This is a genomic window from Meishania litoralis (genome assembly GCF_042611095.1).
GTDB lineage: Bacteria > Bacteroidota > Bacteroidia > Flavobacteriales > Flavobacteriaceae > Meishania > Meishania litoralis.
The window spans coordinates 57,672-173,014 of the sequence record NZ_JBHFPV010000004.1; the positions used below are offsets into that span (position 1 = coordinate 57,672).

104 protein-coding genes, 1 tRNA gene and 2 riboswitches (2 of these 107 cut by a window edge) are annotated in these 115,343 nt (G+C 42.4%); of the genes, 67 read left to right on the forward strand and 38 right to left on the reverse strand.

Translation table 11 applies throughout. The features are described from left to right. Positions 1–206, forward strand: the end of a protein-coding gene (gene pafA, locus ACEZ3G_RS13865; RefSeq protein WP_432426112.1) for an alkaline phosphatase PafA. It extends 1,465 nt beyond the left edge of the window; the window shows 206 of its 1,671 coding nt (coding positions 1,466–1,671); the start codon falls outside the window, past its left edge; it ends in the stop codon at positions 204–206. Between the two features lie 11 nt (positions 207–217). Then, positions 218–1,003, forward strand: coding sequence for a glutamate racemase (gene murI, locus ACEZ3G_RS13870; protein WP_432426113.1), 786 nt, complete (start codon positions 218–220; stop codon positions 1,001–1,003). Between the two features lie 260 nt (positions 1,004–1,263). On the opposite strand, the gene ACEZ3G_RS13875 is transcribed toward murI, so the two are convergent. From ACEZ3G_RS13875 to ACEZ3G_RS13885, 3 genes are read right to left on the reverse strand one after another with little or no spacing between them, the layout of a single operon-like run. Further along, positions 1,264–2,016, reverse strand: a complete 753-nt coding sequence (locus ACEZ3G_RS13875; protein WP_432426114.1) for a phytanoyl-CoA dioxygenase family protein — start codon at positions 2,014–2,016, stop codon at positions 1,264–1,266. Between the two features lie 35 nt (positions 2,017–2,051). Beyond that, positions 2,052–2,531 (reverse strand): dihydrofolate reductase, encoded by a 480-nt coding sequence (locus ACEZ3G_RS13880; protein ID WP_432426361.1) that lies wholly within the window; start codon positions 2,529–2,531, stop codon positions 2,052–2,054. An 11-nt stretch (positions 2,532–2,542) separates the two neighbouring features. Then, entirely contained in the window at positions 2,543–2,932 is a 390-nt protein-coding gene (locus ACEZ3G_RS13885) for a 2TM domain-containing protein (protein ID WP_432426362.1), read from the reverse strand. Between the two features lie 51 nt (positions 2,933–2,983). Between ACEZ3G_RS13885 and ACEZ3G_RS13890 the strand changes: the two genes are divergently transcribed. Next, positions 2,984–4,087, forward strand: coding sequence for an aminotransferase class V-fold PLP-dependent enzyme (locus ACEZ3G_RS13890; protein ID WP_432426115.1), 1,104 nt, complete (start codon positions 2,984–2,986; stop codon positions 4,085–4,087). 160 nt (positions 4,088–4,247) lie between these two features. Continuing rightward, positions 4,248–4,547 (forward strand): isoamylase early set domain-containing protein, encoded by a 300-nt coding sequence (locus ACEZ3G_RS13895; protein ID WP_432426116.1) that lies wholly within the window; start codon positions 4,248–4,250, stop codon positions 4,545–4,547. 59 nt (positions 4,548–4,606) lie between these two features. Here ACEZ3G_RS13895 and ACEZ3G_RS13900 read toward each other — a convergent pair whose 3' ends face one another. From ACEZ3G_RS13900 to ACEZ3G_RS13950, 11 genes are all read right to left on the reverse strand, one after another. Further along, positions 4,607–5,431: a thymidylate synthase gene (locus tag ACEZ3G_RS13900; RefSeq protein ID WP_432426117.1), complete on the reverse strand. Its 825-nt coding sequence runs from the start codon at positions 5,429–5,431 to the stop codon at positions 4,607–4,609. Between the two features lie 43 nt (positions 5,432–5,474). Further along, on the reverse strand, positions 5,475–5,834 hold the full coding sequence (locus ACEZ3G_RS13905; protein WP_432426118.1) for a four helix bundle protein: 360 nt from the start codon (positions 5,832–5,834) through the stop codon (positions 5,475–5,477). A gap of 111 nt (positions 5,835–5,945) precedes the next feature. Next, complete coding sequence (locus ACEZ3G_RS13910; protein ID WP_432426119.1) at positions 5,946–6,530, reverse strand: hypothetical protein; 585 nt, start codon at positions 6,528–6,530, stop codon at positions 5,946–5,948. Between the two features lie 85 nt (positions 6,531–6,615). Continuing rightward, positions 6,616–7,200 carry a DinB family protein gene (locus tag ACEZ3G_RS13915; RefSeq protein ID WP_432426120.1) on the reverse strand — a complete coding sequence of 195 codons (585 nt, stop codon included), beginning with the start codon at positions 7,198–7,200 and terminating at the stop codon, positions 6,616–6,618. A gap of 56 nt (positions 7,201–7,256) precedes the next feature. Then, positions 7,257–7,793 (reverse strand): Crp/Fnr family transcriptional regulator, encoded by a 537-nt coding sequence (locus tag ACEZ3G_RS13920; protein ID WP_432426121.1) that lies wholly within the window; start codon positions 7,791–7,793, stop codon positions 7,257–7,259. A gap of 203 nt (positions 7,794–7,996) precedes the next feature. Then, the gene (locus tag ACEZ3G_RS13925) at positions 7,997–8,749 is read right to left on the reverse strand and encodes a DJ-1/PfpI family protein (RefSeq protein ID WP_432426122.1); all 753 of its coding nucleotides are present in this window, start codon (positions 8,747–8,749) and stop codon (positions 7,997–7,999) included. 4 nt (positions 8,750–8,753) lie between these two features. Continuing rightward, entirely contained in the window at positions 8,754–11,762 is a 3,009-nt protein-coding gene (locus tag ACEZ3G_RS13930) for a P-loop NTPase fold protein (protein WP_432426123.1), read from the reverse strand. 174 nt (positions 11,763–11,936) lie between these two features. After that, positions 11,937–13,382, reverse strand: a complete 1,446-nt coding sequence (locus tag ACEZ3G_RS13935) for a NupC/NupG family nucleoside CNT transporter (protein ID WP_432426124.1) — start codon at positions 13,380–13,382, stop codon at positions 11,937–11,939. Positions 13,383–13,397: 15 nt separating this feature from the next. Beyond that, a complete protein-coding gene (locus ACEZ3G_RS13940) occupies positions 13,398–14,027 on the reverse strand; it encodes a bifunctional nuclease family protein (protein ID WP_432426125.1) in 630 nt (209 codons plus the stop codon). Positions 14,028–14,140: 113 nt separating this feature from the next. Then, positions 14,141–15,109 (reverse strand): electron transfer flavoprotein subunit alpha/FixB family protein, encoded by a 969-nt coding sequence (locus ACEZ3G_RS13945; protein ID WP_432426126.1) that lies wholly within the window; start codon positions 15,107–15,109, stop codon positions 14,141–14,143. A 30-nt stretch (positions 15,110–15,139) separates the two neighbouring features. Further along, positions 15,140–15,880 carry an electron transfer flavoprotein subunit beta/FixA family protein gene (locus ACEZ3G_RS13950; protein ID WP_432426127.1) on the reverse strand — a complete coding sequence of 247 codons (741 nt, stop codon included), beginning with the start codon at positions 15,878–15,880 and terminating at the stop codon, positions 15,140–15,142. A gap of 176 nt (positions 15,881–16,056) precedes the next feature. Between ACEZ3G_RS13950 and ACEZ3G_RS13955 the strand changes: the two genes are divergently transcribed. The 4 genes from ACEZ3G_RS13955 to ACEZ3G_RS13970 all read left to right on the forward strand — a co-directional run bounded on the left by ACEZ3G_RS13955 (position 16,057) and on the right by ACEZ3G_RS13970 (position 22,806). Next, a complete protein-coding gene (locus tag ACEZ3G_RS13955) occupies positions 16,057–17,034 on the forward strand; it encodes a pyruvate dehydrogenase complex E1 component subunit beta (protein WP_432426128.1) in 978 nt (325 codons plus the stop codon). Between the two features lie 125 nt (positions 17,035–17,159). Continuing rightward, positions 17,160–19,655, forward strand: coding sequence for a DUF5686 family protein (locus ACEZ3G_RS13960; RefSeq protein WP_432426129.1), 2,496 nt, complete (start codon positions 17,160–17,162; stop codon positions 19,653–19,655). Positions 19,656–19,766: 111 nt separating this feature from the next. Further along, entirely contained in the window at positions 19,767–20,294 is a 528-nt protein-coding gene (locus tag ACEZ3G_RS13965; RefSeq protein ID WP_432426130.1) for an inorganic diphosphatase, read from the forward strand. 115 nt (positions 20,295–20,409) lie between these two features. Then, positions 20,410–22,806, forward strand: coding sequence for a sodium-translocating pyrophosphatase (locus ACEZ3G_RS13970; protein ID WP_432426131.1), 2,397 nt, complete (start codon positions 20,410–20,412; stop codon positions 22,804–22,806). Positions 22,807–22,874: 68 nt separating this feature from the next. Here ACEZ3G_RS13970 and ACEZ3G_RS13975 read toward each other — a convergent pair whose 3' ends face one another. Then, complete coding sequence (locus ACEZ3G_RS13975) at positions 22,875–23,576, reverse strand: energy transducer TonB (protein ID WP_432426132.1); 702 nt, start codon at positions 23,574–23,576, stop codon at positions 22,875–22,877. Positions 23,577–23,769: 193 nt separating this feature from the next. Between ACEZ3G_RS13975 and ACEZ3G_RS13980 the strand changes: the two genes are divergently transcribed. Further along, positions 23,770–24,774 carry an App1 family protein gene (locus tag ACEZ3G_RS13980; protein WP_432426133.1) on the forward strand — a complete coding sequence of 335 codons (1,005 nt, stop codon included), beginning with the start codon at positions 23,770–23,772 and terminating at the stop codon, positions 24,772–24,774. A 20-nt stretch (positions 24,775–24,794) separates the two neighbouring features. Here the strand turns inward: ACEZ3G_RS13980 and ACEZ3G_RS13985 are convergent, their stop codons facing one another. Next, positions 24,795–25,409, reverse strand: coding sequence for a deoxynucleoside kinase (locus ACEZ3G_RS13985; protein WP_432426134.1), 615 nt, complete (start codon positions 25,407–25,409; stop codon positions 24,795–24,797). 410 nt (positions 25,410–25,819) lie between these two features. Here ACEZ3G_RS13985 and metK point away from each other — a divergent pair, with 410 nt between their 5' ends. From metK to ACEZ3G_RS14005, 4 genes are all read left to right on the forward strand, one after another. Then, on the forward strand, positions 25,820–27,076 hold the full coding sequence (gene metK, locus ACEZ3G_RS13990) for a methionine adenosyltransferase (protein ID WP_432426135.1): 1,257 nt from the start codon (positions 25,820–25,822) through the stop codon (positions 27,074–27,076). A gap of 75 nt (positions 27,077–27,151) precedes the next feature. Further along, positions 27,152–27,288, forward strand: a riboswitch (SAM riboswitch). A 122-nt stretch (positions 27,289–27,410) separates the two neighbouring features. Further along, positions 27,411–28,703, forward strand: coding sequence for an O-acetylhomoserine aminocarboxypropyltransferase/cysteine synthase family protein (locus tag ACEZ3G_RS13995; protein WP_432426136.1), 1,293 nt, complete (start codon positions 27,411–27,413; stop codon positions 28,701–28,703). A gap of 83 nt (positions 28,704–28,786) precedes the next feature. Next, positions 28,787–32,170: a bifunctional aspartate kinase/homoserine dehydrogenase I gene (thrA, locus tag ACEZ3G_RS14000; protein ID WP_432426137.1), complete on the forward strand. Its 3,384-nt coding sequence runs from the start codon at positions 28,787–28,789 to the stop codon at positions 32,168–32,170. Between the two features lie 129 nt (positions 32,171–32,299). Then, positions 32,300–33,508 (forward strand): trans-sulfuration enzyme family protein, encoded by a 1,209-nt coding sequence (locus ACEZ3G_RS14005; RefSeq protein WP_432426138.1) that lies wholly within the window; start codon positions 32,300–32,302, stop codon positions 33,506–33,508. A 54-nt stretch (positions 33,509–33,562) separates the two neighbouring features. On the opposite strand, the gene ACEZ3G_RS14010 is transcribed toward ACEZ3G_RS14005, so the two are convergent. Both ACEZ3G_RS14010 and ACEZ3G_RS14015 read right to left on the reverse strand, forming a co-directional pair. Continuing rightward, a complete protein-coding gene (locus ACEZ3G_RS14010) occupies positions 33,563–35,767 on the reverse strand; it encodes a xanthine dehydrogenase family protein molybdopterin-binding subunit (RefSeq protein WP_432426139.1) in 2,205 nt (734 codons plus the stop codon). An 11-nt stretch (positions 35,768–35,778) separates the two neighbouring features. After that, on the reverse strand, positions 35,779–36,243 hold the full coding sequence (locus tag ACEZ3G_RS14015) for a (2Fe-2S)-binding protein (RefSeq protein ID WP_432426140.1): 465 nt from the start codon (positions 36,241–36,243) through the stop codon (positions 35,779–35,781). A gap of 176 nt (positions 36,244–36,419) precedes the next feature. Here ACEZ3G_RS14015 and ACEZ3G_RS14020 point away from each other — a divergent pair, with 176 nt between their 5' ends. The 19 genes from ACEZ3G_RS14020 to ACEZ3G_RS14110 all read left to right on the forward strand — a co-directional run bounded on the left by ACEZ3G_RS14020 (position 36,420) and on the right by ACEZ3G_RS14110 (position 59,398). Beyond that, entirely contained in the window at positions 36,420–36,830 is a 411-nt protein-coding gene (locus ACEZ3G_RS14020; RefSeq protein WP_432426363.1) for an RrF2 family transcriptional regulator, read from the forward strand. A gap of 241 nt (positions 36,831–37,071) precedes the next feature. Then, a complete protein-coding gene (locus ACEZ3G_RS14025; RefSeq protein WP_432426141.1) occupies positions 37,072–37,335 on the forward strand; it encodes a DUF2061 domain-containing protein in 264 nt (87 codons plus the stop codon). Positions 37,336–37,346: 11 nt separating this feature from the next. Beyond that, the gene (locus ACEZ3G_RS14030; RefSeq protein ID WP_432426142.1) at positions 37,347–37,970 is read left to right on the forward strand and encodes a phosphoadenosine phosphosulfate reductase domain-containing protein; all 624 of its coding nucleotides are present in this window, start codon (positions 37,347–37,349) and stop codon (positions 37,968–37,970) included. Between the two features lie 80 nt (positions 37,971–38,050). After that, the gene (gene cysD / locus ACEZ3G_RS14035) at positions 38,051–38,953 is read left to right on the forward strand and encodes a sulfate adenylyltransferase subunit CysD (RefSeq protein ID WP_432426143.1); all 903 of its coding nucleotides are present in this window, start codon (positions 38,051–38,053) and stop codon (positions 38,951–38,953) included. A gap of 105 nt (positions 38,954–39,058) precedes the next feature. Further along, on the forward strand, positions 39,059–40,306 hold the full coding sequence (locus ACEZ3G_RS14040) for a sulfate adenylyltransferase subunit 1 (protein ID WP_432426144.1): 1,248 nt from the start codon (positions 39,059–39,061) through the stop codon (positions 40,304–40,306). Positions 40,307–40,414: 108 nt separating this feature from the next. After that, a complete protein-coding gene (locus tag ACEZ3G_RS14045) occupies positions 40,415–42,547 on the forward strand; it encodes a HEPN domain-containing protein (RefSeq protein ID WP_432426145.1) in 2,133 nt (710 codons plus the stop codon). Next, a complete protein-coding gene (gene cobA, locus ACEZ3G_RS14050) occupies positions 42,540–43,313 on the forward strand; it encodes a uroporphyrinogen-III C-methyltransferase (protein WP_432426146.1) in 774 nt (257 codons plus the stop codon). The genes ACEZ3G_RS14045 and cobA overlap by 8 nt, the downstream gene beginning before the upstream one ends. A 56-nt stretch (positions 43,314–43,369) precedes the next feature. Continuing rightward, positions 43,370–43,948, forward strand: coding sequence for a precorrin-2 dehydrogenase/sirohydrochlorin ferrochelatase family protein (locus ACEZ3G_RS14055; RefSeq protein WP_432426147.1), 579 nt, complete (start codon positions 43,370–43,372; stop codon positions 43,946–43,948). 13 nt (positions 43,949–43,961) lie between these two features. After that, positions 43,962–45,023, forward strand: a complete 1,062-nt coding sequence (locus ACEZ3G_RS14060; RefSeq protein WP_432426148.1) for an NAD(P)/FAD-dependent oxidoreductase — start codon at positions 43,962–43,964, stop codon at positions 45,021–45,023. Positions 45,024–45,174: 151 nt separating this feature from the next. Beyond that, a riboswitch (SAM riboswitch) is annotated at positions 45,175–45,284 on the forward strand. A 107-nt stretch (positions 45,285–45,391) separates the two neighbouring features. Then, on the forward strand, positions 45,392–46,396 hold the full coding sequence (locus ACEZ3G_RS14065; protein ID WP_432426149.1) for a homocysteine S-methyltransferase family protein: 1,005 nt from the start codon (positions 45,392–45,394) through the stop codon (positions 46,394–46,396). Positions 46,397–46,648: 252 nt separating this feature from the next. After that, positions 46,649–49,759 carry a vitamin B12 dependent-methionine synthase activation domain-containing protein gene (locus tag ACEZ3G_RS14070; protein ID WP_432426150.1) on the forward strand — a complete coding sequence of 1,037 codons (3,111 nt, stop codon included), beginning with the start codon at positions 46,649–46,651 and terminating at the stop codon, positions 49,757–49,759. 11 nt (positions 49,760–49,770) lie between these two features. Beyond that, positions 49,771–50,724, forward strand: coding sequence for a methylenetetrahydrofolate reductase [NAD(P)H] (gene metF / locus ACEZ3G_RS14075; RefSeq protein ID WP_432426151.1), 954 nt, complete (start codon positions 49,771–49,773; stop codon positions 50,722–50,724). Between the two features lie 50 nt (positions 50,725–50,774). Continuing rightward, positions 50,775–51,875 carry an acyloxyacyl hydrolase gene (locus ACEZ3G_RS14080; RefSeq protein WP_432426152.1) on the forward strand — a complete coding sequence of 367 codons (1,101 nt, stop codon included), beginning with the start codon at positions 50,775–50,777 and terminating at the stop codon, positions 51,873–51,875. Positions 51,876–51,913: 38 nt separating this feature from the next. Beyond that, on the forward strand, positions 51,914–52,705 hold the full coding sequence (locus ACEZ3G_RS14085; RefSeq protein WP_432426153.1) for a head GIN domain-containing protein: 792 nt from the start codon (positions 51,914–51,916) through the stop codon (positions 52,703–52,705). Between the two features lie 53 nt (positions 52,706–52,758). Continuing rightward, the gene (locus tag ACEZ3G_RS14090; protein ID WP_432426154.1) at positions 52,759–53,856 is read left to right on the forward strand and encodes a serine hydrolase domain-containing protein; all 1,098 of its coding nucleotides are present in this window, start codon (positions 52,759–52,761) and stop codon (positions 53,854–53,856) included. Positions 53,857–53,944: 88 nt separating this feature from the next. Continuing rightward, entirely contained in the window at positions 53,945–54,511 is a 567-nt protein-coding gene (locus ACEZ3G_RS14095; protein WP_432426155.1) for a 3-keto-disaccharide hydrolase, read from the forward strand. A gap of 23 nt (positions 54,512–54,534) precedes the next feature. Continuing rightward, positions 54,535–55,503 (forward strand): helix-turn-helix domain-containing protein, encoded by a 969-nt coding sequence (locus ACEZ3G_RS14100; protein WP_432426156.1) that lies wholly within the window; start codon positions 54,535–54,537, stop codon positions 55,501–55,503. 84 nt (positions 55,504–55,587) lie between these two features. Continuing rightward, positions 55,588–58,818, forward strand: coding sequence for a glycosyltransferase family 117 protein (locus tag ACEZ3G_RS14105; RefSeq protein ID WP_432426157.1), 3,231 nt, complete (start codon positions 55,588–55,590; stop codon positions 58,816–58,818). Positions 58,819–58,906: 88 nt separating this feature from the next. Next, positions 58,907–59,398, forward strand: coding sequence for a hypothetical protein (locus tag ACEZ3G_RS14110; RefSeq protein ID WP_432426158.1), 492 nt, complete (start codon positions 58,907–58,909; stop codon positions 59,396–59,398). A gap of 1 nt (position 59,399) precedes the next feature. On the opposite strand, the gene gldA is transcribed toward ACEZ3G_RS14110, so the two are convergent. After that, positions 59,400–60,296 (reverse strand): gliding motility-associated ABC transporter ATP-binding subunit GldA, encoded by an 897-nt coding sequence (gldA, locus tag ACEZ3G_RS14115; RefSeq protein WP_432426159.1) that lies wholly within the window; start codon positions 60,294–60,296, stop codon positions 59,400–59,402. 336 nt (positions 60,297–60,632) lie between these two features. Between gldA and ACEZ3G_RS14120 the strand changes: the two genes are divergently transcribed. The 14 genes from ACEZ3G_RS14120 (at position 60,633) to ACEZ3G_RS14185 (ending at position 73,711) form a co-directional block, all read left to right on the forward strand. Beyond that, positions 60,633–61,460, forward strand: coding sequence for a prephenate dehydratase (locus ACEZ3G_RS14120; RefSeq protein WP_432426160.1), 828 nt, complete (start codon positions 60,633–60,635; stop codon positions 61,458–61,460). After that, entirely contained in the window at positions 61,457–62,602 is a 1,146-nt protein-coding gene (locus ACEZ3G_RS14125; protein ID WP_432426161.1) for a pyridoxal phosphate-dependent aminotransferase, read from the forward strand. Before ACEZ3G_RS14120 ends, ACEZ3G_RS14125 begins: the two co-directional genes overlap by 4 nt. Positions 62,603–62,699: 97 nt before the next feature. Next, positions 62,700–63,560: a prephenate dehydrogenase gene (locus ACEZ3G_RS14130; RefSeq protein WP_432426162.1), complete on the forward strand. Its 861-nt coding sequence runs from the start codon at positions 62,700–62,702 to the stop codon at positions 63,558–63,560. A 1-nt stretch (position 63,561) separates the two neighbouring features. Then, a complete protein-coding gene (locus ACEZ3G_RS14135) occupies positions 63,562–64,650 on the forward strand; it encodes a chorismate mutase (protein WP_432426163.1) in 1,089 nt (362 codons plus the stop codon). Positions 64,651–64,677: 27 nt separating this feature from the next. Then, positions 64,678–65,628 (forward strand): ribosome small subunit-dependent GTPase A, encoded by a 951-nt coding sequence (rsgA, locus tag ACEZ3G_RS14140; protein ID WP_432426164.1) that lies wholly within the window; start codon positions 64,678–64,680, stop codon positions 65,626–65,628. Further along, positions 65,629–66,081, forward strand: a complete 453-nt coding sequence (dtd, locus tag ACEZ3G_RS14145; RefSeq protein ID WP_432426165.1) for a D-aminoacyl-tRNA deacylase — start codon at positions 65,629–65,631, stop codon at positions 66,079–66,081. It begins immediately after the preceding gene. Further along, positions 66,081–66,407, forward strand: a complete 327-nt coding sequence (locus ACEZ3G_RS14150) for a nucleotide pyrophosphohydrolase (RefSeq protein ID WP_432426166.1) — start codon at positions 66,081–66,083, stop codon at positions 66,405–66,407. The genes dtd and ACEZ3G_RS14150 overlap by 1 nt, the downstream gene beginning before the upstream one ends. 41 nt (positions 66,408–66,448) lie before the next feature. Beyond that, on the forward strand, positions 66,449–67,681 hold the full coding sequence (locus tag ACEZ3G_RS14155) for a 3-phosphoshikimate 1-carboxyvinyltransferase (protein ID WP_432426167.1): 1,233 nt from the start codon (positions 66,449–66,451) through the stop codon (positions 67,679–67,681). A gap of 85 nt (positions 67,682–67,766) precedes the next feature. Next, positions 67,767–68,816, forward strand: coding sequence for a tRNA preQ1(34) S-adenosylmethionine ribosyltransferase-isomerase QueA (queA, locus tag ACEZ3G_RS14160; protein WP_432426168.1), 1,050 nt, complete (start codon positions 67,767–67,769; stop codon positions 68,814–68,816). Positions 68,817–68,917: 101 nt separating this feature from the next. After that, on the forward strand, positions 68,918–69,961 hold the full coding sequence (gene rlmN / locus ACEZ3G_RS14165; RefSeq protein ID WP_432426169.1) for a 23S rRNA (adenine(2503)-C(2))-methyltransferase RlmN: 1,044 nt from the start codon (positions 68,918–68,920) through the stop codon (positions 69,959–69,961). Between the two features lie 220 nt (positions 69,962–70,181). After that, on the forward strand, positions 70,182–71,159 hold the full coding sequence (locus ACEZ3G_RS14170; RefSeq protein WP_432426170.1) for a polyprenyl synthetase family protein: 978 nt from the start codon (positions 70,182–70,184) through the stop codon (positions 71,157–71,159). Positions 71,160–71,265: 106 nt separating this feature from the next. Continuing rightward, positions 71,266–71,829, forward strand: a complete 564-nt coding sequence (locus ACEZ3G_RS14175; RefSeq protein ID WP_432426171.1) for an RNA polymerase sigma factor — start codon at positions 71,266–71,268, stop codon at positions 71,827–71,829. Beyond that, positions 71,816–72,562 carry a hypothetical protein gene (locus tag ACEZ3G_RS14180; RefSeq protein WP_432426172.1) on the forward strand — a complete coding sequence of 249 codons (747 nt, stop codon included), beginning with the start codon at positions 71,816–71,818 and terminating at the stop codon, positions 72,560–72,562. The genes ACEZ3G_RS14175 and ACEZ3G_RS14180 overlap by 14 nt, the downstream gene beginning before the upstream one ends. Before the next feature lie 81 nt (positions 72,563–72,643). After that, complete coding sequence (locus ACEZ3G_RS14185; protein WP_432426173.1) at positions 72,644–73,711, forward strand: hypothetical protein; 1,068 nt, start codon at positions 72,644–72,646, stop codon at positions 73,709–73,711. A gap of 77 nt (positions 73,712–73,788) precedes the next feature. Here ACEZ3G_RS14185 and ACEZ3G_RS14190 read toward each other — a convergent pair whose 3' ends face one another. After that, positions 73,789–74,031, reverse strand: coding sequence for a zinc-ribbon domain-containing protein (locus ACEZ3G_RS14190; RefSeq protein ID WP_432426174.1), 243 nt, complete (start codon positions 74,029–74,031; stop codon positions 73,789–73,791). A 91-nt stretch (positions 74,032–74,122) separates the two neighbouring features. Here ACEZ3G_RS14190 and dnaG point away from each other — a divergent pair, with 91 nt between their 5' ends. Next, positions 74,123–76,102: a DNA primase gene (gene dnaG, locus ACEZ3G_RS14195; RefSeq protein ID WP_432426175.1), complete on the forward strand. Its 1,980-nt coding sequence runs from the start codon at positions 74,123–74,125 to the stop codon at positions 76,100–76,102. 73 nt (positions 76,103–76,175) lie between these two features. On the opposite strand, the gene ACEZ3G_RS14200 is transcribed toward dnaG, so the two are convergent. Both ACEZ3G_RS14200 and nadE read right to left on the reverse strand, forming a co-directional pair. Further along, positions 76,176–76,805: a response regulator gene (locus ACEZ3G_RS14200; protein WP_432426176.1), complete on the reverse strand. Its 630-nt coding sequence runs from the start codon at positions 76,803–76,805 to the stop codon at positions 76,176–76,178. A gap of 162 nt (positions 76,806–76,967) precedes the next feature. Beyond that, positions 76,968–77,765, reverse strand: coding sequence for an NAD(+) synthase (gene nadE / locus ACEZ3G_RS14205; protein WP_432426177.1), 798 nt, complete (start codon positions 77,763–77,765; stop codon positions 76,968–76,970). A gap of 125 nt (positions 77,766–77,890) precedes the next feature. Here nadE and gldB point away from each other — a divergent pair, with 125 nt between their 5' ends. Next, the gene (gldB, locus tag ACEZ3G_RS14210) at positions 77,891–78,817 is read left to right on the forward strand and encodes a gliding motility lipoprotein GldB (protein ID WP_449288537.1); all 927 of its coding nucleotides are present in this window, start codon (positions 77,891–77,893) and stop codon (positions 78,815–78,817) included. Next, a complete protein-coding gene (gldC, locus tag ACEZ3G_RS14215) occupies positions 78,817–79,152 on the forward strand; it encodes a gliding motility protein GldC (RefSeq protein WP_432426179.1) in 336 nt (111 codons plus the stop codon). Before gldB ends, gldC begins: the two co-directional genes overlap by 1 nt. Positions 79,153–79,176: 24 nt before the next feature. On the opposite strand, the gene ACEZ3G_RS14220 is transcribed toward gldC, so the two are convergent. From ACEZ3G_RS14220 to bla, 3 genes are all read right to left on the reverse strand, one after another. After that, positions 79,177–79,962 (reverse strand): universal stress protein, encoded by a 786-nt coding sequence (locus ACEZ3G_RS14220; RefSeq protein WP_432426180.1) that lies wholly within the window; start codon positions 79,960–79,962, stop codon positions 79,177–79,179. Positions 79,963–80,115: 153 nt separating this feature from the next. Next, positions 80,116–81,732 carry a metallophosphoesterase family protein gene (locus ACEZ3G_RS14225; RefSeq protein WP_432426181.1) on the reverse strand — a complete coding sequence of 539 codons (1,617 nt, stop codon included), beginning with the start codon at positions 81,730–81,732 and terminating at the stop codon, positions 80,116–80,118. A gap of 1 nt (position 81,733) precedes the next feature. Continuing rightward, on the reverse strand, positions 81,734–82,477 hold the full coding sequence (bla, locus tag ACEZ3G_RS14230) for a subclass B1 metallo-beta-lactamase (RefSeq protein WP_432426182.1): 744 nt from the start codon (positions 82,475–82,477) through the stop codon (positions 81,734–81,736). Positions 82,478–82,537: 60 nt separating this feature from the next. Between bla and ACEZ3G_RS14235 the strand changes: the two genes are divergently transcribed. Then, on the forward strand, positions 82,538–82,906 hold the full coding sequence (locus ACEZ3G_RS14235) for a GTPase (protein ID WP_432426183.1): 369 nt from the start codon (positions 82,538–82,540) through the stop codon (positions 82,904–82,906). On the opposite strand, the gene yihA is transcribed toward ACEZ3G_RS14235, so the two are convergent. Beyond that, a complete protein-coding gene (gene yihA / locus ACEZ3G_RS14240) occupies positions 82,903–83,520 on the reverse strand; it encodes a ribosome biogenesis GTP-binding protein YihA/YsxC (RefSeq protein ID WP_432426184.1) in 618 nt (205 codons plus the stop codon). The genes ACEZ3G_RS14235 and yihA overlap by 4 nt on opposite strands. A gap of 12 nt (positions 83,521–83,532) precedes the next feature. Next, on the reverse strand, positions 83,533–84,297 hold the full coding sequence (locus tag ACEZ3G_RS14245) for an alpha/beta fold hydrolase (protein ID WP_432426185.1): 765 nt from the start codon (positions 84,295–84,297) through the stop codon (positions 83,533–83,535). A gap of 267 nt (positions 84,298–84,564) precedes the next feature. On the opposite strand from ACEZ3G_RS14245, the gene mraZ reads away from it, so the two are divergent. From mraZ to ACEZ3G_RS14325, 16 genes are all read left to right on the forward strand, one after another. Then, entirely contained in the window at positions 84,565–85,038 is a 474-nt protein-coding gene (gene mraZ, locus ACEZ3G_RS14250) for a division/cell wall cluster transcriptional repressor MraZ (RefSeq protein ID WP_432426186.1), read from the forward strand. Then, positions 85,019–85,921, forward strand: coding sequence for a 16S rRNA (cytosine(1402)-N(4))-methyltransferase RsmH (rsmH, locus tag ACEZ3G_RS14255; RefSeq protein ID WP_432426364.1), 903 nt, complete (start codon positions 85,019–85,021; stop codon positions 85,919–85,921). The genes mraZ and rsmH overlap by 20 nt, the downstream gene beginning before the upstream one ends. A 17-nt stretch (positions 85,922–85,938) precedes the next feature. Next, positions 85,939–86,259, forward strand: coding sequence for an FtsL-like putative cell division protein (locus ACEZ3G_RS14260; protein ID WP_432426187.1), 321 nt, complete (start codon positions 85,939–85,941; stop codon positions 86,257–86,259). Next, entirely contained in the window at positions 86,260–88,266 is a 2,007-nt protein-coding gene (locus tag ACEZ3G_RS14265; RefSeq protein ID WP_432426188.1) for a penicillin-binding protein, read from the forward strand. It begins immediately after the preceding gene. Beyond that, positions 88,263–89,726 carry a UDP-N-acetylmuramoyl-L-alanyl-D-glutamate--2,6-diaminopimelate ligase gene (locus ACEZ3G_RS14270; protein WP_432426189.1) on the forward strand — a complete coding sequence of 488 codons (1,464 nt, stop codon included), beginning with the start codon at positions 88,263–88,265 and terminating at the stop codon, positions 89,724–89,726. The genes ACEZ3G_RS14265 and ACEZ3G_RS14270 overlap by 4 nt, the downstream gene beginning before the upstream one ends. Positions 89,727–89,741: 15 nt before the next feature. Next, complete coding sequence (gene mraY / locus ACEZ3G_RS14275; protein ID WP_432426190.1) at positions 89,742–90,965, forward strand: phospho-N-acetylmuramoyl-pentapeptide-transferase; 1,224 nt, start codon at positions 89,742–89,744, stop codon at positions 90,963–90,965. A 1-nt stretch (position 90,966) separates the two neighbouring features. Then, positions 90,967–92,301 carry a UDP-N-acetylmuramoyl-L-alanine--D-glutamate ligase gene (murD, locus tag ACEZ3G_RS14280; protein WP_432426191.1) on the forward strand — a complete coding sequence of 445 codons (1,335 nt, stop codon included), beginning with the start codon at positions 90,967–90,969 and terminating at the stop codon, positions 92,299–92,301. 2 nt (positions 92,302–92,303) lie between these two features. Further along, the gene (locus ACEZ3G_RS14285) at positions 92,304–93,503 is read left to right on the forward strand and encodes an FtsW/RodA/SpoVE family cell cycle protein (RefSeq protein WP_432426192.1); all 1,200 of its coding nucleotides are present in this window, start codon (positions 92,304–92,306) and stop codon (positions 93,501–93,503) included. After that, on the forward strand, positions 93,490–94,632 hold the full coding sequence (gene murG, locus ACEZ3G_RS14290; RefSeq protein ID WP_432426193.1) for an undecaprenyldiphospho-muramoylpentapeptide beta-N-acetylglucosaminyltransferase: 1,143 nt from the start codon (positions 93,490–93,492) through the stop codon (positions 94,630–94,632). Before ACEZ3G_RS14285 ends, murG begins: the two co-directional genes overlap by 14 nt. A gap of 8 nt (positions 94,633–94,640) precedes the next feature. Then, a complete protein-coding gene (murC, locus tag ACEZ3G_RS14295) occupies positions 94,641–95,993 on the forward strand; it encodes a UDP-N-acetylmuramate--L-alanine ligase (protein ID WP_432426194.1) in 1,353 nt (450 codons plus the stop codon). Continuing rightward, entirely contained in the window at positions 95,983–96,702 is a 720-nt protein-coding gene (locus ACEZ3G_RS14300; RefSeq protein ID WP_432426195.1) for a cell division protein FtsQ/DivIB, read from the forward strand. Before murC ends, ACEZ3G_RS14300 begins: the two co-directional genes overlap by 11 nt. A gap of 9 nt (positions 96,703–96,711) precedes the next feature. Next, positions 96,712–98,040: a cell division protein FtsA gene (gene ftsA / locus ACEZ3G_RS14305; RefSeq protein WP_432426196.1), complete on the forward strand. Its 1,329-nt coding sequence runs from the start codon at positions 96,712–96,714 to the stop codon at positions 98,038–98,040. Between the two features lie 44 nt (positions 98,041–98,084). Continuing rightward, positions 98,085–100,001, forward strand: coding sequence for a cell division protein FtsZ (gene ftsZ / locus ACEZ3G_RS14310; protein ID WP_432426197.1), 1,917 nt, complete (start codon positions 98,085–98,087; stop codon positions 99,999–100,001). Between the two features lie 98 nt (positions 100,002–100,099). Beyond that, entirely contained in the window at positions 100,100–100,546 is a 447-nt protein-coding gene (locus ACEZ3G_RS14315; protein WP_432426198.1) for a GatB/YqeY domain-containing protein, read from the forward strand. A gap of 24 nt (positions 100,547–100,570) precedes the next feature. Beyond that, entirely contained in the window at positions 100,571–100,888 is a 318-nt protein-coding gene (locus ACEZ3G_RS14320) for a GIY-YIG nuclease family protein (RefSeq protein ID WP_432426199.1), read from the forward strand. Further along, positions 100,866–100,939: transfer RNA gene (locus ACEZ3G_RS14325), tRNA-Arg, on the forward strand. Before ACEZ3G_RS14320 ends, ACEZ3G_RS14325 begins: the two co-directional genes overlap by 23 nt. A 37-nt stretch (positions 100,940–100,976) precedes the next feature. Here the strand turns inward: ACEZ3G_RS14325 and ACEZ3G_RS14330 are convergent. After that, the gene (locus ACEZ3G_RS14330; RefSeq protein WP_432426200.1) at positions 100,977–101,372 is read right to left on the reverse strand and encodes a hypothetical protein; all 396 of its coding nucleotides are present in this window, start codon (positions 101,370–101,372) and stop codon (positions 100,977–100,979) included. Positions 101,373–101,684: 312 nt separating this feature from the next. Between ACEZ3G_RS14330 and ACEZ3G_RS14335 the strand changes: the two genes are divergently transcribed. Next, a complete protein-coding gene (locus ACEZ3G_RS14335) occupies positions 101,685–102,023 on the forward strand; it encodes a hypothetical protein (RefSeq protein WP_432426201.1) in 339 nt (112 codons plus the stop codon). Positions 102,024–102,177: 154 nt separating this feature from the next. Here the strand turns inward: ACEZ3G_RS14335 and ACEZ3G_RS14340 are convergent, their stop codons facing one another. The 10 genes from ACEZ3G_RS14340 to ACEZ3G_RS14385 all read right to left on the reverse strand — a co-directional run. Further along, on the reverse strand, positions 102,178–103,989 hold the full coding sequence (locus ACEZ3G_RS14340) for a C1 family peptidase (protein WP_432426202.1): 1,812 nt from the start codon (positions 103,987–103,989) through the stop codon (positions 102,178–102,180). A gap of 247 nt (positions 103,990–104,236) precedes the next feature. After that, complete coding sequence (locus tag ACEZ3G_RS14345; RefSeq protein ID WP_432426203.1) at positions 104,237–107,125, reverse strand: hemopexin repeat-containing protein; 2,889 nt, start codon at positions 107,123–107,125, stop codon at positions 104,237–104,239. Between the two features lie 11 nt (positions 107,126–107,136). Next, positions 107,137–107,628 (reverse strand): hypothetical protein, encoded by a 492-nt coding sequence (locus ACEZ3G_RS14350; RefSeq protein WP_432426204.1) that lies wholly within the window; start codon positions 107,626–107,628, stop codon positions 107,137–107,139. Between the two features lie 136 nt (positions 107,629–107,764). Beyond that, on the reverse strand, positions 107,765–108,610 hold the full coding sequence (locus tag ACEZ3G_RS14355) for an AraC family transcriptional regulator (protein WP_432426205.1): 846 nt from the start codon (positions 108,608–108,610) through the stop codon (positions 107,765–107,767). A gap of 220 nt (positions 108,611–108,830) precedes the next feature. Continuing rightward, the gene (locus ACEZ3G_RS14360; protein WP_432426206.1) at positions 108,831–109,802 is read right to left on the reverse strand and encodes a YpdA family putative bacillithiol disulfide reductase; all 972 of its coding nucleotides are present in this window, start codon (positions 109,800–109,802) and stop codon (positions 108,831–108,833) included. Further along, the gene (gene rpe / locus ACEZ3G_RS14365) at positions 109,802–110,461 is read right to left on the reverse strand and encodes a ribulose-phosphate 3-epimerase (RefSeq protein WP_432426207.1); all 660 of its coding nucleotides are present in this window, start codon (positions 110,459–110,461) and stop codon (positions 109,802–109,804) included. The genes ACEZ3G_RS14360 and rpe overlap by 1 nt, the downstream gene beginning before the upstream one ends. Before the next feature lie 91 nt (positions 110,462–110,552). Then, complete coding sequence (locus ACEZ3G_RS14370; RefSeq protein ID WP_432426208.1) at positions 110,553–111,365, reverse strand: methyltransferase domain-containing protein; 813 nt, start codon at positions 111,363–111,365, stop codon at positions 110,553–110,555. A gap of 17 nt (positions 111,366–111,382) precedes the next feature. Beyond that, positions 111,383–112,321, reverse strand: coding sequence for a tetratricopeptide repeat protein (locus tag ACEZ3G_RS14375; RefSeq protein WP_432426209.1), 939 nt, complete (start codon positions 112,319–112,321; stop codon positions 111,383–111,385). A 128-nt stretch (positions 112,322–112,449) separates the two neighbouring features. Then, positions 112,450–113,544, reverse strand: coding sequence for a DmpA family aminopeptidase (locus ACEZ3G_RS14380; RefSeq protein ID WP_432426210.1), 1,095 nt, complete (start codon positions 113,542–113,544; stop codon positions 112,450–112,452). 95 nt (positions 113,545–113,639) lie between these two features. Next, positions 113,640–115,343 carry the 3' portion of a c-type cytochrome gene (locus ACEZ3G_RS14385; RefSeq protein ID WP_432426211.1) on the reverse strand. It continues 951 nt past the right edge of the window, so 1,704 of the gene's 2,655 nt are visible here — the last part of the coding sequence; its start codon lies off the right edge, out of view; its stop codon occupies positions 113,640–113,642.

Consider the following 115,343-nt stretch of genomic DNA (forward strand, 5'->3'; position numbering starts at 1 on the left):
CTTATTCAAAAACAGGGTCTACCCATGGTTCGCCGCAGATTTACGATACCCATTCGCCTTTACTTTTTTATGGTAAGGGAATAAAAAAGGGTAGCACGGTCGAACGTACCGAAATACCCGACATCGCCCCGACGATTGCATCCTTGTTGGGCATTGCCTTTCCAAATGGCACGACCGGGAAGCCCATTGCCAAAGTCCTCGAATAATTGTGTCGAAAATGAACGACCATTGCATTGGTATTTTTGATTCGGGCGTTGGGGGGACTTCAATCTGGAAGGAAATAAACGCCTTACTGCCCAATGAGAACACGATTTATTTGGCCGACAGTAAGAATGCCCCTTACGGTGAAAAGACCTCCGAAGCCATTGTTGCGTTGAGCGTCAAGAATACCGAGCTACTATTGAGCAAGGGTTGTAAAATTGTGGTCGTGGCCTGTAATACCGCTACCACCAATGCCATTGATTATCTTAGAAAGAACTATGATGTTCCCTTCATCGGTATCGAACCGGCCATCAAGCCTGCTGCACTTTGGTCACGATCTAAAACGGTTGGCGTTTTGGCGACAAAGGGCACATTATCGAGTAGTCTTTTTCATAGTACCTCTGAAAACCATGCCCAGGGTATCAAGGTTATCGAGCAAGTCGGTACGGGACTTGTACCGCTCATCGAACAGGGTAAGGCAAATACAAGGGAGACGAAGCAATTACTGAAAACCTATTTAAGACCAATGCTGGATGCCGGTATCGATTATTTGGTCTTGGGTTGTACGCACTATCCTTATTTGGTTCCGGTGCTGCGAAAGCTGCTCCCAGAGAATGTCAAAATAATAGATTCGGGCGAGGCGGTGGCGCGACAGACCAAATCGGTTTTAGACAAAATGGGATTGTTGAATACTACAAAAATTGTAGGCAGTAAAAGGTTTTACACCAATACGGATGCTTCCATCTTGAAATCCTTCCTTGAAACGGTATCCGACACTGAAGTCCGTTATTTGGATTTCTAAATTAGGCCAGTATTGGTTTTTTCCTTCTAAAAAGGAAAAACTAACGTAGCGTGAGTTCTATATAACTTCTAAATACTGGTATTGATTCTTTGCCGTTTATGTAGACATGTCAGGTCGAGCGCAGTCGAGACCTCATTTAAGATCTTGGATTTTATCTACCTGTCGACTGCCCTCGAGGCGACATCCACTTTTTTTATAAACCTTTGATCATAAAAATGCCAAGTATCAAATCGACCTCATGTAAACTTATTGAAACGAAATTATAGGACATCCAAGATTTCTAGGGCCCTTCTGGTCAAGCGGGCTTTGGTCATATCGGTGATGTACTTTTTTTGATCCAATTGTTGGGGTTGGTCCGTCGTACAGAAATAACTGTGTATACTTCTCCTGAACTTGTCAGTTTTATTCGTGGTTCCGCCATGCCACACATGTGAATTGAAAATAAAGACCGAACCGGCCGGCGCTTGGATCAAAATTTCATCAGGATGTGGTTTTTCCGGATCGTCCATTGCCTCGGCAGGAAGAACAGTTGACTTATGCGTTCCGGGTACAATACGTGTGGCACCGTTATTTTCGGTAAAATCGTCTAATAGCCAAATGGTATTGCAGACTTTATATCCACTGTTTGCGACGGCATTTTTATAGTCGACATGTAATTTTTGAAGTCCTTGACCTGGTCTTGCGGCGCGATAATTCAATGAAGACAATTTGAAATCGCCACCTAAAACCGCATTTATTCCGGCCAAAACACGAGGATGCGTATAAAATATGTCGAAAATCTCACCTTTATTCACCAAATCGGCCAAGCGATCCGCCCCCGTTTCCTTAGGATGCCGCATGTACTTCGAATCGAAAAGTTCGGATCCGGCATTGTCACCTTCGTTCGAAATCAAATCTGCGATACGGTGGTTCACGGCCTGTACCTCTTCGGCAGATAGCAATTGGCCCAGGGCCAGATAGCCGTCCCTTTCTAGTGCTTGTTTTTCCTCGGGCGATATCACTGTGGTATTCAATTAATCGGTTTATTTAGTTCAATTTGAGAACAACGTTACCTTACATAGGTCAGATATGTAAAATCATATCGGTGCTTTTCGTCTTTCGGGTGGTATTCTTTGTCTACCAATTGCCAATTGGTCCAGTCGATTTCAGGGAAAAAAGTATCGGCATCCTTAAAAGTAGTATGCACCCGTGTTAGTTCTATTTTATTGGAGAATGGGGCCGCCTGTTTATAAATTTCACCTCCACCAATGATAAATGAGGTTTTTTCGTCCTCGACTTTTTTCAAGGCCTCTTGCAACGAATGCACCACTTGGCAATCGGGGTGGGAAACCCTGTATTCTTTATCCCGGGTAATTATGATGTGTATTCGGTCGGGCAAAGGCTTAGGGAAACTTTCAAAGGTCTTGCGCCCCATGATAATTTTATGCCCCGAAGTTATTTTTTTAAAGCGTTTGAAATCATCGGGTAGATGCCAAAGTAGATCGTTGCCCTTGCCAATAGCATTGTCTTCGGCGGCGGCGGCTATCATGCAAATAGTACTCACAGCTCTTTTTTTTTATTGATCCGGGATAGTGGGAATTCCGTTTCGATTTCTTTTTGGATTTCGGCAATGCGCTTTTTTTGTTTAAGGACCAGTTTCTCTCTTTGTGACCTTTCCCAATCCTTTCCCATGAATTTTTGGGTCACGAATACGTTGAAAACGTGAATTACGAACAAAAAAGCCCAAAAGGTAATCGCCCAGATAAACCAATCATAGGCTTCTCCGTATTTCAAGATTTTGTTGATCAAGACCAAAAAGACGCTGCCGATCAAAAAAATGACGAAATGAACATACAACCGTTTTTTTTGTTTGATGCGCGCATGGGCAGTTTCCAACAGATCGTGTTGTTGCAAGTCTACTTCCGGTTCATTTTTGTTTTTAGAGAACATGTGAATGGCTATATTCGTCATAAAGATACATCAACCTAATAAAAGTTTGCTATGCAGGGCATTAGAAGGGAGTTTCCGCTGCTTGAAAACGGTATTTATGCAAATACGGCTTCATCGGGCCTGATGCACAAAGCCTTGATAGAATGGCGCAGACGGCATGACCTTGAGTTTTTGAACGGAGGTAGCCAAATGAAGACCGAGGCAATGCGCACCCAAATTCCCGAAGTGCGAAAAACGGTCGCGCGATTTTTTAATTGCAAGAACGAAAATGTGGCATTGATCCAGAATTTCTCACTGGGACTAAACCTTCTCTTGGAAGGACTAGACCGAAATAACAAGGTCTTATTGCTCGAAAACGATTATCCTTCGGTGAACTGGCCCTTTGAGAACAGGCACTTTTCGATAGCCTATGCAAAAATCGATGCGCAGTTGGAAGAACATATCTGGGAGAAACTAAAAGATGGAAATTTTTCGGTTCTCGCCATAAGCCTTGTTCAATGGTTGACAGGAATCAAGATTGATCTGGAATTCTTGAAGAAAGTGAAGTCCGAATTTCCGGAAATCATAATAATTGCCGACGGAACCCAATTCTGTGGTGCCGAAAGTTTCGATTTTGAAAATTCGGCCATCGATATACTCGGTGCGAGCGGTTATAAATGGTTGTTGGCAGGTTACGGTAATGGGTTCATGTTGTTCAAAGACCATGTAAAGGATTCTTTTTCGGTCAAATCCATTGGTTTTAACGCCGCGAATATCAATAAAGATATGCGCGATTCGATTCGTTTTGCCAAACATTTCGAGCCGGGCCATTTAGATACCCTGAATTTCGGAAGCTTGAAACGCGGTATGGATTTTCTTGTCGCTATCGGTATGGACAAGATTACGGCCCATAATAGAAAACTTTTCGAAAAGGCAAAAAACAGCTTTGCCGACCTCGGACTTTTGAACGCCGATATATTGCAAAGAAAAGAACATAGTACCATCTTCAATATCAAAGGAGACGATTCGCTTTATAGGCTTTTGACCAACAAAAAAGTAATGTGCGCACAACGTGGCGATGGTATTCGCCTCAGCTTTCATTGCTATAACACTGAAAATGATATTGATGAGATCTTGGAAATCTTAAAAACAACGATGTGGAATTTACCTACTTAGAAATTAAAGTACTTTTTTTTAAGGGACTGTTTCAATAGTTGCCAAAATATTATGAAAATGATAAAAATGGCATTAATCATTGTAAATGAGCATTTTAATGTAGTAGTTTTGCCCCGAATTTTGAAATGACAGAATCAATTTAATTAAAAATATTTTTATCATGGCTATTAAAAAACAGTATTTAAAAAGTAAACCAGTTTGTAAGGTGACTTTTACCGTACCTGCTGAAGAAGCTAAAAAAGTTGCCGTTGTAGGCGATTTCAACAATTGGAAGGCCAACAAGGCAAGCGCTTTGACAAAACAAAAAAATGGAAACTTCAAGGGTACCTTGGAACTTCCTAAAGAAGGTACTTTCGAATTCAAGTACATCATCGATGGCAACTACGTAAACGATGATCAAGCAGACCGTTACCAGTGGAACGATTTCGCCGGTTCTGAAAACGCCGTTCTGGAACTTTAATCGAAAAGTGTAATCAATAAAAAACCCGAAAGTCTGACTTTCGGGTTTTTTATTTTGAGTTATACGGCTACGGCCCCTTTAATATGTGGGTGCGGGTCGTAATCCAATAGGGTAAAATCCTCGAATTTGAAATCGAAGATATCCGTGACTTCAGTATTGATCATCATTTTCGGTAGCGGTCTGGGCTCTCTGCTCAATTGAAGTTCGACCTGCTCCATGTGGTTGTTGTAGATATGGGCATCACCAAAGGTATGTATGAATTCTCCGGGTTCGTACCCGCATACCTGTGCCATCATCATGGTGAACAGGGCATACGAAGCGATGTTGAACGGAACGCCTAAAAATATATCGGCGCTGCGTTGATAGAGCTGGCATGAAAGTCTGCCATCGGCCACATAAAACTGAAAAAAGGCATGACAGGGCGGCAGGGCCGCTTTTCCGTTCGCTACATTTTCAGAAAATGATTTCGAGGTATCGGGCAATACGCTCGGGTTCCATGCCGAGATCAACATACGCCTACTGTTCGGATTGTTCTTCAAAGCATGTACGATTTCCTGTATTTGGTCGATTTCGTCATTGTTCCAATTGCGCCATTGATGGCCATAAACGGGTCCCAAGTCGCCGTTTTCATCGGCCCATTCGTTCCAAATACGGACTCCGTTTTCTTGCAGGTACTTGATATTGGTATCGCCTTTTAGAAACCATAACAGTTCATGAACAATGGATTTTAGGTGCAATTTTTTGGTCGTGACCATAGGGAAGCCCTCGCTCAGGTCGAATCGCATTTGATAGCCAAAAACACTCATTGTGCCCGTGCCGGTGCGATCGCCTTTTTGGTTGCCGTTTTCGAGTACGTGTTTTAGTAAATCGTGGTATTGTTTCATTATGGGGCTAAAGGTAAAGGGTTATGGGTAAAAGGTCAAAGGTCTAATGCTTTGAGTTATTATATTTTATCAACGAGGCGATGCGCTTTTGCAAAATTTGAAGTTCATCTATAACTGGAGAAATTTCTTCGTATTTGATAAATTCCAAATCAGCGCAGAGAATTAAATGCGATTCTAATTCGTAAGCCGAACCAAGACTAATCTGTAAAAATCTAACAAAATCTTTTTGCGAATATTTTGATGAACCTTCTGCGATATTCGCAGGTATTGATATAACACATCGGTTTATCTGTGATATCAACCCGTATTTTTCTTCTTGAGGTAATTGTTTTGTGATAAGGTAGATTTCTTTAACTAGTCTTCTGGCGTCTTTCCAAACTTCAAGTTCCCTAAAGTTTCTCATATTCAAACTTTAATCTTTTACCTGTAACCCTTGACCTCCCTACCCCAAAATCATACCGGCAATGGTAACTGAAAGCAAAGTGGCCAAAGATATGGCCGTTGTTGTATCTTTTTAATTTCTGTTTCTATATAGTTCGATGGCCTGCAGGTATTTCATTCCGACGGATTTCGTTTGAGGATATAGAAATCCACTTAATTCGGGGTGGTTTTCATCGACCCAGCTTACAAGTCCATCCCTGTTTTTGAGAAATTTTTCAACATCGAAAACCTCGTATTCAATTCTTTCAACCTTGACTATTTTATTATTGTCAAATCGTACGATTTCATTCCAAACCATTGGTTCTTCATGAAGGAACAAGATTCTTTTGTCCATTTTTGAAATCTTTGCTTTGACAATTTCACCGTCTTGTTCAATTTGAAGGATGTTGTATGTTGGATTGAATACAGAATCCCATTCCAGCCATACGGTATATCCCTTTTGAGAAAAACGCTCTTCATAATTGTCAGCATTTTCCCGAATCACAATACTATCTCCTAGCAAAGTTCGCATTTTGGAATCATCGGATTGATCAAGAGCCTTGTAATATTGTTGTGCGATTTCAAGTTTGCTCGTTTCTTTGTTTTTTTCCTTTTCGGAATTTTTACAGGAAACAAGACCAATGGTCAATAGTAATGATAGTATTATGATTTTGTTCATTCGGGTTTAGTCAATTGGTTACGTAGTGCTTTAAGGCCTCCATATATATTTAATGTACTCCTTTTTTTGTCTGAAAGCAGCATTGTTACTTTGTATCCTCATTAATTGATGGTTCATCATTAATTTGTGCCATATGTAATGCTCTTTCGGCTTGTAGAATATGCCTTAAATTATGGTATAAAACTACTCTAAAGGTATCTCCTAACCTCAATTTTATCCATTTTGATATAGAAACCGATGTTTTTACTTTCGATAAGTTTATTTTTTTGGATTTTTCGAGAAGTTCCAGAATCTGCTCTTGTTGATTAATGAATTTGTCCAGAACCTTTTGGTCCGTTAAAGAGCAATTTAAGGGATTCATAGATTTAAAAGTTTTCATTTTGTTCAACTTCTCTTTCGGAAGCATACTCTTGGCAAAGTAGTTTCCTAAAAGTCCGCTTTTGAAAGTTTCGGATTCGCCATAGCTCGAATTTTTGATTCTAGCTTCAATTTCTGGAATATAAAAGTCTCCGTACCTGTTCAAATGATCAATACATTCCAGTACATTCCAACTTTCAGCGTTTTGTTTTTGAATGAGGTTTTCGATTGGTAGCGCCTTAAAGGTCCTAACTTTATTCATGTTTTGGTTAGTTAGGTCGATCATTTCATCGATTAATTCCTGTGTTTTCATAAAATTTATTTGACAGCAAATGTCCAAATTTAAGAGGTACGAAACATTGACCGAAATCAAGACTTTTTCAATCTGGACAGTGTCTCGGGAGACATCCTCAAATAGGAAGCAATGTATTTGTTGGGAATTTCTTGAAATAACTGCGGACTTCTTTTCAGCACTCTGTTATATCTTTCCTTGGGCGAAGTGATCAAAATATCTTTTTCCCTTTCAAGCTGTTGTAAAATAAGTTGTTGCAAAATTGAATGCCAAAGATTTTTCAGTTCGCTATTTTGATCGATAAAATTTAGATATTTCTGTTTTGAGATAACTTTTAACTCGGTCTTTTTGATAGCCTGTATATAGAACTCGGATGCCTTTTCGGTAATAAAACTATCTAAGGCGGATAAAAAATCGTATTTATACCCAAATCGTATTATATGTTCTTCGCAGCCTTCAATAATTGAAATTTTTAGAGCTCCGGAAACAATATAAAAAAGATTTGTTTCAACCGTTCCCGCAACCTTTAAATATTCGTTTCTCTTCAATGAGACCTTTTTGTCCCAAAGGTTTTGACTTTCAATTCGCTTATATAACGCATCGAGGGTGTTCATTAATACTTGAAGGTAATTGTGGCAAACATTGCAGCCTAAATAATGTTTGAACAGATATTCTGTTGAAATCCGTTCTCGGGGAAATATAACAAAATCTGTCAACTATATTTTGAGATTCTGCCCAAATGCCGTGTTCAGTGTCCCAAAAGATAAGCTATTAAGTAGGCCACATCGTAAATGGATTTTGCCCCTGGCATGTGATATTATTTATTCCAGTTCTGTAATCGGTCAAGATAGAGGTAGCTTTCAACAAATTCCCTGTGTTCTCGACCGGTCATTTTTTCCAGCAAATTCAAAGCTGAAATGTAACTGGCCAAGTTTCCGTTCGACGAACTGAACTTGCCATCTTCCACAAAGGTCACCAAACTGTCGTTCTGTACTTTTAAGTTCGGATAGTCTTTTTGCAACTGCTCGCCGCCACCGATCCAGGTCACGATTTTATGACCGTCGGCAATGCCTGATTTCCCTATCAATTGTGCGCCTGCGCAATTGCTTACGGTATATTGGGTCTCTTTGTTCTTTTTCGTGATAAAGGCTATAATCTTTTCGTTATTGACCTGTGCGCTCATATCATAGGCACTTGGTATGAACAGGGCCGTTAATTCAGGACAGTTCTCAAAAGTGTAGTCGGGAACAAAATGCATTCCTTCTTCGGTCGTTATCGGGTTTTCAGTCTCCGCTATGGACACAACATTGAACAGTTGTTTTCCGTCAACCGTAAGTTTGGCAAAAACGTCGGAAGTTGCAATGACTTCGCCCTGTAAAACCCCGTCATACATCAAAAGCCCTATGGTTGGTAGTTCCGGCTTGAAAGCTTTTAGATATTTGTCGCGTGTATGTGTTTCTTTTTCAGTTTTGGTAATCTCTGGGCTTTCGGTATTTGTCCGTGATTTGTCTGTATTGCAACCCACTGTAATGATTGCACAAATCGCAGTTATAATTCCAATCTTTTTCATTTTTTCACATTTTGTCGGCAGCTGTTTTTTTTATCTTTCTTGATGGTTTTCGAGGGTGAAGTACATAGCTGAAGCGGTTTTTAACTTTGGTAATGTTCTTAATGTCCTTAGTTTCTTTTATCCAGCCCTTGGTGATTCTTGTGAGCCTGGATTTATCCACTGACCCCATATCACCTTTGAGTTTCTCTAATCGTTCAAGGTTTTTGCTAATCAAATCTATATTGTTGTAAATATCGGGGAGATAGGATTCAATAACGCTCACTAAAAATTCCATCTTCCGAACAGGTGAGTTTAAGAATGAAGTTATTTTTGAGACGTATCTTTTCGTTTCCTCAATGTCCATAGATAGAATATCACTAATAAGTTGTTCTCTCAATTGATTCAATCTCTCGTCATTCAACCTGTCAATCCTTTCAATAATATGGAATGACATGGAGATATTGCCAGATGTTAAATAAGAATAGTAATTCTCCAAAAGAAAGAAATCAAACTTCGATAGGAAAGGAAGAGTCAATTTGAATTGTTTAATTAACCCTAGGAACTTATCCTTTGTTTTTCTGATAAGTAAATACTCGATATCATCTTTTGACAGAGATTTTAGAAACTGTTTGAATGTATTTTCATTAACAAAGTATCGAGAGGAGCTAAACCAAGAAGAAAGGTTGTTTTGATGCCCCTCATCTTTCAAAAGTCTTAAACCCTGAAGGAAATAGTCCTTGCCTTCTTGTTGAAAGGATTGTCCGCTGTAGTAATTTATTCTTAAGAATAACTGATTGTAGAAGTCTTTACTGTAATTGTCTGAGGATAATATCTTAGATAACAAGTAGACCACATGTTTGTCGTGAGGTGAAAATCTTCGTTGTCCATTTAATTGTTGGATTTTAGGAGATAACAACTGAGTGAGCTTTTTGCTGGACTTCAAATCCATCTTGTCTGAATCCGTTATGAATACAGGGACAAGGTTTGAAATGTCAACCTCATCCTCGTTAAAATTGGACTCATTGAAAACTTTCTCGATGTATTCCATCGGAATAATTTCATTGAGATTTTTAATCGATGATTTCCTAAGGTAAGGAATTGGGAAAATCTCACCCACACTTTCCAAGTCAAATTCCCCCTTTATTCTTAGAACATAATTCAAGTCTGATTTTGATAACAATGGCAATAAAGTATCGAAAATTTTTTGTGCTTTCTGATTGTGTTTTTCTGATAAGATATGAGGAAGTATTTCTATGTGACTTGTCCGTAGTTTTGGTGATTGTAAAAGATCTAGTTTTGAATGTAATAGTTCACTATTTCCTACTAAATAGCTTGATGGAACATCATTTCGGTACTCCCAAATTATCTTGAAAATTTCCTCAAGTAGGGTGTCATTACGTTTGTCCTCTTCCAGGATATGAACCACTAGGTAATCAATACTATCTTCAAGGTAGACCTTTTCCTCTTTAGACTTGAAGTTCTTTAGGATAATTTGAACTATCCTGGGAGTTTCCTTAGTCACTTCAATTGCCTCTTGATTGATTAGTTTATCCCGAAGTCGGTAAATGTCGAATCGTACCTCCTTCTTCAAAAAGACAAAGTTCATGGGTTCCTGAACCTTCTTTAGATTCAACCTCTCACCAAAGGAGTTGACAAATAACCTGAATCGTTCTACCGATTCAACCGTCATTGAGCCATTACTACTAGATCGGTCCAAAACCTTCTTAAGTTCTTCATATAAGGGGTGTGCTTTATCTTGATACGAACGGAAAAAGTCGGGATACTGGACAAATAAACCTTCTGCTTCTGTGAATACCTGTTTGGTTACAATAAAGAAGGTGAATACCCGTAAATCCTTGAGTAAAAACTCCTCCTTCGAATCAATATTTTTTGACAACCTATAATAAGTGATATAATCATTGATAAACCTTTTGATTTGACGTGGAGTTTGTCCTCTATACCCTCTATATAGAATAGACTTGACTATGTCAAAGTCTTTCTTTTCTATTGGAACAATACTTTCCTTCAACAAGTCTTCAATGAAATCATCTCTATCAAATTCTTCTAGTACTGGAATTCTCATATAGGTTTGGAAAACCTTGTCCATGAAATCCAGTTTTAGTCCTTTTTTACCGCGGTATAAATGATTCATTATTTCTTTGTCGTCACAGGGAATAATGTAAACACAGTTTTTATGTTCCATGAAAGTTCTCAATCCTGTGAGTGTCTGATATGAAACCTTTGATTCACATCTATCGATATTATCGAATACTATCACCATCTTACTTGGAGAACCATTCTTATCCATTTCTCGAACACATTGATTTACAATGTCTTTAAAGATGTTTTCAAATTGATCCTGTGAAAATGTAGGAGGGTTGGATACAACTCTTACACTTGTCTCTTTTTGGAATCCCTTTCCAATTTCTTTAAAGACATCTTCGAATATTTTAAGTCCACCCATAAAAATGAAGATGGTATAGAAGGATTTCAGAATTTCTCTTAACCAGGTAATATCTTCTGTCCAAGAGATGTTCTTGAGTACGACAATAACGATGAAAATCAACAACAGATACCAGTACTTGAGTAGAAAGTCACCTACTTTCCGGTACCACTTTTTCTGTTTCTTATCATAGTCCTCTTCTATGGTAATATTCCTATCGAGAATGTCTGTAAGAGATTGTCCGTCATATTTATATCCATCTGAGAATGACGTACTGACTCTTAAATTTGAAGAGTTCCTTATTTCTTTCTCAATATCAAACAGAATTGAACGATACAAGGATGTGTTCACATACTTCCAGACGTCTATATAGACGTAGCACACATCTTCATTCTTCTTTAGGAAATTCTTAAAGAGATGTCTTAGTATTAAGCTTTTTCCAGAACCCCACTTCCCAAAAAGTCCGATTGTAAAAGAACCATCTGATAAGTCTAGTTTTTCATCTGTTATAATGTCATTGAGAGTTTTCGATATATTGGTGTGGATTCCAAATCTGTCTTCACTCAATTCATTATCTAACAGGTACGACATAATTATTCCATCTTAGTTGCTGCTCATAGGTGTCTGATTAATGATAGTATATCCATAGATAACCAACTCGGTCCATACTACCAATTTTTTTAAATCAGATAAAATGTGGCACTTTGTCACTAACGTTTATAAGCCTATCCCTTACTTTTTACAGTAATCAACCCGCAGATTCGATTACCCCAAAATCATACCCGCAATCGTGGCCGAAAGCAAAGAGGCCAAAGATCCGCCCAAAACCGCCCTCATTCCGAATTCCGAAAGGGTCTTGCGTTGGCCGGGTGCCAAAGAGCCGATGCCACCGATCTGTATGCCGATGGAGGCAAAATTGGCAAAGCCGCAGAGCATGTAGGTCGCCATAATGACCGATTTGTTGAATTTAAAATGGGGGCTGGTCAAAACATCCTTCAGTTCGGCCAACTGAATATAGCCGACAAATTCACTGGCCGCCAATTTGATGCCCAACAACTGCCCCATCAACATAATATCCTCATTGGCGACCCCGATCAGCCACATCAATGGGGCGAAGATGGTGCCCAAAATAGCTTCGAGCGAAAAACTTTGGTACGATGAATTGGCCCCGATCCAGGCATTTAGCGAAGTCCAATCGCCTACCCATTCGAGAATGCCGTTGACCATGGCGATAAAGGCGACAAAGACCAAAAGCATGGCGCCGACGTTTACCGCTAACTTTAACCCTTCGGTAGTACCGTTCGAAATGGCATCCAAAACATTGGCCCCTATTTTGTCGGTAGCTACATGAACATCGGTATTGACCGCTTCAGTCTGCGGGTATAACATTTTGGAAATAACTATCGCCCCGGGTGCCGCCATGACCGAAGCGGCCAAAAGATGTTTGGCAAAAATTAGTCTCAGCGCCTCGTCATCCCCTCCCAAAAATCCGATATACGCTGCTAGTACGGCCCCAGCGACGGTGGCCATGCCGCCTATCATTACAAGGAGGATCTCAGACTTGTTCATTTTTTCCAGATAGGCCTTGATGAGCAACGGGGCTTCTGTTTGGCCCAAAAAAATGTTGCCGGCGACCGAAAGACTTTCCGCGCCCGATATTCCCAAACCCTTTGATAATAGCCAAGCAAGTGCTTTGACCACCTTTTGGATGACTCCCAAATAAAACAGTAAAGAGGTCAATGCGGAAAAGAAAACGATGGTCGGCAAGACCTGAAAGGCAAAAATGTAACCGAAAGTGTCCATGTCCACCACGAGGCCTTCGAACAGAAATTGGCTTCCGGCACGTGTAAAGTTCAAAATGCTGACGAAAACGCCGCCCAATTTTTCAAAAACCCATTGAACCGCCGGTACTTTCAATACCCCAATGGCGATCAACAATTGAAGCGATAGGCCGATACCGACGGTCTTCCAATTGATGGCCTTTCGATTCGAACTAAAAAGGTAGGCAATGAGTATGAGAACGAACATACCCAAGATACCCCTCCACAGACTGCTGATGGAAAAGCCCTCGTTGGGAATGATTTCGGCCACATTGGTATTGGAAATTACGTCGATGGAACTCTGTATGGTATCGGCGGAAATGCTGTCTTGGGAAAAAGCGAGAAAAGGAATAAAAAGTACAAGCGAAAAAATCCATAAACGGGTTTTCATAGGCTTGTCGGTTGGTTAGTTGCGCTTTGAGATTTCGTCCCGCAGTTTGGCCGCTTTTTCATAATCTTCGTTGGCCACAGCCTTGTCGAGTTCTTTATGCAGTTCTTCCAAGGTCAGTTCTTTATAGGCTCCCGCGACTCCTGAATCGATTTCTACGGTCTCTCCTTCTTGAAGTATTTCATCGACCATGATGCTGTCATCTTTTTCATCATTGTCCTTTTCCTTGGAGGAAAACTTGAGAAAGATTCCGGCTTTGTCCAAAATAGTCTTATAAGTGAAAATGGGAGCGTTGAAACGCAAGGCCAAGGCAATGGCATCACTGGTACGGGCATCGATGATCTCTTCGATCTTATCTCTTTCACAAATGATGCTGGAGTAAAAAACGCCATCCACCAGCTTGTGAATGATTACCTGTTTGATAACAATATCGAAACGATCCGCGAAGTTTTTGAAAAGATCGTGGGTCAAAGGCCTTGGGGGTTTGATCTCTTTTTCAAGTGCAATGGCGATCGATTGCGCCTCAAAGGCACCGATGACGATCGGTAGCTTGCGGTCACCTTCTACCTCATTTAAAATAAGGGCATAGGCGCCATTTTGTGTCTGGCTATACGATATACCCTTTATCTTTAATCTAACTAAGCTCATATACTTACTAAAAATACAAAAAGCTGTTTAAATAGTTGGGCGCACCAGATATTTAAACAGCCCTTTCGTTCCAATGCATTGGCAATTGGAACCGACGCGCAAATTAACAAAAATTAAGAGTTCTGAGCTTTAAATTCCTTTAATTTTTCGGTGAGTTGCGGAACAACCTCGAAGGCATCGCCGACGATGCCATAATCGGCCGCCTTAAAGAAAGGCGCCTCGGGATCGGTATTGATGACCACTTTGACCTTTGAGGCACTTACCCCGGCCAAATGTTGAATGGCCCCTGAAATACCGATTGCGATATACAGATTACTGGCCACCGGTTTTCCGGTCTGTCCGACGTGCTCGCCATGAGGCCTCCAACCCATATCGGAAACGGGTTTGGAACATGCGGTCGCGGCACCCAATACCTCGGCTAGTTCTTCTACCATTCCCCAGTTTTCAGGTCCTTTCAAACCTCTTCCTCCTGAGACGACAATATCGGCATCGGCAATCGTTACCGTACCTACCGCCTTATCGATTTCAACGGATCTTACGTTAAAATTACCGTCTTCCAACGATGGGGCAAAGGTTTCTACCGCAGCTGTGGCATCGTTTTCATGGGTTCCGAACGCATTGTTCGAAACGCCTATTATCTTTACATCGGTGTTGATCCGTGTATGTGCAAAACCCTTGTTGCTAAATGCCGTTCTCTTTACGGTCAATGGATTTGTACCTTCTGGTGCGGCGACGACATTGGGGGCATAGCCCGCTTCAAGTTTGGCGGCCAAGATCGGGGCCAAAAATTTGCTATCGGTGCTTGAACTCACGATAATGACCTGTGAACCTTCTTTTGTCGCGGCCTGGGCAATTGCATGGGCATAGGCCTTGGCATTGAAGGTCTTGAGCTTATCATCTGAAACACTTAGAACTTTTGATACTCCATAGGCGCCCAAGCTCTCATTGTCTTCAGCGTTTACGGAAATAGCCGTTACCGTTGTGCCCATTTGATTGGCGACCTCATGGGCATATGAAGCGACCTCAAAGGCATTCTTCTTGAATTTTCCGTTTTCTGATTCGGTATATACTAATACTGACATAAAGTTTTTAATTTTTGGGTTTTTAGATCGTTAAATCACTTTCGCCTCGGTGTGCAAAAGGTTTACGAGATCATCAACATTATCTACCAATTTGACCGCACCTTTAGGCGCCGGTTTCTCGAATTTGGCATCGGTGGTCGCGTTGATCGCTTCGACAGGTTCGACCACGTTCAGCTTTTTCTGGCGCGCCATCATAATACCTCTCATATTGGGAATTCGAAGGTCGCTTTCTTGGACCAATCCTTTTTGGCCCCCTACAACAAGAGGAAGGGTAGTGGTTATTTTTTCCTTTCCGCCGTCGATTTCGCGTATAGCGGTAGCGTTGTTTCCCTCAATTTCGAGATTGATGCAGGTATTGACAAAATTCATATCGAGTAAAGTGGCCAATATTCCGGGCACCATGCCACCGTTATAGTCGATGGATTCCCTTCCGCCAATGACAAGATCATAGCCGCCATCCTTTACCACTTGCGCCAATTGCTGGGCGACAAAAAAACCGTCGGTAGGTACGGCATTGACCCGAATGGCCTCATCGGCACCTATGGCCAGTGCTTTTCGCATGGTAGGTTCGACCGAAGCTTCGCCGACCGTGGCAACATGCACCGTGGCCCCTTGTTTTTCCTTGAACCACATGGCGCGGGTCAAGCCGAACTCATCGTTAGGGTTGATTACGAACTGTACGCCGTTCGTATCGAATTTCGTATCGCCTTCGGCAAAATTTATTTTGGAAGTAGTGTCGGGAACATTACTTATACATACTAAAATCTTCATAAAAAGGGCTTTAAAATGACTGCGCTAAGATAACCATTAATTTTCGAAAATATTATGCATGCATAATAAATTTTGAAACTTTTTTTAGTCCGTACCGATGATCTATTGATGGATATTTTCATATTTTTGCTTGCATTCAAAAAAGCGAACGCACAACACGATAAGCAAATCGATACATGAAGACACTACAATTTAGAGAGGCCATAGCGGAGGCAATGTCTGAAGAAATGCGCAGGGACGAATCTGTTTACTTGATGGGTGAGGAAGTGGCCGAATACAATGGCGCTTATAAGGCCTCGAAGGGAATGTTGGACGAATTCGGTGACAAGCGCGTTATCGATACCCCTATCTCTGAGTTGGGTTTTGCGGGTGTAGGTGTCGGATCCACCATGACCGGCAATCGGCCGATAATCGAATTTATGACCTTCAACTTTGCCTTGGTGGGTATCGACCAGATTATCAACAACGCTGCCAAGATCAGACAGATGTCGGGCGGGCAGTTTCCTTGTCCGATCGTGTTTCGTGGGCCGACCGCTTCTGCAGGTCAGTTGGCGGCGACCCATTCGCAGGCTTTTGAAAGCTGGTATGCCAACTGTCCGGGTTTGAAAGTAGTAGTTCCTTCTAATCCCGCTGATGCCAAAGGTTTGTTGAAATCGGCCATTCGTGACGATGATCCGGTAATTTTTATGGAGTCGGAGCAGATGTACGGTGATAAGGGCGAAGTGCCCGAAGGAGAATTTACGATTCCCCTTGGAGTGGCAGATATTCGCAGACAGGGATCCGACGTGACCATTGTATCTTTTGGAAAGATCATCAAGGAAGCCGATAAGGCTGCCGATGAACTCGAAAAGGAAGGAATCAGTTGCGAGATCATTGATTTGCGAACGATAAAACCGATGGATTATGAGGCGATTTTGACCTCGGTCAAAAAAACCAACCGTCTTGTAGTCTTGGAAGAGGCCTGGCCGTTCGGAAACGTCGCCACCGAGATTACCTATCATGTGCAGGCACATGCCTTCGACTATTTGGATGCCCCTATTCAAAAAATAAACACCGCCGATACTCCTGCGCCATATTCCCCTGTACTTTTGGAGGAATGGTTGCCGAATCACGAAGACGTCATCAAGGCTGTTAAGAAAGTGTTATATAAATAAGGTTTAAGAAATTGTACGACTACTTTTGCTCCGCAGCCAAAAAACTGCGGAGTTTTTTTTATTGAACTCAAGACGGGTTCATTGGTACGCTATTTGATAAATCAGTTTCGAGAACTAAACTTTTAATGAAAAAATTTCTCTTTTCCATACTCTTGTTGTCGGCATATTTCGCCGACGCCCAAACAAAAGTTGGCGGTATGGTGACCGATGAGACTGGTGAACCGGTGGCCTTTGCCAACATTCTTTTCAAAAATTCGACCGAAGGTACCATTACCAATGATGACGGACGGTTCTATATGGAATCGGATATGACCCATGATACGCTGGTCGTTTCCTTCATCGGCTTCGCCGAACTTGAGATCTTGTTGACTTCAAAGGTCAATTACGATATGAAAATCGTTTTAAAAGAAGCTACCGAGCAACTAAAAGAAGTTGTACTGATCGCGGGTAAACAACCGAAAAAGAACAATCCTGCGGTTGATATCCTTAGAAAGATATGGGAGAAAAAAAGGCGGAACGGCCTACGTATGTTCGAGCAATACAAATATGATAAGTACGAAAAAGTGGAGTTCGACCTGAATACGATAGACAGTTCGGTGATGAAAAGTAAGATTTTCAAGGGACTTGAATTCGTTTTTCAAGATCTTGATACCTCAAGGATAACAGGAAAAACCTATCTGCCCATCTTTTTGAACGAAAAATTCTCTAAAGTCTACGGTGATAACCTATTGAATGAAGAAAAGGAAGATATTCTGGGAAGTAAAAATTCCGGATTTGAAAACAATCAGGCCCTCACCGCTTTTATTCAAGATATGTATGCCGAATACGATGTGTACAATAATTATATAGAATTCTACGATAAAAGCTTCACCAGCCCGCTTTCAAGAACAGGTGTCGACGTGTATAATTACGCGCTTCGCGATAGCGCCTTTATCGACAACAAATGGTGTTATAATATCGTCTATTATCCCCGGCGCAAGAACGAATTGACGTTCAAAGGCGATTTTTGGGTAAACGATAGTACGTACGCCATCAAGAATATCAATCTGCAAGTCACCAAAAGTGCCAATCTGAACTGGGTAAAGGAATTTTATATCGAGCAAGATTTCGAAGTTGTCAACGATTCGGTCTTTCTTTTAAGGCGCGATTATATGCTGACCGATTTCAGCTTCCGAAAGAAAGAAGAATCAAGGGGTATCTATGGCAAGCGAACCACGGTTTACGATAATCATATGTTCGATATTCCCAAACCGAAATCGTTTTACAGGGCAGAGAGTAATCCGTTCGACCCTTTGGTAATGAACCGCGACAGTACTTTTTGGGAAAATAGCCGATTGGAAACCTTGAACAAAGACGAAAAGGGGGTTTATCAGCTTTTAGACACCCTGAAGACCGTGCCTAAGTTCAAATCGTATTATAACCTGATCAGTATTCTCGGTTCGGGCTATGTCGAAGTCGACAAGTGGAACATCGATATCGGGGACGTTTACAGTGTTTTTGGATACAACGATGCCGAGGGCGTAAGATTGCGCGCCGGAGCGCGCACCTATTTCGGACAGAACGATCCATGGCGCCTTGAAGGATACATGGCCTATGGTTTTAAAGATAATAGGGTAAAGCACGGTATTTCGGGCAAATGGCTGGTAGACCAAAAGACAAGGTTGATCTTTTCTGGCGGACATCGTCGCGATGTCGAACAACTGGGTTTGAGCCTTACCTCTACAAATGACGTGCTGGGGAGGAGTGTTGCGTCCTCATCGGTTCTTACAGTAGGGTCCAACAACCGATTGACCAATATCGACCTAAGTACCTTTAGTATGGAGATGGAGCCGGTGACCAATTTTAGAATACGGTTCGGTAGTTCGTTCAGAACGCTGAGTTCGGCACTGCCCGATGCATTCAGTTTGGATTATATCGATGCCGATTCCCCTACGGGTATTTCCTCTGAGATAAAACAGTTCGATATCAGTACCCTGCTGATCTATACGCCAGGTAAAAGAGTGATCGGCTATGGCGTTGAACGTTATGATATCAATGATGACTACAGCACGCTGCTATTGAATTACACAAGAGGTCTCGATGGCTTTCTGCAAAGTGATTTTAATTACAGCAAAATTCAGTTTTCCTATAGCCAGCCATGGCAATTGGGCGGTTTCGGAAGGTTATTGAGTACCGTGGAAGTCGGTAAGACATTTGGAGAGGTTCCTCTAGGACTTTTAAACGTAATCCCCGGAAACCAGACGTTGTTTTCGCTATATAATGCCTTTCCCAATCTCGATTTCTACGAATTTGTAACAGATACCTATACTTCGGTACACTTGGAACACAATTTTAACGGTAGATTGTTTTCTAGGATACCATTTCTACGCAAACTTAATTTGAGGGAGATTGTCGGGTTACGCGGCGTTTGGGGAGAACTATCGAATGAAAATATAGCCCTAAGCTCCCCGACGAACATACCGTTGCAGGCACCTTCAGACAAGATTTACTATGAGTATTCGGTAGGGGTAGGAAACATTTTTAAGATCTTTCGAATCGATTTTAATTTTAGGGGCAATTATTTGGATGCCCCAAATGCACGCCCTTTTGCCGTTACCGGAAGCTTCGGCTTTAGTTTTTAAGCAATTCTCTTCACAGAAGTATCATTAACCGCTTTAGAGGTATTTTAACGATTTCAATAGCGCAAAGGTCGTTGATCGAAGTACCTTTGTAATCCCAAAAAACAGATAAATATGAGCGCAGACGAAATTACCTCTTTTGACGTATTGATAGAGATTCCAAAGGGCAGTAGAAACAAATATGAATATGACTTTGAGCTAAAAAAGATCCGATACGACCGAATGATTTTTTCGTCGATGATGTATCCGGCGGATTATGGTTTTATTCCAGAAACTTTGGCTCTGGACGGCGACCCACTTGATGTTTTGGTACTTGTGACCGAACCGACCTTCCCCGGTTGTGTTATGGAAGTCAAACCGATCGGCGTTTTTCACATGGCCGATGAAAAAGGTCCCGATGAAAAGGTAATCTGTGTGCCTGTGTCGGATCCCATAGCCAATTCTGTGACCGATTTGAGCGACCTCAATCCGCATTTGATAAAAGAAATAGAACATTTTTTCAAGGTTTATAAAGATTTGGAAAAGAAGAAAGTCGATGTAGGAGGGTGGGGCGATGTTCTCGAAGCGAAAGAAATAGTTGCAAAATGCATAAGAAGGTTCGGCCGAAGCGATGTACCGAGCGAAGAGGTCAGTATTAAATAAAAGGCTACGACAGAAGTCAATAGAAAGCAATATCCCTCAAAAAGATATTGCTTTTTTATTCTGATAGGTTTTCCTATTTTTGCACGCATTTTAAAATTATAAACAACTGATCAATATGGATTTACTAGTGAACTTCTTACCGGCCTTTGGTGTTTTGGCCTTGATTTATGTCTTCGTTAGGAGCGGATGGGTTTCAAAGCAAGATGTCGGGGATGAAAAGATGGCCCGGATCGCCAAAAACATTGCCGATGGTGCCATGTCTTTCTTAAAGGCCGAATATAAGATTCTCTCGATTTTCGTCGTGGCCGTAGCTGCACTTCTATTCGTCAAAGGAAGTAACGAGGTAGGCTCGAACGGTATGGTAGCGGTATCGTTCATTGTAGGTGCCATTTGTTCTGCTTTGGCAGGGTTTATCGGTATGAAGGTCGCTACCAAAGCGAATGTCAGAACTACCAATGCGGCAAGAACATCGTTGGGCAAGGCCCTAGAGGTTGCTTTCGCAGGCGGCGCCGTTATGGGCCTTGGTGTAGTTGGTCTCGGTGTTTTGGGTCTGAGCGGTCTGTTCAAGTTCTACAGTGGAATGGGCTGGGGCATCGGTGAGGTGCTGAACGTACTTTCCGGTTTTTCATTAGGAGCTTCCTCTATTGCACTTTTTGCGCGTGTTGGTGGTGGTATTTATACCAAAGCTGCCGATGTCGGTGCCGATTTGGTCGGTAAGGTAGAAGCAGGTATTCCAGAAGATCATCCGTTGAACCCCGCAACCATTGCCGATAACGTAGGAGATAATGTTGGTGATGTTGCCGGTATGGGCGCCGATTTATTTGAATCATATGTCGGGTCGATTATCGGTACGATGGTATTGGGTGCGGCCTTTACGCAGATTCCGGCATTTGAAGCAGCTTTTGATGGTTTAGGAGCAGTTTATCTACCACTGGTTTTGGCCGCGGTCGGAATCGTTATGTCCATTATAGGGACCTTCTTTGTAAGAGTTAAGGATGGCGGAAATCCCCAAACGGCATTGAACATAGGTGAGTTCGGTTCTGCCGGTCTTATGTTGGTCGCTTCCTATTTTATCATTGATATGATGCTTCCCGCAAGCTGGACTTTTGGAGGCAACGAATATACTTCATTGGGTGTTTTCTGGGCGGTACTTGCAGGTTTGGTCGCTGGTCTTGCTGTGGGTAAGATCACCGAATATTATACCGGTACGGGAACAAAGCCCGTAAATAGTATCGTGCGCCAGTCTGAAACTGGTGCTGCAACGAACATTATCGCAGGATTGGGTGTGGGCATGATGTCCACCATGTTCCCGATATTGTTCATTGCCGCTGCTATTTTGGTGTCGCACCATTTTGCGGGATTATATGGAATCGCCATTGCTGCGGTAGGAATGCTTGCCAACACAGGAATTCAATTGGCCGTTGACGCCTATGGCCCGATTTCGGATAACGCGGGTGGTATAGCCGAAATGGCCGAATTGCCGAGTGAAGTACGCGAACGAACCGATAAATTGGATGCCGTTGGAAATACTACTGCTGCCATCGGAAAAGGTTTTGCTATCGCTTCTGCGGCTTTGACGGCTTTGGCCTTGTTCGCCGCCTTTATGCAAACGGCCAACGTGGTCGCGATCGACGTTTCAAAGCCAACGGTAATGGCCGGTTTGTTGGTCGGTGGAATGCTACCGTTTGTATTCTCGGCCTTGTCGATGAATGCAGTAGGTCGCGCTGCCATGGCCATGATCGAAGAGGTGCGCCGCCAATTTAGGGACATTCCACAATTGAAAGCGGCCTTAGAGGTAATGAGGGCCGTTGATTCCGATATGTCAAAAGCGACTCCAGAGCAAAGGGCGATTTTCGATGCCGCTGATGGTGTTGCCGAATACGATAAGTGTGTTGCCATTTCTACGACCGCTTCGATCAAGGAAATGGTATTGCCCGGACTTTTGGCCATCGCCGTGCCCGTTGCGGTAGGCTTCATTGGAGGAGCTGAAATGTTGGGCGGACTATTGGCCGGTGTTACCACGGCAGGGGTTCTGATGGCTATTTTTCAGTCAAATGCAGGAGGTGCGTGGGACAATGCAAAAAAAATGATCGAGGAACAAGGTAGAAAAGGTACCGATGCCCATAAGGCTGCCGTTGTCGGTGATACTGTTGGTGACCCGTTCAAGGATACTTCAGGGCCATCATTGAACATTCTTTTGAAATTGATGTCCGTTGTGGCTTTGGTCATTGCGCCAAGTATTGCCTTGAACGTTACGGGCATGGCCGGTAATGACAGTAACATCGAAAAAACCATAAAGGTGACCATGGATGCTAATGATAGTGATTTGGCCGAAGCTACCGTACAATATACAACGATGTTGAACGGTGAAGAGGTAACCGAGGAAAAGACCTTTAAAGGAACAAAGGCAGAAGTGGAAGCCCAGTTAAAGGAATTTGAAGATACTACCATTGATTCAAAAGGGAAAGAAACTGAAATTACTATCGAAAAAGTTGATATAAAGAAGCAGTAACTTCCAAAGTAAATAAAAAAAGGGATGTAGGTTACTACATCCCTTTTTTTGTATTTATTACAATAGGTCTATTGTAATTTAAACGTAATAGGAATACTAAAAGGTACTTTGACAGGGGTGCCACTTTGTTTTCCCGGTGTCATTTTAGGAAGTTTGCCTATGATTCTTGTTGCTTCTTCCCCTAGATTTTTATCAGGACTTCTGAGAATTCGTATTTCTCCGATACTTCCATTCTTCTGAATGACAAAATTCATATAGACCTTTCCTTGAATATTCATTTCTTGGGCAATTTCCGGATAGCGAAAAGTATTTCTGATATGTTTTAACATCATCGTTTGAAAACAGGCCCGTTTGTCGGTTTCGTTTTCACATCCTGGAAATACCGGAACGCTTTCTATTACAGAGAAGGGTATGGCAATATCTTCTTCAGGTTCTTCGACCACCACACTGTCGATCGCGATGGGCGTATCCGGAAAAGGTTCGGTAACGGCAATAGGCGTTTCATCGATTTCGGGGTCGTCGGGCACAACATCTATTATTGTTGGCGCCACAGGTGGCGGGGGCGGAGGAGGGGTCTTTAACTGAAAAACAGGCACTTCTTCCGTTAAATCATCATCAACATCCATTGAGATGTATTGGGGGTAATTTGTTTCATACGTCTTCCATTCCAATGCTATAAAAGTCAATAACATGACCAAGGCCAGTCCGGTCAAAAAATAGACGCTCCTATTTCGGTTCAGATCTTTTTTAGGGTTCTTTTTTGGTTTCATAATTCTGTGGTTTTATGTTCGGCGAAATGAACTCGTCATAAAGCGAACAGGTTGAACATTACCATAAATCTAGAAGATGTACCCGCATCATAAAATAAGGATTGAGTGTAAGGGTCATCTGAACGAGTGAACAAGCCATTTTTTCATTTCGCAAACTACTTTGTGAATTCGGCCTTTTCCTATATTTGGGCCAATGGGAGTATTCGGCAAAAAAGACAAGTTACAGATCATCGCTTTTCAGACCTATGGTACCGATGCCCATCTGTATTTAAGGGGAAGGGCTTTGGAGGATGAAGAAATCGATTTGGCCGATAAAGGATTCTTCAAGTTGATCCGTAACACATACCAACGCTTTGATGCCGATGAAATAAAACATACACCTTTAAATATCAAATTGGTCGACGGAAGGGCCGTTTCGGGCGAGACCAATGATGACGGATATTATTTGATAGACCTGCCGAGCAAAGATTTAAGTCAACTAATCAACGATGAAGGTTGGTTGCAATACGCGATTTCATACTCCGATTATTCGTTAAAAAGGGAAATTTTACATGAAAATCGTTTTCCCGGAGAAATGATGATTCCTCATGAAGATGCTGAATTCGGGATCATCAGTGATATCGACGATACGATTCTGTGGACGGGAGTGGCTTCTTTTTTAAAATGGCGCGCCATTCTCCGTACTTTTTTTTCTAATGTGGGCCAACGGATCCCACTCAAAGGAGCTGCCAAACTTTACCACCGATTACACCACGGAAAATCTGGTAAGGCCGTAAACCCGATTTTTTATGTAAGCAACAGTCCTTGGAACCTTTATCGGTACCTCGAATTCTTCCTGATCAAGAATAGCTTTCCCAAAGGGCCGATTCTTTTGAGAAGCTTGCGGGCCGCATTGACGAAAAACCACGATAATGACAGGCCACATAAGCAACACGAAATCCGTAATATTCTCAAAACGTACCCCGGTCTGAGTTTTATATTGATCGGGGATAGCGGAGAGTATGATGCTGATATTTATAAGGAAATAGCAGAAGAATATCCGAACCAGATATTGGCAATTTATTTAAGGGATGTCGGCCACAGAAAAAGAATGGTCCGGGTCAAGGATTTGTTCGCTGAATTTGATAGTACCCCGGTCTTGTTTGTGGAAAACAGCGATCAATTGGAGCTACACGCCAAGCAAATAGGATTGTTATAGCTTAATTTGTTCGCCCTTAATTAAAAGAGTCCATTGATCTCTGCATCGATCTTATTGATAATTGTTCCGAGATCTTCAGGGTTATCTACAAAATCAAGGTCATCGACGTCGATGACCAGCAAATTACCTTTTTCGTAGCCATGCACCCATGCCTCATAACGTTCGTTCAGTCGGCTGAGATAATCGATTGAGATCGAGTTTTCATAATCCCTTCCTCTTTTATGTATCTGCTTGACAAGGTTGGGTATCGAACTTCTGAGATAGATCAGAAGATCGGGTGGTTGCACCAAACTCTCCATCAGTTCAAAAAGGCTTGAATAATTGGTGAAATCTCGGTTGGTCATCAAACCCATTGCATGTAGGTTTGGTGCAAAAATAAAGGCGTCTTCATAAATAGTACGGTCTTGTATGATATTCTTGCCACTTTCACGAATCTTTAATATTTGTCGGTAGCGATGATTGAGGAAATAAATCTGGAGATTAAAGCTCCATCGCTCCATTTGGTTATAAAAATCATCGAGATACGGGTTGTCGACAACATCTTCGAAGTTGGCTTCCCATTTGTAATGATTGGCCAATAATTTGGTCAAAGTGGTTTTTCCGGCTCCAATGTTTCCTGCAACGGCAATATGCATTTTTGCACTATTTTATGGTTGGTGTCTTGCTTTTGATGATGACGCACAATATACGAAGTATATCGAGTTTTGGAAAAAATAGTAGGTGAAATACGCTTTTGTTGTACAGAGTCAAGAAAATGAAATTTAGGAAGGTCTACAACGCCCTATTCTTTTGTCCTGAAGGGATTTTTTGCCGAAAATTTAACCCCTCATATCAAAACTTAAGTGAAATAGTATTGTCACCATAACAATTTTCATATTTTTGCGTTCTCAAACGAGAGGATGGATTTGACTGATTGCAACCTCGAAATGTCGAAGATGAGTTCGGCGGAAAAAATGCTAAAGCAGTTGATATAATTCGGTTATATCATTCTACTTGGTAACTCGGTCAGGTCCCCATAGATATAAATTATAATTATTTAAATCGTATGTCATATTTATTCACTTCGGAATCGGTCAGTGAAGGCCATCCCGACAAAGTGGCCGATCAGATCAGTGATGCCCTATTAGACAACTTTTTAGCTTTTGACCCTGAGAGTAAAGTAGCTTGTGAGACCCTTGTGACTACCGGTCAGGTCGTATTGGCAGGAGAAGTAAAAAGCAATACTTATTTAGACGTTCAGAACATTGCCCGAGGTGTTATCAATAAAATCGGTTATACCGAAGGGGAATATCAGTTCAGTGGCGATTCTTGTGGGGTTATTTCGTTGATCCATGAACAGTCACAAGACATCAACCAAGGTGTCGATCGGGGCAAAAAAGAAGAACAAGGTGCCGGTGACCAAGGCATGATGTTCGGTTATGCCACAAAAGAGACCTCGAATTATATGCCCTTGGCTTTGGATATTTCACATAAGATCCTCCAGGTTTTGGCCGACTTGCGACGTGCGAAAAAAGAAATTAAATACTTACGCCCTGATGCAAAGTCGCAGGTAACCATTGAATATTCAGACGATAATGTGCCCCAACGTATCGATGCCATCGTTATATCTACGCAACATGATGCTTTTGATAAGAACGATGACAAGATGTTGGCCAAGATCAAGAAAGACTTGATCGAGATTTTGATTCCGAAGGTCAAGAAAAAATTACCCAAAAAGGTCCAGAACCTTTTCGACGATCAGATTACCTATCACATCAATCCTACAGGGAAGTTTGTAATCGGAGGCCCTCATGGTGATACCGGTTTGACGGGAAGAAAAATCATTGTTGATACCTATGGTGGAAAAGGAGCCCACGGCGGAGGAGCTTTCAGCGGAAAAGATCCGAGTAAAGTTGACAGAAGTGCGGCATATGCTTCACGCCATATTGCCAAGAACTTGGTTGCCGCTGGTGTTGCTGATGAAATATTGGTACAAGTAAGCTATGCGATCGGAGTGGTCGAACCGACTTCGATATTTGTGGATACCTACGGCAGGTCGAATGTTGATTTGACCGATGGTGAAATTGCAAAAAAGGTTGAGAGCTTATTCGATATGCGCCCTTTTGCCATTGAAAAGCGTCTAAAACTTAGAAATCCCATTTATCTTGAATCGGCCGCATATGGTCACATGGGCAAAGACCCCAAAGTGGTCAAGAAAGTCTATGAATCACCATATAATGGACGTGTTGAAAAAGAGGTCGAGCTTTTTACCTGGGAGAAATTAGACATGGTAGACAAGGTCAAAAAAGCATTCAAACTATAAATTTTTCAAAAAAAGTAGGGAATTTAAATATTCCGACTATATATTTGCCCCAACAAAGTTCAAACACGTATTGAATAGTTATCAAGAAAGGTGGAGGGAATAGACCCTTTGAAGCCTTAGCAACCCTTTGTAATATCCGATGGCTATCGGTTCAAAGAAGGTGCTAAATTCTACTGTGTGCTGAATTCTATTCGGTATCCGGCAGATAACGTAAATAAATTACATCCGTAATTTTTCACTTTCTTATAACTTTTTGATTTAGCCGATTCGCATTGTCCGCGTTTTGGGTTTGGCTTTTTAATTATTTGTTTAACGATTAAAAATCCTTAAAATCATGAGTAATCAAAAATTTTCAACGAACGCCCTTCATGCTGGGCATGACACAACTGCCAATGGTGGTACTAGGGCGGTGCCTATTTATCAGAGTACGGCCTATGTCTTCAACAATGCCGACCATGCGGCGAATTTATTCAACCTGTCGGAACCCGGTTTCATCTACACGAGACTGAACAACCCTACCAATGATATTCTTGAACAACGCTTGGCTACTTTAGAGGGGGGTATTGCCGCAGTTGCGACGGCTTCCGGTACCGCGGCCATATCAACGGCGCTTTTGGTTCTTTTGCGTGCCGGTGATCATATAGTTGCCTCGAACAGCCTTTACGGGGGTACTTATAATTTATTGTCGAATACTTTACCAAGACTGGGAATTACCACAACTTTTGTCGACCCCGAAGATCCCACCAATTTTGGAAAAGCAATTGAGGAAAATACGCGTGCAATTTTTGTGGAATCCTTGGGGAATCCGAAGTTGGATGTTCTCGATTTAAAAGCTATTTCCTCTGAAGCCAAGGCGGCCAAAATTCCTTTTATTGTAGACAATACGGTAGCGACGCCCGCTTTGTTGAATCCGATTGAATATGGCGCCAATATCGTTATCCATTCCCTGACCAAATACATCAATGGCAATGGCACTGCACTAGGTGGTGCTATTATCGATGCGGGAACTTTTGATTATGGCAATGGGAAATTTCCCGAGTTTACCGAGCCTTCCCCCGGTTATCACGGTTTGGTCTATCACGAAGCCTTGGGGCCTGCCGCTTTTATCGCCAAAGTTCGTATCGAGGGCCTTCGTGATTTCGGTGGGGCACCCAGCCCTTTCAATTCTTTCCAAATCATCCAAGGATTGGAAACTTTGGAAATACGCATGAAAAAACACAGTGAAAACGCCCTGGCACTTGCCGAGTGGCTTGAAGACAGAAATGAGGTGGCCTGGGTGAACTATCCCGGTTTGAAAACAAGTAAATACAAGGCACAAGCCGACGCCTATCTTCCAAAAGGCCAAAGCGGAATCGTCACGTTTGGGGTAAAAGGCGGATTCGATTCCGCGAAAAAAATAGCCGACAACACAAAATTATTCTCCTTGTTGGCGAATATCGGCGACTCAAAATCATTGATTATCCACCCGGCAAGTACGACCCACCAACAATTGGATGATGCGGCACAAGAATCGACCGGGGTAACGAAAGATTTGATCCGTCTTTCTGTCGGTCTTGAAGATTTGGAAGATTTAAAGGCAGATTTGAAAAGTGCGTTCGCCACTATCGACAAATCGGTTTTTGCTTAAAAGAATTAAGTCATAACGGGTACAGTGTCGGTGTTTTTATTTCGGCACTGGGCCCGCACTGACTCCGCTTTATACAATGATCCATGCATCGATTAGTAATTGAAAATTTTAGCACCTCAAGCGGTGCTTCTCAAGATATAGAACTTTCTTATCAGGTTTTTGGCAAGGAACTTCATTCGGCACCGATCGTGCTCGTCAACCATGCCCTAACAGGAAACTCAAATGTAACCGGTGACGGTGGTTGGTGGTCGGCGTTGATCGGCGAAGGTAAATGTATCGACACCCAAAAGTATACTATACTTTCGTTCAATATTCCGGGTAATGGTTATGATGGCTTTGTAATTGACAACTATAAGGATTTCGTTGCGGGCGATATTGCGAAGATTTTTTTGTTGGGCTTGAAGCAATTAAAAGTCAACAAATTGTTCGCGATTATTGGCGGTTCGTTGGGAGGGGGCATAGCCTGGGAAATGGCTGCATTGAATACGAAGATTACCGAACACTTGATTCCGGTGGCTTCCGATTGGAAATCGACCGATTGGCTCATCGCCAATTGCCAGATCCAGGAACAATTCTTGGTGAACTCAAAGCAACCCGTTCACGACGCCCGTATGCATGCCATGTTGTGCTACCGTACCCCAGAGTCCTTCAAAGAGCGTTTTAAACGAAGTACCAATGAAGAGCTTCAGGTCTTTAATGTCGAGAGTTGGTTGATGCACCATGGAAAAAAATTACAGGAACGTTTTCAGCTTTCTGCCTATAAATTGATGAACCAGTTGTTGAAAACGATCGATATTACACGTGATGGCGATCAGAGGTTCATCGATCTTCAAAACAGCGATACGAACATACATATTATCGGGGTTGATTCAGACCTCTTCTTCACGGCCAAGGAAAATAAGGAAACCTTTCGACAATTGGCCCAGGCCAACAGTAATGTTACCTATGGTGAAGTACAGTCGTTACATGGCCATGATGCTTTTTTGATCGAGTTCGAACAAATGCAAAAATTGTTGGACGGTATTTTCAATCAGAACGGAAGATCAAAAAAGTACAAGGTACTTAAGTTCGGGGGCAAATCATTGAGCAATGGCGAAGGCCTTGGCAGTGTACTGGAAATCGTCAAGACGAAAGTCGATAATGGCGAACAGATAGCACTGGTGCTATCCGCGCGCGAAAAAGCTACCGATCAATTGGAACTCATGCTTGACAAGGCCGCGAACGGTCAAGATTTCTCAAAAGATTTCAAGGATTTTGAAGCATACCAAAGCCATTTGTATAAAAATGTAAATCTTTCAGAGGAGTTTGGCAATTTATACAAGCTTTTGGAGGGTGTCTCTTTTCTTGGGGATTATAGTAAGAAAATCAAAGATCAAGTATTGGCGTACGGTGAACTGATCTCTGTAAAACTGATTACCAAATTGTTGATCGGCAAGGGTGTCAGGGCCATATGCGTCGATGCGAGAAAACTCATCAAGACTGATGACAATTTTGGCGATGCGAGAGTATTGGAAGCCGTTACAAAAGAGAATGTATTGCTTGAATTCGCCAGATTTGATGATGAAACGGTTCCCGTAATTACGGGCTTTATCGCTTCGACCGAAAATGATGAGACCACAACCTTGGGAAGAAACGGCAGTAACTATTCCGCGGCCCTGATCGCCAATTTCTTAGATGCAGAAGAGCTTCAGAACTATACCCATGTTGACGGTATTTTTACGGCCAATCCTGATTATGTGGGTGATGCCAAACGTATTTCCGAACTTTCGTACGCCGAGGCCAATGAACTGGCAAGTTTCGGAGCCAATATTCTTCATGCGAAGACCATTATTCCGCTAATTGAAAAGAATATTCCGCTTCGAATCCTTAATACTTTTAAAAGAGAAAATGAAGGTACATTGATCAGTGCCAAGACCAACAAAGAAGGTATTAAATCGCTATCGGTGATCGAAAAGGTCTCGTTGATCAATCTCGAAGGCAGGGGGCTGTTGGGCAAGGTCGGTGTCGATGCCCGCATTTTTAGGGCTTTGGGAGAGAACAATATCAGTGTTAGCATAATTTCGCAGGGATCTTCTGAAAGAGGTATCGGGCTGGTAGTCGATGCCGATAGGGCACAGCAGGCCAAAAAGGCATTACAGCATGAGTTTAGCAGTGATTTTTATGCCAAGGATATTAATACGATAACGGTCGTTGATCAGGTTTCGGTCATTTCCATAATCGGCCAAGACCTAAGTTCTTTTCACAAACCTTATAATGCATTGATCAAAAATCAAATAGTGCCCTTGCTGTTCAACAATACGGTAACCGGAAAGAACGTGAGTTTGGTTGTTAAAAAATCGGACCTGAAGAAGGCTTTGAACGTAATGCACGGACAGATTTTCGGAATCAGCAAAAAAGTGAACGTAGCCATTTTCGGCCATGGCAATGTCGGCGGAACACTTATCGATCAGATCTTAAAATCGTCAAAGACCATTGAGAAGAGAAAAGCGATCGATTTGAACGTTTTCGCCGTGGCCAATTCACGAAGATTGCTTTTGGGCAAAGATGGCGTTCCTAAGAATTGGAAATCTGTTATCGAACGAAAAGGTTGCGAATACAAGGTCGGCGATGTGTTCGAATTTGCAAAAAAGCACCATCTCGAAAATCTGATTATGGTCGATAATACGGCCAATGAGAATTTTGTTTCCAATTATTTCGATTTTGTCGAGAATGGTTTTGATCTAGTGTCCTCCAACAAGATTGCGAACACCTTGGGGTTTGATTACTACCAATTGTTGAGGGAAGAACTTGCCAAGAACCAAAAGCAGTATTTATACGAAACGAATGTGGGTGCGGGCCTGCCGTTGATCGATACCATTAAATTGTTACACTTGTCTGGTGAAAATATAACACGTATCAAGGGTGTTTTTTCCGGAAGCCTGAGTTATATCTTCAATACGTTTTCAGAAGTCGATATTCCCTTTTCCTCGATTCTCAAAAATGCGGTAAAAAAGGGATTTACAGAACCGGACCCCAGAGAAGATCTCTCGGGTAACGACGTTGGCCGCAAATTATTGATCCTAGCCCGTGAGCTCGATTTGAGAAACGAGTTTTCCGATATCAAGATCCAAAATTTGATACCAAGTTCCTTGCAAGAAGGTGATGTTGACTTTTTTATGGAAAATCTTGACGTGCTCGACGACCAATATAATGAAATCAAAAAAAACCAAAGACCCGGTCATGTACTTCGATATGTCGGTGACCTTCATGGCAATCTACAAAGGGAAAAAGGTATTTTGGATGTGAAACTGATTTCAGTGCCCAAAGAGAGTGCCTTGGGGCAAGTCAAAGGTTCCGATTCGATCATAGAAATTTACACAGAATCATATGGGGAGCATCCTTTGGTCATTCAGGGTGCTGGGGCAGGGGCCGCTGTGACCGCTCGGGGCGTTTTTGGAGATATTTTACGAATCGCGGAGCGGTTATAGGAAGTATGAAATAAGAAGTACGAGGTAAGAAGTGCAAAGCAATATTTAAACACTTTGTTTTAGGCAAATAGCCCAAAGCAAAAGGCCAACGGCCAAAAGCCAACATGCAAACAACAAACGGCCAAAACAATGAAAGCCAAGAAAACTAACGAAACCCAAGAGCTAAACACCCACGGCAAGTTTGAAACCAATGCCATTCGAACGCAATTGGAACGCTCACAATTTTTAGAGCACTCTAGTCCGATGTATTTGACATCCAGTTTTGTTTTTGAGGATGCCGAAGATATGCGGGCCTCCTTTGCCGAGGAAAAAGATCGGAATGTCTATTCGCGGTATTCCAATCCGAATTCTTCGGAATTCATCGAAAAAGTCTGTCAAATGGAAGGTGCCGAAGATGGTTTTGCCTTTGCCTCTGGTATGGCAGCGGTGTTTTCAACATTGGCGGCCTTATTGAACAGTGGTGACCATATTCTTTCGGCTCGAAGTATTTTCGGTTCGACACATGCTTTGCTTACCAATTTCTTTCCAAAATGGAATATATCGCATACCTATTTTAAAATTGATGAGTTGGATGAATTGGAAGCATCGATCACACCTCAGACCAAAGTTATATATGCCGAAACGCCGACGAACCCTGGAGTGGATATTTTGGATCTCGAAGTTTTAGGAAAAATCGCTAAAAAGCATGATCTTATTTTGGTCATCGATAATTGTTTCGCTTCTCCCTATTTACAGCAGCCGATAAAATTCGGGGCCGATTTGGTCATTCATTCCGGCACGAAACTAATGGATGGACAGGGCAGAGTTTTGGCTGGAATCACTGTTGGCAATGCAGATTTAATAGATAAAATCTACCGTTTTTCAAGAATTACCGGTCCTTCACTTTCGCCTTTCAATGCATGGGTGCTGTCGAAGAGCTTGGAAACTTTGGCCGTTCGGGTGGACAGGCATTGCGAGAACGCGCTGAAACTTGCCGAGTTTTTGGAAAACCATGAAAAGATAAATTGGGTACGGTACCCTTTTTTGAAATCGCATCCTAAATACGAAATTGCCAAAAAGCAAATGAAGGCCGGGGGCTGTGTAGTGGCGTTTGAGGTCAAAGGAGGATTGAAGGCGGGCCAAAATTTTTTCGATTCCATAAAACTGTTATCGCTTTCGGCGAACTTGGGCGATTCACGTAGCATTGTAACGCATCCTGCTTCTACTACCCACAGTAAATTATCTAAAGAAGAAAGAGCCGAAACGGGTATCACCGATGGCATGGTCCGCGTCTCCGTTGGTCTGGAGCATATTGATGATATCGTTGCCGATATTGCTCAAGCTTTGGCCTTGGCATAAAAAAAGCTGCGTACTTATTAAATACGCAGCTGAATAGGGTAAACCTTCTTAATTCTATCCTACCACCTGTTTGTCGGTTGCATAAGGTTGGCTATAGTGTCGTCGACCTGTTGCTTTGTAAAGGGCATTGGCCAAAGCTCCCGATATCGGTGGCAATGAGGGTTCGCCCAAACCTGTTGGGTCGATTCCATTGTCAACATAGAAAGTTTCTATTTCCTTGGGTGCCTGCTGTTGTCGGATCAATTGATATTTGTCGAAATTTTCCTGTTCGGGTTTACCATCTTTAAAAGTCATTTGGCTATAGGTGGCATGCCCTATACCATCGATGATACCCCCTTCAATTTGATTTCTACCGCTTAACGGATTGATTACGATACCGCAATCAACGGCGCACCAAACTTTTTTAACGGTAGGGGTATTGGCTTCCATTTCCATGTCTAGTACCTGCGCCACATACGAATTGTGACAGAAGTAGGCAGATACGCCACGCAGTGAATTACTGTTCGACCCACTGTTCCAGCCCGATTTTTCTTTTACCAATTTTAATACCCCTGCATAGCGCGCTGGGTCATAGTCGTTTTTCTCGGGATCTCCTACCGGATCGGCAATTGCTCTTTCAAATAATTCCAAACGGAAATCAATGGGGTCTTTTTCAGCCAATTCGGCCACTTCATCCAAAAAGGACTGTTCCGCACCGGCAATAAAATTGGAGCGAGGTGCTCTCCATGCGCCCGTAGTAACGTTTGAATCCAATCGATGCTTCTCCGCCAAATAATTGTCTACGGCCCCGGCCGGAAAACGATTTTCGAAAACTAGGTCGTCATTGGCCCCGGCCCCTCTGACATGCCAGGCGATCAACTTACCGTTTTCGTCCAACCCCGCCTTATAGCGCACTTTGTAGGCCGGACGGTACGTACCTTGGGTCATGTCGTCCTCACGGGTATAGACCAATTTTATGGGTGCTTGCATTTTTTGGGAAATCACGGCCGCCTCGACCCCGAAATGTCCATAAAGGCGCCGACCAAAACCACCTCCCATTCGGGTCATCATAATGTCGATTTTCTCGAGGGGCATATCTAGTCGCGATGCCAATGTCTTTTCAAGAAATTCAGGAGTTTGAATGGGACCCTTGAGCTCGGCCTTGTCCGAAGTGACATTGGCGAAAAAGTTCATGGGTTCCATCGTATTATGGGCCAAGAAAGGCGCACTATAGGTGCGTTCTATCACCTTAGCAGCGTTTTTGAAGGCTTTTTTAACATCACCGTCTTCGCGGGCCGGTGCCTGCGGTGTAGTATTTAATAATTTGGTCAAAGCCTCTTCGTGGTAGGCACTACTTTCAAGCTTTGATGTTTCTTCCCATTCAACGGTCAGCGCTTTTTTGGCTTGCATACATTGCCAGGTAGTTTCTCCCACAATGGCGACCAATTGCGGAATACCGCCACCATCGGACCATTGTTTTTCAACCTCTTCGGGGTAAACCTCGATAGGAAAGACATCTTTGATGCCCGGCATTGATTTGACCGGTTCGGCATCCATAGATTTATAGGTCATGCCAAATGCAGGTGGATGGACGATCATGGCAATGAGCATACCTTCTTCCTGCACATCTAAACCGAACAAAGGTTTGCCGGTTATGATTTTTGGCCCATCGACATTCTTTCTGTCCGTACCTATTATTTTAAAATCGTTTATATCTTTTAATGCCACCTCTTCAGGTATAGGGATGTTGGCCGCCGCGGAGGCCATTTCGCCATATCCCGCCGATTTATCCGAAGCCTTGTGAGAAAGAACCCCGGCATTGGTGGTAATTTCTTCTGCGGGCACTTGCCAAGCTTCTGCCGCCGCCGCTATTAACATATGTCGGGCCGTGGCCCCTGCCATTCGCAGCGATTCCCAGCCTTGACGAATGGATTGGCTGCCACCTGCCAATTGTCTGGTGAAAATATCGGTATTCAGGGGTGCCTGTTCAACAATGACATCTTCCCAGGCCGTATCCAACTCCTCGGCAACGATCATGGGCATGGCCGTTTTGATGTTTTGGCCGATTTCAGGGTTTGGAGACATAATGGTCACTAAGCCATTGTCCGCGATTTTCAAGAATCCATTGATGTCGAACCACTCTTTTGGCAAGCTCTTGATTTGCTCGGGTGAAGGCTTGCATGAGGCCAACCAACTGAAACTGAGCATCATTCCCCCGCCTGCAAGTGCAGAACTTTTTAAGAAAGATCGTCTGTTATATTTTGTTTTTATAAGTGTCATTTTTTTGCGTTTTATGCGTTTTCAGTGGTTGCCGCCTTTTTAATGGCTTTCTTGATTCTAGTATAGGTGCCACAACGGCATATGTTGCCGTTCATGGCCGTTTCGATTTCTGCGTCGGTCGGATTAGGATTCTTTTTCAGGAAGGCACTGGCATTCATGATCTGGCCGGACTGACAATATCCACATTGATATACATCTTCCTCTATCCATGCTTTCTGAACGGGGTGGTCCCCATTTTCTGATAGTCCTTCGATTGTCGTGATTTCTTGTTCACCTACGGCCGAAACGGGCAGTTGGCATGAACGTACTGCGTTGTCGTCAAGATGAATGGTGCAGGCACCGCATTGCGCGATACCACAACCGTACTTTGTGCCCACCAATTTAAGGTGGTCCCGCAAAACCCAGAGCACGGGAGTTGTTGGGTCGACTTCAAGCTGCTGCGTTTTTCCGTTGACTTTAAGTGTAAAATTTGCCATGATGATTATCTAATTGAATGTATGTGTTGAAGTTACGAAAATATAGTGTTAGACAAGTGCAGTTTAACAGTTTAACGGCGAATTTGTAAAAAATTTAATAAAGACGGTGCCGATTCTTGAATGGTGAGCGCGAATCTATGAAAGAACCCTTGGCCAAATTTTCCTATCTTAGCCCAATGCTCTCCAAAAAAACAAAATATGGTCTGAAAGCCTTGGCACATTTGGCCTCCCAAAAGGATAACAGGCCTGTTCAGATTGCTGAAATAGCAAAGCATGAGAACATTTCGCAGAAGTTCTTGGAAAGTATTTTGCTGTCCTTGCGAAAAACCGGATTCCTAGGCTCAAAAAAAGGCAAGGGTGGGGGGTACTACCTAATCAAAGACCCCAAGGAGATATTAATGACCGATGTTATGCGAATTCTCGAAGGCCCGATAGCTATGGTGCCCTGCGTCAGCCTGAACTTCTACGAGAAGTGTGACGACTGCCCAGATGAAAATACCTGTTCGGTCAATAAATTGATGCTCAAGGTACGTGATGCCAACCTGGCCGTCTATCGTAACAACACTCTGGCCGACCTGGTCATTTAGTTTGCTGTGATTTCGCCGGGGCATGGAGGCTTTGTGTATAATGTGATTTTATTGCCCATTTGACCAGCAATATATAGTTCAAGTAAAAATTCCTGATATTTTATGGCCATTCTTTATTAATCTACTAAATCTATAGGATTATTATAAAGTTTTCTAAAATGATTCTTTTCTTGCAATAATTTTAATCTATCTTTGTTTACTCTATTAAATAGATGGGGTAATTAGATTAAAAGCATTATCAATGATCGTTGACCAACTCGTTCTAAGTAAAAAAGAATCTAAAACAAAGTATGAAGCCGACAAAAACTCTGAGAAACCCATTCGAAGTGTTGCCAAAGCGGTAAGTTGGCGGGTCATAGGTACTTTGGATACCCTGTTGATCTCATACTTGCTTACAGGTAAGGTTTCCATTGCGGCGTCAATTGCATCCATAGACTTTGTTACCAAAATGTTCCTCTACTTTTTTCACGAAAGAATTTGGAATAAGATCAATTGGGGAAAATAAAATATTAGTTCATGGCCTATACAAAAGAACAGATTGAAAAACTGAACATTCAGTTTAAAGGAATCCCGCCAGGGGAAATCATTTCGTGGGCGATCAAAAATGCCCAAAAGGCGGTGGTCACCACCAATTTTAGACCCTATGAGGTGGCAATACTAGATGCCGTGGCAGACGTGAAAAAAGACATTCCCGTAATATGGTGCGATACCGGGTACAATACGCCGAACACCTATAAACATGCCGAAGAATTGATCCAAAGGTTAGGTTTGGCCATAGATCTGTACGTTCCAAAACAGACATCGGCATACCGTGATGCGGTCATGGGTATTCCGAATATTGATGACCCTAGGCATGCCGAATTTACCGAACAGGTAAAACTTGAACCTTTCAGAAGGGCAATGGATTTCCATAGGCCCGATGTTTGGTTTACGAACCTTAGAAAGGGGCAAACGGCACACCGTGATTCGTTGGATATTTTGAGTCTGAGCAAAGATGGCGTATTGAAAGTGTGTCCGTTTTATCATTGGTCCGACACACAATTGGACGTTTATTTAAAGGAGCGAAACCTGCCCAACGAACATAAATATTTTGACCCGACCAAGGTTCTGGAAAATCGGGAATGTGGATTGCACACTTGAAATACTTGGTACGAAATTGAAAGTACGAAATGTGAATTAATAGAAAAATAGATCTAAAGATTTTGAACTTGAACTTTTTTATGAATAACAGCACATCGCATATCAACGCATTGGAGAACGAGGCCATTTATATTTTTAGGGAAGTGGCGGCACAATTCGAAAAACCGGTTTTGCTCTTTTCGGGAGGAAAAGACTCCATTACGCTCGTTCGGTTGGCGCAAAAAGCCTTTTGGCCGGCAAAGATCCCTTTTCCATTGATGCATATCGATACGGGGCATAATTTTCCCGAAACCATTGAATTCCGTGATCGACTTGTCGAAGAACTAGGTCTCGAACTTATTGTAAGAAATGTTCAGGACTCGATAGATCAAGGTAAGGTAAAGGAAGAGTCGGGTCGATATTCGAGCAGAAATTCCCTCCAGACCACGACACTTTTAGACGCCATCGAAGAGTTCAAATTCGATGCCTGTATCGGGGGTGCTAGAAGGGACGAGGAAAAAGCACGCGCCAAAGAACGCATCTTTTCGGTTCGTGATGATTTTGGCCAATGGGACGAAAGAAACCAGCGACCTGAATTGTTCGATATGTTGAATGGGCAGATCGAATTGGGCCAGAACGTACGTGTGTTCCCGATTTCGAATTGGACGGAGCTCGATGTTTGGTCCTATATCAAAAAGGAGGAAATTGAAATTCCGTCGATTTATTTTGCGCACAAACGCAAGGTATTCCTAAGGGACGGATTGATCTGGTCACATTCGGAATACGTATTCCAAGAAGAAGACGAAGAGGTACTTGAAAGAATGGTGCGGTTCAGAACAGTGGGCGATATGAGCTGTACGGCCGCAGTATTTTCCGAAGCGACCGATATAGAATCGGTAGTACAGGAAATCAGGGATTCCACAATATCGGAACGGGGTGCCCGAATCGATGACAAACGCTCGGAAGCGGCAATGGAAAAGAGAAAACAACAGGGGTATTTCTAAAATTTTATAAAGAAAATTTTGCCTTTGGCTTTCGGCTATTGGCCGATAGAAAAACAAACAATAAATAGCCGAAGGCAAAAAGCCAGAGGCCAACAGTTTTTAAAAATGCAAGTACTAAAGATAGCGACAGCGGGCAGTGTAGACGACGGTAAAAGTACCTTGATCGGCAGATTGCTCTATGATACAAAATCATTGACCACCGACAAATTGGAGGCCATAGAAAAGACCAGTAAGAAGAACGGATATGATTATCTTGATTTTTCATTGGCCACTGACGGACTTGTGGCCGAACGTGAACAAGGCATAACCATTGATGTGGCCCATATTTATTTCTCGACCGAAACGAAAAGTTACATCATCGCCGATACTCCGGGGCATGTGGAATATACCCGAAACATGGTTACTGGAGCCTCGACTTCGCAAGCGGCGATAATCTTGATCGACGCACGAAAAGGTGTTATCGAACAGACCAACCGTCATTTTTTCATCAACAACCTTTTGCGTATAAAAGAGGTCGTAGTAGCCATCAACAAAATGGATCTGGTCGATTTTTCCGAAGAAAGATATAATCAAATAAAGTCCGATTTCGAAAAGTTGATGGCGAAACGCGATTATCAAGATCAGAAAATTACGTTCATTCCGGTCAGTGCCCTAAAAGGGGATAATGTCGTGAATAAATCGGAAAACACGCCTTGGTACAAGGGCGAAACCCTATTGGAGCATTTGGAAAGCTTGGATCTCGCAGCTGTATCGAATATAGGAACGCCAAGATTTCCGGTGCAATACGTCATACGTCCGAAGACCGAAGAACACCATGATTTCCGCGGATTTGCAGGAAAAGTGTACGGCGGCGAATTGAACGTAGGCGATGAGGTTGTGGCCCTTCCGTCACAGACCAGATCAAAAATCAAGGAAATCTACTTTTATGACCAGAAGTATCAAACTGCTTCGCGAAGGTCTTCCGTAATAATAACCTTGGAAGATGAAATCAACCTGAGCAGGGGCGATATGTTGGTTAAGGCCGGTGATCTGCCCACTATAGAGAAACAGTTTACGGCCACCGTTTCTTGGATGGATTCCGACAAATTAACGGCCGGTAAAAAGTATATCGTACAACATGGGATCAATAAAGTTTTGGCAAAGGTCGATAATATACATCACAGGATAAATCCTGATTATTCGGGTATCGAAACCGATGTACAGGGCCTTGGTATGAACGATATCGCTGAGGTTACCTTCAAACTGAACAAGCCGATTTTTTATGATAAGTTCAAGAATCATCGCACCAATGGTTCGTTCATTTTGATTGATATGCAAACGAATAATACCGTTGGGGCAGGTTTTATAGGTTAAATAAGGTCGGTTAACAAGATTTTAGGATTGATTTATCTAATAAATCTAATAAATCTATTAAATCTATAGGCAATAAAGAATATAGTAATTGATTGTTGAGATTAAGAAATGCAAAGCTTTAGAACAGAAATAGAGAACCCGGTAGTCGAAAAAGATATTCTCGAACTGGAACGTAAGATTCACGAATTCCACAACGGGAAACTTGATGGGGAAAAATTCCGGAGCCTTCGTTTGGCCCGTGGTGTCTATGGTCAGCGTCAGCAAGGTGCACAGATGATACGGATCAAACTGCCGTATGGCAAAGTGACTTCCAATCAATTGCACCGTATTTGTGATGTTTCCGATGAATATTCCACGGGGCGTCTGCATATCACTACCCGACAGGACATTCAAATCCATTATGTCGATCTCGACCGAACACCCGAACTTTGGGCCCAACTTGAAAAAGATAAGGTAACGCTTCGCGAGGCCTGTGGAAATACGGTGCGCAATGTAACGGCAAGCGAAACCGCTGGTATCGATATTGACGAACCTTTCGACGTTTCACCATATGCCGATGCTTTGTTCAAATACTTTCTTCGCAATCCGATCGGCCAGGAAATGGGTAGAAAGTTCAAGGTTTCTTTTTCTTCGAGCGATGCCGATACCGGACTTTCATATATGCACGACCTCGGTTTTATCGCCAAAATCAAAGATGGTGTTCGGGGGTTTAAGGTAATGCTCGGTGGTGGGCTGGGCTCGCAACCCCGACATGCCGATGCACTTTTTGAATTTCTACCTTCGGAAAAGATAATTCCGTTAATGGATGGTGTCATCCGTGTTTTTGATCGGTATGGCGAACGAAAAAGTAGGGCCAAGGCACGCATGAAATTCTTGTTGAAGGATATCGGTCTTGACGGATTCAAAAAGTTGCTGGAAGAAGAACAAAAAGCGGTGCCGCACACGAATTTTGAGATCGATGCAGAAAGCTATCCGAAGGTAAAAGTGGCCGAAAACGAAATTCCAAAGGTTGAGATAAAGGATGCCGATGCCTTTGAAAAATGGAAATCCACGAATATCGTTCCTCAAAAACAGAAAGGTTTTGTGGCAATCGGCATCAAAGTTTTGTTGGGTGATTTCTATACCGATAAGGCGAGATCGTTGGCCGACTTGGTAAAAAATTATGCGGCGGGTGAAATCCGTTTGTCGTTGCGGCAGAACATTTTGATTCCGCATGTAAAAGAAGAATTGGTTCCTTTCTTTTATCAAGAACTTGAAAAATTAGGTTTTGTAGAGGCCGGGTATAATAAGGCACTCGATATAACCGCTTGTCCCGGTACCGATACCTGTAACCTGGGCATTGCGAGCAGTACCGGAATTGCCGAGGAGTTGGAACGGGTCATTAAAAACGAATACCCGCAATATATTTCCAATCCTGATGTGGCCATTAAGATAAGTGGCTGTATGAACGCTTGCGGACAGCACAATATGGCAAACATCGGCTTTCAAGGAATGAGCATTCGTACAAAGGATAAATTGGTTGCCCCGGCCTTACAGGTTTTGTTGGGAGGTGGAAATGATGGAAACGGTAATGGCCGTTTTGCCGATAAGGTTGTAAAAGTACCAAGTAAAAGAGGCCCAGAGGCGCTACGATTGATCTTGGATGATTTCGATGCCAACGGAAACGGCAAATCGTACGCCGATTATTACCAGGAAAAGGGGCAAATGTATTTCTATGATTTTCTGACCCCGTTATCCGATATTGAAAATTTGACTCCCGAAGACTTCATCGATTGGGGCAATACCGAGAAATATAAAAAGGAAATCGGTATTGGCGAATGTGCCGGGGTCGTTATCGATTTGATCGCTACGTTGCTGTTGGAAAGCCAAGAAAAAATCGACAACGCAAAGGAGGCCTTCGAAACAGGAAGATGGGCCGCGAGCATCTATCACTCCTATTCGTCAATGGTAAATTCGGCCAAAGCTTTGTTGACCGCCGAAAAGACGAAAGTCAATACCCATGCCAGCATTATCAAGGATTTTGACCGCTTTTTTGTCGAAACCGGGAAAATCGTATTGAATGCCAGTCAGTTTTCCCCCTTTGGGGGAACGGAAAGGGGGCTAGATGGATTTGAGGAAATGGCACTGCAATTGAACAAAAATGAACCGAGCGAAGCATTTGCCAAAAGCTATTTGAAAGATGCAAGTAGCTTTTTGCAAAAAGTAGAAAACTTTAGAAAACTGGAATTGGCCCATGTATAAAGAACCAAAATTGACCGTGGTAGGGGCCGGTCCTGGTGACGTGGAGCTTATCACCCTCAAAGCCATTAAAGCCCTGAAAGATGCCGATGTGGTCTTGTACGATGCGTTGGTCGATACCGAATTGTTGGAATATGCATCTCGGGCCGAACATATTTTCGTGGGTAAGCGCAAGGGGTGTTATTCATACCAACAAGAGCAGATCAACGAACTGATTGTAAGCCGGGCGAGAACCCATGGCCATGTAGTGCGTTTAAAAGGTGGGGATCCATTTGTGTTCGGCCGAGGTGCCGAAGAAATGGAACATGCCGCCGCCCACGGATTAGAAGTTGAAATGGTTCCGGGTATATCTTCTTGTCTTTCAGTGGCTGCTTCCCAAAACATTCCCGTGACCAAAAGAGGTTCTTCGGAAAGTTTTTGGGTCATCACGGGCACCACCAAAGAACACAGGTTGTCCAATGATGTTCGATTGGCGGCCAAATCGAGTGCGACCGTGGTCATTTTAATGGGCATGTCAAAGCTTCCGCAGATCGTGGAGCTTTTCAAGAAAGAAGGAAAATCGCGGACACCGATCGCCATTATCCAAAACGGAACGAGGGTAGATGAGAAAATCGGAATCGGAACGATTGATTCTATCGAAAAAGAAGTAGAACGGCAAGATTTGGCCAATCCTGCAATCATCATTATCGGTGAAGTGGTAAAACACCGCAATATAGTGAAGGAATTAGTTTTCCGGTCGAGCGCAGTCGAGACCTCGATAAGGGCTTAGTTATGCGGTCTTAATGTAAGATACCTTTTCCCAGTGATGACCTTAAAATAGTATTGATGGAAAGAAACAACCTATACCCGATTTTTCTCAAAACATCGAATCTTCAAATTTTGATTGTGGGCGGGGGAAACGTTGCCGAGGAGAAATTGACGTTTTTGACCAAATCGAGTCCCGATGCAAAAGTGACCTTAGTAGCACCCATGTTCCGAAAAGCGACCAAAGACTTGGCGCGTAAATTTGATGTCGAACTGATTACCGATTCGTACCATGCCAAATACCTAATGGGAAAACACATGGTCATTGCGGCCACGAATGTACCCGAAGTGAATATACAGGTGTACAATGATTGCAGGTCATTTGACAAATTGGTCAATGTAGCCGATAATCCGCCCTATTGCGATTTTTATATGGGTGGTATAGTGACGAAAGGGAATGTCAAGATTGCGATTTCGACCAATGGTAAATCGCCGACGACGGCAAAACGGTTGCGCCAATTTTTCGAGGAGGTGATTCCCGAAGATATCAATAAAATGGTACACAATTTAAACGAATACAGAAAGACGTTAAAGGGCGATTTCGAACAAAAAGTGGATAAAATGAACGCGATTACCCAAAAACTGGTCGAAAAGATTTAAATAGACGTAAAGCATGATAAAAACAGATATACTAATAATAGGGGCAGGTCCAACGGGACTGTTCACGGTTTTCGAAGCCGGATTATTAAAACTAAAATGCCACTTGATAGATGCCCTGCCGCAACCGGGCGGACAGTGTTCCGAAATCTACCCTAAGAAACCGATTTATGACATACCGGCCTTTCCCGAGATTTTGGCGGGCGATTTGGTCGATAACCTTATGGAACAGATCAAACCTTTTGAGCCTGGATTCACACTAGGTGAACGAGCCGAAACCCTTGATAAGCAAGAAGACGGATCGTTTGTGGTGACTACTAACAAAGGTACCCGACATCAAGCTTCCGTAGTCGTAATTGCAGGAGGTTTGGGTTCTTTTGAACCACGAAAGCCACCCATAGAAAATATTCAGGATTTTGAAGATAAAGGTGTGGCCTATATGGTCAAAGATCCTGAAGTCTATCGCGATAAAAAAGTGGTCATTGCGGGTGGGGGAGATTCCGCCTTGGACTGGTCGATTTTCTTGGCCGATGTTGCTTCTGAAGTTTCCCTCGTGCATCGAAGGAATGAATTTAGGGGTGCATTGGATTCCGTTGAAAAAGCATCGGAATTGGCAAAATTGGGCAAGATAAAACTCTTTACCGAGGCGGAGGTAAAAAAGCTATATGGTGATGAAAAACTTGAAGCCGTGGTCGTTAAGCACAATGATTCCGTTAAAGGAGAAACCTATTTAGAGGTGGATAGTTTTATACCCTTGTTCGGCCTTTCCCCTAAATTGGGCCCGATTGGTGATTGGGGGTTTGAAATCGAAAAAAATGCCATCAAGGTGAACAATGCCAAAGACTATCAGACCAATATTCCGGGGGTTTTTGCCATTGGTGATGTCAATACCTATGAAGGCAAACTGAAACTGATATTGTCAGGGTTCCACGAAGCGGCCGTGATGTGCCAGTATGCTTACCAGATTATCAATCCTGGAAAGCGTTACGTTATGAAATACACCACTGTTGGAGGAGTAGAAGGTTTTGATGGCAGCAAAAAGGAAGCCAAAAAAGAAGTGGTACAAAGCATTGTTTGAAAAATTTGCCGTGATACCGAATTAGCTTCGACCTCCAAATTTTGAATTTGGAGGTTTTTTTTGGATTCCGTAATTCTAAAAACCAGGCGGTTTTCTTGCTTTTAAGAAACACGTATCGTTACTTTGTACCCAGTTCATATAAAAATTGAAATCGTTATCAAGAAAGGTGGAGGGACTAGACCCTATGAAACCTTAGCAACCCTTTAACTTTAAAGAAGGTGCTACATTCTATCCCGTAATAATATTCGGGACAGATAACCCAAAAATGAGGTCTTTCATTTTATCTTTCCTGATCATACTATACGATTTTACAAAACGTTTGCGATATGACAACCCTTGCAAGCCTATGGGGGTTATGAATCTGTTTTATGAGTGCTATCAAACAAATATTAAGCAAAAGGATTTTAGTGCTGGACGGTGCCATGGGTACTATGCTCCAACGTTACAAATTTAAAGAGGAGGATTTTCGGGGCGAACGGTTTAAAGATTGGGAGTATCCGCTACAGGGAAACAACGACTTGCTTTCATTGACGCAACCGGAAGCCATTGCAGAGGTGCACCGAAAGTATTTTGCGGCAGGTGCCGATATTGTGGAAACAAATACTTTTTCGGGGACGACCATTGCGATGGCCGACTACCATATGGAAGATTTGGTGTATGAGTTGAACTATGAATCGGCCAAGATCGCCAAAAAAGTGGCCGATGAGTTCACGGCCAAAGAACCCCATAAACCGAGGTTCGTTGCGGGTAGTATGGGGCCTACGAACAAGACGGCAAGCATGTCACCCGATGTTAACGACCCGGGGTTCAGGGCTATTTCGTTCGACGAATTACGAATTGCATATAAACAACAGGCAGAAGCTTTGTTGGATGGTGGTGCCGATATATTGCTGGTCGAAACTATTTTTGACACCCTCAATGCCAAAGCGGCACTTTTTGCAATCGAGGAAGTCAAAGAAGAACGGAATATCGACGTGCCGATCATGGTCAGTGGTACGATTACCGATGCATCGGGTAGAACGCTTTCCGGTCAGACAGCAGAGGCATTTCTAATTTCGATATCCCATATTCCGATACTTTCGGTCGGGTTTAATTGTGCCCTTGGTGCAAGTCAATTGGTGCCACACTTGGAAGTGATATCCAAAAGGTCGGAACATTTTATTTCGGCCCACCCCAATGCGGGTTTGCCAAATGCCTTTGGCGAATATGACGAATCTCCCGAACAAATGGCAGAACAGATAAAGGAGTATGTAGAAAAAGGATTGGTCAATATCGTTGGAGGATGTTGTGGTACGACCCCTGAACATATTACGGCCATTGCCGAGCTTGTCGCTGGTTACAAGCCACGGCAGGTAATGGTTAGAAGTTATTAGTTTAAAGGTGAATCGAAATTTTGTTGCTTTACTGGAGAAAAGTCAATTTACACACCAAATTTTAGGCAATGGTGTTACTCAAATAGATGAAGTTGACCATGCTCAAAAAGGATACTATATTTTTGGGATGCACCGCCATTTCAAAAAGACTGGAGAGAATTGGAAAAATTGTGTTTGATAGTTGATTCTTATTTGTCAACTAGAAAGACATACAATAGGTAAAATATTCATTTTCATAATTAAACGAGAATATTGTCTACTATAAACCACAAACCATTAACTAGTGACCATAAACGCCCTTTGCGTTTGTCCGGTCTTGAACCACTAACCGTTACCCCGGAAAGCAATTTCGTCAATGTGGGGGAGCGCACCAATGTTGCAGGTTCGAAAAAATTTTTAAGACTGATAAAAGAGGGCAACTTTGAGGAAGCGTTGGATGTAGCCCGAGATCAAGTCGAAGGCGGTGCACAGATTATCGATATCAATATGGACGATGGCCTTATCGATGGCAAGCAAGCGATGGTCAGGTTTTTGAACCTGGTCATGGCAGAGCCTGATATAGCGCGGGTTCCAATTATGATCGATAGTTCAAAATGGGAAATCATCGAAGCCGGACTTCAAGTGGTACAAGGCAAATGTGTGGTGAATTCCATCAGTCTTAAAGAAGGTGAGGAAGAATTTATCCACCATGCAAAATTGATAAAGAGATATGGCGCCGCGGTCATCGTAATGGCCTTTGATGAGGTCGGGCAGGCCGATAACTATGATCGGCGTATAGAAATTGCGAGACGTTCGTATGATATTTTGGTCAACAAGGTCGGTTTCCCGCCAGAAGATATCATTTTCGACCTCAATATTTTTCCGGTCGCTACGGGAATGGACGAGCACAAATTGAACGCCCTTGATTTTATCAATGCCACCAAATGGGTGCGAGAAAACTTGCCCCATGTGAGCGTAAGTGGCGGTGTCAGCAATGTGTCATTTTCATTCAGGGGCAACAACCCGGTGCGGGAAGCCATGCACTCCGTTTTTTTGTACCATGCGATCAAGGCAGGTATGAACATGGGTATTGTGAACCCTACTATGTTGGAGGTTTACGACGATATTCCCGAGGATCTGTTGGTACATGTTGAAGACGTTATGTTGAACAGACGGGATGATGCTACCGAAAGATTGCTCGATTTCGCCGAGTCGGTAATCGGAAAGACGAAAGAGAGTAAGGTTGACTTGTCTTGGCGAAAAGAACCTCTGCAAGAAAGGATAACTCGTGCCCTGGTCAAGGGTATCGATCAATACATTGAAGAAGATGTTGAGGAAGCCAGACGATCGGCAAAGAAACCCATTGAGGTCATAGAAGGTCATTTGATGACCGGAATGAACGTTGTCGGCGACCTTTTCGGAAGCGGTAAGATGTTCTTGCCACAGGTGGTCAAATCTGCACGGGTAATGAAAAAAGCGGTGGCCTATCTTTTGCCTTATATTGAAGAAGAAAAGTTGCTCAATCCTCAACTCGAAGATTCAGAGGGGGCTGGAAAGATCTTAATGGCAACGGTAAAAGGCGATGTACACGATATCGGAAAGAACATAGTCAGCGTAGTATTGGCCTGTAACAATTACGAGATAGTCGATTTGGGGGTCATGGTGCCTCCTGAAAAAATAATTGCTGAAGCCATAGAGCATAAAGTCGATATCATCGGCCTGAGCGGTTTGATCACACCGTCGCTCGACGAAATGGTACACCTCGCCAAGGAGATGGAACGACAGAACTTCAAGGTACCGTTGTTGATCGGTGGGGCGACAACTAGTAAGGCGCATACCGCCGTAAAGATAGATCCGCAGTACAGTCAGGCCGTGGTGCACGTAAATGATGCCTCAAGGGCCGTAACCGTGGTTGGGGATTTGTTGCAAAAAGAGACTTCCGAGGGGTATAAAAAATCCATCAAGAAAGATTATGATGTCTTTCGCCAGAAGTTCATGAACCGCTCGCAACACAAAGAATATAAATCTATCGAAGCCGCCCGGCAAAACAAATTCAAGATCGACTGGAAAACTTCTGAAATAATTGAACCCAAAGCATTGGGAATCCAGGTGATCGAAGACCTTGAGTTGGAAAAACTTATCGATTATATCGATTGGACACCCTTTTTTAGAAGTTGGGAACTGCACGGAAAATATCCCGATATATTGACCGATGAAATAGTCGGTGCACAGGCAACGGAATTGTTTTCCGATGCCCAAAAAATGCTGAAAAAGGTAATCGAAGAAAAACAGTTGATGGCCAAAGGTGTTTTCGGATTGTTTCCGGCCAATACCGTAAATGACGATGATATCGAAATAGCCCCCCGACCCCCAAAGGGGGAGCACTATTGGATGACGGCAAATCCTGGTCTGTACGGGTTGTTGAAAGAACATGCCAAAAAGATGCGAAATCGGCCCACTTCGGCCGAAACAATGTTATGGAATGCACTTTCCGGAAAGAATTTGGACGGTCATAAATTCCGTAGGCAACATATAATCGGCGAATTTATTGCCGATTTTATCTGTTTGGAGAAAAACCTGATCGTTGAGGTGGATGGGTCGTACCATCAACTTCCCGATAACAAAAAGAGCGATAAAGAACGTACGATTTGGCTTGAAAAAGAAGGGTTTAGGGTAATTCGTTTTACGAACGATGAGGTTTTGGGCCATCTCGAAAATGTCTTGGACAGAATACACGCACAATTGACAGCTCCCCCTTCGGGGGCGGGGGGGGCAATATTTAGAACCCTGCGCCAACAACTCCAGCGAAAAGAGGGTGTGCCCGATTACGCATTGGCCGATTTTATCGCTCCTAAAGAAACCGGCAGACAAGATTATATCGGGTGCTTTTGTGTCACGGCAGGTTTTGGCACCGATGAACTTGCCGAGCAATACCGAAAAAATCTGGACGATTACAATTCCATTTTGATAAAGGCGTTGGCCGATAGGTTGGCAGAGGCTTTTGCAGAGTATCTGCATAAGGAAGTCCGTACCCAACATTGGGGTTACGCAGCGAACGAAGATTTGACGAATGAAGATTTGATCAACGAATCGTACAAAGGAATCCGCCCGGCACCGGGTTATCCTGCCTGTCCGGATCATTTGGAGAAATTGACCATTTGGGAAATACTCGATGTCGAAAAAAGAATTGGCGTAAAATTGACCGAAAGCCTGGCCATGTGGCCGGCGGCTTCCGTTTCAGGGTATTATTTTGCCAATCCCGAAGCGCGGTATTTTGGATTAGGTAAAATAAAGGAAGATCAAGTAAAGGATTATGCAGAGCGAAAAGGGATGGATTTTGAAGAGGCGAAAAAATGGCTAACACCGAATATCGCTGACGATTAAAGAATTTAAAAATGAAAGTAACCGATCATATCAAAGATGCAAAAGGAAAAACCTTGTTTTCCTTCGAAATCATTCCCCCTGTAAAAGGAAGGAACATAAAAGAACTCTATGACAATATCGACCCGTTGATGGAGTTTAACCCTCCTTTTATCGATGTGACCACCTCACGTGAAGAATATATCTATATTGACCGTGATGGCCTGCTCGATAAAAAATTGACCCGTATGCGTCCGGGTACCGTCGGCATTTGCGCCTCGATCAAACATAAGTATGATGTAGATACGGTGCCGCACGTGCTATGTGGTGGTTTTACCAAAGAAGAGACCGAATATCTCTTGGTCGATTGTCATTATTTGGGTATCGATAACGTGATGGCCCTTCGTGGTGATGCCATGCGCGAAGAAAAATATTTTGAACCGACCAAGGGCGGGCATCATTATGCACTCGGACTCGTTCGGCAGATTCAAGATTTGAACTGCGGAAAATACCTGCATGATGTTATCGAGACCGATGATTGTGCCCATTTCTGTATCGGAGTGGCTGGCTATCCTGAAAAACATATGGAAGCACCATCTTTGAAATCGGATCTGCAACGGCTAAAGGAAAAGGTGGATGCCGGCGCTGATTATGTAGTGACCCAGATGTTTTTTGACAATAAAAAGTATTTTGAATTCGTGGAAGCCGCCAGGGAAGTGGGTATCGACGTCCCCATTATTCCGGGAATAAAGCCCATTGCCGTCAAACGCCATTTGAATTTGCTCCCACAAGTGTTCAAAATAGACTTGCCACAAGACCTTGTCGATGCGGTTGATTCCTGCAAAGACAATAAGGCCGTGCGACAAGTTGGTATCGAGTGGTGTATCGAACAATCAAAAGAATTGAAAGCTGCAGGGGTGCCGGTACTACATTATTATTCCATGGGTAAGTCTGACAATATACATGCGATCGCGAAATCGGTCTTTTAATTTTTGAGTATTACTTCGTATTTCGTACTCGAATCTTACCTTTACATCCCATGAGGCCAGTGTTGATCTGTATTGCTCTATTGTGCGGCGTTCTTTGTTTTTCGCAAAAAGATAAGGTTAATAAAAAGTATGTTTTGGATGCCGACCATTTCTATGGTTCTATTCTATTGCACAATCCCGATATCTCCCACTTGATCAACGAACATCCGGGAGGCCTTATATTGGGCCTGAACCGCAAAACTTATGGAAATGAAGAATGGGAAGAACTTTACAATTATCCCGATGTAGGTTATTCTTTCGTTTACCAAGATATGAACAACGAAAACTTGGGGAAAAACTTTGGTCTCTTTGCGCATTATAATTTTTACTTTTTTAAAAGATACCTGCAACTAAGGATAGGACAAGGGATTACTTATAATACGAACCCGTATGATAAGAACACGAACTTTCGAAACAATGCTTACGGATCAGACCTAATGAGTTCAACGTATTTGATGTTGAATTTTCACCGTGAGAATATTTTTAAGGGATTCGGGTTTAAAGCTGGGATTTCGGTCATCCACTATTCGAACGCCAATATAAAGGCACCGAACACTAGCACAAATACTTTTGCCCTCAATGCGGGGCTCACCTATGATTTGGATGGAGGACAAGAAAAAGAATACCTGACCATCGCGGATCGAGAAAAGATTACCGAACCGATTAAATACAATATTGCCTTTCGAACGGGGGTCAATGAAAGTGATGTAATCGGTCTTGGGCAGCATCCGTTCTATATTTTTTCGGGCTATGTTGACAAGCGTCTTGGCCGCAAAAGTGCCATTCATTTGGGAACCGATATATTTTTCTCGAATTTTTTGAAGGGGTTGATCCAGTATCAAGCCATCTCTTTTCCTGAAAAAGGAGTTGGGCAAAATGATGATTACAAGCGTGTCGGCCTATTTTTGGGTCATGAGCTCTTTGTCAATAAAATGAGCGTAATCGTCCAATTGGGGTACTATGTGTACTACCCCTTTGATTTTGAGGGCAGGGTTTACAATCGTATCGGGATGAAGCGTTATTTCGGAAAAAAAATGTTTGGTTCCATTACCCTGAAATCACATGCCGCGGCAGCCGAGGCCGTTGAATTCGGAGTTGGGGTACGCCTGTGAAGTACAAAGTACGAAGTTAGAAGTGTTAAATTCAAAATATGGTTAAGTTGGAATTTTATAGCCTTTACAACAGAGTAATTGCCTCTTGGATGGTATTACTGATTTTCCTTTTGTTCGTTGGCTGTAACACCGACTCTGCTCCCGATTGTTTTCAAACTTCCGGTGACCTTGTCCGTAAAGAAATATCCGTACCCGATTTCTCTAAAATCACAGTATTCGAGAAAGTAGGTTTGGTGTTAAAACAAGGGGATGAACAAAAGGTGGAGATCGAAACGGGCGAGAACCTTTTTGAAGATGTTTCCGCTTTGGTGCAAGACGGGCGTTTAATATTGCGCAACGAAAATGCATGTAATCTTTTTCGGGAATATGGCATTACGAAGGTCTATGTCACCGCACCTAATATTACCGAGATTCGAAGTAGTACGGGTTTGGCGATCGAGAGCGATGGGGTATTGTCGTACCCGGATCTTGAATTGTTATCGGAAAGTTTTTTGGAACCCGATGCCGAGACCACCGATGGTGAGTTTGATTTGCAACTAGATTCCCAAAACGTAAGTGTTGTCGTAAATGGCATTGCCTATTTTAAGTTGAAAGGGGCAGTCGATAATTTAAGCCTGATCATTGCCGCTGGCGATTCAAGGATCGAGGCACAAAATGTTACGGCACAGAATGTGACCCTTGACCATCGGGGAAGCAATGACATGTCCATAGACCCACAGGTATCTATTCGCGGCGTCATCCGAGGCAATGGTGATGTAATCAGTTCGAATAGACCTAGCACGGTTGAAGTGGAGGAATTGTTCAAGGGCAAGCTAATTTTTAAGGATTAAACCCAAGGCAAATTCTTGGTTATTAATCTACCAGTGACCAATAACGAAATACTTTGAATCCGATAACCAAATATTTAAAAAATCTTTTCGCTTCGAAAAGGGTCATTGGCGATGATATAAATTTGACGGGGCTGGCAAGGGCAGACGCCATACTAGCTGATCTGATTGAACGAAAGAAAGTTCCCGGAATTTCAATCACCGTTTTAGAAGGCGGAAAGACCCTTATGCAAAAAGGGTATGGCTTCTCTGATATTGAAAACAAAATTCCGGTCCACCCTAAGAAGAGCGTTTTTCGAATAGCCAGTATTTCAAAAAATATTGCGGCCACTGCGTTGGCCATTATGGTGGAAGAGGGCAAAATAGATTTGGATGCTTCCTTTTATGACTACGTGCCTTACTATCCAAAAAAGAAATGGGATTTTACCATCCGCCAATTGGCAGGCCATACTGCGGGAATCCGAGGGTATCGTGGTACTGAATACGGACTTAATAAACCTTTTTCCATCAAAGAAAGTATCGAAATATTCAAAGATGACGAACTGCTTTTCGAACCCGGTTCTGATTATTTCTACAACAGCTACGATTGGGTACTGATTTCATTGGCGATGCAGGAAGCAGGCAAAGTTCCATTTGAAAAATATGTAGAAGAAAAGGTTTTGGATCCACTTGCGATGAAAAACACTTTTACGCCCTATCAGGCCGAGCACAGTCGAGATCTGACATCTAATGAGTTTCTTACAAAGTTCTACACCAAAAATAGGTTAGGTGATTATAGGGAAGCCATCGTCGTAAACAATTTTTACAAATTGGCTGGTGGCGGCTACCTTTCTACATCCGAAGATATTGCCAAATTTGGCCGGTCGTACCTAGATGGCATTTTGTTGAATGAAGTGGTCAGAACCGAGTTTTTGACCTCGCAAATGGTGAAGGGCAAACCGACCTATTATGGTCTCGGCTGGCAGGTCAGCGAAGACCAAAAGGGACGCAAATTTTATGGACATATAGGTAATGGGGTGGGAGGCTACGCCAATCTATTTGTATATCCAGAAGAACAAATGGTATTCGCCATATTGACAAATTCTACGAATCCCGATATTCAAGATGAGTTGGATAAGGTTGTTGATGTTTTGATTTCTACGCGCAAAGTATGATTTTAGCTCTGGTACCGAAATAGATCGGATGTAATATTTCAGATATCACTATATTTATTTTGTCAACCGACCCAAATAATCCGAACACATGAAATTTCTTGAAAATACCATCTTGATAATTTTAATGAGCACGCTCACGTTCTCTTGCAAGCAAAGCAAACCTTTATTTGAACCTAATAGCGGCTCTTGGTTACAAAAAGGGGACGCAAAATGGGAGTTTGCCAATGATGAGATATATGCAAGCCTTCTAGAGGGTTCAGGTTTTATAATGACCAAAGATGTTTATAAGGATTTTGAACTGGAACTTGAATTTTATCCCAGTGAAACAATAAACTCCGGTGTTTTTGTCCGGTGTAAGGATTATGAGCTGAGCTATACCGACTGCTATGAGATTAATATTTGGGATGAACATCCTGATCAACCCAATAGAACAGGGGCGATTGTTTCAAGGGCCAATCCTGCGAAATATGTAAGGACAATCAATAAATGGAATACGTATAGGATAGTATGCGAGAAAGATCACATACAGGCCTGGATCAATGATATTTTGGTGGCCGACCTTCGTAATGATGAGTTAAAGGAAGGGTATATCGGCCTTCAGGCCGACCAAATAGGATCCGTTAAGTTCAGGAATGTACGTATTAAGGTTTTATAATCGGTTCATCAAAGTGCAAGAATATGTTCAAAGTGTATTTATTGGCAATTCTTTTATCGTGTACCTCGGCTTTATACGCCCAACCGGCCATTTCAGGTCATCTCGACCTTGAAGATATACAACAAAAGAAACTTAGAATCTATCTCGCCAAACTTGATTTGGAACATCTTCAAGATATAAAGTTTGCAAAGCAAATTGCTTGGGCACCTATAAAGGATGACGGTACTTTTTCTTTTGACCGAAAACATATTTCCGAGAAAGATGCGATATATCGATTGTATATCGGCAAAATTGAAAAGGCGATTCAAGATACCATCATCAATGGAACCACATTCATTCTTTCCGATTCCGATACGCTGGTCTTTCAAAAGAGCGATGCACCTTTTGAAAACTATTCCACCACCAATCAGGCCGACAAAGAATGGAAGAAGTTACAGGCTTTCGAGGCGGAATTATTACAATCTAAAATCGAGAGCAATGACGAAGGTGCCCAACTTAAAGGTTACGCCAAGGATTCATTACGTATTTTGATGGTCAAGTTGATCGGTATAAAACAATTGGAAGAAAAGCAATTGCTGGATCAAGACATTGCCAAAAACCCTGATTTCTACCTAGCCCTTTTAGATGAATTGAAACATAGCGAAATGCCACTCGAAAACTATCGATTTCTTGAAAAGAAACTGGCATTTTTGACCCAAGAGGTTGTCGAGCAAAAATATGCTTGGAGCAGGGTAATCAACTTTATACTAGGTTTTTTGGTACTGGGGTTGGGGGTGTTACTTGTTTTTAAAAGAAAAAGAGAAGCGAATTTACCCGATTTGAGCCGTCAAGAACGAAATGTGCAAAACCTCATGCTACAGGGCAAGACCAATAAAGAGATTGCGAAAGAACTTTTTATCAGCGTCAGCACTGTAAAGACCCACATCACAAATATTTATGGCAAGCTAAAGGTTTCCAATAGACAAGAGTTGCTGCAAAAATCACAAAATTAGTACGGGTACTAGTACCTAAATCAGACCTCCTTTATTTTACGGTTCAAGCTTTCCGAAGGTACTTTGGGGAAAGTATTTTTTTGAATGGCGGAAAGTGGTTTTAAACGTTGGAACCTGATTTTAGGGTGGTCTGTTTTTGCTTTGGCCCTCTTGGTCTATGGCATTACCGTTGAACCTACCGTAAGTTTTTGGGATGCTGGCGAATATATTGCCACTTCGGCCAAATTGCAGATTGCGCATCCGCCCGGTGCGCCCTTGTTGCAAATGATCGGGGCGTTCTTTGCATCGTTCGCGACCGACAGATCCCAGATTGCCCTAGCGGTGAATTATGTTTCGGTGGTTTCGAGTGCTTTTACCATTCTCTTTTTATTCTGGACGATTACCAACTTAGCACGAAAATTGATTTCCCGAAAAGACAAGATTTCCGGGGTGCAGAATATGGCGATTCTCGGCAGTGGTTTTATCGGTGCGTTGGCCTTTACTTTCTCAGATAGCTTTTGGTTCAATGCGACCGAGACCGAAGTGTATTCCATGGCGAGCCTTATCATGGCTCTACTGCTTTGGCTCGGTCTTAAGTGGGTGCATAATCTCGGATCGCCCCGAAGTGACAAGTGGTTAATCTTGATCGCATTTGTAATCGGGCTTACCTTCGGTATTCAGTTCATGGGCTTTTTGGCGATTCCATCCATCGGATTGCTTATTTATTTTAAACGATTTGAGATTATTACACCAAAGAACTTCATAATCGCGAATGTAGCGGCTGTGGCCCTGTTGCTGTTGGTCTTTAAATTTTCGTTGACCTATGTATTGAAAATGTTCGGGTGGAGCGAGGTGTTTTTTGTAAATACCATCGGATTGCCCTTCAATTCGGGTAGTTTGATTATGGGCATTCTTTTGGCGACCGTATTTTTCTTGGCCTTGCGCCATACCCAAAAAAGAAACCTGCGAACTGCGAACACCATTATATTGGTACTGCTGTTCTTGGTTTTGGGATTTTCCTCGTGGCTGATGCTTCCCATTCGTGCAAACGCTAAAACGGTGATCAATGAGAACGACCCCGACAATGCCCGTACCCTATTGGCCTATTACAACCGTGAAATATATCCAGCACCGGCAAGTCCGTTTTACGGGGCCTATTATTCCGATAAATTTGCCGATGACCACCCCGATAAAGATGACCATCCCAAATATGAAAAGGATCATATCACCGGAAAATATATTGTCGTCAATTCTTATAAGGGCGCTTTACGAGGGGATAGTCCCCAACATACGGGTTGGCTCCCCCGAATGTGGAGTTCGCAAAATGCCGAAAATTATATGCGTTATTATGGGCCGCTCGAATTTACCGTTAAAAGGGAGTTTCAAGGCAATTCGGACTTGCAGCGGGCAGCCGAGACCATACGAACGCAATATGCCGATGGAGAAATCGATACGGAAGGCTACATAAAGTTTTTGACAGATGCCTCTGATTATATCGAGGTTCGGCCACCAACGGTTTGGCAGAATATCGAATACCTCTTTCACTTTCAACTGGGCTACATGTATTTGAGGTATTTTATGTGGAATTTTGTAGGGCGACAAAACGATGAACAGGGCCGTTTCGATGGCAATGGCGAATGGTTGAGCGGTATTGGTTTTATTGACGGTCTTCGGTTGGGAAATCAAGAAAACCTTCCTTCGGAAGAACTTGATAATAAGGCGCGAAACACTTATTTCTTTCTGCCTTTGTTATTGGGACTGGTCGGCTTGGTCTTTCAATTCCAAAAAGATTGGAAACAATTTTGGGTGCTGATGGTGTTCTTCCTGTTTACGGGCTTGGCCATTCAATTTTATACGAACCCACCCATATTCCAACCACGTGAACGCGACTATTCCTTGGTCGGATCTTTCTATGTTTTTGCCATTTGGATCGGGTTAGGGGTTTACGGCCTTTTTGAGGAGTTCAAAAAATTTGTAAAACCCAAAATGATGCTTCCTATCGTTTTGGTCGTGTGTTTTGTTGCCGTACCCGCATTGATGGCCCAACAAAATTGGGACGACCATGACCGCTCGGATAGATACACGGCACTTGCGATGGCGAAATCTTACCTCGATTCCACAAAAAAAGAGGCGGGGTCGATACTTTTTACGATCGGCGATATCGATACCTTTCCGTTATGGTACGCCCAGGAAATCGAAGGCTATAGAACCGACACACGGGTAATCGTTACTACCTATTTCAACACCGATTGGTACATCGACCAGATGAAACGAAGGGCCTATGAAAGTGAACCCATTCCGTCTCAGTTGACACATGATCTGTACCGATATGGTTCGCGCGATGTCATTTACTACGCCCCGATGACCGATACCCGATGGCCGATACAGGATTTTATGAAATGGGTCGCTAGTGACAGTCCGCAGACCAAGGTCAAAAGTTTGATGGAAAAGCAGGGAAGGGATATTTCAAACTTTTCGGATGGGTATCTAGACGCGGTTTTTTATCCCACGAACAAAATCCGGGTACCTGTAAACAAAGATAAAGTGTTGGCCACGGGCCTGGTAAAACCTGAAGACGCTGACCTAATCGTTGATCATATCGATATAGACCTGCCCGAGACCGGCATCGGAAAGGGAAGTCTGCTGATGTTGGATATTATTGCCAACAACGATTGGGAGCGCCCTATTTATTTCTCCGGGGGAAGTTTTGACGAACAGGAATACATCTGGATGAGCGATTATCTACAATTGGATGGCCTGGTCTATAAATTGGTGCCGATCAAGACGAAGAATACCAGTATTTTTGAAAAAGGAAGGATAGATTCCGATTTGATGTACGATATCGTCATGAAATGGGATTGGGGCAATTCGGGAAGCCCTGATATCTACCACGATCCGCAGACCAGAAAACAGGGCGGAGTCTCGAACCGTATCGCATTGGCGCGCCTTTTGGAAAAATTATTGGAAGAAAACAAAATCGAAAAGGCCAGAAAAATTATCGAATTGGCGATGGTAAACATTCCCCTTGAACATTTCGGATACTACACCTTTGTAGTGCCTTTTTTTGACGGGTACTACAAGGTGGGCGAGCCCGAAAAAGCGAACCGATTGTTCCATCGATTAAAATGCGTCTATCAAGAACGGCTTGACTATTGCAATTCCGTTCCTATGAATGAACAATTCGTCCAAATCGAAACGATTTTGGCCGATTTACAGGGCTATCGACGACTGATCGATGTACTCGAAGAAAATAAAGAGCGGGAAATGGCCGAACGGGAAACCTTGGTTTTCAATGAGTATGCCGATTTGTTTCAGAAGGTCTTGAGTCAGTACTGATTTTATTGCTTGTTTGAAATATAAAAAAGGGCCGTACGTTGTAAATAGGCATGCGTTTGGTGTGCTTTTCATTTAATAGACTTGACAAATGAGCAAATTTAAAATTATTGCGGTTTTAATATTGATTTGGACAAGTGGGCTTAACGCCCAGGAAATTACAGTTTTTCCAGGGTTCTGGAGTGCGGAGTATTATCAAGATGATGAGCGGATAAGTAAAAAAGAAGTGAAAGCTTTAATGGCAAAGAACGAAGAAATAAATGCGTATTGGAAGAAATCAAAAACTCAAGGCACTATAAGTTCTGTTGGTTTGGTGGCCGAATTCGGATTTGCCCTTTGGATGTATGCCGAGATCTTGAATGATGACCCTTATTTGAGCAATCGGGATAAAGCTAAAAACGCATTAGGTCCGGCTTTTGGAGTTTTGGGATCGGGTGTGGTCACCGGTATATTCATGTACGCTTCAAGCAAATCAAAAAAGAAAGCGATTTTGGCCTACAACAAACAGTTTGACAACAAAACTACTTTCCGTTTAGTGCCCACGAGTAATAAAAACGGTGTTGGGCTTGCGTTGAGATTTTAAATCATTTGTTCGTCAATTCCGTAAACAATCCTTCCAAATTCCTGTTTTTTCGGCTTAATTGAAGTGTTTTTAGTTGGTTGTCATGGGCAAAATCAAAGATGGTAGGGCGCATATCTTTTAGAGTGTCGAAGGTTATCTCATAGACAAAACCACCGGTATTCTTTACTTTTGTTACATTGGGCAATTGACTTAAAAATGCCTCTTCTACACGGTAGTCGAACTCCACTTCGATAATTTGCTCTTCTTCGCCACGAAGATCGGCGAGTTTTTTGTCGGCCACCAAGACCCCTTTGTTGATTATCAACACTCGGTCGCATACCGCCTCGACCTCTTTCATGATGTGTGTTGAAAGCAAAATGGTCTTTTGTTTTCCTATTTCGCGGATCAGTTTTCGTATTTCGAGAAGTTGGTTAGGGTCGAGGCCGGTGGTAGGTTCGTCCAAGATCAAAACATCGGGATCGTGTATCAAGGCCGCTGCGAGGCCTACGCGTTGGCGATAGCCTTTTGAGAGCTGTCCGATTTTTTTGTGGGCTTCAGGTGATAGTCCTGTTTGTTCGATAACCTCGGTAATTCGATTTTTGTTTGTTTGGTAGGCCTCGGCATTGAATGCCAGGTATTCCTTGACGTACATATCCAAATACAACGGATTATGTTCCGGTAGGTAACCGATACTTTTTTGAACATTTTTTTTATCCTTCAGCACATCAAAAGCATTGACTTCGGCATTACCTTCATCCGCTTCGTGATAGGTGGTCAAAATTTTCAACATGGTAGATTTCCCTGCTCCGTTGGGGCCCAAAAATCCGACGATTTCTCCTTTATTGATTTTAAATGTCACATCGTTCAACGCCTTTTGCGCCCCGAAGGATTTACTGATATTTTGTACCCAGATCGACATGTGTAGAGAATTTATCCAAAATTAAACAATAAAGACTGTATTATAGGGGTTCATTACTTTCTTATGGGATACTGCTATGGAAAAATCACCTTGATCGATGTTCCCAATCCTTGAGAAAACAAAAAAAAATGTTCTAAAAACGACATTTTTAAATTTAATTCTTACTTTAGCCCAAGTTTAAGTGTATTATGACTAGGCAATATTTTTATAACGGTTTCTATTTTTACTTCTTTTTCAAAAGAAGTACGGGACTGTTATAGATATTGTAAGATATAAAACAAGTTAAAGTCCCGTGAAAAACGGGACTTTTTTGTTTTTCATTCTAAACGTACGACAATGCCATTGAAGATAGCGATTCAGGGGATCAAGGGATCCAACCACCATCAAGTGGCCAAGGAGTATTATGGCCATGACATCGATTTGGTGGAATGTCTGTCGTTTCACGATTTGGTAGACCGTTTGTTGGAGGGCAAGGCGGACAAAGGTATAATGGCAATCGAGAACTCGATAGCGGGATCCATCATACCGAATTACGCCCTGATAGATGATAACGGGCTCCATATTATCGGAGAACATTATTTGAACATCAACCATAACCTAATGGGGTTGAAAGGGCAAAGTATTACCGATATTTTTGAAGTACGTTCGCACCCCATGGCGCTATTGCAATGTCGCGAGTATTTGAAAACACAGCCCCATATCAAGATGGTCGAAGATGTCGATACGGCGGAAACCGCAAAGCGGATACAGGAAAAAAACCTTAAAGGTATTGCCGCGATCGCCCCAAAAGGGGCCGCGGAACTCTACGGGCTCGAGATTATCGTTCCTGAGATCCAGACGATTAAAAACAATGCCACACGTTTCATTGTGGTAAAAACAAAGAATAAAGAACTTCCCAAAAAGGAAATCAACAAGGCCTCGGTACGATTTGTTACCGATCATAAACGCGGTAGTTTGGCCACGGTACTCAATGTTATGAGCGATTGTAACCTGAACCTGACCAAGATCCAGTCATTGCCGATTATCGAAACACCTTGGAAATACGCTTTTTTTGTGGATGTCACTTTTGACGAGTTCGAACATTTTGCCAAGGCCAAATCGTTATTGAACATCATGCTCGAAGATTTTAAAGTACTTGGTGAATACAAAAATGCCAGATTATGATACGTACGGCGGATCGTTTACATACCGTTGAAGAGTACTACTTCTCAAAAAAATTACGCGAGGTACGCGGTCTTATTGCCGAAGGAAAGCCGATTATCAACATGGGTATCGGTAGTCCCGATTTGGCACCTTCGAAAGACATAATCGATGCGATGCAGAATGCAGTTTTGGATCCTGGGGCGCATCAATATCAAAGCTATCAGGGCTTGCCCGAACTACGGGAGGCGATCGCTGATTTTTATGCATCTAAGTTTAAAGTCGATATCGATCCCGTAAACGGTATTTTGCCATTGATGGGTTCTAAGGAGGGAATCATGCATATCAGCATGGCTTTTCTAAACCCTAGGGATGAAGCGTTGATACCGAATCCGGGCTACCCAACTTACAATGCGGTGACAAAGCTGGTCGGTGCGATTGACAGAAGCTACAATTTGAAGGATGAGGATGGATGGTTTCCCGACTTGAACGAATTACAGCGTCAAGATCTTTCAAAGGTAAAGTTGATGTGGGTAAGCTATCCGCATATGCCGACCGGGGCCATGGCCAGTAAATCACAGCTCGAACAACTGGTCGCTTTCGCCAAGAAGAACGATATACTTTTGGTGAACGATAATCCGTACAGTTTTGTGTTGAGTAATGACCCCATCAGCATTTTGTCCATAGAAGGTGCGAAAGATGTCGCCCTCGAGCTGAATTCGTTGAGCAAGACCTTTAACATGGCCGGCTGGCGCGTGGGGATGGTTTTGGGCAATACCGACCATATCAATGCTATTCTCAAAGTAAAGAGCAATATGGATTCTGGGATGTTCTACGGCATTCAAAAAGGTGCCATCGTGGCTTTGAAGAGCGGTCCCGATTGGTTCGAAGGTCTTGACAAGGTTTATACCTCGCGTAGGGAATTGATGTTTCAATTAGCTGATAAACTCGATTGTACGTATGATCGCAGTGCGGTTGGAATGTTCGTTTGGGCCAAACTACCTCCCGGTAGCGAACCATCAGAAGCATTTATTGACAGGGTGTTGTACGAAAAGAACATTTTTATCGCCCCAGGAACGATTTTTGGGACCAATGGTGAAGGTTATATTCGATTTTCACTTTGTGTGACTAAAGAAAAGATTCGAGAAGCGTTGGAAAGGTTTTAGAGGTACGAAATATGATTTTGGAAATAAGTACTATGATTTTTGAAAAGAAAGTCGAAACACAAGAAATTTGCCTCCTTTGGAGGGGCCAGGGAAAGCCATGAAACTATTTATAATCGGTATCGGTTTGATCGGGGGGTCTTTTGCAAAAGACATAAGGCGTCTGTATCCAGACACAACAATTTATGGTATAGATAGCAATCCGTCGCATCTTGATGAGGCCATGGCCTTGAAAATCATCGATGCGAAATCAGACTATGAAGATCTTGGCGTTGCCGATATGGTCGTTGTAGCCATTCCGGTCAATGCTTTGGTCGCCGAACTACCCAAGATATTGCATAAGGTTGGCGATGATTGTGTTGTAATCGATGGGGGATCGACAAAGAATTTAATTTGCGAAACCTTGGAAGACCATCCGAAACGAAGAAATTATTTGGCATGCCATCCCATTGCCGGAACCGAGTTTTCGGGCCCTTCGGCGGCCATTGAAAGATTATACGAGGGTAAAACGAATATCATCTGTGAAGTCGAAAAGACCGCTTTCAAGTTGCAGGAAAGGGCACTTGAATTGTTTCGACAGATGGGTATGCGCATACGTTATATGAATCCTTTGGCGCATGACAAACATATTGCCTATGTGTCGCATCTATCACATATCAGCTCTTTTATGTTGGGAAAAACCGTTATCGAGAAAGAGAAAAACGAACGTGATATTTTTGACATGGCAGGCAGTGGTTTTGAAAGTACCGTGCGATTGGCAAAGAGTTCGCCAGCCATGTGGACACCGATTTTTGAGCAGAACAGAGAAAATGTAATTGAAACGTTGCAAGAATATATCAATAACCTGCAAAAGTTCAAGGATCTGCTCGAAAAAGGAGACTATACGGGCATTTATAATGAAATGAACGACACAAATAAAATAAAGGAAATACTAAAAGGAATACCTCATAACAAACAATAAAATGGAAAATACAAAGGAAATGAGAAAATGGTTGGACGACTTGAACTTGGGTCATCCTTTGGTGATTGCGGGCCCATGCAGTGCCGAGACAGAAGAACAGGTTTTAGGCATAGCACATAGTTTGAAAGATACCGATGTGAGCTATTATCGGGCAGGAATCTGGAAACCTAGAACCCGTCCGGGAAATTTTGAAGGAGTTGGGGCCTTGGGTTTGAAATGGTTGCAAAAAGTCAAAGATGAGACCGGCATGAAGACGGCGACCGAAGTTGCCAATCGCGCCCATGTAGAATTGGCTTTGGAGCATGACATTGATTTGTTATGGATAGGTGCGCGTTCGACCGTTAGTCCTTTTATCGTACAGGAAATCGCCGATGCTCTTGAAGGAACCGACAAGGTAGTCTTGATAAAGAACCCTGTGAATCCGGATCTTTCGCTCTGGTTGGGAGCTGTTGAACGTCTCAGCACAGCCAATATCAAAAAGTTAGGGGTTATACATAGGGGTTTTTCCACTTACGAAAAAACAAAATATCGAAACATTCCAGAGTGGCAGTTGGCAATCGATTTGCAGACACGTTTTCCAGACCTGCCCATTATCAATGATCCTTCCCATATTACGGGAAAGCGCGATATGATTTTCGATGTCTCACAAACCGCATTGGACCTTAATTTCGATGGCTTGATGATTGAGACGCATCACGATCCAGATAACGCGTGGAGCGATGCCGCGCAGCAAGTGACCCCGAAAACCTTGGTTCAGATTATGAAAGATCTCATAATTAGGAAAGAAAGTGACAGCGAAGCTGAATACAATGCAAAGTTGAGCAATCTAAGGGCCCAGATAGATATCTTCGACCATCAGCTGATCGAGACCCTCGGCAAGCGAATGAAGGTTTCCGATAGTATCGGGGCTCTAAAAAAACAAAAAAACGTTGCCGTTCTGCAATCGAATCGATGGAACCAGATCCTTGGTGCCATGATTCTTGAAGGCGAATCAAAAGGCCTGAGCGAAGAATTCATTCTAAAGATGTTCAAGGCGATCCACCAAGAATCGATCAATCATCAAGAGAAGATTATCAACGCAGAAATTTAAGTCGTTTAAACGTATTGTGACAAATATATGCTAGGCACCGTTTATAAATCTACGGGAAGTTGGTACACCGTCAAATCGAATGAAGGTGATTTCTATAAATGTCGCATAAAAGGAAAATTTCGGCTCAAGGGGATAAAAAGCACCAATCCGATAGCCGTCGGAGACATTGTTAAGTTCGAAAAAGAGAATTTAGGTGATGAGACAATAGGGGTAATTTATGCAATACAGGATCGCAAGAATTATATTGTGCGAAAATCGGTTAACCTATCGAAACAGACACATATTATAGCGGCCAATCTTGATCAGGTCTTTTTGATGGTTACCTTGAACAATCCGAAGACCTATACCATTTTTATCGACCGTTTTTTGGCGACGGCCGAAGCATACGACGTAACGGCTATTTTACTTTTCAATAAAATAGATACCTACAATAAAGAAGAATTGGCCGAGGTGACGTATTTGGCCGAGCTCTATAAGCGTATTGGGTATACGTGCATTTTGATTTCGGCCCATACCGGCGAAAATGTGGACCTTGTGAAGAAATTGATGCTAGATAAGACCAGTATGTTTTCGGGAAATTCAGGTGTTGGCAAGTCCACATTGGTGAATATACTTGAACCGGCATTGAACATCAAAACTTCCGAGATCTCAGAGCAACATTTACATGGCCAGCATACAACGACTTTTGCCGAAATGTTCGACCTTGGTTTTGGTGCCAAGATAATCGATACCCCAGGTATAAAGGGTTTTGGTGTCGTCGATATGGAAAAAGAAGAAATTGGCGATTACTTTCGTGATATATTCAGGCTTAAGGCCGACTGTAAGTTCAATAATTGTCTGCACCTCGATGAACCTAAGTGTGCGGTGAAAGAAGCTCTCGAAAACGATGAATTGGCGTGGAGCCGTTATGAAAGTTATGTGCAAATGGTCACGGGTGACGAAGACACCTATAGAATCGACAACTATTCTAAAAACTAGATGAGGGCAATTATTCAAAGGGTTTCAAGGGCTAGTGTTACCGTTGAGGGAAATTTGATTTCAAAAATCAAAATGGGACTATTGGTATTGTTGGGAATCGAAAATGCCGATGCCAAAGAAGATATCGAATGGCTATCGCGTAAAATTGTCAATCTTAGGATTTTCAACGACGAAAACGGAATAATGAACAAATCGCTTCTCGAAGTCGATGGAGATGTTATCATAGTTAGCCAATTTACATTGCATGCCGCTACGAAAAAAGGAAATCGCCCAAGTTATATCAAAGCCGCCAAGCCTGATCGAGCTATTCCTGTTTATGAGCAATTCGTGCGTCAAGTGGAACTAGATTTAGGCAAAAGGGTCGGTACTGGCGTTTTCGGGGCCGATATGAAGGTCGATTTATTGAACGACGGCCCTGTAACCCTAATAATTGATACCAAAAACAAGGAATAATGAATATAAAAAATTCCCAAGTCGCAGTCGATAACTGGATACATGAACACGGTGTTCGATACTTTAATGAATTGACCAATATGGCCCAGTTGACCGAAGAGGTTGGCGAAGTCGCCCGAATAATCGCCCGACGTTACGGTGAACAAAGTGAAAAAGAATCTGATAAAGAAAAAGATCTTGGCGAAGAATTGGCCGATGTGATTTTTGTGGTACTCTGTTTGGCCAACCAGACAGGGGTCGATCTGCAAGAGGCATTTGACAAAAAATTGGCTTTGAAGACCAAGCGCGACCATGATCGCCATCAGAATAATAAAAAGCTCAAATAGTACTATATTTGGGCTTTCTTTTTAGACCTAAATAAATCACCTTGAAGTTACGCCTTACGGGTCCTCTTAACACCCTCTTAAAAACGGATATTCGAATAACGGGCTCGAAGAGCGAGACCAATAGGTCATTACTTTTACAGGGACTCTTCCCCAATATTTCCATTGAAAACCTTTCCAATTCTGATGATGCGCAGGTTATGCAAAAAGGCCTGAAGATCAAAAATGGACTCGTAGACATTCACCATGCCGGTACGGCAATGCGTTTTCTGACCGGTTATTTTGCATCGCAAGAAGGTATCGATGTAATCTTGACAGGTTCGCAGCGAATGACTGAAAGGCCAATAAAGGTTTTGGTAGATGCACTTCGCGAACTAGGGGCCGATATCGACTATGAAAATGTTGAGGGTTACCCTCCCATTCGGATCAAGGGGAAAAAGCTGAGCAAGGGCAAGGTAAGCCTTCCGGCAGATATCAGCAGTCAATATATATCTTCATTACTGTTGATCGCCCCAAGTTTGCAAAACGGGTTGGAACTTGAATTAATTGGTAAAATAACTTCCGTACCCTATATCAAAATGACGTTGGGCCTATTGGAGCGTATAGGTGTCAGCACTTCGTTCGAAGAAAATATGATCAGGGTATTTCCAAAAAGAGCCATCGAACCGACTGAATTGATAGTCGAATCCGATTGGAGTTCGGCATCCTATTTTTACAGTGTTATCGCATTGGCCGAGGTCGGGTCCGAAATATCCCTTTCCGCTTATAAAAAGGATAGTTTGCAAGGAGATAGCGTGCTTGCCAATATATACGGTGATTTTGGTGTATCTACAGAATACAGAGATCATTGTATCATCCTCAAAAAAGTCGCAAACTGTCAATTGCAAAAGGTCGATTACAGATTGGATAATGCCCCTGACATCGCACAGACCATCGCCGTTACCTGTTTTGCTTTGGGAATAGGCTGCCACCTTACAGGACTTCACACACTCAAGATCAAAGAGACCGACCGTTTGGAGGCCATGAAAACCGAACTTCTAAAATTCGGTGCCGATATTTCGGTGAGCGATAAAGATCTTACGCTTAAGCCTTCAAAAATATGGTCAGACCATCAAATCGAAGTAGATACATATAATGACCATAGAATGGCAATGGCTTTTGGTCCTTTGGCAATGAAGACCTCTTTTTATGTGAATAACGCAGAGGTGGTCTCAAAATCATACCCTGATTTTTGGAAAGACCTTGAAAAACTAAAGTTCGTGGTCCAAGAAGTCTAAAGTTATTTAATCAAGCTTTTACTTGACATCGTCTGTTGCCGAATCGTATATTTGCAGCCGCAAAACACATAACGAATAGAACAGTATGAAATTATCGCACTTTAGCTTTGAACTTCCTGATAATCTGTTGGCCGAGCGCCCTGCCGAAAATAGAGATGAATCCAAACTTATGGTAGTTCATCGGGAAACCGGTAAAATAGAGCACAGAATGTTCAAAGACCTTATCGATTACTTTGATGAAGGCGATGTAATGGTATTGAACAACACCAAGGTTTTTCCCGCTAGATTATATGGAAACAAAGAAAAGACCGGGGCAAGGATTGAAGTATTCTTACTTCGCGAGCTTAACGAAGAGCAGCGGCTTTGGGATGTTTTGGTGGATCCCGCCAGAAAAATACGCATCGGAAACAAACTTTATTTTGGCGATGATGAGACTCTCGTGGCCGAGGTAATCGACAATACCACGTCAAGAGGTCGAACCCTGAGGTTTTTGTACGATGGTTCTTATACCGATTTCAGAAGAAAGTTGAAGGAACTGGGCGAAACCCCATTGCCCAAGTATATAAAACGCGATGTTGAACCTGAAGACGAGGAACGTTATCAAACCATTTATGCAAAGCACGAAGGGGCGGTAGCGGCTCCCACGGCAGGGCTTCATTTTTCCAAACATCTATTAAAGAGGCTTGAAATCAAGGGGATTGATTTTGCAGAACTGACGCTTCACGTAGGTTTAGGAACTTTCAATCCTGTTGAGGTCGAAGACCTGTCAAAGCATAAAATGGATAGCGAAGAGTTGATCATTGATGAAAGGGCGACCGAAGTCGTAAACGCGGCAAAGCGCAACAAGCGTAAAATATGTGCTGTAGGCACCACGGCCATGCGAGGCCTTGAAAGTGCCGTATCTTCAGATCAAATGCTGAATACTTTTAATGGTTGGACGAACAAATTCGTTTTTCCACCGCATGATTTTAGCATTGCGAACGCTATGGTCACCAACTTTCATCTCCCCAAATCCACTTTGTTGATGATGGTATCCGCATTTATGGGCCACGACTTAATGAAAAAAAGTTATAAGGAAGCAATTCTTGAGGGGTATAGGTTTTATTCTTATGGTGATGCCATGTTGATAATCTAATAGAAAAATTGTTTTCGTTCAAAGAAGACGGAAATATGTTGCTATAAATAAGCTAATCCCTCTTTTGCCGACGCCGGTATAGAGGGATTTTTATTTTCACCATGGAAGAAACCAAAAAGAAAGATGTCAGGGCCTTGACCCGTGAGCAACTGTGCAATTTTTTTGTGTCGCAAGGCGATAAGCCTTTTCGTGGCGATCAGGTCTATGAATGGCTTTGGCAAAAAAGCGCCCATTCTTTCGAGGTTATGACGAACCTTTCGAAAGCGACCCGAGAAATGCTCGAAACCAATTTTGTCATCAACCATATCAAGGTCGACCAAATGCAGCGGAGCCAAGATGGTACCATCAAGAATGCCGTGCGTCTTCACGATGACCTTGTTGTCGAGTCGGTATTGATTCCAACGAAAACGCGCACCACCGCATGTGTGTCTAGCCAGGTGGGTTGCAGCCTCGACTGTCGATTCTGCGCGACGGCCCGTTTGAAACGAATGCGCAACTTGAATCCCGATGAAATTTATGACCAAGTAGTGGCCATTGATAATGAAAGTCGCCTGTATTTTGAACGCCCACTGAGCAATATTGTTTTTATGGGCATGGGCGAACCTTTGATGAACTATAACAATGTCTTAAAGGCTATAGAAAGGATTACCTCTTCCGATGGTCTGGGAATGTCGCCGAAACGTATAACGGTTTCAACATCAGGGGTGCCCAAGATGATAAGAAAAATGGCCGATGACGGGGTCAAGTTTAAGTTGGCGGTATCATTGCACTCGGCGATCGATGAGGTTAGAACCTCGATAATGCCTTTCAATGCAACTTTTACACTTTCCGATTTACGCGAGGCCCTGCAATATTGGTACCAAAAGACCAAAAGTAGGATCACCTATGAGTATGTTGTATGGGATGGTATCAACGATACTCCAAAAGATGCCGATGCCTTGGTAGAATTCTGTCGATTCGCGCCCTCTAAAGTAAACCTTATTGAATATAATCCTATCGATGAGGGCACTTTCAAACAGGCCTCGAACAAGGCCATAGAAATGTATGTTGAAAAGCTTGAACGTAATGGAATCGTAGTTACGGTGCGCCGTTCGAGAGGTAAGGATATCGATGCCGCCTGCGGGCAATTGGCCAACAAATCATAATTGAATATGAACACATTCGTTTTTCTCAATTTATTCGGTAAAACTCAGGCCGGTTCGTTGATAACTGTACCCGAAACCCAATAAATTTCCTCTTTGGGCCTGAACTTGATCTTTAGGCATTGATGCATATCGATTACTGCATGCTAAGTACGGTTTACTCTTTCATTTTCGCTATTTTTATGGCTTAACACTGGCCTACCCGATAAATCATAAGAATCCTTTGAAAATAGTATCCCAAATTAAGGAGCCTGTTAACGAGGAGATGGAACTTTTCGAGAAGAAATTCCATCAGTCCATGGCCTCGAACGTCGCTTTGCTGAATCGTATTACATACTATATCGTAAATCGTAAGGGCAAACAGATGCGGCCCATGTTCGTTTTTCTGACCGCCAAGCTGATAAACAATGGTCTGGTGAACGAGCGTACCTATCGAGGGGCTTCGGTAATCGAACTTATCCATACCGCAAGTTTGGTTCACGACGATGTAGTGGACGATAGCAATAAACGAAGAGGTTTTTTCTCGATAAATGCCCTTTGGAAAAATAAGATTGCCGTTTTGGTCGGTGATTTTTTGTTGGCCAGGGGTATGCTGCTGTCCGTTGATAATGACGATTTTGATCTATTGAAGATCATTTCGGTGGCCATGCGCGAAATTAGCGAAGGTGAACTACTGCAAATCGAAAAAGCGCGCCGATTGGACATTACCGAAGAAGTATATTATGAGATTATACGTCAAAAGACCGCCACATTGATCGCCGCTTGCTGCAGCTTAGGGGCCTGTTCGGTAAAACCGGGTTCGCCCGAGGTAGAGACTTTTCGAAAATTTGGCGAACTATGCGGAATGGCCTTTCAAATAAAGGACGATCTTTTCGATTATGGCGGGTATAAAATCGGAAAGCCTACCGGAATTGACATTAAAGAGCAAAAAATGACACTTCCCTTGATTTACGTGCTGAACAATTGTAGCGATAAAGACAAAAAATGGCTTATCAATTCAGTAAAAAATCATAATAAGGATAAAAAGAGGGTAAAAGAGGTCATCGCTTTCGTAAAACAAAACGGTGGTCTCGAATATGCCGTTCAGAAAATGCTCGCTTTTAAAGAAAAGGCCTTGGCTTTGCTGGAAGCCTACCCCGAATCTGATTATAAGAGCGCACTTCAATTGATGGTCAACTATGTCGTTGACAGAAAAAAATAAGTAAATTACTGAAAATCAAAAATTTATATTTTTTTCAAAAAAAATGTTGCTAAAAAGGCAACGTTTTTGACTAGCACTCCGTCTAGACAAATAGAAGCTTTTAAAATTGAAGATCATTCCTTTTTATACAAGTGAAAGACAGCTTATCAAAAGGTCGGCAGAAGGTGACCCAGGGGCCCAAAGACGACTTTATGAGAACCATGCGCCTAAAATGTTGGGCGTTTGCCGCCGATATATCAAAGATGTCCATTTTGCCGAGGACGTAATGGTCAACGGTTTCGTAAAGGTATTTCGACATTTGAACACATTTAAGTTCGAAGGTAGTTTTGAGGGATGGATTAGAAGGATAATGATAAGGGAGAGTATCTCCTTTTTGAGAAAACGGCAGTTCGTTGTTTATGATGATGAGGTGTATGAGCGTAATGAAACGTATGAAGTGCCATTGTCGAATGATATGGACGTGGAGCATATTCAAGAGTTGATAGACCGATTGCCCGAAGGTTATAGATTGGTCTTCGTACTCTATGCCATAGAAGGTTATAAGCATTGTGAAATCGCCAAAATATTGAAGATTTCCGAAAGTACATCGAGGTCGCAATTGTTCAAGGCAAGAAAACTGTTGCAGTCGCGGTTAAAACAACAAAATATCATAGGTTATGGAAACCAATAAGTTCGAAGAGCATATCGCCAAAAAAATGAACGAACGGGAAATTCAACCTTCGCCCGCTGCTTGGGAAAAAATTAGCGGGCAATTGGAAACATCGCGAACCCCGAAAAGAAAGAGCTATTTGTGGTATTCCGTTGCTGCGGGTTTTATCGGATTACTGATTATATCCGCTTTGTTTTATAATGAAAATGATGCACTAGGTACGCCTGAAACCGTCAATGGCACAAAAGCTAAAGAAAAAAATAACATTGAAAAAGTGACTCCTATAATTATCGATACCAATAAGACGGAAATAGTTTTGGAGGATGGAACTGATGATATTTCCGACGATGAATATGTCGAGTCCCATAAGATGGTTGATTTTGGTTTGACAGAAAACGAGAACGCTTCAATTACAAGCGCGCGGAAAGAAATATTGTCCAATAAGAATATTGAAGAAACAATGATTCCCGATACTGTGGTCGAGGCCAAAATAACGGAGTTGTTGGCGCAGGTCGAGGCAATTGAAGAAACGGGTCCGTTGCTGACCGATACCGAAGTTGATTCTCTTTTGCGAAAAGCACAACAAGAAATAATGTTGGAAAAACTTATGGGTAATGGTGCTTCGGTAGATGCCATGGCCTTGTTGAACGAGGTGGAGGAAGAACTTGATCAGTCGTTTCGAGATCAAATTTTGGAAAAGTTAAAATCAGGATTTCTAAAGGTCAGAACTGCAGTAGCCGACCGTAATAATTAATCGATCATTCATCAATCAGGCTTCTATTCGCCTCCCCGTTGGTGGGGAGGCCGGGCAGAGGCTTATCAAAATCTAAAAATCATGAGTAGAATCATCATTTACCTTGTACTAGTATTATCCTTGTTTACCGTTCAGAATGCCCTGGGCCAAGAATGGTATAGGGAAAGAGTGGAGCAATTGAGAACCCAAAAGACCAAAATAACCGAGCAGGAAAAAGAGGCGCTTAAGTCTGAGGTCAATGATATCAACGATCGTTTGGAAGAGGGTCTGATCAATAATGAGGAAGCTATTGAACTAAAAGAAGCTGCGGCAAAAAAAAGAGCGCTCAATATTGAAAACCGAATTGCCATTATCGATAACAAAATAGCTTTGCTAGAGCGAAATGAAGGTGCCGTTTTAAAAAGCGAAAACGAGTTTTCGATTACCGATGACGATGGCGGTATAACCATACGGTGGGGCGACGAAGAGCCTTGGACGATTTTCAAACATAGAAATAGACCATTGAAATACGATCGGCGTACAAATTCGGATTTTGTTTTCGCCATAGGTCTGAACAACGCACTGATCGATGGGCAATCACTGGAAGATTCACCCTATAAAATAGGCGGTAGCCGCTTTGCTGAGTTGGGTTGGCAGTGGCGGACAAGGGTTTTCAAGAATTCGAATTTTTTACGGTTCAATTATGGGTTTTCGTTTCAGTTCAATGGCCTTAAGCCAAATGATAACCAATATTTTGTGGCCGATGATGGTCAGGTGCGTCTTGAACAATTTGAATATGACCTGAAGAAGTCAAAGTTGCGGATGGACAATCTTGTTTTTCCTGCGCATTTTGAATTTGGACCATCAAAATTTCGGAAAACCGAGAAAACCATCCGATATTCATTACGCAATCAATTCAGAATTGGATTAGGCGGATACGGCGGATTCAATCTGGGCACAAGGCAAAAACTGAAATATGAAAGAAATGGCGAAAGGGTCAAGGACAAATTAAAGCGGGGTTACGATACTACTAATTTTGTATACGGTTTAAGTGGCTACATTGGGTTTGATGGAGTACTGTTGTATGCCAAGTACGATCTGAACCCGATATTTAAAAATGCCGAAGTGGAACAACATAATATTTCATTGGGCCTGAGGTTTGACATATAGCCCTATCGCGTTTGTTGCTGTGATGCGCATGAAATCTTTTAAGCATTAAGTGGTAGGTGAAATTCTGAAGAAATACATTAGTTCGATATGGCAGCTTGCATGGCATCGCTGAACTCCTCCTCATAGAAGACCTTCTTGCAATGTGAGCATTCTGCCATTCGGCTCGATGAGATTTTGAACAGTTTGATCCAGAATAAATGAAACCAGTTGCTAGTTTTGTAGAGGGTCATGGTTGCCCGTTGTTCGCAATAAGGACATGCAACTTCCGGAAGCGAATGGAATTGCGTTTTGCCGGGCCGGGTGCCAAAAAAGAGAATCAAAATATTGGATTTTAGAATTCAATCTACATAATTTTCTTTTCCCAAGCGCAACTATTTCGCTACATTTATCCGTTACAAGATCAAGAAGCCATTGATTTCAAAATCCACCATAGACCAAGTTTACGAAACCGCCCGTTTGGAAGAGGTCATCGGCGATTTTGTGCAACTTAAAAAATCAGGTTCGAACTTCAAGGGCCTGAGTCCGTTTACCGATGAGCGTACTCCTAGTTTCATGGTTTCGCCGGTCAAACAGATTTGGAAGGACTTCAGCAGCGGCAAAGGTGGAAACGTAGTGGCATTTTTAATGGAGCACGAACACTTCACTTATCCCGAAGCCATTAAATATCTGGCTAAAAAATACAACATCGAGATTGAGGAGACCGAGCGTACCGATGAGCAAAAAGAGGAGGCAAACGAACGGGAAAGCATGTATCTGGTATCGGAATTCGCGAAAGAACATTTTGCCGAAATGCTGTGGAACACCGAGCTGGGCAAAGCCATTGGACTCAGCTATTTCAAAGAGCGGGGATTTACAGATGAGACCATTAAAAAATTCAGCTTAGGTTATTGTTTGGATCAATGGGACGGTTTCACGAAAGCGGCACTTGATAAGGGCTACCAATTGGAATATCTTGAAAAAACCGGCTTGACAATTGTCAAAGAAGATACGGCCAATCCTGGTGATCCGAGAAAATTCGACCGTTTTAAGGGGCGGGTAATGTTTCCCATTCACTCGATGAGCGGCAGGGTCTTGGGTTTTGGTGGGCGCATTCTGAACAATGATAAAAAGGCGGCGAAGTACCTGAATTCCCCTGAAAGCGAAATCTATCACAAGAGCAAGGTGCTTTATGGTATTTACTATGCGAAACAGGCAATCAACAAAGAAGACAATTGTTATCTGGTAGAAGGCTACACCGATGTCATACAGTTCTATCAGCGGGGTATACAAAATGTAGTGTCCTCCAGTGGAACCGCCCTGACACCTGAACAGATACGGTTGATCAACCGATTGACCAAGAACATAACGGTTCTGTTCGATGGCGATGCCGCGGGCCTGAGAGCTTCGATACGCGGTATCGACCTCATCTTGGAACAGGGCATGAACGTAAAAGTATGCTCGTTTCCTGAAGGGGAAGACCCCGACAGTTTTGCGAAAAACAATGAGCTTGAAGATATAACGATATATCTTCAAGAGAATTCAAAGGACTTCATACAGTTCAAGGCCCATCTTTTGGCCGAAGAAGCGGCAAATGACCCTATTAAACGTGCGGATACCGTTAGGGATATCGTAAACAGCATTGCCAAGATACCTGATGCCATAAAAAGGGAAATCTACATTCAAGAGTGCGCCCAGATCATGAATATTTCCGAAGCGGTGCTGTTCGGTACTTTGGCACAGATCGGTAAAAAGGAAATCGCCGATGTTTCAAAAAAATTGCAGCAAGAGCATAAGGCCTTTGAAGTAGTAAAGAACGAAGTTGCTGCCGAAAAGGTAGATGTACAGTATGAACTCGAGCGAAAGATCATCGAAATGTTGTTGCTATACGGAAAGGAACAAGAAGAATTTGAAGATTTGGTTCTCAAAGAGAATGAAGAAGGTGATTTGATTTTAGAACCTGAATCATTGGAAGCAAAGGTTTACGAAAAAATTTATCTCGATCTGCAGGATGACGAAATCGAACTGACCAACGATCAATTTAGAAAAATCTACTACAAATTAATCGAGCAATTGAACGAGAAGGAAGATTTTTCGGTGAACACCTTTTTATCCGAATTGGATCAAGAAATGGTATCCGAGGTATCATCTATTTTAATGGAAGAGGAAAAATATGTGCTGCATAAATGGGAAAGTAAGGACATCTATCCCAAGGACAAAAAACACGGAGTCGCGCAATTGGTCAGCGAGACCATATTGACCCTAAGGTGCTATTTGATAAAAAAACGCATGGAGCGTTTACAGAAAAATACGCAGAATGTCGAAGAAGACCATAAGGAGACCCTAGAGGAAATAATGAACTATATTCAGTTGAACAAATTGTTGAACAAAAAACTTAATAGGGTGCTTTCTTAAGGTCTGGCCAACAAAAAAACCCAAATGTCATCGACAAATGGGTCTTGCGTTTTTGGAAGGTATTAGTTCTATTTTAATACAGCTCTAAAGCTTTGGCCTGCTGTAAGAGATCTACCATATTATCAACGTTCAATTTTTTCATCAAACGTGCCTTATAGGTGCTCACCGTCTTTTCGTTGAGGTTAAGCCCGATGGCGACATCTTTGTTTCGCTTACCACTGGCCAACATCTTCAAAACCTCGACTTCACGTGTTGAAAGCTTTCTGAAGAATCTTCTCGGTTTTTGTGTGCCTTCATCGAAGGCCAAACGCTGCGCAAGTTCATTGGTAATGAACATGTTGCCTTCGGCAACTTTTCGTACGGCGGAAATGATATAATCAATGTCGGATGCTTTTGAAAGATAGCCAAATGCACCGGCGCGAATCGTACTTAGCGCATAGACATCTTCAGATTGTCCACTATACATCAAAACTTTAACGTTCGGATATTCTTTCTTGACTTTTCTTAAAGTCGCAATACCATTAATTTCAGGAATATCCATTTCCAACATCACCACATCTGGCGAAACATCTTTTAATTTTTCAAATAGTTCTGAAGTGGTCGATACGTCGTCGAGCACCTCAAATCCTGATGCGGATTCCAAAACATTTATTACGCCCATGCGAACAATGGGGTGGTTGTCGGCAATCAATACTTTAATCATTTTGGTCTAGTTTTCTCGATATTCAATTCTATCAAAGGTAGGTATAAATACGTACGTGCAATGTAAGTTTTAAATATCGAATTCAGAAGACAAATTTGTAGTTTTTTCCTAAAAGAAGGGCAAAGAATGCCATTATATTCGTTTTATACACCTGATTCTTAGTTAAGTGGTCGATTTTAACAATTCTGGAATTTCACAAACAGGTATTGGAACCATTTTATGCCTATTGGCCCTGTTCAGTCTGTAATATATGGTAAATACCTCTTTTTGACGTCCGGTAAAATCGGTGGGCTCTTTTCCCTGGGCATTCATTTTCATTGCCCATTCCAATTCTGGGTATGACGCACCTATCTGGTCCTCATCCGTGCGATTGTCGCCCCATAGGCCATCAGTTGGTGCGGCTTTGATAATTTCATCGTTTATTCCAAGATATCTTGCAATTTCATAGACTTCGGTTTTCATCAAATCGGCAATGGGGCTCAGATCGACGCCGCCATCACCGTATTTCGTAAAAAAACCCACTCCGAAATCCTCGACCTTGTTTCCCGTGCCCGCAACAAGATAATTTTTTAGTCCGGCGAAGTAATATAGTGTCGTCATTCGCAAACGTGCCCGGGCATTGGCCAACGCCATAAAACGTTCCTCCTCATTTTTAACAGAGGGCAAAGCGGCAACGAAACTGTCAAAAACCGGGGTGAGTTGTACTGTGCGTGAGCGCACGGTATCAAAATGTTTTTCTAACCAGGCGATATGGTTCAAGGCCCTGTTGATTTGACTTTCGGCCTGATGTATCGGCATTTCGAGACAGAGGAGTTCCAGTCCGGTCATGGCGCATAATGTTGAGGTAACGGCAGAATCTATGCCTCCTGAAATACCGATGGTAAAACCTTTTATATTGGCATCGGTAGCATAATCTTTGAGCCATTTTACAATATGGGCAACTACTTTTTCGGTTTGCATGAAGATATTTAATAGGTTAACGGTTAACTTTGTGAACTAAAAATAAAGGGTACTAACGTAAATATAAAATCTTGAGGAAATTACTTGATGCAAATAGGTCGATTTTTGCGGTTTTGCTGATTTCAATGATGATTTTTGCATGTAATGACAATGATAGGGTCGCTGATGAAATCGCTAAAATCAATATTGATCTTCAAGTTAGTAGATTTGATAGGGAATTTGCAGAGGCAAAACCATCGGACCTTCCGGCATTAAAAAAAACCTATCCCTATCTTTTTCCCGTACAATTTGCCGATAGTGTGTGGGTGGCCAAACTCAGAGATACTTTGCAAATTGAACTTCTGTCGGAGGTAGGGAAAACATTCGTAAACTTTGAAAAGGAACAGCAGGATCTTGAATCCCTGTTCAAGCACATCAAGTTCTATTTTCCGAATTATGACATTCCGAAGATCGTTACGGTCATCAATGATGTCGATTACCAAAACCGAGTAATTTTGACCGATTCGCTGCTGTTCATTGAACTGGACAGCTATCTCGGTGCCGACCACAAATTCTATCGGGGTATTCAACGTTACATTGCCCAGGGTCTCGATCGAAAGTTCATGGTCTCCGATGTTGCAACGGCCTTCGCCAATAAATTCATTCGTAGGCCTCGGGAACGCATGTTTTTGTCTAAAATCATATACTATGGAAAGATATTATACCTAAAGGACAAGATTATGCCGTTCGCCTCCGATGCCTTGAAAATAGGATATTCGCAAGATCAGGTCGATTGGGCACAGGTGAACGAAGAACCAATTTGGCGGAATTTTATCGAACAAGAACATCTTTATAGCACCGACAACAAGTTGGACACTAGGTTTTTGGATCCTGCTCCTTTTTCAAAATTCGGACTCGAACTTGACAACGAATCTCCCGGTCGCATCGGGCGCTATATGGGTTGGCAGATCGTTCGCGCCTTAATGGAGAGGAATGAAATCACCTTGCAGCAGCTTATAGCGTTGCCCGAAGAGGAAATATTCAAGAAAAGCAACTACAAACCAAGAAAATAATGGCAATGCTGCACACATCTGAAATAACGCTAAAAGTAGGGCTGGACGAAAATCGTGTTCCGGAAAAATTAACATGGTCCGCACAAGATGGTGGGGTCGATAACGAAGAGGCAAAAGCCATGTTGCTTTCAGTATGGGATAGCAAGAATAAAGAGTCATTGAAAATTGACCTATGGACCAAAGATATGCCGGTCGACGAAATGAAGGTTTTCTTTCACCAGACCTTGGTCTCGTTGTCCGATACTTTTATGAAGGCGACCCAAGACGAGAAGATGACCGCTACAATGAAGGATTTCTGCGACTATTTTGCCGAAAAGCTGGAATTAAAAGGTTGATCATAACCACTACTTCGCTTATCATCAATCAATGGCCAATACCGGTATTTTCGATTTTAAGGTGAGCATTTCGGTCAGCCTACCTTCCGACGGGTTGCTTCTTTTGGCATGATTTCTCGGTAGTATGGCTATCATATCCATTTCCTTTTCAGTGGCATGCGATAGAATACCCTTGACCACGTCGCTATTTTCGATAAAGGTATGCTCGGTATAGAAACTTTCGAGATAGTATTCCAACAAATTCTCGTTGGCTTCATCGGTCTCAGAATAACCATACATCTCTGAAGTGTTCTCAATGGTCAATACATGCACCTTCGCATTGAATTTTCTAGCAATATCCAATAAGGTTTCCAGGGCGTGTCGATCATCGATTTCCTCTTTTCCCAAGACGAGAGCGATGTTCTTGATTTGAAATTCATCCATTTTTTCTGGAACGACCAAAACCGAACAATCTACCTCCGACACGAATTTCGAAGTGTTGCTGATCAATTTGATTTCATGGTCCTGGGCCTCGGAAGTACCCATGATAACGAGATCGGTTTTTTTATTCTGTTGTAATTCCACCAAAGATTCGGTCAATGTACCTTTCAAATCTATCCATTTCAAAGGCTTTTTCAAGTCTCTTGAATATCGCTTTTGCAATTTTTCGAATTGTTCGCTTAAATTTTCAGAACTAGCCTCGCCTACAACATGGGCGAGTAAAATTTCAACGCTATCGTCGACAATGGCAAATTGAACAGCATACTCCAATGCTGTCTTAGAAGCATCCGAAAAATCAAAAGGAATAAGAATAGACGAGATTTCGTTCATAACGGTTATCTTTTTATTGAATAAAACTAATCATAGAATGCTATTGATTTTATGACCGAAGTCATAAATTTTTGAAAAAAAGATCCTTGTGCCGGGAACAATTGATTTTCGTCGTCAGTTAGATCGACAAATTTTGGCATACAAATTTTTACCCTATTCCATTGAAACCGTCATGGGCCAACCTTCGAATTGTTGCGCATTGGGCTGGGTTACATCGACATATCTTGGCCAACATTCAAAAGTGGCGGTTTTTTCTTTTTTGTTGAACCGTATTAATCCGTATCCACCTCCTTTTGATGAACTCTCGGGGTTGACATAGGCCATCATACTTATCTTATTGCCGAAACCATCGAGGTAATCGCCCGTCCATGGTAGCGATGTATTCGTGTTGGGGTTTGCACCTGCTTTTTCATCTTCGGGCCACCACCAACGGCTGTAATAATCATTTACTATGGCGGGCACGACAAACGCCCATGGTCCGTCACGGAATTCATCGATACCTTGTTTGATAATAGTTGCCAAATGTTGGTCTCCCGCAATATGTACGGCATTGGCTTTTTTAATCAGTCTCAATGCTTTGTTGCGCCCTGTCTGTGGCCATCCGTTACTGTCTAGGTCGGCATGAAGTCGGTTATCAAGGCTGCCATGAATGTGGGCGCCCCCGCAAAACCCGGTCTGCGATAAAACAACTTTTGGGGCATCGGTATTTTGACTTCCCCAATCTTCCAGAAAATTTAGTTGGCGTTCGCCCAAAAGGGTAAGCCCCGGTAAATCAATTGAGGCGGGATCATAATCGGGGTTTCGAATATGATCGGGCCGCGGCCCCTGCTGAGGAATCTTTCCTTCAGGCCCTGATTTGAACTTCCTGTCCTCTAAAATAGCGAAATCGGCTCCTCCCCATAACAGATTTGTGTAATAGACACCGATACCTTGTTCGACCGGTGTTGGGTCATAGGGGTCGGGTAAATGAGCGGTTTGGCAGCGTTCGACCATTTTTACATATTCGGGATGATAGGTATACCCACCATCAGGACTGCCAGGCGAGGTGGATATTTTTCCGTTTTCACCCCAAAGATTGCCCTGTCCGATGTCGTGATCGTCAGGAATGGTAATTGCCGGCCGATTTCTAAAAGTCTCTCGAAATTGAAGACCGAATTTCAACCATGCAGCCGTATGTTCGGTATGGTCGTACGATTGGTCTCCCGCAAAAAATATTAGGTCGGGATCTTGATAGTTTATGTTGCGTACATAATTTTCACGCATACCACGATCTTGGTTCGAATTGCAGGAAAGTGCCGCTAGGGAAATCTCCTCTTCGTTTTCGGGATTTTTGCGAACAAGACCTTCAAAAAGAGCATTTTTCGCATGTCTAATACGATATTTAACGTTTTTCGAATCGTCCCAATTTTCGATACGGAAAAGTGCCGACCACCCTAAATCATTGATGTTCCGTTTTTGAATTTCTTTCCATTGACCGTCTTTTTCGATTTCCAGGCGCACCTCTCGGGTCTCTTCGGGGTATAACGGATAGAGTTGGGCGCTCAATTTTAAGATTTTGTTCGAAACTGTATAAATTCCGAAGGCGACCACGCTGTCGCGATCAACTTTTAAATCGATTATCGCATTGTCATCGCGGTTCCACCAATCGTTGATGGCAAGTGTATCGACATTTGAAAATGGCGAGGTCACCGGGGGAATTCTCTCCTTTGGTTTTTCGCCACATGCCAAAAAGGTGAAAAGCGATAAAAAGACAATAGGCAATTTTTTCATTCTAGTCGGTTTTAAAAAGTTCGATCGTATAGTCGAGCAATGCCGTATCCCCATGGGCTCCGTGACCGGGAACGACGATTTGCGTATCTGGATAGTTTTCCTTTATTTTTTGTACGGTTTTGCTCCATTCCAAAAGATTGGCGTCCGCAAGATTTCCTTTTTGGGCGTTCAAAGACTTTATTGCACATCCGCCAAAAATCAAACCTTCTTCAACAATATAACTTATTATATTATCTTTTGTATGGGCCTCACCAAAGAAACCGTTGATGATTTTGGTACCACCAATACTTAATTCATGCTGCATATCAAATCCGTTTTCCGGAACAACGTAGCCCATATTTCCAGCCAATGTGATGGTCAAGTTGTTCGAATACGAAGGAATCTTGGCGCCATGAAAAGCAGCTAGTCCGCCTAGGCAATCGATGTGAAAATGGTTGACAACAACTGCCTTGACCTGACATTTTTTATCTTCCATCAACCATTTCAATAACTCAATGGATACGTTATTGTCGATTGGGGTATCAAAGACTATAGCTTCGCCATTTTTCAAATAAATAAGACCGTTACATTCCACTTTGCCATAAGCACTAGTATCCAAATAAGAGACATGCACGTAGCTATTCTCTGAAATGGAAAGTATTTTAAGATCATCAGAGCTGTAAGCAATATTGTTTTCCTGTGACTTACACTCTAGCTGAACCAATGTCAGCATTAAACATGTTAAGATAAATTTGTTGAAAGGCATATTGTGCTTTTGAATGTTATAAATATATAGCTTTGCCGTTCAACATTAAAAGGGGCCAAATTGCGAAAACTGATTTTTATATACAATGCCAATTCAGGCCTGGGCAACCTAATCTTGGATGGGGCACATAAATTAATGAGTCCTGGCACTTATGAGTGTAAACTCTGTAAATTGACTTTTGGGGTATTGACCGAGAACTCAATCTGGAAGAAGTTTCGAAAATCGGCAGATTTTGAAATGGAGTTTTTGCACAAAGATGAATTTGAAAGGCTTTATGCGTCAAAATTTGGCAGCAAGTTTACATTTCCGATCGTTCTTTTGGAGGCCAATATGCGTTTAGAGGTATTTGTAAATACCGAAGAGATAGACTCTTTGCATGATGTGGAATCTTTGATTCGATTGATCAAGGAAAGACAAGAATTGCCTTAGCCTTTTTGTTGTTCAAAAAAATCGGCATTGATTGTGCCGATAAAACTTAAGACTTCCTCACGGCCGCTGCCATTGGTAGAAGATGTAACAAAGTATCTGGGGGCCTCTTGCCATACACCGTTCAACAATTCTTGAATGTAGCTTTCAACATTTATCTGTATAGCCCTTGGTTTCAATTTATCGGCCTTGGTGAATATGATGCAAAACGGTATCTGATTTTCACCAAGCCATTCCATAAATTCCAAGTCAATTTTTTGGGGCTCATGGCGAATGTCGACCAATACGAAAGAACAGACCAATTGCCCGCGCTGAAGAAAGTAATTGGTAATATACTTTTGAAATGTTTTTTTGTCCCTTTTTGAGACTTTGGCATATCCATAACCGGGCAGATCTACCAAAAACCAATTGTCATTGATTTTAAAGTGGTTGATAAGTTGAGTCTTACCGGGCTTACCCGACGTCTTGGCCAAACCCTTATGATCGGTCAACATATTGATCAAAGAAGACTTACCTACATTGGATCGGCCGATAAAGGCGTATTCAGGTATCGGTTCTTGTGGGCATTTGGCAACATCTGAGTTGCTCATTACGAAATTGGCCGTTTTGATCAACATGGATGGGAGGGTTTAAAAGCCTCGTTTTTTTAGCCAGGTAGCGAGAATGCTATTGAACTCATCAGGATGTTCCATCATTGGGGCATGCCCACATTTCTCGATCCAGAACAAGTCTGAGTCGGGCAGTAGTTCGTGAAAAAGTTCAGCGACGTCGGGGGGTGTCACGCCATCATTTTCACCCCAAATTATACAGGTCGGGGTCCTCATTTTAGGAAGGTCTTGTGCCATGTTGTGCCTTATGGCACTTTTGGCTATGGCCAATGTCTTGACCAATTTAACACGATCGTTAACGGTCGCATAAACTTCGTCGACAATTTCCTTAGTGGCAACGGCGGGGTCGTAGAAAACGTTTTCGGCCTTTTTTTTGATAAACTCGTAATCGCCCCGTTTTGGATAACCATCGCCCATTGCGCTTTCGTAAAGTCCTGAACTGCCGGTAATGACCAACGCCTTTACCATTTTCGGGTACATTTTGGTATGTAATAGTCCAATATGTCCGCCCAATGAGTTTCCAAGAAGTATGACATCTTTAAGACCCTTGAATTCAATAAACTTTTCAAGAAATTTCGCGAACTGTTTTACATTGGTCTTCAGCAAGGGCATATCGTAAATGGGTAGTTCGGGTACCAATACCTTATATCCTTTAGCAGGAAAATAATCGGTCACCCCGTGAAAATTACTTAACCCGCCCATTAGACCGTGCAAGATAATTAGCGGAGTGCCCTCACCTTTTTCAATATACCTGTAATTGCCCTCGGTAATAATCTTTTCTTCCATTCAGGATGTGTCTGGTCTATGTTGGCAAATATATACAATTCCACATAATACCCATCTTATAGAAACTATCGCACAATCATTTTTTGTAGGCCCTACGCATCAAGATAACACATTGAAAACTGAGGTTTTGAAGGTGCCGGCAAATGGTCGTAATACCATATTGGAGCGAATATTTATAAAATTTCGCAACAAAGTGGTAATTTGTGGTAAAATGTGGTAATAATATTTATATATTTGAGTTATTAAAAGACAAACCAACCATTTTAGGTGATCAATTTCATTGGAACATACGATTGCAAGGCCGATGCCAAAGGTAGAATAATGCTTCCTGTTGCGCTAAAAAATCAGATGTCTCCGGTATTGAACAAAGGGTTTGTGATCAAAAGATCGGTTTTTCAGCCCTGTTTGGAGCTATATCCAATGGACGAATGGAATCTGCTCATGCAGAAAATGAACAAAAAGAACCGATTCAAGAAAAAGAACAACGATTTTATCCGTCGTTTTTCGGCAGGGGTAAAGGTTGTTGAAATCGATGGCACGGGAAGACTTTTGATACCTAAAAACTTGATTTCGGTTGCAGGGATCTCTAAAGAGGTGGTACTGAGTTCGGCAATCAATATTGTCGAAATATGGGATAAGGATAGCTATGAGAAAGTACTGGAGGAAACGGCGGAAGATTTCGCCGCGCTTGCCGAAGAGGTGATGGGCGAGGACGGAGATGATGAAAACGATGTATCATAATCCGGTACTGTTGCAAGAGTCCGTTGATGGACTCAATATTAAGGAGGATGGCATTTATGTGGATGTGACCTTCGGTGGAGGAGGGCATTCAAAAGAGATATTGAAACGTCTTGGAAGTCGAGGTAGGTTGATAGCCTTTGATCAAGACGAAGATGCCCTTGAAAATAAGATAGTTGACGAGCGGTTCACGTTGATCAATGAAAATTTCAGGTACATCGTACAGTTTTTAAAGTTCTATGGCATTCGGAAAGTTGATGGAATCTTGGCCGATTTCGGTGTTTCATCGCATCAGTTCGATAAGGCGGAGCGTGGGTTTTCGACCCGTTTTGAAGCCGAACTCGATATGCGCATGAACATGAAAAACGAAGTGTCGGCCCACGATGTTGTCAATCGTTATGAATTTGATGATTTGCGTAGAATTCTGTTCGAGTATGGTGAGCTGAGAAATGCCAATGCCATAGCAAAGAAATTGGTCGAGCAACGCGAAAAGTCACCTTTGAAGACTACGGGGCAATTAAAGGAAGCCTTGCAGTCATTTTTGCCCAAGTCGAAGGAACATAAAATATTGGCACAAGTTTACCAGGCTATTCGTATTGAGGTCAATCAAGAAATAGAGGTCATCAAAGAATTTTTGTTGCAGACCGCTACTTTGATGGAGGCTGGAGGTAGGTTGAGCGTTTTGAGTTATCACTCGCTTGAAGACCGTCTGGTGAAAAGGTTCATTAGGGCAGGGCAATTCGAAGGCGAGCCCGTAAAGGATTTTTACGGCAATATCGATGTTCCCTTTAAAAAAATTGGAGGGCTTATCGTACCGTCGAGTGAAGAAATAGTAAAGAACAATAGGGCACGCAGTGCCAAGCTCCGCGTAGCGGAGCGTATCTAACAATAATATAAGGTGTGATGAAAAAAGGACTATTGGACTTGTTGAAAGGAAAATTCTTGGTGAGCGATGACGCCCCTAAGAATTGGTTGTTCATCATTTTTACATCCTTTTTGGCGGCGGTGATGATCGGTAGTTCGCACAGTGCAGATAAAAAGGTACATCAGATCGCGGTTCTGAGCGAAGAGGTAAAAGAATTGAGAAGCGAGTTCGTCGATATTCACAAAGACATACAAAAATTGAAACTTGAATCGACAATCACCCAAAATTTGGCTGGGAAAGAATTGTACCCATCAGAAGTTCCCCCGAAAAAAATCAGGGTAAAATCAGTTAAGGAATAAATGGCAGTCACCGATAAACGCATATTGAACCGGTTATACTTTGTTGTGGCATTTCTGTTTTTGTTTGCCTGTGCCGTTCTTTTTAAGTTGGTCACTATTCAGGTCATGGAAGGTGAAAGATACCGTGGTCTTGCCGAAAAGCGAACCACAAAGATGTTCACGATCGCCCCGAACCGCGGAGATCTTTATTCCGATGATGGCAGTTTGTTGGCCACCTCGGTCTCACGCTATGAAATTCGATTTGATGCTCAAACCGTAAGTGATATCGATTTTAAGGAAAATGTAAAACCATTGTCCGACGCTTTGGCAAAATTGCTGGGCAAGTCATCATCACATTACCAGCAGTTACTGCGCAAAGCGAAAGAGAACAAAAATAGGTATGCATTATTGGCCCGAAATCTTGACTATTCCGATTATATGGCGGTCAAGAATTTTCCACTTCTCAACAAAGGGCCCTACAAAGGGGGGTTGATCATCGAACAAAAAACGGTTCGTGAACATCCTTTGGGAAAAATTGCCGAGCGCAGCGTGGGTTACGAACGTTTGAATGAGTACAATAGGTATGCCGGGGTCGGATTGGAACGGGCTTTCGGCCCATACCTCAGAGGCACCGAAGGTAAGCGCTTAAAACAGAAAATAGCAAAGGGTCAATGGAAGCCGATCGGCCTAGATAACATTATTGAACCAAAAGACGGCTATGATGTGTACTCGACCATCGACGTGAACATTCAAGATATTGCCCACCACGCTCTTTTGAAGCAGCTTGAACATTACAAGGCCGATCATGGGTGTGTTATTGTAATGGAAACCGAGACAGGTGAGATCAAAGCAATTGCCAATTTGGGGAGGACCAAGGAGGATAAATACTATGAACGTTTGAACTACGCAATCGGTGAGTCGCATGAGCCGGGTTCGACTTTCAAACTTATGAATTTGGTGAACGCCCTTGAGCATAAAGTAATCGATACCAGCACGGTCATCGATACCGAGAAAGGGTCTTGGAAAATCTATAACCACAGGGTAAAAGATTCCAAGCATGGTGGCTATGGTAAAATTTCGGTTGGTAAGGCATTTGAGGTCTCTTCGAACACCGCTTTTGCCAAAATGATACATAATGGCTACAAGGAAAATCCTGGAAAGTATGTTAACGGATTGATGGGCATGAGACTGAACAAGGAGCTCGGATTGCCCATTCAGGGCGAGGGGGTTCCGGTGATAAGGTTTCCTGGCGACAAGGGTTGGTCGGGTCTTTCTTTGGCCCAGATGGCCTATGGATATGAGGTTTCGTTGACTCCTTTGCAGACCTTGACATTTTATAACGCCATTGCCAACAATGGTGAGATGGTCAGACCACGATTGATCAAAGAGGTTAGGGAAATGAACCGTAGGGTAAAGACTTTTGAAAAAGAAGTTATAGATCCATCGATATGCTCACAAGAGACCATCGATAAGGTAAAACAGCTTTTGAAGAATGTGGTGGAGAAAGAACATGGTACCGGTCATGGGTTATATTCCAGAAATTTCTCAATGGCGGGCAAGACAGGCACAACACAAAAGAACTACGTGGCCAAAGACCCCGATAAACTGAAATATATCTCAAGTTTCGCAGGGTATTTTCCCGCGGAAAATCCGAAATATTCGTGCATAGTGGTCATTCATGAACCCGACAGAAGTGTGGGGTATTATGGCGCCGATGTTTCCGGACCGGTGTTTAAATCCATAGCACAAAAAATATACGCCAACAATCCCTTGATCGATGAGGTCGAAATGAAGATTGCCGAAGAGCCTACTTTGGAAGATGCCTATGAAAAATACTATGCCGAAGCACAGAAGAAATATAACAAGGTGCCAAACGTGAGGGGAATGAGCGGTATGGATGCTATTTCCATATTAGAGAATTTAGGACTTAAAGTTGAGGTAAAGGGTAACGGCAAGGTAAGAAAACAGTCCATTAATCAAGGTACCGATATCAATAAGGTCGATAAAATTGTCTTGGAACTTTCATGAAGCTGTTAAGGGACATATTGTACGGTGTAGGCCTTACCGCTGTTAGCGGATCCACCAATGTTATGATAAACGAGATTCGTTTTGATTCGCGCGAAGTGGGTATGGACGATGTTTTCGTTGCCATCAAGGGCACATTGACCGATGGGCACAACTATATCTCAAAGGCGATTGATAAGGGGGCTAGGGCGATTATTTGTGAAGAACTTCCTGGGCAAATAATCGATGGTGTTACCTATGTCGAAGTCGATAATGGCAACAAAGCTTTGGCCATTATGGCCTCCAATTTTTACGATAACCCTTCTAGGAATCTGAAATTGGTAGGTGTTACAGGTACCAATGGCAAAACCACTATTAGTAGTTTATTATATCAGCTTTTCAAAAAAGCCGGATATAAGGTAGGGCTCATCTCTACAATTAAGATAATGGTCGATGATGAAACTTTGCCCACCAAGCATACCACTCCCGATGCCTTGACCATTAACCATCATTTGAAGATGATGAACCAGATAGGGGTAGAGTTCTGTTTTATGGAAGTAAGCTCACACGGAATACATCAAAAACGAACCGAGGGCCTGGTTTTTGAAGGTGCGATTTTTACTAACCTTTCACATGACCACTTAGATTACCATAAATCTTTTGCCGAGTACAGAGATACTAAAAAAATACTTTTCGACGGCCTGTCGAAAAAGGCGTTCGCGCTAAGTAACATCGATGATAAGAATGGATTGGTCATGCTGCAAAATACAAAAGGGCGAAAATATACCTATGCACTAAAGACTTACGCCGATTACAGGGCCCAGGTTTTAGAGAATCAATTCGACGGACAGCTCATAAAGGTCGATGACAATGAAATTTGGACAAAACTCATCGGCAATTTCAATGCCTACAATATTCTGGCGATCTACGCCACGGCCGATCTATTGGGTTTGGAAAAAATGGAAACGCTCCGTTTACTCAGCGAACTCGAAAATGTCGACGGAAGGTTTCAGTACTATGTTTCAAAAGAAAAAATTATAGCGATAGTTGATTATGCCCATACTCCGGACGCACTAAAAAACGTGCTTGATACGATCAACGCGTTGAGAACTGGAAATGAAAACGTCATCACCGTTGTGGGGTGTGGTGGCGATAGAGACAGGTCTAAGCGTCCGGTTATGGGTCATATCGCTTCTGAGATGAGCAATAAGGCCATTTTTACGTCCGATAATCCCAGGTCTGAACCCCCTCATGCGATTATCGATGAAATGGAAGCGGGGGTAGAGCCCCAGAACACCAAAAAAATCTTGTCCATCGAAAATCGAAAACAGGCGATTAAGACTGCGTGCCAATTGGCAGTGGCGAACGATATCATTTTAGTTGCCGGAAAAGGCCATGAAACGTATCAAGAAACCAATGGCAAAAGAATTGACTTTGATGATTTTGAGATTGTCAAAGACTTATTGGAGAGTATGAACAAATAGATTAAGAAGTAATAAATGCTGTATTACCTGTTCGAATATTTGGAAAACGAATACCAAGTGCCGGGAGCTGGACTTTTTCAGTTCCTCACGTTCAGGGCGGCCATGGCAATTTTGTTTTCCTTGATCATTGCGACGGCATATGGTAAACGGGTAATACTGTTTCTACAACGAAAGCAGATCGGGGAGACCATTCGTGATTTAGGATTAGAGGGTCAGCAACAAAAGGCCGGTACGCCGACCATGGGAGGTTTGATCATCATCATGTCGACTTTGATACCGGTATTGCTATTTGCCAGGTGGTGGGACAATATTTATGTCATTTTGTTGATAGTCACCACTATTTGGATGGGCCTGATCGGGTTTGCCGACGATTATATCAAAATATTCAAAAAGAATAAAAAGGGTTTAAAAGGCAGGTTCAAGGTTTTGGGCCAGGTGGTACTGGGTTTGGCCGTTGGGGCCACCTTGTATTTTCATCCTGAAGTGACCATGAAAGATCAAGATAGCACAATGATCACGGCGCGGTATACTGTAGAAAAGGTTGAAGGGCCCGAGATAAAATCAACGATGACAACCGTACCATTCTTCAAGAACAATGAGTTGGACTACAGTCGATTGATTTCTTGGGCCGGTGAAGGTGCTAAAGATTATGCTTGGTTGATTTTCATACCTATAGTAATATTGATCGTGACGGCCGTTTCGAATGGTGCCAACCTAACCGATGGTATCGACGGTCTTGCCGGGGGTACATCCGCGATAATCGTATTGACCCTGGGTATTTTCGCCTGGGTCTCGGGTAATACCATCGTTTCTGAATACCTGAATATTATGTACATCCCCAGGGCGGGTGAACTGTTGGTTTTTATAACCGCGTTTACAGGGGCCCTCGTCGGGTTTTTATGGTACAATGCCTACCCTGCCCAAGTATTTATGGGCGATACGGGCAGCCTTACTATTGGTGGTGTAATCGCGGTAATTGCGATTATTGTTCGTAAAGAGCTGTTGATTCCCTTGTTATGCGGAATCTTCTTTGCCGAGTCGATTTCGGTAATGCTACAGGTTGGATATTTCAAGTACACCAAGAAAAAATTAGGAGAGGGCAAGCGCATTTTTTTGATGGCACCATTGCATCACCATTATCAGAAAAAAGGATATCACGAAAGTAAGATCGTAACCCGATTTTGGATTATAGGCATCCTTTTGGCCATTGTGACCTTCGTGACCTTAAAAGTCAGATAGGATGAAACGTTTGGTGGTTTTGGGAGGAGGAGAAAGCGGAGTAGGTACGGCCATTTTGGGCAAACAAAAAGGATATGAGGTTTTTGTTTCCGATAAAGGAAAGATAAAGGAAAAATATAAAAACGTTCTTGAACATTTTGAGATTGATTGGGAAGAGGAAAAACACACGGAATCCAAAATTCTGAATGCCGATGTGGTAATGAAAAGTCCGGGTATACCCGATAAGGTGCCAATAGTGGTTCAATTGAGACAAAATGCAATTCCGGTAATATCGGAAATAGAGTTTGCCGTGAAGTATACCGATGCTACGATAATTGCCATTACCGGAAGCAACGGAAAGACCACGACAACCATGCTTACCGACCATGTTTTCGAACAAGCAGGGCTTAATGTCGGAATGGCCGGAAACATCGGCGATAGTTTTGCCAAAATGGTGGCCGAAAACAGCTTTGACTACTACGTTTTGGAAATCAGCAGTTTTCAACTGGACGGTATTGATACATTCAAACCGCACATCGCCATTTTGACCAATATCACGCCGGATCACTTGGATCGATATGATTACAAGTTTGATAACTATATCGCCTCAAAGTTTCGGATTACCGAAAATCAGACCGAAGATGATTACTTCATCTATGATGCGGACGACGATGTAATAGTCGATTGGTTGAAAAAACACCCGATCAAATCAAAATTGATGCCTTTTTCGATTCAAAAAGAATTGGATGAAGGAGCATATCTCAAGAACGACCATATAAGAATAACGACAACTAACGATACGATTGAAATGACTACGAACACATTGGCATTGGAAGGCAAGCACAATTTAAAAAATACGATGGCGGCGGCCACGGCGGCCAAGTTGGTGGGGATACGAAAGGAGACCATTCGCCAGAGCATCGAGAATTTTCAAGGGGCGCCCCACCGATTGGAGAAGGTGCTGAAAATTCAGCATGTACAGTACATCAATGACTCCAAGGCGACCAATGTGAATTCGGTTTTTTATGCATTGGACAGTGTAAAAACACCGATTGTTTGGATCGTTGGCGGCGTCGATAAGGGAAACGATTACCGTGAACTGATGCCCTTGGTACGTGAAAAGGTAAAGGCAATAATTTGTTTGGGTACCGATAACTCTAAAATCAAGGATTTTTTCGGTAATGTGGTCGAATTGTTGGTCGAGACCTTCGCCATGGAAGAGGCCGTGAAAGTGGCCTATAAAATTGCGGAGCGGGGCGATACCGTTTTATTGTCTCCTGCCTGTGCCAGTTTCGACCTTTTTGAAAATTACGAAGATCGTGGAAATCAATTTAAAGCGGCGATAAGAAATTTATAACAGTGATTAAAGTTTTTAAAAATATTAAAGGTGACAAAGCACTTTGGGCGGTAGTGGCCCTTTTGGGGTTATTCTCGTTCCTTCCGGTATATAGTGCCAGTAGTAACTTGGTCTATGTCGTTGGCAGTGGTACGCCCATGGGTTGGTTGGTCAAACATGCCGTTCTTTTGTTTTTGGGCTTCGGTATCATTTATGGCGTTCACCGCATTCCTACACATTTTTTTAAAGGTCTTTCTCTTATCGCAATGCCCATCGTTATTATTCTATTGGCTTTCACATTGGCCCAGGGCACTACTGTCGAAGGTGCCAATGCGAGCCGATGGATCCGTTTACCTTTAATTGGTATAAAATTTCAGGCATCGACCTTGGCGGCCGTGGTCCTGATGATTTATGTGGCCAGATACTTGACAAAGGTCCAAGATAAGGTCGTGACCTTTACGGAAAGTATCTTGCCCTTGTGGGTTCCTGTTTTCTTGACCGTGGTACTCATTTTGCCGGCTAATTTCTCGACTGCGGCGATTATTTTTTCCATGGTATTGTTGCTCTGTTTTTTAGGAGGATATCCTATTAAATATTTGATAGGAATCGTAGGAACGGGAATCCTGTTTTTGACAATTTTTATACTTATGGCCAAGGCATTTCCAGATATGTTTCCGAACCGGGTGGATACCTGGACGAGTCGTATAGAAAGTTTTTGGAACCCTGAGGATAGCGAAGATGTATACCAAATAGAAAAGGCGAAGATTGCTATCGCTTCAGGAGGTCTTGTAGGCAAAGGGGCCGGTAAGAGCGTTCAAAAAAACTTTCTGCCGCAGAGCTCCTCTGATTTCATATACGCCATCATTGTTGAAGAATATGGCCTCTTGGGCGGTTTTGTGCTGATGTTCTTTTATATGTTCCTGTTGTTCAGAATTGTTGTCATAGCCAATGGGGCGCCTACAATTTTCGGAAAATTATTGGCATTGGGGGTTGGTTTGCCCATTATTTTTCAGGCACTTATAAATATGGCGGTGGCCGTCGAACTGTTTCCGGTGACCGGACAGAATTTGCCGTTGATCAGTAGTGGCGGTACTTCGGGGTGGATGACTTGCTTGGCTATTGGCATTATTTTGAGCGTGAGCAACAAGAATATAATATCTGAAAAAGAGGCGGTAGATATGAACAGTAATAATCCATTGGAGGTTCTAAGTGGGCAATTATAGGTTCATACTTTCGGGCGGGGGTACCGGTGGCCACATTTACCCGGCCATCGCGATCGCCAACGAGTTGAAAAGAAGGCATCCTGATGCCAAGTTTTTGTTTGTTGGTGCGAAGGATAGAATGGAAATGGAGAAGGTGCCCCAAGCAGGGTACGAAATAGAAGGATTATGGATTACAGGGTTGCAACGGAAACTGACCCTTAAAAATTTAATGTTCCCCTTTAAACTGATAAGTAGTTTGGTGAAGTCAGGCAAAATAGTTTCGCGGTTTAGGCCCCATGCGGTTGTGGGCACAGGAGGCTTTGCCAGTGGCCCTTTATTGAAGGTGGCGTCAGGGCGGGGCATTCCCTGTGTATTGCAAGAACAAAATTCGTTCGCGGGCATTACCAACAAATTGCTGAAAGATAAAGTCGCCAAAATATGTGTGGCCTATGACGGTATGGAAAAGTTCTTTCCGGCTGATAAGATCGTGAAGACCGGCAATCCGGTCCGTGGCGATTTGGTCGATCTGCAAAAGGACAATCAAGAAGCCGTGGATTTTTTCGGACTGGATAGAACAAAACCCATCCTGTTGATTCTGGGGGGGAGTCTAGGTGCCAGAAGAATCAATCAACTGATCGAACAAAAACTCGACTTTTTTAAAGCAAAGGGGGTTCAAGTGATATGGCAATGTGGCAAACTTTATTTTGATGAGTACAAGAAATATGGATCACAAGATGTAAAGGTCTTTGATTTTCTAAATCGAATGGATTTTGCCTATATAGCCGCAGATATGATCATCTCAAGGGCGGGGGCCGGTTCGGTCTCTGAATTATGTATCGTTGGTAAACCGGTAATATTCATTCCCTCGCCGAACGTTGCCGAGGATCACCAGACCAAGAATGCGGAAGCGTTGGTTGGCCAGAACGCGGCGATTCTCATTAAGGAAAAAGAATTGGATACGGAATTCGATTCGGTGTTCTCAAGTTTGTACGAATCAAAAGAAAAACAGCGGGCATTGGGCCTGAATATTAAAAAACTGGCCATGCCAAGGGCTACCGACCATATCGTTGACGAAATAGAGCGATTATTGGCGAATGGTAAACAGCAAACGGTAAGCAAAAACCATCAAGAAACAACCATCAAAGAATAACGGATATTTTGAACCTGAATAACATACATAACGTCTATTTTATCGGTATCGGGGGCATCGGTATGTCGGCGTTGGCCCGTTATTTCAAGTTCGTTGGCAAAAATGTAGCGGGATACGACAAGACCGAAACACCTTTGACCAAAGTGTTGGGAGATTTGCATATAGATATCCATTACGACGACAATATTGATTTGATACCGCAAGGATTTGATAAGGTTGACGATACATTGGTCGTATATACTCCGGCAGTCCCGAATAGTCATTCTGAATATCAATATTTCTTATCAAATGATTTCGAGGTCAAAAAGCGGTCCGAGGTTTTGGGCCTTATAACGAAAGATACATTTTGCTTCGCCGTCGCAGGAACGCATGGAAAGACCACGACATCAAGTATACTGGCACATTTGCTCAAAGAGGCGGGCACCCCCTTTACGGCGTTTTTAGGAGGTATATCAGAAGATTTCAACAGCAACTTTCTTTTTGAGGGCGCTGATTATTCGGTTGTTGAGGCCGATGAGTTCGACCGTTCTTTTTTGCGATTGTTTCCCGATGTGGCCTGTGTGACCTCGATGGATGCAGACCATTTGGATATATATGGAGATCACGATGCCCTCAAAAAATCTTTTCAAGAATTTGTCGAACGAATAGCGCCCGACGGAAAATTATTTGTTCGCAATGGATTGCCGCTTAAAGGAATTACCTATGGTATAGAAGACGATTCTGATTACTGTATCAGAAATTTAAAAATACAACATGGCGCCTACATTTTTGACTTGCATACTCCCGATGCTACCCTATCGGGAGTAAAATTCAACAAGCCCGGAAAGCATAATCTGCTTAATGGACTGGTCGCTTTTGCAATGGCGGAACAAGCTGGTTCCCCCCGGCACCGCCTTGCAGGGGCTTTGGAAACTTTTAAAGGGGTGCAACGAAGGTTTTCATACCATATCAAAGAAGACAACTTTATTTTTATCGATGACTACGCCCATCACCCGGCAGAGATCAGTGCGGTCTATGATGCTATTGGTGAAATGCATCCAGGTAAACGTGTACTTGCTATTTTTCAGCCCCACCTATTCTCAAGAACGAAAGATTTTGCCGATGAGTTTGCCAAGAGCTTGTCGAAATTTGACAGCGTTGCGCTGCTTGATATCTATCCGGCAAGAGAAGAACCGATCGAAGGCATTACCTCACAATGGTTATTGGATAAAATAGAAAATCAGAACAAAACCCTGATCGATAAATCAAAGATCATGGATGAAATTAAAAAACAAAATCCCGAAGTACTGGTCACCATGGGTGCAGGTGACATCGGACTCGAAATATCAAAAATCAAAAAAGAACTGGATCATGCGCATTAATTGGGACTATATCAAATTAATGGCCCTTCTCTTGGTCATTTTCGGCCTCTTCGCATTCTCGAACGAAAGAAGTAAAAAAAGGGCTGTCACAGGTATTAACGTGGAATTCGTTGGTGATCAGAACCTTTATATAACAGAGGCCATGGTTAATAAATTGTTAATACAAAAATATGGGAGCCTCACGAACATGCCCAAAGAAAAATTAGTTTTGAATACTATGGAAGAGGTCATTGAGACCAATAAAATGGTAAAGAACGCCCAAGTGTATCTTACTGTAAATGGGGAGCTTACGTCTAAGATCGTTCAGCGACGGCCAATCGGAAGAATTGAGGGGAGTACAAAGTTTTATCTTGATGATGAGGGAAAACGCATGCCGTTATCCATGAGCCACTCCGCAAGAGTGCCCATCATAACAGGTAAGATTACGGGCAAAAGTCTAGAGGATGTCTATGAAATTCTAAAGTACATCAACGATGACAATTTCCTTAGAAAAAATGTAATCGGCATACATGTCGAAGACGAAGAAAATTATCAATTGAAATTCAGAATGGAAAACTTCGTGGTAAACCTTGGCGGTATCGATAATCTCGAGGAAAAGTTCAAGAATTTCAAGGCTTTTTACATAAAGGCCGATAAAGACAGTACGCTCGATGACTTTGCCATAGTAAGTCTTGAGTTCAACAATCAGGTAGTGTGCACAAAAATATAAATCAATCAAATGGAACAGGGTAATTATTCAGTAGGGCTTGACATAGGAACGACAAAGATCGTTGCCATAATTGGTCGTAAAAATGAATATGGTAAAATCGAGATATTGGGCATCGGTAGGTCCAAAAGTCTTGGTGTTCACAGAGGTGTGGTGAACAATATTACCCAAACCATAAAATCGATCCAACAGGCGGTCGAAGAGGCCGAGGTCAACTCAGGCCTAAAAATAGGTTCGGTGGTCGTCGGTATCGCAGGACAACATATTAGAAGCTTACAGCATAGTGACTACATTACCCGGTCCGATTCGGAGGAAGTGATCAATGAAAATGATCTTGATAAATTGGTGAACCAGGTATATAAATTGGTCATGTTGCCTGGTGAAGAGATTATTCATGTTCTCCCACAGGAGTATAAGGTCGATGGGCAGGCCGAAATCAAACAACCCATCGGAATGTACGGTGGTAGGCTCGAAGCAAACTTTCATGTGGTCGTTGGCCAAGTGTCGTCGATCAAGAACGTAGGCAGGTGTATCAAGAGCGCCGGGTTGGATCTCGGTAATATTACATTGGAACCGTTGGCCTCATCTGAAGCCGTATTAAGCCAAGAAGAAAAGGAAGCTGGTGTTGCATTGATAGATATAGGTGGCGGAACCACGGATCTCGCCATATTCAAGGATGGTATTATCCGTCATACCGCGGTAATCCCTTTTGGTGGCGGCGTGATTACCGAAGATATCAAAGAGGGGTGCTCGATAATCGAAAAACAGGCCGAATTGCTGAAAATCAAATTCGGTTCGGCATGGCCCGGTGAAAACAAGGATAATGAAATCGTATCCATCCCAGGTTTAAGGGGAAGGGAGCCCAAGGAGATTACGCTTAAGAATCTATCAAAGATCATTCATGCGCGTGTGGTCGAAATTATAGAGCAGGTCTATGTTGAAATTAAGAACTATGGCCATGAGGAACAGAAAAAGAAATTAATTGCAGGTATTGTACTTACAGGCGGCGGGAGTCAGTTAAAGCACCTAAAACAATTGGTCGAGTACATTACGGGAATGGATACCAGAATCGGGTACCCGAACGAGCATTTGGCCGGAGATACCGATGAAGAAATCGCCAGTCCGCTATATGCGACGGCAGTGGGCCTTTTGATGAATGCCGTTCAAAACGAGGCAAAAGGAAAGACTATCGGCAAAAGAGATGTAGAAGAAGTACATGAAATGGCCTATGCCGGGCATGATGAAGAGGCCGGAGCAACTGCCAAAGTGAAAAGAGAGCGTAAATCGGTTTTTGATAAGTGGTCTGAAAAGCTAAAGGATTTTTTGGATAACGCCGAGTAGATAATGCGAATAAACAATAACCAGTAATACATAATACAACTACTATGAGCAACGACATGGAATTAGAAGGAATCGCTTTTGACCTTCCAAAGAACCAAAGCAATGTTATTAAAGTCATCGGGGTCGGTGGAGGAGGAAGCAACGCCATAAACCACATGTTCCAAGCTGGAATCAATGGTGTTGATTTCGTGATTCTCAACACGGATCAGCAGGCGTTGACCAATAGCACCGTGCCCAATAAAATCCAACTGGGAGTTTCATTGACCGAAGGACTGGGTGCCGGAGCGAACCCAGAGGTAGGCGAGCAAGCGGCTTTGGAAAGTATGGAAGATATCAAGAACATGTTGGACCATAATACAAAAATGGTCTTTATAACTGCCGGTATGGGTGGGGGAACAGGTACTGGTGCTGCTCCCGTTATCGCCAAACAGGCAAAGGAAATGGATATTCTTACCGTAGGAATCGTAACCATGCCATTTCAATTTGAAGGCAATATGCGTTGTCAACAAGCCCAGGTAGGTATCGAAAAACTTAGAAGTAATGTTGACTCGCTCATAGTCATCAACAATAATAAGTTACGTGAAGTATATGGTAATTTAGGGTTCAAGGCCGGTTTTTCAAAAGCCGATGAAGTTCTGGCTACCGCTGCCCGCGGAATTGCCGAGGTGATTACCCATCATTATACACAGAACATAGATTTACGTGACGCCAAGACGGTGCTATCGAATAGCGGTACTGCCATTATGGGGTCGGCCATGGCATCGGGATCCGCAAGGGCCAATGAGGCGATAATGAAAGCACTTGATTCCCCCTTGTTGAACGATAATAAGATTACTGGCGCCAAAAATGTACTGCTGTTGATCGTTTCGGGTACTTCAGAGATTACCATTGATGAAATTGGCGAAATCAATGATCATATTCAGATCGAGGCCGGTCATGGCGCGAACATCATTATGGGTGTGGGTGAAGATGAAGATTTAGGAGACGCCATTGCGGTTACCGTGATTGCCACAGGGTTCAATGTCGATCAACAAGATGACATTGTAAATACCGAATCGAAGAAGATTATCCATACCTTGGAAGATGAACAAAAAGCGGTACATAATCTATCTTCCGGTAACGTTGTTCATCAACTGGGAGATGTTGAAGTTTTCGAAGAGCCTATTTTGAAGGACTTTGGAGGTGAAGATGAAATGGAGTTGATTCCGACCTCTAACTACATTAGAAACTTCAATGTTTTCTATGATGAGGTATTGGCAGAAAATGTTTCGGAAGATGACTTCGTAATCATTGAATCGAAGAATGAAATTGAAAACTCCAAGGTCGGTGATCGGAACGTGCCACCTACAAGGCAAGTTGAAGAGGACCAAATCGAAATGAGTTTCGATTTGCCGTTGGTCAATTCGGAAGATGATGAAGAATATACGGACAATGTAATTACGTTTGACCTTGATGAAGAAGTGAAAGATCTTGACGTGAACGATCATATCGAGGTGATTCCGGTATTGGAGTACAATAAAGAAGGAGAGACTCGATATAGCCTTGACGACTATATGGAATTGGAGAATAGCCTTACCGGGGCCAAATCAAAAGCGGAAGAATTCGAACCCAAGATCATTGAAGACGAATTGGTCTTTGAAAGAAAGGTTGTGTCTATGGATCAAGCGCAACAAACTTTCGATGACAAACAAATCGATCCAATGGATACGCCTCTTGAAGAATTGTTGAAACAAAGGGCCGATGAGCGTCGAAGAAAGCTTAAAGATTTCAATTATAAGTTTCAAAATCAAGTGAACAATATTGACGAAATTGAAAAACAGCCAGCGTATAAACGTCAGGGTGTCAACCTAAACGATATACCACAGGAAAAAAAAGTATCTAGAACGACTTTAGGAGAGGATAGTAATGGTGAGATCCAATTGCGATCCAATAATTCTTTTCTAAACGACAATGTAGATTAAGGCTAGTTCAAATTAAGTTTTCCCATAACCATAAACCCGAAAATACCGATTATTTTCGGGTTTATTTTTTATCTTTGCACTCCTAAAAACTGTATGCTATGGGCTTACAACAAGAGGTAATGGAACAGATGAAAATTGCGATGAAAGCTAAGGATAGTGTTGCCTTAGAGTCATTGAGAGCAATAAAGTCGGCGTTGTTATTGGCCAATACGGAAAGTGGCGCAGGTGAACTTACCGAAGCGGACGAGATTAAATTAGTCCAGAAATTGGTCAAGCAACGAAAAGACAGTGCGGCCATATTTACCGAACAGGGCAGGGCCGATTTGGCGGAACCCGAATTGGCGCAGGCCGCGGTCATTGAAAAATTCCTTCCAGAACAATTGACGCAAGAAGAAATAGAGAAAGTAGTGATTATGGCCATCGATTCGATGGGTGCCTCGGGCATGAAAGATATGGGAAAGGTAATGGGAGTCGTATCCAAAGAATTGGCCGGCCAAGCCGATGGTAAAACGATTTCTACAATTGTAAAGAATAAATTATCTTAGCCGACGCTAAAATGAAGAGGCCGCGTGGCGCAATCCGCCATAGGCGGACGCGCTGAATACGGGCCCGACCCGGTCGGGGCGCATCAGATGGAGTATTATGTTTATGTTTTGAAGAGTATCGATTTTGGAAGGAATTATGTTGGATTTACAAGAAATGTTGAGAAACGTTTAAGACAACATAATTCAGGGAAGACAAAATCGACTAAACCATATGTTCCTTGGAGAATACTTTTTATAGAGACTTTTGAGATTAAGGAAGACGCTTTGGCAAGGGAGAAGTTCTTAAAAACAGGAAAAGGAAGAGAATATATTAAGAATCGGCCGCGTGGCGCAACTGAATAGCGCATCAGATTTCGGCTCTGAGGGTTGGGGGTTTGAATCCCTCCGCGGTCACGAATGAACCACAAAAAAGTGGAAATATGAGCGAGTTTCAAAAATGAAGCTCGCTTCTTTTTTGAAGAAGGCGAATGTTTCGTTTTGTGGTTTTCAAAACGGAGCTCAAGGGAAAACCGAAGGTAATCCCTCCGCGGTCACGAATAAATAAGAAAGCAAGCAAAATAATAGCTTGCTTTTTTGATTTTGTGGGATTTTGATTTTCAATGCGGATAGTTATAGGGAAAGGAGCGGCCAATCCCTCCGCGGTCACGAAGTTAACTCCACATATTGGGGTTGTTATGCTTGAAATAAGTAAATGCAGCTTTTTTGCGTTTTCAATGTGGAGCGGTGTAGCTAAAGACACAGCCTTCACCTCCGCGGTCACATAAAAGACTAACTTTAAGTTTATATATTTTATGGATAGCCCAATATATACAATAAAGGGGTTCATGGGGCCCTACCCTTTTTTGAAGGCATTATTGTAAAATTATTAGCCAAGCTGGAATACTTTTATTTTGGGTTAGCGTTTTTTTGATTAAGCGCGTACTTGCATAAACAACCCCATAATAATGCAAATTTGAATGAGGTTCATAGGATTATCTCATGTGAACTATCGGTTCTAAAGGATTAGATGCGCCCGAACCTCAAGCACAAGTATTTTTTAGCAATATATTCTTAATTTGCATGAATAATGCTCAAAACTAAAAAGTTAAACTAAACACTTTGATCAAACAACCACCCTTCTAAAATCAAAATTAGATCCATGGATGACAAAGCAAAATTTGTTTATGAAAATCTAGAAAAGAAATCGAACGCAATATCCGGATTCGTAATTCTTCAAAGTTTAGCTCTTGCATATCAATTTTCAAAAGCTGATTTCATCCTAAAAATCAAGGAAATAAACTTTGTCAACTATATCATAATCGGACGCGTAATACTTCTAGTCTTTGCCATCATCTCGATTATTTTGATTAATAAAAAAATGAATCGAAACATTGGGAATTTAAAAGATGAGGTTTTTTCAACGCAATCAAACTTGGTTAAAATCTGCCTTATCCTATTTTTTGGGGTAATCCCAATTTATGTGCTGTTTCATTCTTGACCGAACTGCAAAAAGGAGTAGTAAAGGCTAAAAAAGTTTCAGATAAGCTTATGTTTATGGAAGCTTTGCTTTAAGGGATTCTTATACCACTCTTATTTTGTACAAACTTTTTGATTAGCCATCCCACAATCTTCAAAGAAACCATGCATTTCTGTTAGTCTATTTCTAGGCCTTTCCAACCGCCGGGTAAATCGGTTGGAGCTTTATCCATTTGGTATGTTTTTAATCTAAGATACCTGTTCCCTTTAAAAAAATAGTTCTTTTCGGAATCAGGATAGTAAAATGACGCACCTATATTTTCATGAAAAGTATCATCCATTTTCCAACCTCCGGGAAGCGTTTTTGGGGTTTCATATCCATCATCTATTGTTGTCCCTCGAAATCTGACATATTTGTTTCCCTTGAAAAAATAGGTAAAACCGTTAGTATAAATGGCCGCATCAATACCAGAGGCAAAGTCTGCCGGCAGCCCTTTCCATCCTCCAGGGAGGTCCAGGGGATATTTTGCATCAACAACGTACCCTTTTCCAGATTGGCTGTTCGTTTCTTGATTTTCGGCAAGTTCTTCACGATTTTCTTCCCAATCCATGGTATTTGATTGAGGGGTAAATCGCACATATTCATGACCCTTGAAAAAATAAATTTGTCCAGTAGGGGGATAAAAGAGCGCTGCGTCAATACCTTCTTGAAAATGATTTGGCAACCCCTTCCATCCTTTATTAATTTCTCTGGGATAGCCCTTGTCTATTTTTGTTCCCGTAAAGCGAGAATATCTATTTCCAGAAAAAAAATAGGAATGGCCATTGTGATATATGGCCGCATCAATGATATGTTCCGAACCTTTTTTAGTTGGCGGGTCTGGAATGGTTACTTTAGTTTTATCCTCATCATTGCCATTTCCCCTATCATCACCGGTGCCATCATCGCCTTTGCCATCGATAGTACTGCCCCCACCGTTACCTTTTTTATCATCAGTTTTCCTAATATCATCGTCAATGTCATCTCCGCTCTCATCCCCTTTCCCTCGGCCATCGCCAGTGCCATCATCAACTTTTCCATCTATTGTGCTACCATCTCCGTTTCCTTTTTTATTATCGGTGCTTCCGATACCATTTTTATCTTCATTGTCACCTGTGATTACAATATCACCCGTAATGCCGATATCTTCTTTGTTAAATATACAAATGCTTGAAGCTCCAATATTTAGAAATTCATAGTTTACCCAAGCAAATCCTTCTTCACCCCAATCCGTTCCCCAAGAATTTTTTATGAGCCAAGCTTTTTTAGCATTGTCCCATCCAATTATCTGAATTAAATGAAGGGCTGAAGATGGACTATATCCTCCATTATAATTAAAAACTCCTCCAGCATATTTTTTAAACTCATCATTTACAATAATTGTGCTTGAAACCGCACCATATCGATATAGGGCATATTTAATATGTATGACCATTTCACTTATTTTATCAGCATCATAATCTCCCCAAACACGCTTGAATCCACCTATTTTGTAAAACTCAGAATTCTGGTTAACCGGATCCGTACACTGTTTTTTTTCTCTGTCATAATCGCGGTAGTTTTCCTCTTTTGGCAGATAGGCTGTTTTTAAGAAACCTAGTGCTTGTACTATTGATCCCTTGCCACTGTCACCTGCTTCAGAACAATCTAATACAAACTGTTCAGATAGGTCAAGGTCTTTATTTGAGGATTTGTCCTCTATTAATATGGCTGTCTCAGCAAGCGAAGTGGCCACAAAGGCCCAATTGCAACCGCAAATACCTTGATTTTTGGGGATTGTGACAACTTGGTGTTCCCTTAGATCAAAAGACCTTAACTGTTCGATTTCCGTTAATCTTTTACCTGTCACTAGACTAATATCATCTGCAACCAATTTAATTTCTGGTGAACCTTCAAGTCCCTTACCCTTGACATGACCGGTAATCCAATCTGTTTTTAATTCATACATGCCCGTGTATCCAACTTGAAAGGTCCAGTTCTCATTTTTTCCTTTGAGCCGGAGTTCTTTTAAGTCCTGTTTAATTCTGGCCGAAGCACCGGCCTCACGTTTTACATATTCTTTGGCCAATGGAGGCATTTGGGCAATTATTTCACCGCTCACAATAATGAACGACATTACAAGCAGTTTTCGAATGAAATCCTCAAATCTTCTAAAATGGTAATTTTTATATGTACTCATTACTAATTCAATATTGTTAATATGACTGAAGCGTAAAATTGCCCGTGACCTGTAAATCCTTATTATAGGTTGGAATCGAAATTTTTTCTATCCCATCGGATACGTCTGAAAGAAAGATTTCTTTCGACCCGTTCCAGTGTTCATTGCCAAGTGTTTTTTTATCTACATAGTGCCATTCGATTCGAACGTAGGCACCCTTTAATTCATTTTTATCTTTAAACTCATGGTTCACCGCTTTGCCAACGATAATGGATTTATGGGTAGTTGCTTGTCCTGCATCGACATCCCAGATCCCTCGTACTTCTTTGACCTTTTTTCTATCGTTATTACAAAAAGAGATGTTTATACTTCCGTATAAATCAGCATTTCCTGCTACGCCAATTTCATCAACTGTAAGTTTCCATTTTAGTTGGTTGGCCGTACAATTTCTTATGGCATACTTCGAAGTTAGGCTGACCTTTGCATTTGATTTATCCTTTAAAAATTTCATGGTGTAAGATACTGGCACCACATCCCTATCTGTTTGTGGTGCTGTTTTAATATAGTTGAGAAAATCATTATAGTTACCCGTGATACCGGCAGCTGCTTTGTTCGGGTCGCCACCGGCAATGTAAACCTTAACAGTGGAATTTTTAATCACCTCACTTTTGCTCAATTTTGCCTCGATTTCAGCTGTTGTATACCTTCCTGAAAAATAAGTGCTCAAAGCATCAATAGATTCATCGGATTCAATACTCATGTACGCACGTCGCCCATAGGTAATGGAGGAAACGTACATTGGCATGGTATTATAGAAATCAATATTTGATGGGTCTTTGATCCACTGCTTATAGCTTCCGATATCATCCATGGACATGGTAAAACATTTTTGGGCAAATTCTATGACCAGCCGATGCTTTTTTTTGGTCGATGACATGCTCATGCCTGCACTAATGCTATACAAACCCGCATTATAACTGCCTCCAAAACTTAACCGAAACTGTTTTTCACTATAAACCTCATCTTCCTTATATGATGAACTGAGATTTGGTATTTGGCCTCGCGGTATACTTCTTAGAATTTTGTTTACATTATCATTGATATGCGATTGCGCCAGGGTATTTGAGATCGTGGCACTGGCGATTTTTGCCTGTGATACATTGTTGATTTTTATTGTATAGGGATTTCGGGGGAAACTCAATAATTTATACTCACCGGTAGGAATACTTGTTCCGTCAACAATTGCACCCAGCCATATAACTTCACTAGTTGGATTTAACAAAACCTGTTCTGGGGATACCAGTTTTTCGTCAACGTGCGTTGTAACGCACTCGTAATTACCTTCTTCCTTTGGTTCGTCCTTTTTTTCTGTTCTATTCGGTTTTTCTTTGCTCGATTCAGGCAATACAGCTATATCAATACCATCATTATTTCCATTGGCAGAACTCTTAAACGGTCTTTTGCGGACGGGCAGCTTCCATAAATCTGCTGGTCTGGCTTCATAAAAGGGCTCGACCTGTGGTAACTCCTTCAAAGAAAATGAAGCACCTTCCGTGGCGTAACCATGTAAAGCCACCATAGATTGGTCTCCGGAAAAGAGCGTTTGACCTACCAATAGCCCTATAGCTGCTTGTATTTCATTGTTGTATCCTTTTGGCAGACCTTTGAATAAATCCTTTGTACTACCCGAAGCAACTTTTTTCCAATTATGGAATGCCACAAAAGACTTGTTTTTTACCAAAATTACATAGGTTTTACCTTCCCCGCCTACGGTAAATGCCGCATCGATGTCGGAATAGAACGACTTGGGAAGGCCTTCCCAATTGCCCGGGAATGTTCTGGGATATCCCTCGTCCACTTTTCGACCGGTAATTCGTAAATATTGATTTCCTTTAATCAAATAGGTTTTTTTATTCCCGATGTAAAAAGCTGCATCAATGTCGGCGTGAAATTCTTTAGGTAGGCCCTGCCAATTTCCTGGTAAGGCCAATGGATAACCATTGGCAAGCTTTGGTTCCTTTTTGCCACTCAAATCAGGTGTATATTTGTAATACTTGTCATCCGCAAAAATATAGGTGCCCATATCGGGAATATAAACTCCCGCATCCGCTGAAATTTTTGAATAATCAGGCGGGGCAAGGTTATATAGTTTTACGTGCCAATCGTTCATTGAATTTATTCCGCCAAAGGCCACTTGAGAGCGACGGGCGAAACTTAGCCCATCTGATGTTTCGTTCAACTTATTGCCCAAAGCGGTTACGTAATTATTACCGCTAATTAGAAATGTCCCAATGGGATTTTCAAGCATTGCATCTATTTTTATATTAAAAGGAGAAGGTAGATTCGCGTTCCACAGATCTTTCACATTTCCGTCCAACACTTGAAGTTTGAAATTCTTGTAGCTCACATATTTGTTGCCTTTTACAAGTATGATATGCCCTTCCACTCCATCCTCTCCAGGATAATACATCGCAGCGTCAATATCTTCGGAAAACCCTGAAGGCAAACTTTGCCAACCACCCGGCAACTTTCTGGGAAAACCTTCCATCACCTTTATACCTTTTAACCTAACATATTGGCTTCCCTTGAAAAAAAAGGTGGTCTCACTGGGGGGGTGGTATACCGCTGCATCTATTCCTGAAAGAAAGCTGTCAGGCAACCCTTGCCAACCACCGGGCAGTTTTTTTGGATAGCCGGCCAATAGCACCCGTTCATTATTTATCATTTCGTATTTATAGTACTCGCTGCCCCGAAAAAGATAAAGACCAAGCCCAGGAATGTTGACGGCGGCCATCGGTGAAGTTCCGGCAATATTTTCATCTAAACCTTTTTGTTCGATGGATTTTCCGTAATGTCCTGTCGATGTTTTTTCTAGGGAAAAACACAACATAACAAGGATGGTCAGGTGTACAAGAAAATTCTTCATAAGATTCATTATTATTTAAAATAATCTGGGCAGAGGGACTTATGATAGTACATGAGATGACCCCTACCGTTAAAGTTAAAAACGAGGATATATTCTTTACTTTCACGAAAAAGCTTTTCGTAAAATGCCAAATCCGATGTTTCGTATACGGGAGGCCCTATATTTATAAATTCCTGACCAGGAATTTGGGTTTTGCCCGATATTTCAATTGACATGCCTTTTTTATTTGTGGGCACCGTAAGGTTTGAACTGGGCAAATATTGAATGTTTATGACTTCGATGGGCCAAAATTTATCACTCCAATATGTATAGAAATTTGGGTAAAGAGGATTGAAGTTTCCCAGACCTATATAGTTTGGATTTAACGATTTCGCCACTGGCAAACTCCGAAAGGTGACAGTTTTCTTGGAGGCTCCATTATCACCTGTTTTTGCATTGTTGTCCTGGGCATGCGATGACAATAAAAATAGGATGACGATTAACCCAAAAACAATTTTCTTCATAGTTCTGAATGCTTGAAGGGGGATCTAGGGGTAAAAACCTAAAAAATAATAGCGATAAGAATACAGTTAAGATGAAATTAAGGCAAAGAATTCCCTCCTTGTTGTATAAATCGGTCTTTTCTTTGAGAAAGGTAAGCTAATCGATTTTCAATATGAGAGGATCGTCAATCCAAACTTCTTTAAAGAAATTGAATTTGTCCAAATGAAACTTAGTTGGGGCGTGGCCACAATATTTTTTGAAATCTCTTGAAAAATGGGCAATGTCAAAATAGCCATAGTATGCGCCAAGTGATATAAAATCATTCTTGTTTTGAGAATTCATTTCTGAAAATAAATAATTGAAACGTATGATTCTGGTATAGACCGATGGGGTAACCCCAACAATTTCTTTGAATTTTTTACGGAAGTATCTAATACTTATGTTAAGTTTTGACGCCAAGTCTTGGATTTTTACGCAGCCTTTTGCTTTCAAAATTTTATCTACTGCAATATCTATTATGTTTGATTCAAATTTTTTGTCATTCAAATGTTCAATTAGACCATTTTCAAAGATTTCTATCCGCTGATTTATTTTCAAATCTTTTCGCAATAGATTGCCGAATAGGTCTTGGCTATTCTTGATGACAATCTCAAGGTCCATTACCTCATCTTCCAAAGTTGATACGTCAATTCCAAAAATATGCCAAACGGCCGTAGGTCTGAGGCAGATTACAAAGGCCTCGAAAAACTTGTCCTTTGAGGTAATATTGGCACTACTGACCTGTTGCCCGGTAAAATACATTTTGGGTAGTTCAATAGTCTTATTTAAAATATTATTATGAATAGTGAAATCTCCTGAGTGTTTGAAGACTATAAAAGGGTGGCCACTTGGCAGAGACATTTCGCTATATGGCCTTACTCTTGAATTCGACCCTCCACCTACTACATACATCATTGTTATGTAATGGTCTAACTCTTTCCGGTTAGGCTTATGAACTTCCATTATCTATAAGGCCTATTAATGAGAAAAAATACAACTAGTTGATTTTGATATATTTAAATATACGCTTTTTGATTTAGTTAATACCAAATGTTGCTGGGTTCAAAAGTTCTATAGAAAATTAAATTTTTTTTACCTCTAAACCTTTTAAGAAATTACTGTATAAGATACACCTTAGGGAATTTCGGTAATCAAAAAAGTATAGGCCTGATTGGAACTTAAATCAAAAAAGTTCTTTCTTAAGAAGATGCTCAATAATGAGTTTGGCATGTATCCGCGAATTTTCGATGAACCATTTATGTGTTTCCATGCCCCCGCAGATCACTCCGGCGAGGTATAATCCCTTGACGTTGGTCTCCATGGTTTCAGGATCATAATTGGGAAGTCTTTTTTCATCATCGGAGAGTTCGATTCCCAAGTTTTCCAAAAATTCAAAATTGGGCATATAGCCCGTGAGTGCGAGCACAAAGTCGTTTTTAAGTTCAATGGTACCTTCTGGTGTGTCTATGACAATCTTGTTCTGCTTGATTTCCTTAACCGTAGCGTTATAATAGGCCTTAATGCTCCCCTCCTCAATACGGTTGATGATATCGGGCCGTACCCAATATTTGACCCGTTGACCGACTTCAGGCCCACGAATGATCAGACTTACATCGGATCCCTTTCGCCAACATTCCAAAGCTGCATCGATAGCGGAATTACTTGCACCGATGACGGCTAATTTTTGACTCGCATAAAAATGAGGGTCCTTGTAGTAATGGGAAACTTTGGGAAGATCTTCACCGGGTACATTGAGCAAATTGGGAAGATCGTAGAAGCCTGTTGCGATAATCACATTGGTGGCCGTAAATGTGTTTTTGTCGGTCCGAACTTCGAATTGGTTATCCGATTTTGCGACTTTTTCTACCTTTTCAAATAGGCGGATGTTCAATTGGTTACCGGTCACGATACGACGGTAATATTCCAAGGCTTCATTGCGTTTGGGTTTGGCCTCTTTGCTGATAAAGGGTATATCATCGATTTCCAGCCGCTCGGAAGACGAAAAGAACTGCATGTTCACGGGATAATTGAAAAGGGAATTTACGATCGGCCCTTTTTCGAGAATGATATACTTCAATCCTTTTTTCTTTGCCTCAAGGCCACAGGCAATTCCGATCGGCCCTCCCCCAACAATTACAATATCGAATTGTGCCATTACGAAGTAATTTCCTTTAGCTCTTGTATGGTCAGGGTAGGATTTTCACTTTTAAAGACAAAACTGCCGGCCACTAGAACATCGGCTCCGGCATTTATAAGGGCTTTGGCATTTTTTGAGGTAACACCACCGTCCACTTCAATAAGTGTCTTTGCCCTTTTATGTTGGATCAAGGCTTTTAAATCGCGCACCTTTTTATAGGTGTTTTCGATAAAGGACTGTCCTCCAAACCCCGGATTTACACTCATCATGCAGACCAGGTCGATGTCGTTGATGGTGTCTTCGAGAACATTGATGTTGGTATGCGGATTCAAAGCTACCCCCGCCTTCATTCCTTCAGATTTTATGGCCTGTAGACTTTTATGTAAGTGGGTACAGGCTTCATAGTGCACGGTAAGCACATGGGCGCCCAATTCGGCAAAAGTCTTGATATAGCGGTCTGGATCGATGATCATCAAATGCACGTCCAAAGGCTTAACGGCATGCTCTCCAATAGCTTTCATTACGGGCATTCCATAGGAAATATTAGGTACAAAAACGCCATCCATAATATCTAAATGGTGCCAATCGGCCATGCTGTTCTCGACCATTTCTACATCACGTTGAAGATTGCCGAAATCGGCGGCGAGAAGAGAAGGTGCTATTTTAATAGTGCTCATTTGCTTGTGAGGATTTTTACAAAAGTAGTGAAATGATATGTCGAACGGTGTACATAACATTTCAAAATAACAGGTTGGCCGCGTTTATTCGCTACACTTTTTCGGCAATAACCTCTGACATTAGGCAAGTGCAGATTGAAGCCCCGGGAATTTTTTTCAATTCCCCCATTTCTGAAAGTGCTTTTCTCACCTCATCATCGGTCAGGTAGTTTTGAGGCACTAGGCGCGGAAAGTAACTTTCGAAAAAGGTTTTTGGCCATTGCCATACCCCGTTATCTGGAGTACCTATTTTAGACATTGGTCGAAAACCGACTATCTTCATGCCAATATCGTGTAACATCTTGGGAAGATGTCTTCCGATATCGACCTCCGAATCGGAATCTTTGAAACTTTTTAACGCCATGGCGATGGCTTTTGCCAACGACTCTTTTCTAGGCTCCGTTTGAAGGGTAGACCAATCATAGTATTCTTGAATGACCATTCTACCGCCCGGTTTCAACGCCTTATGGACTTTGGCAAGTATTTCTTCGGGATTCGGGATCCATGCCAAGGCCCAGCGGCAGTACATACCATCCAAGCTTTCGGGTTCAAGCGCCATTTGGTCAAAATCCGAATGGATCGCCCTGATATTCAGGCTGTAATTTTGTCTTACCTGTTTCAAAAATTCTATATATGCTTCCGACTTGTCGATACCGATGACCTCTCCTTTTTGGCCCACAAGAAATGCCAATTCCTTGGTGCAGTAGCCAGGTCCGCACCCCAGATCGAGAATCGTTTGTCCAGCTTTAAAATTTGCCGATTTCCACCCTTGTTGGGCTTCTTCGGCCCAAACTTGGTGCTGCACGCCCAACCTAAAAAGTTCCTCCCTGTCCGTTCCTAAAATGTAAGCTTTGTTTTCTGCCATGGATAATGTTCGAAGATTTAGTTGAAATAATGGGTCAGATCACTTTCTGCGGCAATATAACCAAACGAGGTAAAAGCCTTGCTTTCGATCAGTGCTTCCATGGCTTCTTTTGCCTTTGCTTTTTCACCGTTATAGAAATACCAATTCGAGAGCCCATAGGCAATGGCGTCTCCGGTTGGGTTTCCCGTAACCGTATTTTCAAGTGAGTCAAGAGATATCAGCCCTTTATATAGCTTACAAAGCTTATGATAACTTTGATTTTCAATGACGTTCATTTCATTCATTATCGGATCCAGCATTTTGTTGGCTATTTCTTCGTTGCCAAGCCGACGTTGGATCATATAGAGCCAATGGGTACTTGAAACGATATTGTCGGGCAGTTCGCCCGATTGTCTACATTTTATGTACGCATCAAAGGCCTTTTCATAATCATGTTTGAGGTAGTAGGCCAAACCTAAATGATACCAAATATTGCCATGCAGCGTACTTACCGGAATATTCTTTGCATTCGGAATGCCATCGGGCTCTACTGCGTTTTCCGTGCCTGCAATTAATTGTGCGGCTGTTTCAAGATCGGCAATTGCCTCATCGAACTTTCGGATCGAAATGTACCGATGTCCACGATGTCTATAGAATCGCGCATCTTCGGGAAATTTCCTAATCCCTTCCGAGAAGATATTTATGGCATCTTCATAATTTCCTAAATAGGCCGTTCTTCTGCCATACCAAATAATATTATCGGCGTTATCCTCGTCCTTTTCATAATCTTTTTTGGCCGAATCATATTGGGATATCATTTTCGGGGATGGTTCCGGCAATGAAAACTCCTTGCCCAATGGTGTTTTAAAAGTATTTTGCCTTTCTATGGTTGCTACTTTTTCCTTGTTATTCCCTTTACAGCCTGTAATTAATGGAAGAAAAAAGAAGACCAATACCGAAAATCGTATGGTACCCATTTTACTTGATTATAGTTTTTGCTTGTTCGTTTTCTGCGCAACAAATTTAGAGCGAAATTTGGATCGGAAAATTTTCTGGATATTTTTAGTCGGCGTTAATTTATTGATTTAGAAAGATCACATTGAGATTAATCCTTGAGTTTATTGTATTTTTTCATAAGGGATAGAACCGTATCGATTGGAATCGACGATATTTTGTGACCGTCTCTCCCAAGCATCGTTTCAGCTGTGAAGAGCGAGTTTAAAATTGCTTCTTCAGTCGCTTCTATGGTTGCTAGAAATAAGGGGGACAATCCGTCGTTACGCAAAATTTTGGTTTCGCGAAGCAACGAATCACTGGAATGGGGAATCAAGTTGCTTTTGGCCGTTGACATGGCGATGACATAGTCTCCACTACCGTTGGAGGCAATGCCCCCTGTTTTTGCCAATCCCATAATCGCTCTTTTGGCGAGACGCTCTAAATTTCTTGAACTTAGTGGGGCATCCGTAACAACGACCATCATACAAGAGCCATCGACATCATAATTGAACTGCCTTGGAATATTGCCCAATTCTTTGGCAACGGGTACTCCATTGATTTCAAGTACGCCACCGAAATTTGTTTGCACCAAAACGCCGACAGTATAACTGCCAAAAGATTCGGGTGCAATTCGTGAAGATGTCCCGATTCCGCCTTTGAAACCAAAACACACAGTTCCGGTGCCCGCACCGACATTGCCCTCTTCAACAGGGCCGTTCTTGGCATTTTTAATGGCGGCAATAACATGTTCATGTTTTACATGCCTTCCTCGTATGTCGTTCAAATAGCCATCGTTTGTTTCCCCTACTACGGAGTTGACTGACCTGACGGTTGTATTTCCCTGTTGATCCAACGTATAACCTATCAACGCATCTGAAGCTGTTGGTACGCTCAAGGTATTCGTGAGAACAACGGGAGTCTCAATATTTCCCAATTCTTTGACTTGGCTGTAACCGGCTAATTTTCCAAAACCGTTACCTATATATATGGCCGCCGGAACTTTTAATTGAAAGATATTGTCAGAATGGGGCAGTATGGCCGTTACCCCGGTTCTTATGCTATCGCCCATAATTAAGGTAGTATGGCCTACCAGAACCCCCTCGACGTCGGTTATCGCATTGTAAGCCCCTGTTTTTAAAACACCGATTTCAATACCGTAGTCCCTTATTCTTTTTCCTTGGGAGAAAACTTGCGTTACGGCCATCAGAATAAAGATTTGTAGCCACCTAAAAGGAATCACATGTTTCGGCATTATGTTTTTCCATTAAAGAAACTATTTAACTTTTCGATTCTTGATTACTACTCGCTCTTTTTGCCCGTATAGATTTCATGGTTTTCATCTCCGCCCGACAATAGGTATGCATAGAGGTCTATGATTTCTTCATCGTTCAGGCGATTCAAAAGTCCTGGAGGCATCGGCGAAACCGGCGAAAGCTCTTGTCTCTCAACATCGGTCTTGGCCAATTTTGAGGTGTAAGACGGGTTATATGGATTTGTCATAATGTTCAGGGAATCACCCGAATCGGACAACAACCTTCCGATAACCTGCGAACCATCTTTTTTATGGAAAACAGTATTCGCATATTGATCCGAAATCTCGTCGCTAGGGCTTATGAGCGAAAAAGTCAGGTCGTAACTGCTGAATTTGGAATGTATTTGTGTGAGGTCAGGCCCTGTGGCCCCTCCTTCTCCTTTCATTCTATGGCATGAAATGCACAAGGCGGCCCGATAGGCCCTTTCTCCTTTTGCAATGGTACTTTTGTATTCCTTACTTTTTTCCCAATAAATACTATTGGCATTCTGCATGGTGTAATTCTGACCAGGGCCTATGGGTTTGGGAAGATCTGCCAAAGCATCGGTTGGAGAATAGATACCCGAGAGCCTCTCATAGTATTCCCTTTCTGCTTTTGGCACATGTGTCATGGCCTTCTGTCGTACATTCTCGATATAGGCCTTAAAGCTCATGCCACCTTTTGCATTCATCACATCGAAAAACCACTTGAAGTATTTTTCACGGGCTTCTTTCGTCCAACCTTCATCGGCATGGCTCAATAACATGCCGTAGTAAATCGATTCGCTCGGGGGCATTTTGGCAATAACATCGCGAATGAGCGGCCCGTACTGCTCACTTCTTAAAGTGGCCTCTTCGGAAAGCATTTCAACACCCTCGGTAATCGTATTTTCCTTGGCATGTCTTTCGAGTAGGTCGGCCAAATTTTCGGTAACACCATCTGCCTTGAGGAACAACAATAATTGCCCAAGTTCTCGGTTAATGGTATTGTTGGCGTGCGGGAAATAAGAATTTAATTTGCGGCCGGTCGCATCTCCAATACCAGCTTCGGGTTCGCCCATTCTTATGAATAAGAGGGCATAGGTGCGTAACAGTGCAACTTGATCATGTTTTGAAAGTGATTCAAGATTCAGTTGGTTCAATTTTTCGAGTATGTTCTTTTGTAAACTTTTATCACCTTGATGCGCTAGGGCAATTCCGGCCTCGATGATTTTTGTAGGGTCTTGTTCACTAAAAAAACGATCTTGCCATTGTGCGGTCGGTTGATGTTCTAATGCGATTCGCGATGCATAGCGGATAAACCGATCCTTATGGTTCAGATTATTCCAAGCCAATGGAATGGCTTCTTCCGATTTTTCTATATGATATCGCTCAATATTATGTCTTAGTTCGCGGAGTTTTTCCGATTCCGAATCCACTATTTTTGCTTCAGTTGTTTCCTCATTTCCAGTATATCGTAATCGAAATAGGTGCGAATCGATCCGGCGGCCCCCGGTGGCAAAATATAGGTTTCCGTCAATGCCTGCGATCATATCGGTCAAGGGTAGGGGAGTGCCTGACAGAAATTCTTCCCGAGTGCCCGTATAACTGCTGCCATTGGGCTGCAGGTCGATAAAATAGATGGTGCCGAAACTCCAATCCATGATAAGAAGTCCGTTTTTGTACTTCGATGGAAAATTTAGGGTGTTCCCTGCTAGAACCGCCGTCGGCGA

Excerpts from the sequence above, each read along its gene's own strand:
- ACEZ3G_RS14180 (WP_432426172.1), top strand. The coding sequence starts at position 71,816 with ATGGAAACCAATAAGTTCGAAGAGCATATCGCCAAAAAAATGAACGAA.
- dtd (WP_432426165.1), top strand. The coding sequence starts at position 65,629 with ATGAGGGCAATTATTCAAAGGGTTTCAAGGGCTAGTGTTACCGTTGAG.
- ACEZ3G_RS13905 (WP_432426118.1), bottom strand. The coding sequence starts at position 5,834 with ATGAGAAACTTTAGGGAACTTGAAGTTTGGAAAGACGCCAGAAGACTA.
- gldB (WP_449288537.1), top strand. The coding sequence starts at position 77,891 with ATGATGATTTTTGCATGTAATGACAATGATAGGGTCGCTGATGAAATC.
- ACEZ3G_RS14350 (WP_432426204.1), bottom strand. The coding sequence starts at position 107,628 with ATGAAGAAAATTGTTTTTGGGTTAATCGTCATCCTATTTTTATTGTCA.
- ACEZ3G_RS14220 (WP_432426180.1), bottom strand. The coding sequence starts at position 79,962 with ATGAACGAAATCTCGTCTATTCTTATTCCTTTTGATTTTTCGGATGCT.
- ACEZ3G_RS13945 (WP_432426126.1), bottom strand. The coding sequence starts at position 15,109 with ATGTCAGTATTAGTATATACCGAATCAGAAAACGGAAAATTCAAGAAG.
- gldC (WP_432426179.1), top strand. The coding sequence starts at position 78,817 with ATGGCAATGCTGCACACATCTGAAATAACGCTAAAAGTAGGGCTGGAC.
- ACEZ3G_RS14260 (WP_432426187.1), top strand. The coding sequence starts at position 85,939 with ATGAAAAAAGGACTATTGGACTTGTTGAAAGGAAAATTCTTGGTGAGC.
- bla (WP_432426182.1), bottom strand. The coding sequence starts at position 82,477 with ATGCCTTTCAACAAATTTATCTTAACATGTTTAATGCTGACATTGGTT.
- ACEZ3G_RS14055 (WP_432426147.1), top strand. The coding sequence starts at position 43,370 with ATGGAAAGAAACAACCTATACCCGATTTTTCTCAAAACATCGAATCTT.
- ACEZ3G_RS13880 (WP_432426361.1), bottom strand. The coding sequence starts at position 2,531 with ATGATAGCCGCCGCCGCCGAAGACAATGCTATTGGCAAGGGCAACGAT.
- rpe (WP_432426207.1), bottom strand. The coding sequence starts at position 110,461 with ATGAGCACTATTAAAATAGCACCTTCTCTTCTCGCCGCCGATTTCGGC.
- ACEZ3G_RS14020 (WP_432426363.1), top strand. The coding sequence starts at position 36,420 with ATGCTCTCCAAAAAAACAAAATATGGTCTGAAAGCCTTGGCACATTTG.
- ACEZ3G_RS14375 (WP_432426209.1), bottom strand. The coding sequence starts at position 112,321 with ATGGGTACCATACGATTTTCGGTATTGGTCTTCTTTTTTCTTCCATTA.
- ACEZ3G_RS13890 (WP_432426115.1), top strand. The coding sequence starts at position 2,984 with ATGCAGGGCATTAGAAGGGAGTTTCCGCTGCTTGAAAACGGTATTTAT.
- rsgA (WP_432426164.1), top strand. The coding sequence starts at position 64,678 with ATGCTAGGCACCGTTTATAAATCTACGGGAAGTTGGTACACCGTCAAA.
- ACEZ3G_RS14360 (WP_432426206.1), bottom strand. The coding sequence starts at position 109,802 with ATGGCACAATTCGATATTGTAATTGTTGGGGGAGGGCCGATCGGAATT.
- ACEZ3G_RS14015 (WP_432426140.1), bottom strand. The coding sequence starts at position 36,243 with ATGGCAAATTTTACACTTAAAGTCAACGGAAAAACGCAGCAGCTTGAA.
- ACEZ3G_RS14060 (WP_432426148.1), top strand. The coding sequence starts at position 43,962 with ATGATAAAAACAGATATACTAATAATAGGGGCAGGTCCAACGGGACTG.
- ACEZ3G_RS14010 (WP_432426139.1), bottom strand. The coding sequence starts at position 35,767 with ATGACACTTATAAAAACAAAATATAACAGACGATCTTTCTTAAAAAGT.
- ACEZ3G_RS13915 (WP_432426120.1), bottom strand. The coding sequence starts at position 7,200 with ATGAAAACACAGGAATTAATCGATGAAATGATCGACCTAACTAACCAA.
- mraY (WP_432426190.1), top strand. The coding sequence starts at position 89,742 with ATGCTGTATTACCTGTTCGAATATTTGGAAAACGAATACCAAGTGCCG.
- nadE (WP_432426177.1), bottom strand. The coding sequence starts at position 77,765 with ATGCAAACCGAAAAAGTAGTTGCCCATATTGTAAAATGGCTCAAAGAT.
- ftsA (WP_432426196.1), top strand. The coding sequence starts at position 96,712 with ATGGAACAGGGTAATTATTCAGTAGGGCTTGACATAGGAACGACAAAG.
- ACEZ3G_RS14045 (WP_432426145.1), top strand. The coding sequence starts at position 40,415 with ATGCAAAGCTTTAGAACAGAAATAGAGAACCCGGTAGTCGAAAAAGAT.
- ACEZ3G_RS13910 (WP_432426119.1), bottom strand. The coding sequence starts at position 6,530 with ATGAACAAAATCATAATACTATCATTACTATTGACCATTGGTCTTGTT.
- ACEZ3G_RS14040 (WP_432426144.1), top strand. The coding sequence starts at position 39,059 with ATGCAAGTACTAAAGATAGCGACAGCGGGCAGTGTAGACGACGGTAAA.
- ACEZ3G_RS14340 (WP_432426202.1), bottom strand. The coding sequence starts at position 103,989 with ATGTATGAATTAAAAACAGATTGGATTACCGGTCATGTCAAGGGTAAG.
- ACEZ3G_RS14135 (WP_432426163.1), top strand. The coding sequence starts at position 63,562 with ATGGAAAATACAAAGGAAATGAGAAAATGGTTGGACGACTTGAACTTG.
- ACEZ3G_RS13925 (WP_432426122.1), bottom strand. The coding sequence starts at position 8,749 with ATGAAAAAGATTGGAATTATAACTGCGATTTGTGCAATCATTACAGTG.
- ACEZ3G_RS14005 (WP_432426138.1), top strand. The coding sequence starts at position 32,300 with ATGAAAGCCAAGAAAACTAACGAAACCCAAGAGCTAAACACCCACGGC.
- ACEZ3G_RS14095 (WP_432426155.1), top strand. The coding sequence starts at position 53,945 with ATGAAATTTCTTGAAAATACCATCTTGATAATTTTAATGAGCACGCTC.
- ACEZ3G_RS14315 (WP_432426198.1), top strand. The coding sequence starts at position 100,100 with ATGGGCTTACAACAAGAGGTAATGGAACAGATGAAAATTGCGATGAAA.
- gldA (WP_432426159.1), bottom strand. The coding sequence starts at position 60,296 with ATGTCGATCTGGGTACAAAATATCAGTAAATCCTTCGGGGCGCAAAAG.
- ACEZ3G_RS14110 (WP_432426158.1), top strand. The coding sequence starts at position 58,907 with ATGAGCAAATTTAAAATTATTGCGGTTTTAATATTGATTTGGACAAGT.
- ACEZ3G_RS13935 (WP_432426124.1), bottom strand. The coding sequence starts at position 13,382 with ATGAAAACCCGTTTATGGATTTTTTCGCTTGTACTTTTTATTCCTTTT.
- ACEZ3G_RS14380 (WP_432426210.1), bottom strand. The coding sequence starts at position 113,544 with ATGGCCGTAACGCAAGTTTTCTCCCAAGGAAAAAGAATAAGGGACTAC.
- queA (WP_432426168.1), top strand. The coding sequence starts at position 67,767 with ATGAAATTATCGCACTTTAGCTTTGAACTTCCTGATAATCTGTTGGCC.
- ACEZ3G_RS14105 (WP_432426157.1), top strand. The coding sequence starts at position 55,588 with ATGGCGGAAAGTGGTTTTAAACGTTGGAACCTGATTTTAGGGTGGTCT.
- ACEZ3G_RS13950 (WP_432426127.1), bottom strand. The coding sequence starts at position 15,880 with ATGAAGATTTTAGTATGTATAAGTAATGTTCCCGACACTACTTCCAAA.
- ACEZ3G_RS14100 (WP_432426156.1), top strand. The coding sequence starts at position 54,535 with ATGTTCAAAGTGTATTTATTGGCAATTCTTTTATCGTGTACCTCGGCT.
- ACEZ3G_RS13980 (WP_432426133.1), top strand. The coding sequence starts at position 23,770 with ATGGGAGTATTCGGCAAAAAAGACAAGTTACAGATCATCGCTTTTCAG.
- ACEZ3G_RS14300 (WP_432426195.1), top strand. The coding sequence starts at position 95,983 with ATGCGCATTAATTGGGACTATATCAAATTAATGGCCCTTCTCTTGGTC.
- ACEZ3G_RS13970 (WP_432426131.1), top strand. The coding sequence starts at position 20,410 with ATGGATTTACTAGTGAACTTCTTACCGGCCTTTGGTGTTTTGGCCTTG.
- metF (WP_432426151.1), top strand. The coding sequence starts at position 49,771 with ATGAAAGTAACCGATCATATCAAAGATGCAAAAGGAAAAACCTTGTTT.
- ACEZ3G_RS13930 (WP_432426123.1), bottom strand. The coding sequence starts at position 11,762 with ATGTCGTACCTGTTAGATAATGAATTGAGTGAAGACAGATTTGGAATC.
- ACEZ3G_RS14200 (WP_432426176.1), bottom strand. The coding sequence starts at position 76,805 with ATGATTAAAGTATTGATTGCCGACAACCACCCCATTGTTCGCATGGGC.
- ACEZ3G_RS14185 (WP_432426173.1), top strand. The coding sequence starts at position 72,644 with ATGAGTAGAATCATCATTTACCTTGTACTAGTATTATCCTTGTTTACC.
- cobA (WP_432426146.1), top strand. The coding sequence starts at position 42,540 with ATGTATAAAGAACCAAAATTGACCGTGGTAGGGGCCGGTCCTGGTGAC.
- ACEZ3G_RS14125 (WP_432426161.1), top strand. The coding sequence starts at position 61,457 with ATGATACGTACGGCGGATCGTTTACATACCGTTGAAGAGTACTACTTC.
- ACEZ3G_RS14120 (WP_432426160.1), top strand. The coding sequence starts at position 60,633 with ATGCCATTGAAGATAGCGATTCAGGGGATCAAGGGATCCAACCACCAT.
- ACEZ3G_RS14265 (WP_432426188.1), top strand. The coding sequence starts at position 86,260 with ATGGCAGTCACCGATAAACGCATATTGAACCGGTTATACTTTGTTGTG.
- yihA (WP_432426184.1), bottom strand. The coding sequence starts at position 83,520 with ATGTTGATCAAAACGGCCAATTTCGTAATGAGCAACTCAGATGTTGCC.
- murI (WP_432426113.1), top strand. The coding sequence starts at position 218 with ATGAACGACCATTGCATTGGTATTTTTGATTCGGGCGTTGGGGGGACT.
- ACEZ3G_RS14150 (WP_432426166.1), top strand. The coding sequence starts at position 66,081 with ATGAATATAAAAAATTCCCAAGTCGCAGTCGATAACTGGATACATGAA.
- ACEZ3G_RS14370 (WP_432426208.1), bottom strand. The coding sequence starts at position 111,365 with ATGGCAGAAAACAAAGCTTACATTTTAGGAACGGACAGGGAGGAACTT.
- ACEZ3G_RS14270 (WP_432426189.1), top strand. The coding sequence starts at position 88,263 with ATGAAGCTGTTAAGGGACATATTGTACGGTGTAGGCCTTACCGCTGTT.
- metK (WP_432426135.1), top strand. The coding sequence starts at position 25,820 with ATGTCATATTTATTCACTTCGGAATCGGTCAGTGAAGGCCATCCCGAC.
- ACEZ3G_RS13885 (WP_432426362.1), bottom strand. The coding sequence starts at position 2,932 with ATGTTCTCTAAAAACAAAAATGAACCGGAAGTAGACTTGCAACAACAC.
- ftsZ (WP_432426197.1), top strand. The coding sequence starts at position 98,085 with ATGAGCAACGACATGGAATTAGAAGGAATCGCTTTTGACCTTCCAAAG.
- ACEZ3G_RS14030 (WP_432426142.1), top strand. The coding sequence starts at position 37,347 with ATGGCCTATACAAAAGAACAGATTGAAAAACTGAACATTCAGTTTAAA.
- ACEZ3G_RS14085 (WP_432426153.1), top strand. The coding sequence starts at position 51,914 with ATGGTTAAGTTGGAATTTTATAGCCTTTACAACAGAGTAATTGCCTCT.
- ACEZ3G_RS14335 (WP_432426201.1), top strand. The coding sequence starts at position 101,685 with ATGGATGACAAAGCAAAATTTGTTTATGAAAATCTAGAAAAGAAATCG.
- ACEZ3G_RS13900 (WP_432426117.1), bottom strand. The coding sequence starts at position 5,431 with ATGAAACAATACCACGATTTACTAAAACACGTACTCGAAAACGGCAAC.
- ACEZ3G_RS14080 (WP_432426152.1), top strand. The coding sequence starts at position 50,775 with ATGAGGCCAGTGTTGATCTGTATTGCTCTATTGTGCGGCGTTCTTTGT.
- ACEZ3G_RS13965 (WP_432426130.1), top strand. The coding sequence starts at position 19,767 with ATGAGCGCAGACGAAATTACCTCTTTTGACGTATTGATAGAGATTCCA.
- ACEZ3G_RS13975 (WP_432426132.1), bottom strand. The coding sequence starts at position 23,576 with ATGAAACCAAAAAAGAACCCTAAAAAAGATCTGAACCGAAATAGGAGC.
- ACEZ3G_RS13995 (WP_432426136.1), top strand. The coding sequence starts at position 27,411 with ATGAGTAATCAAAAATTTTCAACGAACGCCCTTCATGCTGGGCATGAC.
- ACEZ3G_RS13895 (WP_432426116.1), top strand. The coding sequence starts at position 4,248 with ATGGCTATTAAAAAACAGTATTTAAAAAGTAAACCAGTTTGTAAGGTG.
- ACEZ3G_RS14245 (WP_432426185.1), bottom strand. The coding sequence starts at position 84,297 with ATGGAAGAAAAGATTATTACCGAGGGCAATTACAGGTATATTGAAAAA.
- ACEZ3G_RS14130 (WP_432426162.1), top strand. The coding sequence starts at position 62,700 with ATGAAACTATTTATAATCGGTATCGGTTTGATCGGGGGGTCTTTTGCA.
- ACEZ3G_RS14065 (WP_432426149.1), top strand. The coding sequence starts at position 45,392 with ATGAGTGCTATCAAACAAATATTAAGCAAAAGGATTTTAGTGCTGGAC.
- rsmH (WP_432426364.1), top strand. The coding sequence starts at position 85,019 with ATGAAAACGATGTATCATAATCCGGTACTGTTGCAAGAGTCCGTTGAT.
- ACEZ3G_RS14025 (WP_432426141.1), top strand. The coding sequence starts at position 37,072 with ATGATCGTTGACCAACTCGTTCTAAGTAAAAAAGAATCTAAAACAAAG.
- ACEZ3G_RS13955 (WP_432426128.1), top strand. The coding sequence starts at position 16,057 with ATGAAGACACTACAATTTAGAGAGGCCATAGCGGAGGCAATGTCTGAA.
- cysD (WP_432426143.1), top strand. The coding sequence starts at position 38,051 with ATGAATAACAGCACATCGCATATCAACGCATTGGAGAACGAGGCCATT.
- rlmN (WP_432426169.1), top strand. The coding sequence starts at position 68,918 with ATGGAAGAAACCAAAAAGAAAGATGTCAGGGCCTTGACCCGTGAGCAA.
- ACEZ3G_RS14355 (WP_432426205.1), bottom strand. The coding sequence starts at position 108,610 with ATGGAAGTTCATAAGCCTAACCGGAAAGAGTTAGACCATTACATAACA.
- ACEZ3G_RS13985 (WP_432426134.1), bottom strand. The coding sequence starts at position 25,409 with ATGCATATTGCCGTTGCAGGAAACATTGGAGCCGGAAAAACCACTTTG.
- ACEZ3G_RS14330 (WP_432426200.1), bottom strand. The coding sequence starts at position 101,372 with ATGAACCCCTTTATTGTATATATTGGGCTATCCATAAAATATATAAAC.
- ACEZ3G_RS13940 (WP_432426125.1), bottom strand. The coding sequence starts at position 14,027 with ATGAGCTTAGTTAGATTAAAGATAAAGGGTATATCGTATAGCCAGACA.
- ACEZ3G_RS13920 (WP_432426121.1), bottom strand. The coding sequence starts at position 7,793 with ATGAACACCCTCGATGCGTTATATAAGCGAATTGAAAGTCAAAACCTT.
- thrA (WP_432426137.1), top strand. The coding sequence starts at position 28,787 with ATGCATCGATTAGTAATTGAAAATTTTAGCACCTCAAGCGGTGCTTCT.
- ACEZ3G_RS14225 (WP_432426181.1), bottom strand. The coding sequence starts at position 81,732 with ATGAAAAAATTGCCTATTGTCTTTTTATCGCTTTTCACCTTTTTGGCA.
- murD (WP_432426191.1), top strand. The coding sequence starts at position 90,967 with ATGAAACGTTTGGTGGTTTTGGGAGGAGGAGAAAGCGGAGTAGGTACG.
- ACEZ3G_RS14345 (WP_432426203.1), bottom strand. The coding sequence starts at position 107,125 with ATGAAGAATTTTCTTGTACACCTGACCATCCTTGTTATGTTGTGTTTT.
- ACEZ3G_RS13960 (WP_432426129.1), top strand. The coding sequence starts at position 17,160 with ATGAAAAAATTTCTCTTTTCCATACTCTTGTTGTCGGCATATTTCGCC.